This is a genomic window from Amycolatopsis sp. NPDC058340 (assembly GCF_042723975.1).
Classification (GTDB): Bacteria; Actinomycetota; Actinomycetes; order Mycobacteriales; family Pseudonocardiaceae; genus Amycolatopsis.
On sequence record NZ_JBHXIB010000027.1, the window covers coordinates 1 to 105805 of the forward strand.

Genomic DNA, 105805 nt, shown 5'->3' on the forward strand with positions numbered 1-105805 from the left:
GTGAGGGCCTCCTTACCTACCCTCAGGGTAGGTAAGGAGGCCTTCACGGACTTGCGCCGAGGGCGCGGAAGCACCGTTCAGCTTCTGAGGAACGCGAGCGACCGGTACTCGTCGACCACCGAGGCCAGTTCGGCGATGCGGGCCTGCCCGGCGTCGATGAGCCGCTGCCCCGCGCGCGACCACTGCTCGAGATCCGGGGACATCGGCGGGATCTCGGCCAGGATCTCCGCGCTTTCGGCGAGGCTCAGCCCGACCCGCTGGGCGGCGACCGCGAGCCGGATCCGGCAGATGGCGTCGACCGTGAAGCGGCGCGCGTTGCCCGCGGTGCGTTCGGCGGTGATGACGCGGTAGCGCTCGTAGTACCGGACGGCGTTGGCCGAGACCCCGGCCTTGCTCGCGACTTCGCTGATGGTCAGGTGGGCGTCGAGCGGGGATCGTGTCGTTGTCGTCATGCCGCGCTCCGTACCGTCGTGGGATGCACTGTCGGGATGGTGGGCCGGGTCCGCAGCCTGACCACCAGGGCGAGCACCATGACCGCGAGCACACCGACGAGAGTCAGACGATACGCGTCGACGATCTCCCCGGTGAGCGACGGCGAAAGGCGCGCCGCGGCGAGACCCTGTCCTCCGGTGGCGGCCGCGATCAGCCCGGTGAACACCGCGCTCACCACGGCGGTGCCGACCGCGCTCGCGATGGTGCTGGCCAGGGGGAGGATCGCGGAACCGGACGCGAGATCCGGCCCCCGCAGGTCGCGGCCCGCGCTGACGATGGTGGGCATCATGATCGCTCCGGTGCCCGCGCCTTGGAGCACTCCCAAGATCGCCAGCACCGGGTACGACGTGTCCGGTGCGAGGACGAGGACGGTCAACGCGGTCGACGCGACCGCGAGGGTCAGCCCGGTCCCGACGACGATCCGCGGGCCGAAGCGTTCCAGCAGGCGGGCGGCGAACTGGATGCTGATCCCCATCCCGATCGTGCCCGGCACCATCATCGCCGCGCTGATCAGGGCCGAGTCGCCGCGGATCACCTGGATGTAGGCGGGCATCAGCAGCATCGAGCCGAAGTACGGCCCGGCGTACAGGACGAGGACCGCGGTGTTGCGCCCGAACGTCCGGTCGCGCAGGAGCCGGACGTTCAGCAGCGGTGCGCGATGACGCCACGAGCGGCGCGTGAACACCGCCATGAGCGCCAGCCCGATGGCGACGATCGCCACCCGGATCCCGAGGCTCGCCGCCTCTTCGCTGAATCCGTACGCCACCGCGACGACACCGGGCACGAGCAGCAGGCCGCCGGCGACGTCGATCGGAGTGCGTTCGGCCGACGGGACATCGGCGGGTACCCACCGGAGCACACCCACGACGGCGAGCAAAGCGGGCGGGACGGTGATGAAGAACAGTGCCCGCCAAGACAATCCGTCCAGCAGGATCCCGCCGAGCAGCGGACCGAGGATCGGCCCGATCAGCAGGGGGAGGCCGGTGATCGCGGTCATCCGGCTCCGGCGTTCCGGGGCCACCGCGCCGAAGCCGATGGTCATCCCCAAGGGGTTGATCAGACCGCCGGCGAGGCCTTGAGCCACGCGTGCGGCGATCAGCCAGCCCAGATCGACGGCGGCTCCGGCGGCCACGGACGCCACCGCGAACACGAGCAGCGCGGCCAGGTACACCCGGCGCGCTCCCCATCGTTGGGCGAAGGTCGCCGCCAGCGGCATCGCCGCGACCATGCCGAGCGCGTAGCCGGTCGCGATCCACTGAATGGTGGTGAGGGACGCGGAGAAGGTGGTCATGAACCGCGGCAGCGCGACGGCGACGATCGTGGTGTCGAGAACGGCCATCAACCCGCCGAGCGCGATCACCGCCGCGATGCGCAGCTCTCGACCGGTCAGGCGGTTCATGCCGCACTCACCTGAGCCGCGACGCGTCCGGCGCGCAGGGTGCGGGCCCACCAGCCCAGTTCCGTCATCGTCGCGGCCAGCGCGCCGCGTTCGCCTTCGGTTCCTTCGTAGCCGTTCGGACCGAGGCGGGTCCAGGGAGCGTTCAGCAGTACCGCGTCTCGGATGGTGGTGGCCCTCAGCTCGGGGAAGATCAGCCGGAGTTGCTCGATCGCCCGGATGCCGCCCGATCCGGCGCCGTAGCCGACGAACGCGACGGGCTTGTACGCCCATTCGGTGAAGTGCCAGTCGATCGCGTTCTTCAGCGCCGCGGGGAAGCTGTGGTTGTACTCAGGGGTGACGACGAGAAAGGCGTCGGCGTCGCGCAGCCTGTCGCTGATCACCGTTTCGGTGCCACCGGGCCGCGTTCCCTGCAGCGGGAGATCGATGTCGGCGAGGTCGATCGGATCGACCTCCACACCGTCGATGGTGGCGAGTTCGGCCTGCAGCCATCCCGTGATGGCGTCGGCGAAGCGTTCGTGCCGGACACTGCCGATGATCACGGCGAGGCGGATGGGGGACTGCGCGGTGGTTTCTGTGCTCATGCCGACGACGCTAAAAGTTCGTCCATAGGCGAACTCAAGCCGTTGCGGCGCTGGTCACGAACCCTGGACCTCCATCAATGTCGAGGTTGTAGAGGTTGACATGTAGGAAATCTCCTACGTATTGTCGTGGCATGAACATCGACCGCATCCAGTTCCTCACCGTGCCGGTCTCCGACCTGACCGACGCACGGGACTTCTACGTCGGCAAGCTCGGCTTCGACCTGCTCGTCGACGTCAGCGGCCCGCACGGTCCGTTCGTCATGGTCGGCCCCAAGGGGGCGGACACCGGGATCGTCCTCGTCGATCGCGCCGTCGGCGGGTTGGATCACGACTCGCGTGTGCACTTCCAGCTGACCACCACGGACGTCGACGCCGACATCGCGGAGCTCCGCGCCCAGGGCGTCGAGGTCGACGACGCGGAGGAGATGCCCTGGGGCCGCGTGACGGCTCTGAAAGACCCGGACGGCAACGCCATCGGGCTCCTCGAAGCTTCGGGCTATGGAAACTGGCCGCGCTAGTGCCGGTCAACGACGACGTCTTCGCCGCGCTCGCCAACCCGGCGCGCCGTGAAGTGCTGGGCATCCTCCTCGACGGTCCGCGGGCAGCGGGGGAGATCGCCGAACGGTTCGACATGCGGCGGCCGAGCCTGTCGGAACACCTTCGTGTGCTCCGCGAGGCGGGGCTCGTCCGCGAAGAGAGGCAGGGCCGCAATCGCGTCTACTCTCTGGACGCCGCACCGCTGCGAGAGGTCTCGGACTGGCTTTCGCCGTACGAGCGGTACTGGCGCGGCAAACTGGGCAACCTGCGCGACCTGCTGGACGAGGAGGAGTTCTGAACGACGAGGATCCGACGGCCGTTCATGTCGACCAGTTCCTGGCGCATCCGCCGCGCAAGGTGTGGCGCGCGCTGACCGAACCGCACCTGCTGGAGCGCTGGCTCCGCATGCCGAACGACATCAAACCCGTTGTGGGACATAGGTTCGAGCTGCTCGCCGATCCTGTTCCCGCCGCCGGCTTCGCGGGCGGCCCGGTCGCCTGCGAGGTGCTGGCGGTCGAGCCGGAGCGGCTGCTCAGCATCAGCTGGGGTCCGGAGTGGACGGTCACCTGGCGGCTCGAGCCGGAGGGGCACGGGACACGGCTGTTCCTCAGTCACGAAGGCTTCGACCCGGACGACGAATTCCAACGTATGTCGCGCCGGATCATGGGCGGCGGCTGGCGCACCGGCGTCCCGAAGGCCTTGGCGCGCGTATTGGACGAGATGCCGGACTAGGCCGTGTCCTGCAAGTCTTGTTCGCGGTCTTCGCGCCCAGGTGGTCCCTGACGGCACGGGCGGATGCGGCCGAGTACGACCACCGGTACGAGGCCGACCCGCCCGCACCGCCAGGAACCACCTGGATCACGAAACCCATCGAACAGACTCACAGGACACGGCTTAGCCTCTCGACAACGGGTCTAGGATCCCCGCTGTGACGGACGAGAAACCGCTCCGAGCCGATGCCCGCCGTAACCGCACACGGGTGTTGGAGGCCGCGGAGCGCGTCTTCGCGGCCAAAGGCACCAGTGCGCCGACCGAGGAAGTCGCCCGCGAAGCAGGCGTCGGCGTCGGCACGGTGTTCCGGCACTTTCCGACGAAAGAAGCGTTGCTGGAAGCGGTGCTTTTCGCGCGCCTGCACCGCTTCGTCGACGAGGCGGAGGCCACGGTGGCCGCCGACGCACCCGACCCGGGCGCCGCGTTCTTCGGCTTCCTGACCGGCTGGATCGAGATGTCCGGCGCCAAGAACGCCTACTTCGAAGCCCTGTCGGCGGCCGGGGTCAGCGTGCCGTCGGCAGGGTCGGTCATCGGCGTCCGCCTGAAGGACGCGCTCGGCGTGCTGCTGCGCCGGGCGCAGGACACCGGCGACGTCCGCAAGGATCTCGTCGTCGACGAACTGATCGCGGTGATCATCGGAACCGCGAAAGCGGCGGAGCATGCCGGGCCCGAGTTCCGGGCCCGGACGATCTGCATCCTCTTCGACGGGCTTCGGCCGCGTCAGGTGTAAGGGTCCATCGTCGGGCGCTTCGGCAGGAGCGCGTCGCCCGAGGACTCGCCACGCAGCCTGCGTTTGATCCACGGGACGGCGTGCTCCTTGCCCCACTGGAGGTTTTCGGTGCGCCGCGCCCGCGGGCTCAGCGACGGCCGCGGCCCGAGCACGGCGGGCGTCAGCTTGTGCGGCTCACCGAGCGCGTCGAGGACGGCGATGGCGATCTCGTTGTGCCCCAACGAGTTCAGGTGCAGACGGTCCGGCGCCCACAGACGCCGGTCCCGCAACTGGCGCATCGCCCACATGTCCACCAGCAGCGTCCCATGGCGCGCGGCGATACCGCGGACGTGCTCGTTGTAGATCGCGACGCGGCCCCGGATCCTGCGGAACAACGCGTCTTCGACCCCGTCGACCCCGGTGAACAGGACGACCCGCGCCCCGGTGGCGACCACCTTGCCGACCGCGACGTCGTAATCCTCGAGGAGGGCGTCGATGTCGACCTTCGGCCGCATCAGGTCGTTGCCGCCGGCGTAGAACGTCACGAGATCCGGGTTCAGCGCGAGCGCCGGGTCGAGCTGCTCCGCGAGGACCTGTCCGAGGAGCTTGCCGCGGATCGCGAGGTTGGCGTAGCGGAAGTCCTGGTGGTTGGCCGCGAGGGTGCCCGCGACGCGATCGGCCCAGCCGCGGACGCCGTTGGGTGACGAGGGGTCCTCGTCACCGACACCCTCGGTGAAGGAGTCACCGAGACAAACTAAGCGGTTGCTGGTAGTGGAAAGCACAGGATGGATCCCCAAATCGGTGACGACATACCTGCCGAGTCTACTGACGCTGTGTGATGGTGGATGCGTCGGCACTGTCCGGCAGCGGTGGTGACGAGCCTGCCGTCCGATGTCGGCGAGGACCAGGCGCTTCACCGGCCCGGGCGAGATGCGGAAATCCGCGCGGGCGCTTCGGGGAGGGGCGGATTCGACCGATGCGCCCCTCTACCTCGACGCTCGTGACCGCTACGTCAGTGCGGCCGTCTCCGCGTAGGTCAGCTGCTCGGCCTCGATCACGTCGAGCTTCGCAGCCTGGCCCAGCACACCCGAATGACTGATTTTGTTTGGGGCTATCGCTATTCAGCTACTTGAAAATCAAAATAGGGGTTACGGGTTCCATAAGGCTCGAAACCGACCAAGTCATCCACCGGAAGGCCCGAAAGACGTGACCACCCTCCGCGTAATGGCCAACCTCTGCTCGGCGGCGCTGGTCGCCGCCCTGCTGACCGCCCAGCCGGCCTCGGCGGCGATCGAGTCGCCCATCGTCAGCGCGCTGACCGGCCAGTGCCTCGATGCACACGGCAACGGGTCCAAGGGCACTCCCAAAGGTGCGACAGCCATCCAGTGGCCCTGCCATGGGGACACCAACCAGCTCTGGCACTTCTCCCAGGACTTCAACCGGGAGAACACCTTCCGGCTGAAGGTCCTAAGCGGGAACTCCAAGTGCCTCGACGTACCCCACAAGAGCACCGCCGGCGGGGTCGAACTCCACCTCTGGGACTGCCAGTCCGACTCCGGCGGCAGCCAGTTGTGGCGGTTTCACCACATCCGTTCTGAGAACGGCTGGCACTACCACTACATCGAGAATGTACGGTCCGGGAAGTGCCTGGACATACCTGGCGGCTCAACCAGTAGCGGGGTCCAGCTCATCCAGTGGCCGTGCAGTCTCGCGGCGCGCAACCAGGTCTGGCGCAACCGGGCCTGATGACGCCATCGTGAGAGAACCAAGATCGACGGTCACGAGCCGCGACAACCCAGAATACCGGATTGTCGTGTCTCAAAATCGACGACAGTTTCCCAAAGGCCTTGGCACTGAAGTGGCGCTAGTGCCATAAAGCCGGAATCGACCATTCTTTCACGCCCGGTGGGCGGATGCGCCGCGTCGGCGTCAACGATTCACTGCTCCAGAAGGTTCCGGGGGCACGCGGCGATCAACGACTCCATCACTTCGATGGGTAGCGCCGGGTTGGCGGCCGCGTGCCGGGCCAACTCCGGATCGTCCACTAGCTCGATCAGAATGTCGGTCGGCAGGTTCGGGTGTTCCGCGGCCCACCGCCGCGCGGTGTCGTCGCCGAGGCACAGCAGGAGGGTCTCAGCGCGAGTGTTGGGGTGTTCGGCGACCGCGCGGTACACCCGCCGTGCGGTGGCGTGGCACGCCATGTGGTGCAGCAGCTCAGGGTCGCAGTTGGGGTTCGTCGCCAACCTCCGGAACAGGCTCGGGCCGTGCCGCGCGGCGAGTGCCCGTAGCCGGTTCGCGGATAGTGCGGGATGCGGGGCGATCCCTTTGACAACCTGGATGTTGTCGTCTGCCACGAGCAGTTCGAAGACGTCTGAGGGCAGCGCGGTTCGCTGAGCGACCAGCATCCGGACCCGTGGAGACGGTGACGCCGCGAGAAGACGCAGCTCCTCGTCGGTCGCCGCAGTGACGCGGGGCAACCCGACCGGTCCGATTTTGGTCGATTCGACCACGAGCACGAGCACGTCCAGCGGAACCGCGGGGTTGTGCGCCACGCCGCGCCGTACGTCCGCAGACGCGTCATTCGCCAGCTCGCGCAGGATCGGCTCCACCACCACGGGGTTGGCGGCCAGGCCCGCACGGACACCGGGGATGGGATCGGCCGCCAGCCGTTGCCGGGCCTCAAGGGACAGATCCGAACGGGCAGCGAGTGTCCATCGAATCGCCATGTTGTCGTTGCCCAGCAGGGCGGTAACGTCGTCCGGCGAGGTGGTCGGATCAGCTGCTCGCTCGAGGTCATTGTCGACGTGCCAGGTGGTGTCGCGCGGTGGCACCGCAGGGCGGCCTGGCAAACGGGCACGCAGATGATCGGGTAATGCCGGGTTCGCCGTCAGGCCGAGCACGATGTCTCGTATTCGTTCGTCCACTCCACACTCCGGTCCGGTCGCAGCGGTCAGACTACGACTGTTGCCGTGTGGGGCACACGGGTTTTGGGCACACGTGGACCGCACGTGCCGGTGGCCCGAAGCAACGTGGCCAGGCGGCGGTCATGCCTATGGCGCTTCTTGGCGGACTACGCGGTATCGCAGATGTGTGACGTCGCGGCCTTCGAGCCGCCGGACGAGCTCCAGTTCGATGTGGCCGAGTCCGGTCGGCTCGAACAACCGCCGTCCGTCGCCGAGCAGCACGGGGACGAGGTGCAGTTCGAGTTCGTCGAGCTGGCCTGCTGCCAGCAGAGCCCGTGCCGCGCCGGCGCCGTGAACCAGCACGGCGCGATCTCCCGCCGCTTCCCGGGCCTCGTCGGCACACGCGTTGACGTCGGTGTAGAACTTCGCGCTACCCGGTGGCTCGTCGGCCGGGTCGACGGTGTGGGTGAGCACATGGATCGGCACGCCGTCATGGTGGTCGCCGTTCCAGCGGCCGGCCAGCTCGAACGTGCGGCGTCCGGATATCACGGCGCCGGTCGAGCAGGCCTCGGCGTACACCTGCCCGTTGATCCCTTCGGACATCCGGTCGTCGAGCCAGTTGAACAGACGGCCTCCGCCGCGCCCGAGTTCCTGGCCCGGCCGGTCGTCGGGCCCGGTGATATATCCGTCGAGCGACATGGACATGTACAGCCGCAGTGGTGTCCTGGACATCCTCATTCCCCTTCGTTTCGATCCGTCGGCCGGTCTCCTACCCGTACGTCGATCGCGCGGCACGGGATTCGACAAGAGATCCGAGATTCCCTCCCCACGGCGGCCCAGAGCTACGACTCGATCGTTCGGGTGGGATGGTCGTGGAACCCGACTGGCCGAGCAGGATCCCTATGACCAGCGCCCGCCGGATGATCGCGAAATCAGGTCGCCCGCGGCACGTCGGGCGACCGTCCACAGTGGCTGCTCGATCGAAGAGCGCCGTCGCTCACTGGCCTCTGATCGCCGACTCGACCGTGTCACCGATGAGGTAGTCCGTGAGCATGTACGCGCCCACGCCGACCAGGAACCCCACGGCGGAACCGAGCGGAGTGGCGGGTGCGCCGATGATGGCGCCCGTGATTCCGGCGGCCAGCAGACCGGACGCGGCGGCCCGGCCACCACGCGCCGCGTAATCGGTCGCGTTGTAGTCGGCGGTGCCGCGCAGCTCCTCGATGGCCATGTGTCCCGTCTCGATCAACGGGGCCGCGACCACGGCACCGGCCGCGCTCGTCCCGGCACGGCCCAGCACGACGTACACCCGGCCGGCGCCGCCGGTCATCAACGCGTTGCCGACCGCCGCGCCGACCCTGGTCTCGACCGCGCCACCGACGCCGGCACCGACACCCGTGGAGGCCGCGGTCGTGCCCAGATCCGCGGCGGACGGCAGCCTGCCCTCGGTGGCGAGGGAACCACCTGCCTGGAACAACACGGCGGCGCCCGCGCCCATGGTGCCCGATCGCACGCCGGCGCGGCCCATCGCGCCGGAGGCGCCGCGTTCGGCCACCGACAGCGCCTCGGGGAACGTCCGCATCGCGATATCCGGCCGGGCACCACGGCCGGAGCCGCCCAGACCTGCCGCCAGGCGCACGTTCTGGACGGACTGCAGGCCCGCGGTGTCCATGCCGTGGCTGACCACCTGCTCGGACAGAGCCCGCGCCAGCCGGGTGAGGATCGGGGTGCGTTGGGCGGGCGGCAGGGCGTTGAGCTGGGCCAGTGTGCGGATCTGGGTGCCGCCGACGCGTTCGTTCGCGACGGCGAGGTGGGCGTCGATCGCGGCCTGGTGGTTCGCCGGGTTGGTCATGACGCCGCTGGAGATCGTGGCACGGAACGAGGTCACGTCGTCGGCGTTGACCGCGAGCCTGCCTCGGCGGATCACGTCCTGCCGTGCCGCCTGCCACGCGGGGGTGGTGGCCGGTGGCCACGGCAGCGTCGGGTGCTGGTTCCACACGGCCCGGTCGAACGCCGTGCCGCCGCCCGCGCCGGTGAGTGTCCGGAACGAGTCGCGGTAGTAGCCGCCGCGTCCGGCGGGGGCCTGGGTGGACGCCTTGACGCTGACCAGCCGTCCGCCGGTGTCGGTGAAATCCCAGACCGGGTAGTTCCCCGACCGGGGCGTCGAGCCGGGTCCCGCCGGCCGCCACGGCACCGCGTTCAAGTCGCCCGCCAGCGGAGAAGCCTGACGCGTGGCGAACGACAGTTCGCTCACATCGCCGGTGAATCCCCTGCTCAGCACGCGGGGCCCGCTGACGTCGGTGCCGACCACGCCGGGCAGCTGCCGTTCGAACGCGCCGCTCTGCAGCCGCGGCCCGAGCACGCCGGCCGCCGCGGCCTCGTCCAGGCTGGTGATCGGGATGCCCAGGCCGGTGAGGGCCCGCTGGAACTGCCGCTGCGTCACGACGACGGCCGGAGCCGACCTGCCCCAGCCCAGCGGCGCGGTGCCCACGTCGACGACCTGCGAGCCATCGGTGATGGCGAGGAGCTGGCCGCGGCCACCGGCGTTGCTCTGCTCCGCGAGGAAGACCTGTCCGGCGTCGACACGGGCCTGACGTTCCTGCTCCAGCGCGGTCTGCCGGGTGGTGGCGGTCTGCCGTTCCGCCGCGGCGAGCTCGGGCCGCGCGAGCTGCTGGCGAACTGTCTCGAGCTCATCCAGCAGGCCCGTGTTGGTCAGGTCGCCGACCGGGGCCGGACGCGTCGGCGGTGCGGACGGCCGTTGCTGCCGCTGCACCCAGGCGGTGACGGCGGCGTTGCCCGCGGCGCGGGGTATCGCCGTCAACGGCACATGTGTTCCGCCGCGGTGGTGAGAACGTCGCTCGGCCTCGCCGGAACTGGGCTCGGGCGAGCGGTGCGCGTGGGTTGGCACCCGCTCAGCCTTCCCGGGAAGCGGCGGTGACGTCGATGTCCTGCGGGGCAGACTCAGGGGCGACGTTCCAGGGTCCTGTCGAAGGTGCCGCGGAACAGCCCTTGACAGCCTCCGGCACCGTTCATACATTCATACAGCCAATGTCAATCTGTATGAATGACGCTGGGAGTTGGTCCGCATGCGACTCGGCAAGACCGCCGTCGTCCTCGGTGGCAGCGCCGCCGGACTCTGCACCGCGGGAGCGCTCGCCCCGTACTTCGACGAAGTGGTGGTGCTCGAACGCGACGAACTGCCTGCCGAGGCCGAACATCGGCGCGGGGTACCGCAGAGCAAGCATCCGCATTTCCTGCTGAACTCGGGCCGCCGGGCGATCGGTGCGCTGTTCCCCGGCTTCGAGGACGACCTCATCGCCGCCGGAGGGCTGCATCTGATGCCGTCCATGGACGCGGCGTACCTCGACGGAAAGGGCTGGTCGGCGCGGAAACGCAGTGCGATGACGATGATCTACGGCTCCCGGATCCTCATCGAACGCGTGCTGCGCGACAAGGTCCGACGTCTGCCGAACGTCATGATCCGCGAGGGCGTGGCGGTGACCGGACTGACGACACGGGCGGGCGCCGTGACAGGCGTCGGCTTCTCCGCTGACGACGGCGACGAACACCTCGACGCCGACTTCGTGGTGGACGCGATGGGCCGCGGTTCCTCCGTCGCCGCCTGGCTGGTGGCCGCGGGATGGCCCGAACCGGAAGTGCGGACCCTCGACGCCAAGGTCACCTACACCTCGCGCTGGTACGACCTGCCCTCACCCGAGGAACGGCCACCGTCCTGGTGGTGGCGGCATCTGGTGATCATGCCGACCCCCGACAAGGGCGCCCATCCGGACGAGCACGAGTTCCTGGTGAACTTCTTCCCGATCGAGGACAACCGTGTCATCGCCTGCATGGGCTCGTGGGGCCTCGAAATGCCGCGCACCACCGAGGCGTTCGTCGAGTCGGCCCGCCGGGTGCGGGCGCCGTTGTTCGCGGCCGCGATGGACCGGTCCACTCCGACCTCCGAGGTGCATCTGACCCGCTCGACCGGGAACAAGTGGCGCCGCTACGACCGGCTCCGCACCCCGCCGGAACGCCTGGCGTTCGTCGGAGACTCGATCTGCGCGTTCAACCCGTTCTACGCGCAGGGCATCAGTTCCGCCGCGGGTTCGGCACTGCTGTTGCGCGAGCACCTTTCCCGCGCCGAACGGCTCGGCCCGGAGTTCGCCGCACGATTCCTCGCGGCGCAACGAAAGCTGCTCAACGTGCCGTGGAGCCTGGCTATGGCGAGGGATCAGGGTTACGCCTGCGCGGTGGGCACCGAGAAGGCGCCCGAGTGGCGGCGACGGCTGCTCGAAGCCCTGTCCGGCCCGGCGTTCAGGCTCATCGTCGGCGCCGCCCGCGAAGACGACGTCGTCGACGAGCACTTCGCGAAGGTGTTCAACCTCGACGAATCGCTCCGCGACATGATGGCGAACCCGCGGGTGATCGCCGGCCTCGTGCGCTACCGGATCCGGGCCGCGCTGGGACGGCACCGGGTCCCCTTCGACTTCGACGCCCAGGCCGAACCACCGGTCACGGACTACTCGCCGAAAAACGCCGCCGCCGAAGCGGCGGTCTCCCGGTGAGCGCCGTATGCGGATCGGACGCGGAAGCCGTCACGCGAGGACTCGGCTTCGACTGCCACGACGTCTCCCCATGGTTCTCGATCCGCCCACCGTGGGCCGAGGCTCACTGGACGATGCCACTGCTGGAACTGCTCGTCGTCGGCGGAGCCGTGTTCGCGCTGGTGCACGCACTCCGGCGGCACCGCCAGGGCGACTCGGCGAATCTGGCGTTGTGGTGCGCCTCGCTGGTCTACCTCTTCGTCATCGAACCGCCGCTGTACTTCCCGGAGTGGTTCGGCCTGGAGCGCCAGTACGGTTTCATCTTCGCGCACAACCGGTTCACCGTGCAGTTCATGTGGGATCGGCTGCCGCTCTACATCGTGGCGTTCTACCCGGTGATCAGCCAGCTCGCCTACGAACTCGTCCGGTCGCTCGGGATCTTCCGTGCCCGCGGCGCCTTGATCGGGTCGGTGGCCGTCGCCTTCGCGTGCCAGGCCTTCTACGAGGTCTTCGATCAGCTCGGCCCGCAAGTGAACTGGTGGGCCTGGAACGGGAACAACCGGATCGTCAATCACCCGGCGCTGGATTCGGTGCCCATGACCAGCATGCTGCTCTTCGCGTCCGTGTCGATGGGCGCCATGACCTACCTGGTGGTGCGGCTGGCGGGCGGAGCGCGACGGGGCTGGTCACTGGCGGCTCGCATCGTGGCGGCCGGGGTCCTCACCCCGCTGAGCATGGCGATCGCCGGGCTCCCGTCGAGTCTCTTCGCCGGGAACGTGACCGCGCAGGCCTGGATCCTCGGCACCGAGCTGGCCCTGCTGTGGCTGGCCGGTATCTGGATCTTCGTCCGGCACGGACGTCCCGAAGAGCCGTTGGCGCCCTTCGCCCGGTTCTATCCCGCCGTCTACCTGGGCGGGATGGCCGTGTTCTGGGTGGGCGTCGTCGTCGAGAACGGCACCTCGACCGGCAGCGGCCTGTACGCGCTCGCCTGTTTCGTGGCCGCCGGGCTGATGCTGACCGCGTTGTACCGTGTGCGCCGCCCGGCACCTGCCACCGGCTGAGATTCTCCGTTCGGGGAAGATGAGACGCATGGGGCACCACGGATGGCGGGGGAACCCGCCCGGAACCGAGCGCGAGGCGCGCCGCCGGATCGTCGAGGCGGCGACCGCGTGCATCGACCGGGTCGGTCTCGCCAAGACCAGCCTCTCCGACGTCGCCGCGGAAGCCGGCGTGACCCGGCAGACCGTCTATCGCTACTTCCCGAGCCTCGCGGACATCCTCAGCGCGGTCGCGCTGGACCGGGTCGAGGAGTTCGCCCGGCGGATGGAACGGCATCTGGCCACGTTCGCCGACCCCGCCGAGGTCGCCGTGGAATCGGTGGTGTTCGGCGTCCGCGCGGTCCCCGACGAGCCGTATCTGGGACTGCTCCTGAAAGCGGGCGAGGCCGACGTCTTCACCGTCGCGGTCACCTCGGCGCAGTCGTTCGCGCTCGGCGCCCGGATCCTCCGGAACGTGCCGGTCGACTGGGCCGCGGTGGGTGTCACGACCGACGAGGACTTCGAGGGGCTCGCCGAAATGCTGATGCGGCTGTTCCTGTCGTTCCTGCAGTACCCGTCGACGCCGGCACACACCGACGAGCGGTTGCGCTCCATGGTCCGCCGCTGGATCGGTCCCGCGCTGACCGCACGGCCGTGACAATCGAAGTCCGTGAAGTATCAACGCGTATGGTAGTAATTCACCGACAATAGCCGTGGTTCTTGTCTGACCTTCACGATGCTGCCACCCTCGCCGAAGACGATCATCGGCGAAAGGGGCGTGCATGGGATGGTGGTGGCAGGCGTTCTTCGACGCCGCACCGTGGTCGCTGCTCGTCGCCGCGACCGGTGCGGGCGTCGCCGAATTCATCGCGCGGCTGAGCGGAAAACGGCGCGGCCTGTTCGTGGTCGCCCTGGATTTCGCTTTGCTGGCAGCGCTTCTCGCGGTACTTCTGGTCGTTTTCGTACCTTCGCCCACGGCGGCAGGCGGTTCGTCGGTGAATCTTCACCTGCTGGCGGACATCCAGCCCGTCTTCAGCGACCGCCCGGAATTCGCCGTGTTCCAGTTGGCCGGCAACGTCTTCCTGCTGACACCGCTCGCGATCCTGCTGCCGGTGCGCTTCGGCTGGGCGAAACCCGTGTCACGGATCGTCCTGTGGGCGTTCCTGGTGTCCGTGTCGATCGAATGCCTTCAGGTCTGGCAGGACGCCGGCCGCGTGGGTTCGCTGGACGACGTCCTGTGCAACACGGCGGGAGCCGCGCTCGCGGCCTGGTGCGGAAGCCGGTGGCGTGCCCGGACGGCGACCGCGGCCAGTGTCCGCGTGTGGCACCGATCGGGGATCGAGGTCCGGCGTTCCGGAGTGGTGCACGCCCGTCGCGGCCAACGGCTGATCGGCCGCGTGACCTTGAGCGACCTGCCACCGTTGGCCGAAGGCGCGACCCTCGAGATCACCCTGTCCGAATCGGACGGTGGCGCCCTCCTCGTTTCCGCGCAGGCGTCGGTGGCGGCGTGACCCGCGAGCGCTACCTCGGCCGGACGGCGGCGAGCACCGCGTCCAGGCTGGGAAGCCAGCGCTGCCGGGGATCCGGCGCCGAGAGCCATTCCGCGTGGGCCTCGGCGCGCCCGGAGTCGGCGGGCAAGGGGAGCAGTGTGCCCCAAGCGAGTACTTCGACGTGCTGCGGCAGGGAGATCCGAGGAGGGATCAGGCCGTCGGTCTCCGCGAGGATGGCCACGCGCGGACCCTGCTGGGTCAGCACCGCCATGGCGGGACCTCCGCAACCGGTGTCGGCGAGCCGGGCGAGGACCTGGGCGCCGTTGATCTTCGGCAGGGTCACCGCGCAGATCCCGCCTTCCAGCACCAGGAACGGCTGCGGGCCCCGCCATTTCAGCGACCAGCCGAAGAGACGGCCGTAGAAGGCGTCGCCGCGGGGGCGGATCGAGCGTGACTCGACCGGAAGCACTTGGTGGTCCAGCGACATCGTCGGCGCCTTCCGAACGGGGAGTGGGGGACTCGGCACAGCCTAACGGCACTCAGTGCCACTAGCAAGTGGCTGCTACCGTCCCGCTATGACCGATTCGCCGCGCCGAGCGCCGGTGACCCGAGCCGGCGCCACCCCCGCGGGGAGGCGCAAACTGCGCCGTGCGCTCGCCGCGGCGGCCGTGGACCTGTTCGTGGCCAAGGGGTACGAGGCCACCACGGTGGACGAGATCGCGGCGGCCGCGGGGGTGGGCCGCCGGACCTTCTTCCGGTACTTCGACGCCAAGGACGACGTGCTCTTCGCCAACCACGACGAGATCGTGGCCGAGATGGAGGAGACCTTCGCCGCCGCGGACCCGGATCGCGACCCGGTGGAGGTGGCTTGTGCCGCCGTCGGCCTGGTCCTCGACTCCTACGCCGCGGAACTCGACGTGTCGCTCAAGCGGTTCACCCTGACACGAACGGTTCCTTCCTTGCGGGACAAGGAAGTCGCCACCGTCGACCGCTATCAGCGCGTGCTCGCCCGTTACCTGCGGGCGCGGTTCACCGAGCAGGGTGACGAGACGGCGAGCCTGAGGGCGGCGGTGGCCGCCGCGGCGATCGCGGCCGCCAACAACCATGTGCTGCGGCGCTGGCTGCGCAGTGGCGGCCAGGACGACATCGCCGCCAGCGCGGCGGAGGCCTTCGCGCTGGTGATCGACGCGTTCAGGGTCGAAGAGCCCGCGGACGAAACGACGGTGGTGGCCGTGATGACCACCGCGACGCCCTTGCACGCCGTCATCGCCAAGGTCAACGCCGCCTTGACCGAGTCGTAGGTCGTATCTGGCACTCAGTGCCATCGGTAAGGTCGGACCTGATGATCGACCGACAGCGCCTGCGGCTGTGGGTGGCCGCCCTGCGGTACACGGCCTACGCCGGAACGGATACCCCGCCAAAGCGTTCGGCGGGGTTGCGCTGGCTGCGCGCCCTCTCGATCGTCGGTTGTGCGCTGTGGGCGGGTTTCGTCACGTTCTCGACGGTTTCGGTACCGGCGCCCGTGAAGACGTTCAACGTCCTCATCTCCGTGCTGCCGTGCCTGCTGGCGGTGCGCTCGCCGCTGTGGGGATGGCGCCTCCTGATCGTCGGCATCGTCAGCACTCCGCCGACCCTGCCCGGTATCGCCGGATCGTGGGGCTGGCCATGGGCGCCGGGCTTCGCGCTCACCGCGGCACTCGTCTTCTACCTGGTGGGAGAGAGCAACGATCAGCCGCAACTCGCCTGGGCGGGGCTGATCTCGTTCGGCGCCGCCGCCCCGTTCCTCGATGACTGGCGTGACGCGGCGTTGCTCGTGCTGCTGGGCGGGATCCTCTACTTCCTCGGCAACACGGTGCGCCAGCGCAAGCTCGCCGAAGAAGAACGTGCGGCGCAACAGGAACGCAGGCTCGCCGAGGAGACCCGCGCGGCTCTGCTGGAGGAACGCGCGGGAATCGCGCGGGAGCTGCACGACGTGGTCGCGCACCACATGTCCGTACTCGCCCTGCGTGCCGACTCGGCGCGGTTCCGGTTCGCGGATCACGGCAAGGCCGATCGGGAAGCCGAAATCTGGCGGGAGTTCGCCGACCTCGCCGGGACCGCCCGCGAGGGCCTCACCGAGCTGCGCAGGCTGCTCGGGGTGCTCCGGTCCGAGGAACACGCGCCGTCGGTCGCTCCGCAGCCGGGATTGGGCAAGGTGGTCGAACTCGTCGAAGGGGTCAAGGCCGCAGGCACCGCTTGTGAGCTCGATCTGCGCGGCGACCTCGACACCGTTCCGGTCGGGGTCGCGTTGTCGGTGTTCCGGATCGTGCAGGAGGCCCTCAGCAACGCGATCCAGCACGCGCCCGGAGCGGCGATCTCCGTCGAGCTGACGGCCGGCCCGGGGGCGGTGCGGCTGCGCATCGACAACGGCCCCGGCGACGGTCCGAAGAGGACGGAGCGGCCGCGAAGCGGGCACGGTCTGGTGGGGATGCGGGAGCGGGCCGCTATGCTCGCGGCCGATCTTGAAACAGGGGAGCGCGCGGACGGCGGTTTCCGCGTCGCCTTGACCGTTCCACTCGATCGTGAGGGGCGCCTGGAACCGTGATCTCGGTGGTCATCGCCGACGACCAGACCATGGTCCGGCAGAGTTTCCGCGCGGTGCTCGACGCGCAGCACGACATCCGGGTGGTCGGGGAGGCCGCGGACGGGAACGCCGCCGTCGCGCTGTGCACCGAACTCGAACCGGATGTCGTGCTGATGGACGTCCGCATGCCGGATCTCGACGGCCTCGAGGCGACCCGGCGGATCGTGGCGGGCCTGCCGGAGGTCCGCGTGCTGATCCTCACCACCTTCGACATCGACGAGTACGTGTTCGGCGGGCTGCGGGCGGGCGCCAGCGGTTTCCTCCTGAAGGACTCGCCGCTGGACGACCTGGTCACCGCCGTCCGGGTGGTGTCCGCGGGCAACGCGCTCTTCGCGCCGACGATCACCAGGCGGCTGATCGGCGAGTTCACCCGCACCCACGCCCCGGCGCATGCGGGCCGCTCCCTCGTGGCCGACCTGACCGCGCGGGAGACCGAAGTGCTCAGGCTGGTCGCGCGCGGCCTTTCCAACGCGGAGATCGCCGAAGCGCTGGTGATCGCGGAGCAGACGGCGAAATCCCATGTCAGCAGGGTTTTCGCCAAACTCGGCGTCCGTGACCGCGCGCAAGCGGTCATGGTCGCCTACGAGGCGGGGCTCGTGGTGCCGGGGAACACGCCCTGATATCGGGGGCTCCAGCGCCAGGGCGACGATCGTGCGGCAGGCTGCTCGCTGCTGCTCAGCGGATGGATGGTCGCCGTGGTGCCGAGCGGAGGAGGCGCCGAACGTGACTGGAACATCGTGGAGGCCGTCGGACTCGCCCTCCTGGACAGAGGGCAGAAGCGTGAAGGCTCCTTCACTGCGCTAGACGCCAGGGTCTCGGCGAAGTCGAGATAGCGCAGGCCTGGTTCCGAGCGTCGACAGGGCGGACATGGGTATCGAGTGTCCACAAGGGACAGCTCCGGGCGACCGAATGTCCTATGTGTGCATGTACGATTCTCTGCGGGGGGTCGTGAGTGACAATGAGGGTTAGAACGACCAAAAACACTCACGACCCCCTAGTCAAGACGCGCAAAACGCCTGAATCGGGCACTTGGGCCCCGACTCGTGTCCCTTATGGGCAGTCACGAGTCCGCTCCTGAGAACGCTTCTGTGCCTCATGACGGTGACGCACAGGCCGGCGGCAATACGCCTTTGCCGGGACCCTTGCGCTAGATGCCGTGAAGGGGGCCTTCAAGGACCGCCAGGGGCAAAGGCGGCGGTGGCCTGGTGGGCCACTCACGACCCCGGCGACTACCCGGCGAGGCCGAGGAAGAAGTCCCGGACGTCCGCGGCGAGCAAGTCCGGAACCTCCATGGCGGCGAAGTGGCCGCCACGATCGAACTCCGACCAGTGCCTGACGTCGAACAACCGCTCGGCGAGTGGACGCACCGACCGCGTGATGTCATACGGCAGCACGGCCACGCCGACCGGCACGCGGCAGGGGGCGTTCACCTTGCCGGCGTCGTGGTGCAGCCGCGCGGACGAAGCCGCGGTGGCGGTCAGCCAGTACAGCGAGATGTCGGTGAGCATGCGGTCGTCGCCGACCCGCGTGCGCGGGTCCGTCCACTGCGCGAAACGCTCGGCGATCCACGCCAGCTGGCCGACCGGCGAGTCGGTCAACGCGTAGCCGATGGTCTGCGGGGTGGCTGCCTGCAAGGCCTGATACGGCGGACGATTCGCCATGAGCTGCTTCACCTTCTCAAGGCGCGCTTCGTCCTCTTCGGACAGTTCGAGGCCGGCGTCGGGGTCCGGCCTGGTCGGCAGGTAATTCACGTGCACGCCGACGACGTGTTCCGGCGCCACCGCGCCGAGTGCCGTCGAGATGCCTGAGCCGAAGTCGCCGCCTTGGGCGCCGTAGCGCTCGTAGCCGAGGCGGCGCATCAGCTCGGCCCAGGCCCGTGCGATCCGTTCGACGCTCCAGCCGCGTTCACGGGTCGGCCCCGAGAAGCCGTAGCCCGGGATCGAGGGGATCACGAGGTGGAAGTCGCGTGACAGCGGCTCGATCACGTCCAGGAACTCCAAGAACGAGCCGGGCCATCCGTGGGTGAGCACCAGGGCGAGTGCGTCCGGGTTCGCCGAGCGGACGTGCACGAAGTGGATGTTCTGGCCGTCGATCTCGGTGGTGAAATGCGGCAGCTTGTTGAGTTCGGCTTCGTGGGCACGCCAGTCGTAGCCGGTTCGCCAGTATTCGGCGAGCTCTCTGAGCCTCGCGAGCGGGAATCCGTAGTCCGAGCCCGCGTCGGCGACCTCGTTGGGCCAGCGGGTGCGGGCCAGCCGGTCGGCGAGGTCGTCGAGGTCGGCCTGGGGGATGTCGATGCGGAAGGGCTTGATCACGGCGCGATCTCCTCGAATCATTGGGTCTCTAAACGTTTGGTGGCCCAACGATACCGCAATCGTTCGGGCGCCCAACGATTCGTTAGACTCATCACATGGACGACCCCGCACAGGAGCCGCGTGGCGGCTGGCGAAAGCTGCCGAGCTGGTTGCTCACGCAGACCGCGAACCACGCGCATCGCCTGGTCACCGACGGTTTCTCCGCGGTCGACGCCCGCGGCTACCACTACCGCGTGCTGGCGACGCTGGACGAGTTCGGGCCCGCCAGCCAGGCGACGCTGGGCCGCTTGAGCGGTATCCACGTGAGCGAGATGGTCGCGACGATCAACGAGCTCGCCGAGCGTGAACTGGTCGAGCGTGCCCCCGATCCGGCCGATCGGCGGCGCAACGTCGTCTCGCTGACCACGGCGGGCAAGCGCCAGCTGCGGCGGCTGGAGAAGCAGCTGGCCGAACGCCAGGACGAACTACTGGCACCGCTGTCTTCCGACGAGCGGAAGCGGTTCACCGCTCTGCTTTCGAAGCTGCTGGAGCACCACGACCGGCGAAGCGGCGAGGCTTAGAACCCCTGGGCGGAAGCCAAGAACGCCTGACGGGCGTCGGAAGTGCTGTGCTGTGGCCAAAGGGCCTGCAGGGGTACGTGCACGGCCGGGTGCAGTTCCCGGACGACGACGGCCCCGCCCGCGGCCGGTCCGGGTGGCGCGGTCACGAAGGCGACCCCTTCGGTGTCGAGGACTGCGGTGACCGGCGGCGTTCCCTGGATGGGGTTGCGGCGGACGCGCGGTTCGAATCCCGCGTCGCGGCAGAGGTTGACGAGCAGATCGGTGTACCCGGACCGGCCGGGATGTCCCCAGACGGTGATCTCCTCGCCGTCGAGGTCGCTCAACCCGAGGTCCTCGCGGCCGGCGAGCCGGTGACCGGCGGCGACGGCGACGTTGAGCCGCTGCCGGATCAGCGTGGTCCCGACCAGGCCGTGCGCGAGGGTCAGCGCACGGCCGAGGCCGAGATCCAGCTGCCCGCCGAGCAGTTGCGCGACGAGTTCGTCGGGGTAGCGCTGGTTGACGTCGATGACGAGGTCGGGGTCGGTCTGGTGTTTGCGCAGCAGGGCGGTGACCTCGTCGCCGGTGACGGCGGGGGTGTGGCCGACGCGGAGCCGTTCCGGTTCGCTCCGGCCGATGCGGCGGGCGCGCTGGACGGCGGAGTCGGCGATACCGTGCAGGAGGCGGGCGTCGGCGATCAGCGCCTGCCCCGCGGGGAGCACGGTGACCCCGGTGGCGCTTCGCTCGAGCAGGGGGACGCCGACCTCCCGCTCGAGCGTGCGCACCGAGGTCGAGAGTGCCTGCTGGCTCAGGTGCAGCCGGGCCGCCGCGCGGGTGAAGCTGCCTTCTTCGGCGACGGCGATGAGGTGGTTCAGCTTGTACAGGTCCAGACCCACCCGGGGCTCCCCTTCGTGTCCGGTCTACGGCGTCTTGGCCAGGGTAAGGGTCAGCGCGTGGTGTAGCCGCCGTTCGGGAACATCGTCTGGCCGGTGAACCAGCCGCCGTCGGTGACCAGGAAGCGGAGGATCGGCACGATGTCCTCGATCTTCGTCAGCCGTCCGCCCTTGGCTTGTGACTTGTGGAATTCGACCCGCTCGGGGGTTTCCTGCGGGTAGAAGAACGGGGTGTCCATCGGGCCGGGTGCGACGACGTTGACCGAGATGCCGCGGTCGGCGAACTCCTTGGCCGCCGCCCTCGTGAAGTGCTCCAGCGGGGCTTTGCCGCCGGCGTAGGTGGAGTAGCCGTCGGTGAAGGCCGCCAGCAGTGAGGTGCCGAGGCTGATGATCTTGCCGTTGTCGGAGAGGCGCCGTCCGGCTTCCTGGATGAAGAAGTAGGCGGCCTTCGCGTTGACCGCGAACATGCGGTCGTAGTCCTCTTCGGTGGTTTCGAGGATCGGCTTGCGCAGGACCGTGCCGGTGGTGTTGACCGCGATGTCGGCGCCGCCGAAGGTGTCGACTGCCGTGTCGAAGAGGCGGCGGACGTCGGCGACCTTCGTCAGGTCGCCTTGGACGGCGACGGCTTCGGAGCCGGCGCCGCGGACGGCCTCGACGGTCTTCTCGGCGTCGGCCGCGGAGGCATCGCCGTGGTAGTGGACGACGACCTTGGCACCGGCTTCGCCGAGGGTGGTCGACAGGAGCCCGCCGAGGTTCTTCGCGCCGCCGGCGATGACCGCCACTGTTCCGTTCAGGTTCTGTTCGCTCATGACTTCGAACGTAGGAGCCCGGGGCGGGGCATGGGAAACACAAGATCGAGGTGCGGTCACAAGCCCGGCTTGTGGGCTTCCCCACCTGCGCGGAGCTGGGAATCTTCGGGATCGAACGGCGAGATGACCTCGTATTGTGGACACTCTGATCGTGCTCCGAGAAGTCGACGACCTTGATCAGCCCGCGGCCCCAGAGGAGGCGCCCCGTCACGGGCGTCCGGCGCGTGTGTTCGAGAGAGTCCTCGACAGACTGGCTCGGTCGGCTTATCCCAGGGCGATCCTGTTGTATCTCGTGATCCGCACGGCGAGCGTCCAGTTGCTCGATCTGCTGGCCGCCCGGCGCGGTGCGACGCTGACCGACCGGCTGACCGCGTGGGACGGGCAGTGGTATCTGCGGCTGGCTGTGCACGGGTACGCGGATCTGCCGGGGACGCTGGACGCGGCGCGGCAGCCGTATTCGGACGCGCCGATGGCGTTCTTCCCGTTGTATCCGAAGCTCGTCGGCGCGGTGATGTGGCTCGGGCCCGATGTCGTGACGGCGGCGCTGACGGTGTCGGTGCTGGCCGGTCTGGTGCTGGCGTGCGGGCTGGTCCGGATCGGGCGGGCGGTGTCACCGGATCGGGGCGACCGGACCGGGTTGCTGCTGGTGGCGTTGTGGGCCGGGGCGCCGATGGCGATCGTCTTCTCGATGGCTTACACCGAGGCGGTGTTCTGCGCGTTCGCCGTGTGGGCGCTGGTGGGTGTGCTGGAACGGCGCTGGATGCTGGCCGGCTTGTGCGCCTTCGCGGCCGGCTTGTCGAGGTCGACGGCCGTGGTGCTGGTCGCGGTGGTCGTCGTGGCGGCGTTGATCGAGGTCTTCCGTCGTGGCGAGAAACGCTGGTGGGCGCTCGCGGGGGCGGCGATCGCACCGTTGGGAGTGGCCGGGTACCTGGGGTTCGTCGCCTACCGGACAGGGAGTTTGACGGGCTGGCAGGACATCGAGTTGCGGGGCTGGAACACCGAGTTCGACTTCGGTGCGGAAACCGCGGATTCGGTGCTGGCGCGGTTGACCGGGGACGAGTCGGTGTTCAGCACGCTGACGGTGTTGCTGCTGCTGGGTGCGGTGGCGCTGGCGCTGGTGGCGGCGTTCATCCGGGTGCCGTGGCCGTTGACGCTCTACGGAGCCGGGGTGCTCTTGCTGGCCATCGGCACGCGGGGGCTGCCGGACGCGAAGATCCGGTTCATCCTGCCCGCCTTCCCGGTACTGGTGCCGATCGCGATCGGGTTGTCGAAGCGGCGGACGGTGACCGCGGTGGCGGCCGCGGTGGCGTGGGTGGTGCTGGGCGCGTGGTTCTCGGCGCATGCCCTGACGGCGTGGCGGTACGCGATCTAGCTCGCTTGCCGGTTCCGGTGGTCGGCGACGTGGACCCTGGTCGCGCAGCGGGTCGAGCAGAACCGGCGACGACCGTTGCGAGAGACGTCGACGTAGACCGTTTCGCAGCCCTCGCGTGAGCAGACGCCGAAGCGGTCCGGGGCGTCGCAGACGAGGTGCGCGAGCCCGCCCGCGGTGTAGGCCCGGACCCGCGGCACAGTGCCCGCCTGCGCGTCGACGTAATGCAAATGGGGTGCCTTGCCGTCGTGGGTGGAGATGTAGGGCTTGGACGCGGAGTCGTGGAGAAGCCCGTTGACCAGGTCGACGCGGGCGGCCGGGTCGGCTTCGAAGACGCGCCGGAGCCGCTTGGTCCAGGCGATGATCTCGGTCGATTCGTGGTCCTTCACGGCTTCGACGGTCATGCGGTCGCGGAAGATCGCGGTCAGCGTGGCCGGGTCGGCGGCGTCGCCGAGGTTGACCAGTTCGGCGGCGATCTGCGCCGCGGCCCCGCCGTAAGGGTTGAAGTGCATTGACTCATTACAGCACGATCGGGGCATGGAAGCGAACGAGTGCCCGCGGTGCGGCTGGCCGCTGGCCGAACTGCCTGGAAGCGCGACGAAGTCCCAGCGGGTGTCCCAGGGGAGGCTGGAGTACGTCCGGTGTCTGTGCGGGAGCTGGCTCGCGCGGGTGGACGGCGTGGTGATCGGGGCGACGAAGTCCCAGCTGGGGTCCGTGACGCTCTGAAGGCTCAGGTGTAGTAGCCCTCGACGGGGACGCGGGCCTCGTCGTACAACGCCGGACCCTGCAGGCGAACCGGCGGTGCGGTGGCCGGCGGCTTGAGCGCGGTGACCTGTTCGCCGGAAAGGGCGAACACGACCCGTCCCAAGCCGGAGCGTTCGATCGCGCCCTGGCACATCCCGCACGGCTGGCAGCTGGTGTACATCGTGGTCGCCGCGGCGACGGCGGGTTCGAGTTCGCGTGCGGCCCAAACGGCGAGCTTCAGCTCCGGGTGCAGGCTGATGTCCGATTGCGACACCGTGGTGTTGTGGTCCTCGGCCAGCACTGTCCCGTCGGGGCCGACGAGCAGTGAGCCGAAGGGCGGATCACCGTCCTCGCGGGACTTCGCGGCCAGCTCGATGGCGCGGCGGAGGAACTTCTCGTCTTCGTCGGTCATGGTCGGTCCTGTTCGGTTCGGTAGCGGCCCAGTTCCCAGTGCGCCGCCACGGTCGCCAGTGCCTGCCAGGCGGCTTCCGGGCGGAGTGTCTCGTCGGGATCGCCGGAGAACGGGTCGAGTACGACCGTCTCGGCGCCGAGGTGGCGAAGCCGGTCGAGGTCGTCGACGATCTGCTCGATCGTGCCTTCCCCGGCGGCGCGGCCGGATGCGGTGACCGGGCGTTCGGTGACGTTCAGCAGGATCCGCGGCGCGAACGCGGGAGCCGGCCGGTCGTGCGCGTCGGCGATGGTCTTGACCCTGGTGAGCGCTTCGGTGAGCCAGGGGAGGGTGGCCCGGAGCGGATGCCAGGCGTCCCCGACCCGGACGGCGCGGCGGATCCCGGCGTCACTGTTGCCGCCGACCCAGATCGGGATGTCACCGGCGCGGTAGTCGGCGTCGTCGGCCCAGGCCTTCCGGACGGCGTCGAGGTGGTCGTCGGTCAGGCGTCCCCGTTTCTCGAACGGGACGTCGAGCGCTTCGAACTCCTGCCGGGCCCAGCCGGACGCGACGCCGAGCACGAGCCGTCCGCCGCTGAGCTGGTTCAGATTCGCGGCCATGCGGGCGATCAGCAGTGGATGCCGGTACGGGACGATGAGCACGGTGGTGCCCAGCCGGATCCGGTCCGTCACGCCGGCGAGCCACGACAGCGTCGTGAACGGTTCGTAGAACGGCGCCGGGTACTGCTCGGCGACGTCGGGGGTGATGGCGACGTGGTCGGACACCATGAGCAGGTCGTAGCCGAGACCTTCGACCGTGGTGGCCCAGCCGCGGAGGATCCCGGGGTCGGTCCCCGGTCCGAAGTTCGGGACGTTGACACCTATTCGCACAGGTCAAGGCTATCGACGAGGCGGAAACCCGGGAAGGGATCTTTCCCGGCGTATGACGGTCCCGGCCGTGGATCTGCCGGTATTCTCACCGGATGGCCGAGACTCTCGACGCGACGGACTGGGCGATCCTGACCGAGCTCCAAAAGGACGGCCGCCTCCCGCTCACCGAACTGGGGAAGCGGGTCAGCTTGAGCGCGTCGGCGACGACGGAACGGGTCAAGCGGCTGGAGTCGGCCGGGGTGATCACCGGCTATCGCGCCGAGGTCGACCTGGAGAAGGCCGGGTACGCGGTGCTCGCGGTGGTGCGGTTGAAGTACCCGGGCAGCAAACACGCGCCGTTGCACAAGCTCCTCGCCGAACGGGCCGAGATCCTCGAATGCCTCCGCACCACCGGTGACGACTGCTATTCGCTGAAGATCGCGGCCCCGTCGATGGGACGGCTGGAGGAGATCGTCGACGAGCTCGCGCTGTTCGGGAGCACGAACACCAACATCGTCTACAACCAGACGTTGCCGTACCGGGGGCCGCAGGGCCCGTGACCACGCCGGTCACGGGCCCTCGGGGATCACCCCTGGCCCGCGTTCTCCCAGAGCCCCATGACGTTGCCTTCGGGGTCCTTGAAGTAGGCGGAGAAACCCATGTCGCCGACCGCCGTCCGGCCGACGAGCGTCGAACCACCCTGCTTCTCGATGACCGCGAGCGTGTCGTCGACGCTGTCGACGTCGAGCACGATCACCGGGCCCGACGCGGGGCTGAACTCCTTCGCCAGCATGCCGCCGTTGATGTACCCCGGCTCCGAGGGCATGCCGGTCTCGGCGGTCGGCCCCGAAGCGACCAGCGTGTAGTCCATCCCGGGCATCGTGTCGGCCTTCCAGCCGAAGACCTCCCGGTAGAAACCACGTGCGCGCTCGCCGTCCTCGAACGGAATCTCGAAATGCACGACCCGTCCGGCCATGGTCATCAACTCCTGTCGTGGCGTCGGATACGGAACGCCACCAGCCAATAGCCGCCGGACCTGGCGCGCTAGAGGACTTCGCCCTCTCCGAACCACCGGCGCAACGCTTCGACCAGCCCGTCCTGATCCTCACCCGCCCACGCCACGTGACCGTCCGGCCGCAGCAATACCGCCGGTACCTCCAGTTCTTCGCTGACGTCGACGACGTGGTCGACCCGGTCCGCCCACCCCCGCACGGTGAGGGAGCCGGTCTGATCGAGCAGCAGGCCGCGGCCACCGCGGGTCAGCCCGTAGAGATGGCCCCGCTTGAGTTCCAGGTCGCGCATCCGCCGGCCGAGCAGCTCGTGCCCTTCGCCGAAGTCGTAGCGGATCGCGGTCGCGGTGATCTTCTCGGTCAGGAACCGGCTGACGTCCTCGAAGTCCATCAGTTCCGCCAGCAGCCGCCGCACCGCCTGCGAGCCCGGATCGAGCGACATCAGCTGCATCTGCGCGCGGGTGTTGTCCAAGACCGCGGCGGCCACCGGATGCCGTTCGGTGTGGTAGGTGTCCAGCAGGTCGTCCGGTGCCCAGCCGTTGACCGCGCCCGCGAGTTTCCAGCCGAGGTTGAAGGCGTCCTGGACGCCGAGGTTGAGCCCCTGCCCGCCGACCGGTGGGTGGATGTGCGCCGCGTCGCCCGCCAGGAACGCGCGTCCGGCCCGGTAGCGCTCGGCCAGCCGCGTGGCGTCGCCGAAGCGGGAGAGCCAGCGCGGCGAATGCACGCCGAAGTCGCTTCCGGCGACCGCTTTGAGCTGTCGTTTGATCTCGTCGAAGGTCGGCGGGATCCGCGGGTCCTCGGCCAGGCCTTCGGCGGGTACACCGACCCGGTACACCCCGTCGCCGATGGGGGAGAGGCCGAACCGGAGCTGGGTCTTGCGGACCTCGGTCATCACGGCGAGCACCGTTTCCCAGTCCTCGGTCAATTCCATCTCGCCCAGCAGCGTCTCGGCGGTGGCGGGCTCGCCGGGGAAATCGATCCCGAGGAGCTTGCGCACCGCGCTGCGGCCGCCGTCGCAGCCGACGAGGTAGCGCGAGCGCAGCGTCGTCCCGTCGGCCAGCTCGACGTCCACGCCGTCCTCGTCCTGGGCCAGCCCGACCACTTCGCGGCCGCGCCGGATGTCGACGCCGACCTCGGCGGCGTGGTCGATCAGCAGCCGGTCGGTGACGGTCTGGGGAATGCCGAGGATGTAGGCGTGCGCGCTGTCCAGCGTCGGCGCCGGTTTGACGATGCCCGCGAAGGAGCCGCCGACCGGGTACTTCTTGCCGTGTTCGAGGAAGCGCTCCAGCAGACCGCGCTGGTCCATCACCTCGATACTGCGCGCGTGCAGGCCCATCGAGCGGACGACCTTGGACTGTTCCAGATCCTTTTCCAGGACGACCACCTGGACGCCGTGCAGCCGCAGTTCGGCGCCAAGCATCATGCCGGTCGGTCCGCCGCCGGCGATGATCACGTCGATCAAGAGTTCCCCCGATTGTCGAGCTCGTGTTGTCCGGCGGGGGATTCTGCGGCATGACCGGGGTCTTGCCGCAAGCCCCCAGGTGCGTTATACGTTAGAAGTGGCAGGGAGAGTCGATCTCTCTGCCGTTGTCGTTTCAGTCCGCAGTGGACGGACAAACCCCCATTAGAGGCCGCATCGCATCCCTGTGACCTGTGACGAACTTGTTCGTAACGAACATGTTCGTTACAGTGGAGGCATGGCACCAGAGAAGAGCCGCCGGGAGCGACCGGCCAAACCCGCGCTGACCCGCGACGGCATCGTCGCCGCCGCGGTCGCGATCCTGCGCGAAGAAGGTTTGCGGAAGCTCACGATGCGCCGGCTCGCGCAGGAACTCGACACCGGCGCGGCCTCGCTCTACGTCTACGTCCGCAACACCGCGGAACTGCACGCGGCGATCCTCGACGAACTCCTCGGCACCATCGCCCCGCCGCCGGCCGAAGGCGGCTGGCGCGACCGGCTCGAACGGCTGCTCACGGCCTACACCGCGACGTTGCTGGAGTACCCCGGTCTCGCCCTGTCGGCACTGGTGGCCCGCCCGAGCGGCGAGAACTACCTCGGCCTCGTCGAGAACCTGCTCGCCCTGCTCGCCGAGGGCGGGGTGCCTGCCGAGCGGCGTGCCTGGGGGATCGACATCCTCCTGCAGCACGCTACGTCGACCGCGGCCGAGCACGCCGAGCAGACATCGCCGGACGACTGGGACGCACTGGCGCGTGCCGTGCGGGACGCCGACGAGACGACCCACCCCCAGATCGCCGCCCACGCGGCCGACCTGCTCACCGGGCAGCCGGCGCAGCGGATGTCGTGGGGATTGCAGGTGCTGATCACCGGAATCACGCAGACCGGCCTGCCGCCGGAAAGGAACCCGACATGACCACACATCACCCCATCGCGATCATCGGCGCCGGCCTCGGCGGACTCACCCTGGCCCGCGTCCTGCACGTCAACGGCATCGAAGCCGCGGTCTTCGACCTCGACGCGTCGCCGTCCACCCGGACGCAGGGCGGCATGCTCGACATCCACGTCGAATCCGGGCAGGCGGCACTGAAGGCGGCCGGTCTCCACGACGAGTTCCGCACGCTGGTGCACCCCGGCGGGGAGGCCATGCGCGTCCTCGACCGGCACGCGGTCGTGCACCTCGACGAGACCGACGACGGTGACGGCGGCCGCCCCGAAGTCGCCCGAGGCGACCTGCGCGAGCTGCTGCTCGATTCCCTGCCGGAGGGCACCGTGCGCTGGGGCGCCAAAACCGTCGGCGCGCGCCCGCTCGCCGACGGCGGGCACGAGGTGACGCTGGCCGACGGCACGTCGTTCACCACGGACCTGCTGATCGGTGCCGACGGCGCGTGGTCCAAGGTCCGACCCCTGGTCTCTCGTGCCCTGCCTGCCTACGAAGGCATCTCCTTCGTCGAAGTGCACCTGCACGATGCCGCGAATCGCCACCCCGCGAGCGCCGCGCTCACCGGAGACGGCATGTTCTTCGCACTTGGTGGGAGCAAAGGGCTTCTGGGGCATCTCGACACTTCAGGCAGCCTCCACGTCTACATCGCGCTGAAAACCGCCGAGGACTGGATCTCCACCATCGACTTCAGCGACATCCCTGTGGCGAAAGCCGCCATGCTGGACCACTTCGACGGCTGGGACGCCGGCCTGCGCGCGCTGATCACCGACGCCGACGGCGAACTGACCCCACGGCCGATCCACGCGCTGCCCATCGGTCACCGCTGGGACCGTGTCCCCGGCGTCACCCTCCTCGGGGACGCCGCCCACCTGATGTCGCCGTTCGCCGGCGAGGGGGCCAACCTCGCGATGCTCGACGGCGCCGAGCTCGGCCTCGCCCTCGCCGCGCATCCCGGCGACGTCGAAGCCGCGCTCAAGGCCTACGAGACGGAACTGTTCCCGCGCAGTGAGGCCTCAGCGGCGGAATCCGCCGAAAACCTCGCCCTCTGCTTCGCCGAAGACTCCCCGAAGCCCTTGCTGGACCAGTTCGCGGCCTACCGCTGACCGGCAGGCTGGGAGCGCCTGGCGTAGGCGCGGGCGGCACGGGCCCGGTCGCCACAGCGCACGGAACACCACTGACGCCGCCCGTTGCGCAGGAAGAACCGAGTGCACGGCGGGGAACCGCAGGCCGCGATCCGCTCCGCGTCCGGCCCGGTCACCAGGTCCGCGGCGTTGGCGGCGAGGGTCGCCAGCGCGTGCTCGACGATCTGGGTGATCGGATGCGACGCGGTGCGGTACAGCCCCCGGGCCGGATCCCAGCGCAGGAGCTCGGCGGTGGGCGCCTTGCTCAGCGCCTCGTTGACGGCGTTGAGGGCGCTCTGCGGCGCCGGATCCGAGCAGGAGCGTGACGCGAGCAGCACCCGCACCTGCTCACGCAGCGAGCGCACGAGGCCCGCGCACATCTCCTGCAGACCGGCGTCGACCGGGGCGAGCCCCTGTTCGGCGAGCCAGTCCGTCGCGGCCGCCGGAGTGCCGAGCAAATCGACGAACTGGCCGCCAGGCAGCGCGATCGTGGTGTTGGCGAGCGCCAGCGCGACGTACTGCTCGGCGCCCGGGGCGGGAGGAAGGGCAGCGGTGTCGTCCACGTTCTCATGGTAGACGCCGAGTTCATCCATGAGAAATCCTCACGGAATTAGTTGCGGTCTTCCGTGAGAACTCGCTAGTGTCGCTCACGGAAAGAACAATACCTATCCGTGAGGTGGATGATGGACAAGATCAGCGATCAGCTTTCCGTCCAGGTCTTCGGCGGGCCTACCGCCCTGATCGAGTACGGCGGAGTGCGGTTCCTGACCGACCCGACCTTCGACGAGCCCGGCCACTACGAACGGCCCGACGGGAGACCCGGCCTCACCAAGACCGCGCCGCCTTCGGTGAGCCCGGCGGACCTCGGCCGTGTCGACGCCGTCCTGCTCTCCCACGACGAGCATCCCGACAACCTCGACCACTCGGGCCGGAAACTGTTGGCGGACTTGCCTTTGACGCTCACCACGCCCAGCGGCGCGGGACGGCTCGGCGGCACCGCGAAAGGACTGGAGACCTGGGAGACGGTCGAACTCGACCGGCCGGGCGGGGGAGTCGTGACCGTGACCGGCGCGCCCGCGCTCCACGGGCCGGAGGGCTCGGAGAAGGTCACCGGCGACGTCGTCGGCTTCGTGCTGACCGGAGCCGGCCTGCCGACGGTCTACGTCAGCGGCGACAACGCCTCACTTGACGTCGTGCGCCGAGTCGCGGATCGATTCGGGCCGATCGACACCGCGGTGCTCTTCGCCGGCGCCCCGCGCCTGAAGCCGGTCTTCGACGGTGCCCTGCTCGTCCTTGACAGCGCACTGGCCGCCGAAGCGACGCGGATCCTCGGCGCTCGCACGGTCGTCCCGGTGCACATCGACAGCTGGAACCACTTCACCGAAGGCCGCGACGAGCTGGTGGCCGCGTTCACCTCGGCCGGGCTGGCCGATCGGTTGCGGCTGAGCCGAGCTTGATCGTCTACGTTCGAGGTACGTCGACGAGAAAGCGAGCACCGCCATTTCCTCCACCACACTGAGCATTCCGACGCCCGACGGCCAGTCCGACGCCTTCGCCGCCTACCCCGGAGAGGGCGGAACGCATCCTGGTGTCCTCCTGTACCCGGATGCCTTCGGGCCACGCCCCGTCCTGTGGGACATGGCCCGCGAACTGGCCGATCACGGCTACTACGTCCTGGTTCCCAACATCTTCTACCGGCACCGCCCGGCACCGGTGTTCGACCTTCCCGAGCACATCACCGCCGAACACCGCCCCGAACTGTTCGGCCAGATCATGCCGCTCATCGAGGCGTACACCGCCGAACGCGCCCTGAGCGACGCCGGCGCCTACCTGGACTTCCTCACCGCCCGGCCCGAGGTCGGCGCCGGACCGGTCGCCACGATCGGCTACTGCATGGGCGCCGTCCTCGCGATGCGCACCGCGACGGCCCATCCGGATCGGGTCGCCGCCATCGCCGGATTCCACCCCGGCGCCCTCGTCACCGATCAACCCGACAGCCCGCATCGGCAGATCCCGCGCCTCACCGCGAAAGTCCACCTCGGCCTCGCCGAGGGCGACATGACACCCGAGGCGATCACCGAGATCAGCCAGGCGTTCGACGCCGCCGGAGTCGAGTACGGCTGCGAGATCTACCCCGGCACCGTCCACGGCTTCACGATGTCCGACACCGAAGCATTCGATTCCGCCGGTTCGCGACGCCACTGGGAGCGGCTGCTCACGCTCCTCGGGAGCACCCTGAAATCTTGAGCCGCGTGCGGGACCAGTACGGCAAGGTGGCAGGTTGCGAAAGCCACTTTCGCAACGATGAACGTTGCGAATGTGGCTTTCGCAACGTCATTGCTTGCCTGAAGGACCTCGATAATACGATTGACGCCCACCGCCGGTATTCGCGATGATGAGCGCATACCGAGAAGGCGAAGGGTGGTCACGATGAACGCGAAACCGGACTATCGAAGCCTTCTGGGCAGTTCAGGCTCCTCGTCGTGACGTAGTACGTCAGATCAGGGAGCCGCCGGTCGAGCCTTCGATCAGGCGGCTTTCTTTATTGTGCGAGGAATTCGCTCGTCTCGCGGTTCTAGCCCAACTGGCAGAGGCACCTGGTCGAGAACCAGGACAGTCGGGGTTCGACTCCCCGGAACCGCACTAATGCCCCTGTAGCCCAACGGAAGAGGCAACGCGCTCAGAACGCGTCCAGTCCAGGTTCGAATCCTGGTAGGGGTACCACGGCGCCTGCCATAGTGGGTTTGGTGGAAAACGACTACGACCCCTTCGCCGAGGCATACGCCGCCGAGAACGAGACCAGCCTGATCAACGCCTACTACACGCGGCCCGCGATTCTCGATCTGGCCGGAGACGTGACCGGCAGGCGGATCCTCGACGCCGGGTGCGGTGCGGGTCCGCTGTCCGAGGCACTGCGCGATCGGGGCGCCATCGTGACCGGCTTCGACTCCAGCGCCAAAATGCTGGAGCTGGCCCGGAAACGTCTCGGCGACGACGCGGCACTGCGGATCGCCGACATCGGCGAACCGCTGCCCTACCCCGACGCTGCTTTCGACGACGTCATCGCCGCCCTCGTCCTGCACTACCTGGAAGACTGGACAGGGCCGCTGGTCGAGATCCGGCGCGTGCTGAAACCCGGCGGCAGGCTGATCATGGCCGTCAACCACCCGATCATCTTCAAGCTGGTCCACCCCGAGGGCGACTACTTCCAGACCGTCAAGTGGTCGGAGGAGTACACCTTCGGCGGCCAGAAAGCCGTGCTGACGTACTGGCATCGGCCACTGCACGCGATGACCGACGCCTTCACTGCGGCGGGTTTCCGGACGGCCGTCGTCAGCGAGCCGCACCCGGCGCCGGGTGCGCGGGAGCGCTTCCCGGAAGAGCTCGCGGGCAAGACCGCCTTCCTGAGTTTCCTGTTCTTCGTCCTGGAGGCCGTCTAGCCGGATGGCTGGATGTTCTCCAGGTCCTTCAGCAGGCTCAGGTGCCGGGGAGTCCAGCCGAGCGTTTGGCGAGTGAGGGCGCTGGACGAGGGCTGGTCGGCGGCGAAGATGGCACCGAGGGGGCCGTAGGTCTCCACCGGCACGGACTCGACGGGCAGACCCAGACGCCTGCCGATGACCGCCGCGATGTCGCGCACCTGGTCGCCCTCGTCAGCCACGGCGTGCCAGGCGGTCCCGGCTTCGGCCTTCTCCAGCGCGAGCCTGAAGAGGACCGCGGCGTCGAGGGCGTGCACGGCGGGCCAGCGCTGGGTGCCGTCACCCGGGTAGCCGGACTTTCCGCTCTGTCGCGCGATCCCGGTGAGCATGCCGGCGAACCCGCCCGTGCCTTCGTTGTGGACCGTCCTCGGCAGGCGGACGGCCGAGCTCCGGACTCCGCGTGAAGCCAGCTCCAGGACACCAGTGACCGTGCGACCGCGGCCACCAACCGGCCCCTCGGTCGGAATCGGGTCGATCTCGGTGGAGGCGCGTCCCGGCGTGGCGGGTGTTCCTGAACAGGTCACGAAGGGACGGCCGGTGCCGACGAGTGCCTCACCGAGGGTGGCGAGGGCGGCGCTTTCCTCGGCGACCGCGTTCGCCAGGGCTTCGGGGCTGCTGAAGTCATTGGCGAAGGCCAGATGGATCACGCCGTCGGCCTGGGCGGCGGCGGTCCGCAGGACGTCGAGATCGGCCAGGCCGCCCCGGATCGGCTCGGCGCCGGCACGCGAAACGGCCTGAACCGAGGCCTCGGAGCGAGCGAGTGCGAGGACGGTGTGACCGTTGCCGAGTAGTTCGGCGACCACGGCGGACCCGATCAGGCCGGTGCCGCCGGTGACGAAGACGTGCATGGACTCTCCCGTAAGTGATGGGACTCTTGTCTCATCACTGTACCAGCGTGACGGGACAAGAGTCCCGTCACTAGAATGGATCCATGGGCCGATGGGAACCGGACGCGCGTGAACGCCTCGTCGTGGCTGCCGTCGATCTGTTCACCGAGCAGGGCTACGACGCCACGACGGTCGTGCAGATCGCCGAGCGTGCTGGCGTCACCAAGAGCACCTTCTTCCGGCACTTCCCCGACAAACGCGAACTGCTGGTCGCCGGACAGGAAACGCTGAGCCGGCTACTGGCCGAAGGGATCGCCGAGGCACCCGCCGACGCCAGCCCGCTCGAGGCGGTCGCCGCCGGCCTCGTCCGCGCGTCGACCGCGATGGGCCCGATGAGCCGGGAGATCGCCCCGCGATTGAAGGCCGCAGTCGCCGCGAGCGCCGAGCTTCAGGAACGAGACGCCCTGAAGAGTGTCAGTCTCGCGGCCGCCATGACCACCGCCCTCGTCGCCCGCGGCGTGCCCGATCCGACCGCCGCACTCGCCAGCGAACTCGGCGTCCTCGCCTTCAAACGGGGATACGCGGAATGGTCCGAAGGCGACCGTGCTCCCGAGGACGAGTTCGCCACCTATCTGCTCAAGGCGCTCGACGAACTGCGTGCTGCGAGCGCGTCTCTCGGCTGACGAACCAGATCATGCACCGTTGAGGTGCCAGGCGTCCGCGACGAGGTCGACCGCGCTGCGCGCCGGGTCACGGGCCGCGTGATCGTAGACGCCGCTGGTGGTGTCGATGCTGGCATGCCCCACGTCGGCCTGCACGTGTTCCAGCGAAGCCCCGGCCTCGACCGCGGCGGTGACGTAGAAGTGCCGCAGCGAGTGGGGATGCATCACCTCGGCGACACCCACCAGGTCCGGACCGGCGGACGCGGCGATACGGCGCAGGAGCTGCCAGATCGCCTGGCGGGAGAACCGGCGTCCGCCACGGGTCACCAGCAGGGGCAGATCAGAAGTCCGGGTGCGACGGCCGGTGCCGGTCACCATCTCGGTCCCCGTGCCATCCGCGCGCAGCGCCAGATACTCCAGCAGCGCGCGCTCGGCGGGCACGCTCAGATACACGATGCGCACTTTCCCGCCTTTGCCGTGTACGCGAAGCGCCCGCCGCCCCCGGGTGACGTGCAGGTCCGTGCAGTCGAGCCCGCACAGTTCGCTGACCCGCAATCCCAGCGTGAACAACGCGACGATCGCGACCGAGCGCGCGACGTCACAGGCACTCGCGCCGCGCCGCGGTGTCCCCGCCGCCCGGTGTAATGCCGCGACCTGCCGGGTCGTCAAGGTGACCGTCGCCGACGTGCTCGCCGCCGCCGCGGTCAGCCCGAGCCGCCGCCGGTCCAGCGCGGCCGGATTCGCCGCCACCAACCCCGCGTCGGCCAGAGACGCGTACATGGTCTTCACCGTCGCGAGCATCCGGTCCCGAGTCGACGGCGCCGCTCCCGCCGACTCGAGGTCCCTCAGCCACGTCTTCACCTGTGCTGATGTCGCCATCGTCGGATCCACTCCGTTGGCCGCGCACCACCGCAGCCAATGGCAGGTCCGCAACCGGCCCCTGGCCGCCGGGGGAGGTCCTGTCCGGCCCGCCGGCTTGGCCGCGGGCGCGATGACGACGGCCTGGGCGTAGTCCGCCACCGCGTCAGCCCACTGATCCTGGGCCGGGGCGCCGATCCGGGGCCGTATCCAGGCGCCGATGTCGGCCGTGGTCACCGGCAAGCCCAGCCCTTCCGCGTAGGTGCGGCGGGTCTGCTGGTTGCCATACCCGGTCAGCCACTCGGTGATGCCGGAAAGCAGACCGGCCGGATCCGCGACCCCCGGCCAGACTTCACTCTCTCCGGCGGTTTCTCCGGGTGAGACAGCGGCGGAATCGAGACCGGACAGGAGTTTCACTGTCGGGTGTCCTCCGGGCTCCGGTCGGTCGCGTCGATCATCCGGTCACCGTAGTGGTTGTGCCGGGCGCACAAGAACAGCGGGAATCATGCCATCGAGGCCGGGGCCACGGTGTCCCGGACCCAGTCGACGATTTCGGTCGTCGCGGCACCAGGGGTGAAGATCTGCGCGACCCCCATCGCGGCCAGCTCTTCGAAGTCTTCGGCGGGAATGATGCCACCGCCGAAGACGACGATGTCGGTCGCGTCCTGTTCGGCCGGCAGGTCGAGAATGCGCCGGAACGAAAGGTGCGTTCCCGACAGCACGGACAGGCCGATGGCGGCGGCGTCTTCCTGTACGGCGACACGCACGATCTGTTCCGGAGACTGCCGCAGCCCTGTGTAAATGACCTCCATGCCCGCGTCGCGCAGAGCGCGCCACGATCGTGGCCATCAAGACCGGGCTTGGCGACCACGACCCGGATCGGACTCGGCAGTGGACGTCCCGGCGTCGGCGCGTCGGTGTACATGCTCCTCCTCGAAGGGTTGCTCGGGCCTGGACTTTCGGGACCATGAATCGATGCGGGCGCCCGAATTCTCACCACCTCCGGCGGCGCGGGTGAGGTCCAGGAATCCCTCCGCCGTGCGTGGTGTCACGATACTTCGGCGACGGCTCCATCTGCCATCTCCGGCCCGATTCCCCGCGGAAACGGGAACTCGCTTTGCCGCACGGATGACTCTGTGTCGTTGCGGGACGGGCCATTTCCCCACGGTAAAATGAGCCCATTGAACCAAAATCCAACAGGCTTTCCTGGTAACGGGGACGGCGAAATTCGGAGGGATCGCACGACGATGGCAACTATCCCGGTCACTGACCGCCGCACCCGAGTCCAGGGTGTGCCTGTGGACGGCGACTACCCTGCCCGTGCGCCCGAGGCCGCGCGTGGCGAGGTCCTGCGGGTCACGGTCGTGGGGGAGGAGATCCTTCACCGGCCTTGCACCCCCGCGCGGACGGAGTTCGGCACTCCGGAACTGTCCCGGTTGATCGACGACATGTTCGTCACCATGTATGTAGCCGCGGGCTGCGGCCTTGCCGCAAACCAAGTCGACGTCGATCTGCGCCTGTTCGTCTACGACTGCTTCGATGACGACGGGGTGCGCCACGTCGGCCATATCCTCAATCCCACGGTCGATCCACTCGGTTCACGTGAGCGACGTCTGCTGGACGCCCATGAGGGCTGCCTTTCGGTACCAGGTCCCAGCGCGGCCTTGCACCGCGAGGAGAAAGCGGTGGTGCGCGGCCAGGACAAGGACGGTAACGAGCTGGTGATCGAGGGCACCGGATACTTCGCCCGCTGTCTTCTGCACGAGACCGATCACCTCGACGGCCTCCTTTACATCGACCGGCTCGCCAAGCGCCGGCGCCGGTCGGTGCTCCAGGAGATGGCCGACGTCATGGAAGACGTGTTCGCGCAGCGAGCGGAACGCGCACGAGAGATCGGTGCCACCGAAAAGGGGCAGTAGCCGCACCTCCCGGGGCCGCTGAGGAATGGTTGTGATTACTTCTTTCAGCGGCCCCGGACTGGTTCCATCGGCGCACAGTTCATTTCATCCAGCTCGTTCCGTGTCGTCGTCGAGCGGTAGTGTGAAATAGGAAGTGAAGCCTCTGCAGGTGAGCGATAAGAGCGTTTTCGCCGCGGCTGGACAACGAAATTCGTGACATGTCGGTGAGTTTCATCTTGACGTCACACCCGTGCCGATGCCGGCGTTGGCGGCGGACGAGGTCCTCATCGCGGTCATGGCCAGCGGTATCAACTACAACACCGTGTGGTCGGCGACCTTTGATCCCGTCCCGACATTCGCCTTCGTCAAGTATTTCGGACGGCAGGGTGGTGACGCGGCTCGTCACGACCAGCGGTTCCATGTACTGGGCTCGGACGCGGCAGGCGTCGTCACCCTCGGACGCGTCAAATCAGCCCTTTCGGCCGTCTATCCCTTTGCCGAAGCCGCCGAAGCAGCGCGGCTGGTGCAAGAGAACCTTCATCTCGGGAAGGTCGGCGTGCTCGCGCTGGCTCCCGAAGTAGGACTCGGCGTGACCGATCCGGTGATGCGCGAAAAACTTGGTGCGGATATCGCGCCGTTGATGGCCTGAAGGGGGCATAAATGGCAGAGCCCGGCGAGTACCCCTATGACGCGGGTATCCACCCGACCGGATACACCACCAAAGTCTGGACCATGCGCCAGTGTCCATGACCATCAACGCCACCGCACCGATATTGCTGGCCATGTGGGTGGTGGTGGCCGAGGAGTCGGGTGTCGATCCGGCTTCACTGCGCGGGATGCTCCAAAACGAGATGCCGAAGGAATTTCTGGCACGCAAGGCCTACATCTACGACATCGACACCGGCATGCGCTATTCGCTCGATGTCCTGGAGCACTGTATTCGCCACCTGCCGAAAGTGAATCCCGTGTCCTTGTCCGGCGGGCACGCGCGCGAGGCGGGGGCCAGCCGGGCGCTTGAGGTGGCATGTGGGATCGCGGACGCGGAGGTGTACCTCCAAGGCATGGTCGACCGCGGCCTGGGAGTGGACGAGGTGGCTCGACGGTTCACCTTCATCTTCGGCGCGCACATGGAATTGCTGGCGGAGGCCGCGAAGTTTCGTGTGGTGCGGTCACTCTACGCGCAGCGGTTGCGGGAACGCTGGGGAGCGACAGACAGACGCCGGGGGAGTTGGGTGCCCGTATCGCGCTGCGAACCCACCAGATCATGGCGGAGGAGCCGGACGTCGCCCGGTACGTCGATCCGCTAGGTGGTTCGGCGGTGATCGAGCGGATCGCGGCGGAGATGAGGTCCGAGGTGGAGGACTGGCTCCGCCGGATCGAGGACCATGGCGGCATGCTCGGCAGTATCCGGAGCGGGTGGCTGGAGTCCGAGATCGAAGATCTGGCTCAACGCGAACCTGGGCCCCGGGTGGGGGTCAAGGACCAGCTTCGGTCAGAGACCGAAGAGGTCGTACTCCAGCGGGAGCGCCATAAACCCTTGCCGTTGGTTCAACGAGGGGTGGAGCGGCAGGCCTGCGATGCCGAGTTGAAGGCGATACGAGACGCGGTGGCGAGTGGCGTCAACGTGCTGCCCACCCTTATCGAGGCAGCACGGGCTCGTGCCAGCATCGGCCAGATGTGTGAGGCAATGGCGCCGCAGGACTGACCGACCCTGGTGTGCGGGCGGCGCGTCACGGTGGCGGCTTCAGACCGTCACCGTGACGAAATGGGATGGCCATCTGACATGGCGGGCGGAACCTGTTACCGGCCGTAACGCCAAGCGCGTTTTCGGAACGGTGGTTCAAGCCCGTTTCGGGGGCGCACAAGGGGCCCATTCGGGAGAACTCGAAGCTCCGCAAGACGATCCCCGAACTTAGCTACAAAATGTATCTTCTGTAGCTAAGTTAGGTTGTGGTTATAAATATTGCTACCTAGGTTACGGGTTATATAACCTTCAAGGTAGGCTGTAGGTATGGTCCAGAACGCGGAGGAAAGTGCGCCGGAGCAGGCGCGATGCGGGTTTCGCAAGTGCCGGGAGCCGCTGCCTCCGCCCGGGCCACGCGGAGGCAGGCCCTACGAGTTCTGCCCTGATCGCACGTGGCCCGGCGGAAAGAGCTGCAAGCAGCTGGCCGCTGCCGAGCAGGCGCTACGGGAGGCGTTGGGGGACGACGCCGTGCCGTCCACGGCCTTGGTGGACGCCGGCCAGGCCTTCGATCAGGCCGCCGCCGCGTTGACCGACCCTCTCCGCACGTTGAGCAACGCGCTCGACGCGGTCACCGCGCATCTGCGCGATGAGATCGCGGCGGCCGTTGGCCAGGCCGATGCCGCGCGGGAGGCCGCGGCGGAAGCCGATCGGCAACGGGATGCCGCGCTGGCCCGGGCAGCCGACGCCGAACAGGCGACCGAGGCGGCGATGCAAGCGGCTCAGACGGCTCAAGAGGCCGAGCTTCTGGCCAAGGCGACGGCGGACGAGGCCGTCGAGGCCCGGTCCGCGGCCCGGCTGGCTCAAGCGAAAGCGGAGTCGGCCACCGCGGTGATCACCCGCCGCGAGAAGGAGGCCAGCGAGGAAGCAACGGCACTGCGAACCAGAGCCGACGAGCTGGCGGCCACGCTCTCGGCCCGCAGTGAGGAACTGGCGACACGGACCGCTGAACGCGACGCCGCGCGGAGCGCGCTGGCCGAGTCGGACGAGCGTCGCAAGACCTGGGAGCAGCTCGTGGACACGCAGAAGCGCGAGCTGACGGCGGAGCTGGACGCGGTCCGCGGGGAACTGCGAGAGCAAGACGTCCGCCATCGGGAGGCCATCGCCGAGCAAGCGGCGCGGGAGACGGCTTCGCGCGCGCAACTCGCGGACGTGCAGACCGAACTGACCACCGTGCGCGGGCAACTCGCCGCGGCCCAGCTTCGGCTCACCCAATCCCAGGCAGCGCACGATCAGATCACGGCGACACTGTCCCGCATCCGCCAACGCGCCCTCGCCGCGACAGAGGAACCGTCGGCGCCGCTGCGAAACGACCTGTTGGAAATTCTCCTTGGTGACGACGCGGCAGAGCCGCCGGTGCCGGGCGAACCCGCTCACGGGCACGGGACCGCGGGCCCCGCCGTCGGCTAACTTCAGGACATGGACCTACAGCAGAGGATCGGCGCACGTGGGAGCGAGTTCCTGCTGTTCGCCGTGACGCCTCCTCGTCTCACGGTTTCGCCGGAGCGGGCGCAGGAGATCGCCGACGCCACGCGCAAGCGGCTGTCCAGATTGAACCTCGACGGGCTCGTGCTCTACGACATCGACGACGAGAGCGACCGCAACCCGGAGGAGCGGCCCTTTCCGTTCCTCCCCACGATCGATCCGGCGACCTTCCTGGCCCGGCACCTCGCCGAGTGGCACACGCCGGTCGTGGTCTACCGGACGGTCGGGAAGTACCGGGAAAGCGACCTCCGTTCCTGGCTTGACACCCAGGACGCCAGCCGGGCGCTCACCGTGTTCGTCGGCGCCTCTTCGCGCGAAAAGCCGTCCGCGACGTCGCTGGTTCGCGCTCAGGAGCTACGCGCGGAGACGCGGCCCGATCTGCTGCTCGGCGGCGTCGCGATTCCAGAGCGGCACACCCGCCGCGGTGAGGAGCATCTGCGCCTGATCGCCAAACAGGAAGCAGGCTGCTCGTTTTTCGTCACCCAGGTCGTCTACGACGTCAATGCGGCGAAAGACCTGGTGTCGGACTACCGATACGAATGCGCCGCGCTTGGGCTTCGACCGGTCCCGATCGTGTTCACGTTCTCGGTGTGCGGCTCGTCGAAGACCCTTGAGTTCCTCCAATGGCTCGGCGTCGATGTGCCACGGTGGATCCAGAACGACCTTCGGCACGCGGACGACACGCTCCAGGAGTCGTACGACCAAGCGCTGACGACGGCCCGCGAACTCGTGGGTTTCTGCCGGCGCAAGGACGTCCCGTTCGGCATCAATGTCGAAAGTGTGTCGATCCGAGCGGCCGAAATCGAGGCGTCGGTCGCTCTCGCGGAGGCCCTCGGCAAGGAACTGCGCCGATAGATCCGCGGCAGGAATCAAGGGAGGACGTCGCCGAGTTTGTCCAGCCCTTCCTTGATCCCGTCCTCGACGCGCCGGTAGGTGTCCGCCCCGGTGACCAGGCTGTCCGCGATGCCGCCGACTGCTTCCACTCCCGCCGTCAGCCGGTCGCCTGCCGCCGTAACGTGTTTGGTCAGCGTGTCGCTGAAGGTGGTGGCCGCGGGGACGTCGCCGAGCAGATGCGGCACCAGTTGCAGCCGCGACATCGCACCGGCCGCCGCGCTCAACGTCGACGTCGCCCCGTCCAGTACGCCCGCGGCACCGACCAGCGAGTCGGGATCGGTTTCGTATCCGGCGTCGCCGGGGGAGAGCGCGCCGTCGGGGTCGAGGCCGAGTTCCTCCAGGGTGATCCTGGTCAGCTCCGGTTCATCCCACTTCGAGCCCGGGTTCTTCTGGTAGCCGTAGGCGCCGGATTCGTGTGCCAGCACGATCTCCCCGTCGATCTCGACGGCCTCCTCGACACCATGGGAGTCGTAGCCGTCTTCGTTGCCCGGCTCGCCGCCCTTCAGTTCGATCTCTTCGCGATCGTTGAAGTCGTACCACTCCGGTGTCCGGTCCTGCCGGTAGAACTTGCCGCTGTGGCCGTCGGAGGAGGAGAAGATGAACTCGTCGTCGCGCACCACGACGCCCTGGACGTTGTTCGGTGTCTCGATCGGCTCGCCGGCCTTGTCCGGCTCGGGCGAGCCGTTCGCGTCGACCGGGATTTCGTAAAGCCGGTTGTTGCCGTAGTCGCCCACGAAGAGCTTGCCCTGGGCGTAGGTGACATAGCTGTGGGCGGGCGTCGCGACCACGTCGATCGCGTCGACCGGCTTGCCGCTGTTTTGCGCGGCGTCGAGTTCGGCCTTGTCGTAGACGTACACGTGTTCGTTGGACGACACCCAGACGTGCTTGCCGTCCGTCGCGACACCGCCGGTGTGCGTTGGCGCGCCGACCTCGCCGTTGCCGTTGAGGTAGACGTTGCCCGATTCCACTCCCGTTTCGTAGTCGACGTAGGTCAGCCTGCTGGGGGTGATGCCGGGGCCGAGCGGGGTGTCGCCCGATCCGTCGCCGTCGCCGTCGTGGTACGAGCCGACGAGCAGGTTCTCGCCGTCGTAGGCCAAGCCTTGCGAAGTCCACGGCTCGCCTGGGTTTACGCCGCTGATGTCGGCGTTGCCGTCGCTGTCCCAGCCCTCGCTCCCACCGCCGCCGTCGGTCGTCGCGGCCAGCGCGGAGAGCCTGCTTTCGTAGGTCTGCTGGGCGACGGTCAGAGCCCGGATGGTCTTCATCGCGATCTCCGGGGCTTCGAGGAGATCGGTCAGACCGAGCTTGCGCCACGGTCCGATGGCGGTGTCGGCCGACGTCCGCAGCGCGGAGTACGCCTCCGCGGCACCCTTGACCGCCGCCTCGGCCGTGTCGAGCTCGGCGTACACCTCGGCGACGGTTCGCGAGGACCGTTTCGCCTTGCCGACGAACTCCGCCGCCGCCGTCCCGCGCCAGGACCGGGCCGCTCGCAGGGCGCCGTCGGAGATCCCGTCCGCCACGGTCTGCAACGACGTCTTGGCGTCGGCGATGGTGGCGCCGACCTCGGCGATACCCGCCGCGTCCCCCGACGTGAGCTTCGCGTAGAGCGGTTCGGGATCCAGGAACGGCATCGGCATCTCCTCGGGCAACCCCAGGTCAGGGTGGGTCGTGCGCGTTCAGACGCCGGAAGGACGGCACCGGTTCCCCCGCATCACCCACCCCTGCCCCAGGATCAGGACAGCATGCCGCCGTCCACCCGCAGGACCGTCCCGGTCACGTAGGAGGCGCGATCACTCAGCAGCCACGCCGCGGCCTGGGCGATCTCCTCGGGCTCGGCCACGCGCCCCAGCGGGGTCTGGGCGTTGAGTCGCCGCAGGATGTCCGGCGAGCTCTCGACCCACTCGTTGAACATCTCGGTCAGCGTCGTGCCGGGCGCGACGGCGTTGATCCGGATCCCTTCCGGGCCGTAGGTGGTGGCGGCCGACGCGGTGAGGCTGTTGACACCGCGTTTCATCGCGCCGTACGCGGGGAGTTCCGGGTTGGCCATCAGGCTGCCGACGCTGGTGTTGTTGACGATGGCCCCGGTTTTGGCGGTGGCCCGGATCGCTTCGATCTCGGCGACCATCGCCAGCCACGGACCCTTCAGGTTCACCGCGTAGATACGGTCGAAATCGGCCTCGGTCACCTGGTCCATCGGGCCGGGCGGCACGTTGGTCGCGCCGTTGTTGAACGCGACGTCGAGCCTGCCGTGCAGCTCCACCGCCCGGCCGACGGCCCCGCGGATACTCGACGCGTCGCCGAGATCGCACACCACATGGTCCGCGACGCCGCCCTCCGCGCGGATCTCCTCGGCCACGGCCTTGAGCTGGGACTCGGTGCGGGCGGCGAGCACCACACTGGCGCCTTCCCTGGCGAACAACCGCGCGGCGGCGGCGCCGATACCGCGGCCGGCACCGGTGACGAAGGCGACCTTGCCGTCGAGGAGGCCCGAAACAGTCGTTGTGTTGGTCATGGCACCGAGAGTTCTCCCGCCCTCGGCGCCTATCCAGGCATCGGCGGTACCTGGCTGACGGATGGCCATGGTCCACACTGGCGTGGTGGACAGACGACAACTGGCGGACTTCCTGCGCAGCAGGCGCGAGCGGATCACGCCCGCCGACGTCGGCCTTCCCGCCGGGCCCCGCCGCCGCACCCCCGGCCTGCGGCGCGAGGAGGTGGCGCAGCTGGCGTTCATCTCGACCGAGTACTACACGCGGCTGGAGCAGGCTCGCGGTCCACGGCCCTCGCGCGAGGTGCTGGGCGGGCTGACCAGGGCGCTTCGGCTGTCGGATGTGGAACGGGATCACCTGCACCACCTCGCCGGCGCGCCGCCGGGACCGCCGCCCGGCCCGTCCCGTGAGGTCCGGCCGAGCATTCTCGCGCTGCTGCACCGTCTTCCGCAGGCGGCGGCGATCGTGCTGTCGGCGACCTACGAGGTGCTCGCCTGGAACGACCTCGCCGCGGCGCTGATGGAGGACTTCTCCGCGCTGCCGCGGCGCGACCGCAACCTCGTGCGCCGCGTGTTCCTCGGGCCGCGGCCGGAGGGTAGGCGGCTGTACGGAGTGTCCGATGTGGACGAGTTCGCGGCGAGCGCGGTCCGGAATCTGCGGGCCACCGCAGGCCGCTATCCCGACGATCCCGAAGTCGCCGGGCTGATCCGCGATCTCCTCGACGGCAGTGAGGAATTCGCCCGGCTGTGGGCCGCGCACGACGTGTGCGCCGCGCCCACGCTGTGCAAGACGTTCCGGCATCCGGTGGTGGGCCCGGTCAGCGTGAACTGCGACGTCCTCGACATCAGCGACCGGGACCAGCAGGTGGTGATCTACACCGCCGACCCCGGTACTCCGTCGGAGAACGCGTTACGGCTGCTGTCCGTCGTCGGGACGCAGCGGATGGACGCTCCGCTCTGAGCCTTTTGTAGGTTCCCTCGATACCAGCGGGTCGATCCGCAGTGCGATCGCGAGCGCGAAGCGGCCGGCCGGATCGTCGACCGTGCCGCCGAAGAGTGTCCGCAACTGACGGATCCGGTATCGGACGGTCTGGACGTGGACGTGCAGTTCGACACCGATCGCCTGCGGCTGATCCGGCCGCGCCAGCCAGGCCGCCAACGTCGCGGTGAGCCGTCGCCTCGCCGGTTCGGGCAGACCGGCCAACGGCGCGAGGACGTCCTCCGAGAACTCGGCGGCGAGTTCGGGATCGACGGTCAGCAGCAGATCGATGCGGTGATCGGTGGTGTGGACGAGGGGGCTGTCGCCGAGCGCGCCGGTGCGGGTCAGCCGCCAGAGCGCGCTCGCCCGGCGGGCGCTGAGCGCGGCCGAGCGGAGCGGCACGATCGGGCCCACCCCGGCCTGGTCGCCGCCGAGCAGATCCCGCAACCGGCCGAGATACCACTCGAGCCGGTCGGCGGGCATGACCACCGCGGTCAGGTCGTGGTGGCGGCCGACCAGCACGCGCCCCGGCATCCGGTCCAGCAGCTGAGGTGCGACGTCGGCGCTGGTGACGGCGACGACGAGGCTGCCGGGCAGGACCCACATGGCCTGGCTCGCGGCGTCGTCGAGCAGGTCCCGGGTGGTGGCCGGTTCGGCGAGCAGGAGACCCAGGAGCCGGTCACGCCGAGCTTGCCCGGCCCGCGCCGCCTGTGAGCGTGCTTCGGCGTATCCGTCGGCGGCCGCGGCCGAGAGTTCCGCGATGAAGGCGAACAGCGCCTCACCGAGTTCGACGATCGCCTGGGTCGGCAGATCCACCGCCGGCGCCGCCGAGGTCAGCTGCCGCCACACACCCAGCGCCGCCGACTGGTAGAAGCCGAGCATTTCTTCGAGGCTGCGGCCGGCGGTGTGCTGGGCCCGGCCCTGCGCGCGGTAGACCTCCCGGTCGGTGGTGATGTCGGGATGGCCGATCTCGCTGAAGAAGGCGTGCAACGCGACGTCGAGGGTGGTTTGGAGGTTCGCCGCGGTCCGGTCGTCCAGCGGGGTCCGCAGCCCGGCACGGACCTGGTCCATCGCCGCGGACGCGATCGCGGCGGTGTCGGGCTCCAGCCGGGTCAGCACCGAGGCGTCGAGCCTGCGCCATGGCTGTGCCGGCGCCTTCGTCATAGAGGGAACCTACAAAACTCCGATCAAGAACGCGCGCCTCCGTTCTAGTGGTTCTCCCCGCCGCGGCGGACGCTGATCGCGGCATTCGACGACGCATGCAGGAGGCGGCAGTGACACGCTGGGGAAGACTCGCCCGGATCGCCGCGGTGGCGGGCACCGCACTGACCCTCGCCGGAATCGGGACACCGGCCCTCGCCTCGGCGGAGCGGCAGGTGTACGTCGCGATGGGTGACTCGTTCTCGGCGGGCTCGGTGGTCCTGCCGCAGTCCGATCTGCTCACCTGCGCCCGCTCGGCGATCAACTACGCGGGCCTGCTGGCGAAACAGATCGACGTCGACGAACTGCGCGACGTCACCTGTGGCGCCGCGACCACGTCCCATTTCAGCAACCCGCAGAAGGGCATCATCTCCGGCACGAACCCGCCGCAGTACGACGCGCTCTCGGCCGACACGACCCTGGTGACCGTCGGCATCGGCGGCAACGACATCGGCTTGGTCGGGCTCGCGACGTCGTGCGTGAACCTGCTGCCGGTGGGCGCCTCGTGCAAGGCTGCCAACACCACGGGCGGGGTGGACAAGTACGCCACCAAGATCGACGCGTTCGCCGCGACCTACGGCACGGTCATCGAGCAGATCCGCCAGCGCGCCCCGTGGGCCGAAATCGTCATGGTCGGCTACCCGACCGGGATCAAATCCGGCGGCTGCTGGCCGCTCGTCCCGGTCCTGCCGCAGGACGCCGACTACATCCAGGCCAATATCGACCGGCTCAACGCGCGGATGGCCGAGCAGTCCGCCGCGCACGGCGCGAAGTACGTCGACATCCGGACGCCGAGCATCGGTCACGACGCCTGCCAGCCGATCGGCGTCAAATGGATCGAGGGGCTCATCCCGTCGGTGGTGAACAACAGCTTCGCCCCGCTGCACCCGAACGCCGCCGGGCTCGCGGCCGTGGTGCCGAGTATCCGGAAGGTGCTGTAGCGCCGAGCTGGGGCACGTCTCGTGAGTGGTAAGGACGGTTAGAACCGTCCTTACCACTCACGAGGCCGCGCAGGTCAGGCGGACGGCGACCAGTACAGGAGCCGGTTCGGGGAACCGGAGCCCGGGTTGGTCACCTTGCCGGGAGTGGCCGCGTTGATCAGCGCGGTGGCCACCTGCGCGGGTGTGGCGGTCTTGTTGTTCTGCAGGAAGCGGGCCGCGACGCCGACCACGTGCGGGGTCGCCATCGAGGTGCCGCTGATGGTCCTCGTGGCGGTGTCGTTGGTGTTCCACGACGACGTGATGTTCGTGCCCGGCGCGAAGATGTCCACGACGCTGCCGTAGTTGGAGAAGCTGGAGCGCGCGTCGGTGTTGGTGGCCGAGCCGACGGTGATCGCCTGGGTCACGCGGGCGGGGGAGAAGCCCGAGGCGTTCGAGTTGGAATTCCCGGCGGCCACGCCGTAGGTGACGCCCGCGGCGATCGACCGGCGGACGGCGTCGTCGAGCGTGCTGGAGGCGCCACCGCCGAGGCTCATGTTGGCCGCGGCCGGTTTGACGTGGTTCTTGGTGACCCAGTCGATACCCGCGATGACCCCGGCCGTGGTGCCGCTGCCGGAGTTGTTGAGCACGCGGACGCCGTAGACGGTCGCGCCCTTGGCGATGCCGTACTGCGAACCGGCGATGGTGCCGGCGACGTGGGTGCCGTGACCGTTGCCGTCCTGCGCGACGGCGTCGTTGTCGACGAAGTCGTAGCCGTTGCGGGCGCGGCCGCCGAAGGTCTGGTGGCTGACCCGCAGGCCGGTGTCGATGACGTAGACGTTCACGCCCGCGCCGGTGCTGGTGTAGCTGTACTTGTTGTCGAGCGGGAGGTTGCGCTGGTCGACGCGGTCGAGGCCCCAGGACGGCGGGTTGGTCTGGGTCGCGTCCGCGTGGACGATCTGGTTCTGCTCGACGGACGCCACCGACGGGTCGGCGGCGAGCCGCTTGGCCTGCCGCTCCGACAGCGTCGCGGAGAAGCCCTTGAGCGAGCTGCTGTAGACCTGCTCCACCTTCGCGCCGAAGCGGTTCGCCAGCGTGCTCACGGCGCCGGCGTCCTTCAGCGTGACGATGTAGCTGTTCGGGATCGCTCCGGCGGATCCCGCGGCGAGGATCTGTCCTTCGGCGGCTTGGGCGGGAGCGCCCGCGGTCACGCTGATCGCCACCGCGACCGCGCTCGCCATTCCGGCACGCGACAGCCAACGCGCTTGTCTCGTCTCTCGCATGTGTTCGTCCTGTCGTTCGCAGGGGACCGGCCGGTCAAGGACCACAGCGGCGAAAGCGGTCCAGCTCGACCGCATGGGACGGCACCTGCCGAATCCCACGGAGATCGAGGCTATTGAGCGTCTGAGGTGTCCGAATCGACTGAATGGGGCAGGCCCCGACCTTCGTCTGGCGGCCATTGGCGGCGGGTGCCCTGCACGGAAAGTGCTCTCCGTACCCTGTGGCTGGAACACCTTGCCGAGTTTCTGGAGTCCGAACCACCGTGCCAGCCCTTTCCAGCCTGCGAGCCGACTGCGAGAACTGCTTCGGCCTGTGCTGTGTCGTCCCGGCCTTCGCGGCGTCGGCCGACTTCGCGATCACCAAACCGGCGGGCCAGGCGTGCCCGAACCTGCGCGAGGACTCGCGGTGCGGCATCCACGACAAGCTCCGCAAGACGGGGTTCACCGGCTGCACGGTCTACGACTGCTTCGGCGCGGGCCAGAAGGTCTCGCAGGTCACCTTCGACGGCGAGGACTGGCGGAAGTCGCCGAAGACGGCGAAAACGATGTTCGCGGTCTTCCCGGTCATGCGGGATCTGCAGGAACTGCTCTACTACCTCACCGAGGCCGCCTCGCTGCCGACGTCCGCGCCGATCCGTGACGACCTGGCCGAGATGATCGACCGAACCGAGCGGATGACGCTGGACACGCCCGGCGTGCTGCGGAAACTGGACGTCCACTCGCATCGGGGCGCGGTGAACGGGCTGCTGCTGCGCGCGAGCGAACTCGCCCGCGCCGCCGTGCCGGGCAAGAAGAAGGACCGCCGCGGCGCCGACCTCATCGGCGCGAAGCTCAAGGGGTCGAATCTGCGCGGCGCTCTTCTGCGCGGGGCCTACCTGATCGGCGCGGACCTGCGGGGAGCCGATCTCCGGCAGGCCGACGTCACCGGGGCGGACCTGCGTGACGCCGACATCCGCGGCGCGGATTTCCGTGACGCGCTCTTCCTCCTCCAGTCGCAATTGGACGCGGCGAAGGGCGACGCGACGACGAAACTGCCGGAGTCGCTGTCCCCTCCGGCGCACTGGTGAGCCTGCTACCCCTCGTGGACGATTTCCTGCTGCCACTCGTCTCGTGGCTGCGTGTGCAGCCGCCAGTAGTGCTCGGCGATGTCGTCGGGGTCGAACGGGGTTCCTTTCGCGACGGGACCGGCGACGGTCACCGTGGCGACATGCACTCCTGAGGGACCGAATTGCTTGTCCAGCAGGGAAACCAGCGCTCTGACGCCCGCCTTTCCGAGCGAGAGGCTGGTGTACGCGGGAACGGCTTCGGGCATCCCGCCGGTCACGATGATTGTGCCCGATCCGCGCTCGGCCATCCCCGGCGCGAGCTGGGCGGCGGTGGTGATCGCTCCGACGACGTTGACCGACCACGCCGCGAGATGCCGTTCGACGGACAGCTCGCCGGGAGCGTCGGCCTGGATGATCGCCGCGTTGTAGACCACGACGTCGGGCTCGCCGTTTTCCCGCACGGCGGTGTCGAGTGCGGCTTTGAGGGAAGCTTCGTCGGTGACGTCGGCGGTGAGGGCCAGCGCGGTTCCGAGCTCGGCGGCCAGCGGTTCCAGGGTCGCCGCATTCCGGGCCAGCAGGGCGATCGGCAGCCCTTCCTTGGCGAATCGGTGCGCGACCGAGCGGCCGATACCCGGTCCCGCGCCGATGATCACTGCGCCTGCCATGTGTTTCTCCTTTCGAGTGGGGTGACCGTAGGGCCTGACATCGATGTGAAGGTCAAGTCCGCGGCGCAAAGTGGTCACCGGATGAGCGGTTTCCCTGCGAGACTGGGCGCATGCGTGCCGATCGCCTGGTGGCCACCCTTCTGCTGATGCAGGCACGTGGTCGCGTCACGGCTTCAGAACTGGCGGACGAGCTGGAGATCTCGGTCGCTACCGCCCGGCGTGACCTGGAGGCGTTGTCGGCCGCGGGCGTGCCGGTGTACCCGCAGCCCGGCCGGGGCGGCGGCTGGTCGCTCGTCGGCGGCGCGCGGACCGACCTCAGTGGACTGTCGGCGTCGGAGGCTCAGGCGCTGTTCCTGCTCGCCGGTCCGGCGGCGTCGATCTCGCCCGAGGTGAAATCCGCGCTGCGGAAGCTGATCCGGGCCCTGCCGGACACGTTCCGCGCCGACGCGCAGGCCGCCGCGGACGCGGTCGTCATCGACCCGTCGCGGTGGGGTGAGCGGGAGAAGGAGCGGCCCGAACTGCTCACCGTGCTGCAATCCGGGATCGTGCGTCGTCGCAAAGTCCGGTTCGGCTACGCGAAGAAGGGTGCGGAAGCGGTGGAGCGGGTGGTGGATCCGTGGGGGCTCGTGGACAAGGACGACATCTGGTACCTCATCGCGGGCACCGAGAAGGGCCAGCGCACCTTCCGCGTCGACCGCATGTCCGACGCCGAGGTCACCGATCTGCCCGCGGGGCGGCCGGACGATTTCGAACTGACTCGCGCGTGGGAGCAGGTGGTCGACCGGGTCGAGCAACGGCGTTCGGGGCTGGACGCGACCGTGCTCATCGCCGAGCGGCATCTGCCGATCCTCCAGGACCACTTCGGACGGCAGGCGCGGGTCGAGGAGACGCTCGATGACGGGCGTGTGCGGGTGACGGTGTCGGCGCCGGTGGCGTGGATGATCGCCCAGCAGCTCGCGGGCTGGGGCTCGATGATCGAGGTGCTGGGCCCGGCGTCGGTCCAGGAGGAACTCGCGCGGATCGGCGCGGAACTGGTCGAGCGTTACGCGACGCCGGCGCGGTAACCCTGCGGGCTGACGCCGTGCTCGCGTTTGAACGCGGTGCTGAGCGCGAACGAGCTGCCGTAGCCGACCTGCCGGGCGACCGCGCCGATCGTGACGTCGGGGTGCTGGCGCAGGAGATCCGCGGCGAGCGCGATCCGCCAGCTCGCGAGGTAGGCCATCGGCGGTTCGCCGACCGCGGCGGTGAACCGCCGGGCGAACGCGGCACGGGACACACCGGTGTCGGCCGCGAGGCTCGCCACGGTCCACGGTTCGGAAGGCTTGTGCTGCAACAGTTTCAGTGCGCGTCCGACGACGGGATCGCTATGCGCGCGGTACCAGGCGGGTGCCGCGGCGTCGGGCCGGTCGAACCAGGTACGCAGCGCGGCGACCAGGAGCAGATCGAGCACGCGGTCCAGGACGGCTTCCTGACCGGGCGTGTCCTTGACGATCTCACCGGCGAGCAGTGACACCAGCGGGTTGTCCCACTCTTCGTCCCGGACGACCAGCAGCGACGGCAGCGCGTTGAGGAGCCGTTTGCTGATCTCGCCCTCCAGCGGGTAGGTGCCGGTGAGCAGTACGACGGGGCCGTCCGGATTGTCGCCCCAGGTGCGGACGCCGAGATCCGACAGTTCGGTGAGGTGTTTCCCGTCCGGGGTCAGGCATTCCTGTCCCGGCAGGATCATCGCCTGCGGTGGCGTGGCGGGGTCGTCCGCGACGAGATACGGGTCCGGGCCGCGGGCGATGGCGATGTCGCCGGTGCCGAGGCGGACCGCGTCCCCGTGTTCGGGCACCACCCAGGACTCGCCGCGGACCTGCGCCATCACCGTCAGCGGCGCCTCGTCCTCGATCCGCAGCGACCACGGCGGGGTCATGACCGACTTCAGCAGGAACGCGCCGCGGGCGCGGGGTCCGTCGAGCAGGCCGGCGAGAGGATCCATGCCCCGAAGTGTAGACGATGAAACATGGAAGAGAGCCTCTGAACTATGTTCCGTCTCATTCGTAGGCGCTTGACTAGTGCCATGACGAACACGAAGAACAACGAGACGGTCCTGGTCCTCGGCGCGACGGGCAAGACCGGGAGCCGGGTCTCGCAGCGGCTGACCGACCTCGGGATCGACGTCCGGAAGGCTTCGCGGCCGGTGTTCGACTGGGACGACCGGTCGACCTGGTCGGCCGCGGTCACCGGAATCAGCGCCGCCTACCTGACCTACTACCCGGATCTGGCCTTCCCCGGGGCGGCGGAAGCCATCCGCGACTTCTCGAAGCTGGCCGTGGACCACGGTGTCCGGCGGCTGGTCCTGTTGTCCGGCCGCGGCGAAGAGGAAGCCGTGGTCAGCGAACAGGGGATGCGGGAGTCCGGTGCCGAGTGGACGGTCGTGCGGGCCAGCTGGTTCGCGCAGAACTTCAGCGAGCACTTCCTGCTGGAACCGGTGCTCGCCGGGGAGATCGTGCTGCCCGCCGGGTCGGTGACCGAGCCGTTCGTCGACGTCGAGGACATCGTCGACGTGGCGGTGGCGGCGCTGACCACCGACGGGCACCACGGCGAGGTGTACGAGCTGACCGGCCCCCGATTGCTGAGTTTCGCGGACGCGGCGGCGGAAATCGGCAAGGCTTCGGGGCGGGACGTCCGGTACGTTCCGGTCTCCGCCGCGGAATTCGCCGCGGGAGCGGCCGAACAGGGCGTGCCGGCGGAGGAGATCGAGGGCCTGACCGACCTGTTCACGCGCATCCTCGACGGCCGGAACTCCTCGATCACCCGCGATGTCGAGCAGGTGCTGGGCAGGCCCGCGAGGGACTTCTCCGAATACGCCGCGAAAGCGGCGGCCACCGGGGTCTGGAATCGATGAAACGAGCTGGAATCGGAAGGGAGGCGACAGGAATGGCGACGCTGAGCGAGATCGTCCTGATCGCGGCCGTCATCGCGGCGGGGTTGATCGCCGGCTTGTTCTACGCGTACACGTGCTCGGTGATGCCGGGGCTGGGGCGGGCGGACGCCCGGACGTATGTGACGGGGATGCGGGAGATCAACATCGCGATCCTCAACGGCTGGTTCGGGCTGAGCTTCGGCGGTGCGCCGCTGCTCGCCGCGGTGGCGGCGGCGCTGCACTTCCGGCCGGAACTGCGGCCCGCGCTGCCGTGGCTCATCGCGGGGTTCGTCCTGCTGCTGGTGATGCTGATCGTGACGATGGCGATCAACGTGCCGCTGAACAACGCGCTCGAAGCGGGTTTCGACGGCGACAGCACCGACTTCGGGGCGCTGCGGGCGAAGTTCGAGGGCGTCTGGGAACGGTGGAACCTGGTCCGGACCTTGGCCGCGATCGGCGGTTTCGGGGCGCTGGTGGGCGGGCTGATCGTGCACGTCCGCGCCTGAGGTGGGTCAGGAGAGGGTCGTTCAGGACAAAGAACGACCCTCTCCTGACATCAGGCGCCCAGCACTTCCCGGACCAGTGGAGCGAACGTGGCGGCCTCGGCGGCGAAACCACCGTGGTCACCGGGGAAGTAGGTCGGCTCCACTCCGAGACGAGCGGCCGCGAGCACCGCCGCCTCGTGCGCGGGCTGGCCGGCCGAGTCCTTCCCGACACCGACGACGATCCGGGTGTCCGACGCCTTCAGCGCTTCGTAATCCGGGGTGAAGTCCCCGATCATGTTCATCAGGTGCACGACGAAGAACTCCATGTTCTTCCGCATCTCCGGCGGAAGCACGCTCAGGTCCATCTCGAAACCGGCGTCGGCCATGAATTTCGCCATCGCCGCCTCGATGCCGTGTTCACGGTGCAGGCGCAGCAGCTCGTCCGGGTCACCGTCGGGTTGGCCGGGCAGCAGGGCCGTCAGTGGTGGTTCGTGCGCCAGCAGCGTCTTCACCCGCCCGGGATGGCGGGTCACGAGATCGAAGGCCTCCATGCAACCACCGCTGGACGCGAAGATGACCGCCGGCTCCGGGCTCACACTGTCGAGCAGGCGCAGCGCGTCGTCGGTGTGGGCCTCGATCCGTTGTTCCCCGTCCGGATCGTCGAGGGTGCTGCGGGAGATCCCGCGCGGGTCGTAGGTGATCACCGTGTAGTGCTCCGCGAGCAGGCCCGCGATCGGCGCGAACATGGTGGAATCGGCCGCGCCACCGGGGATGCACAGCAGAACCGGACCGCTGCCGGTCACGGTGTGGTGCAGCCGGGCGCCGGGGACGTCGAGGACGGCCATCGGATGACCCCTTCCTGTTTTCGGGACGTGTCACCCACCGACGAACGGCGACGCCGTGGACAGACAGCCGGGCGTCAGGAGATTTCGGCGAGTTTTCCCGACAGGTAGGCGCGCTCCGCGTCGGTGCCGGCGAGCGCGAGTGCCTCGCGGTACGCGTCGGCGGCTTCACCGAGCCGGTCGAGCCGCCGGAGCAGGTCCGCGCGGGTCGCGGGAAGCAGGTGGTATCCGGGGAGACAGCCGTCCGCGGTGAGCTTGTCGACCAGGTCGAGCCCGGCTTCGGGACCTTCGGCCATGGCGACGGCGACCGCGCGGTTCAGCTCGACGACCGGCGAGGGCACGAAACGCAGCAGCTCCCCATAGAGGGCGGCGATCTGCGCCCAGTCGGTGTCGGAAGCGTGGGCGGCCGTCGCGTGGCAGGCGGCGATGGCGGCCTGGATCTGGTACTGCCCGGGAACACCGCGGCGGAGCGCGGTCTCCAGCAACTCCGTGCCCTCGGCGATCTCGGCGGTGTTCCAGCCGCCGCGGTCCTGGTCTTCGAGCGAGACGAGTGTGCCCTGGCCGTCGACGCGCGTGGCCCGGCGGGCGTCGTGCAGGAGCAGCAGGGCCAGCAGCCCCAGGACTTCCGGTTCGTCCGGCATGAGGCTCGCGAGGATCCGGCCGAGCCTGATGGCCTCCGCGGACAGGTCGGGCCGGAGCAGATCGGTGCCGGCGCTGGCCGAGTAGCCCTCGTTGAACAGCAGGTACAGCATCCCCAGCACCGCGGCCGTGCGTTCGGGCAGCAGATCGGCGGGCGGGACCCGGTACGGGATGCCCGCCGTGCGGATCTTCCGTTTCACCCGGACCAGGCGCTGCGACATCGTCGCCTCGGAGACGAGGAAGGCGCGGGCGATCTCGGCGGTGGTGAGCCCGGCCAACGTCCGCAGTGCGAGCGCGACCTGCCCCTCCAGCGGCAGCGCGGGATGGCAGCAGGTGAAGATCAGCCGGAGCCGGTCGTCGTGGACGCCGCTCTCGTCCCAGTCCGGTTCGGCGGGGACGTTCAGTTCGGCGGCCTCGCGCAGTTTCGCCGCGCCGACGGCCTCTCGCCGGATCCGGTCGGTGGCGCGGTTGCGTGCCGCCGTCGTCAGCCACGCGCCGGGTTTCGCGGGGACGCCGTCGCGGGGCCAGGTGCGCAACGCGAGCGCGAACGCCTCCTGGACGCATTCCTCGGCGAGGTCCCAGTCGCCGGTGACGCGGATCAGGGTGGCGATCACCTGCCCCGACTCCTCGCGGAACGCCCGCGTGATCGCGGCGTCGAGTTCGGAGGTCACCGGAGCAGTCCTTCCAGCAGCGGGACCATCTTCTCCGGCGCCGGGTACGCGGTGACCTCGTCCCGCAACCGCCCGGCGGTCTCCCGGTAGGACGGTTCCGTCAGCACCGTGGTCACGGCGTCGCGGATGTCCCGCGCGGTCGCGTCGATGACGTCGAGGACGACGCCGAGCCCGAGTTCGGTGACCCGATCGCCGTTGTGGGGCTGGTCGGCGCCCATCGGAAGCAGCGCCATCGGCAGCCCGTGGGCGATCGCGCCGAGCAGGCTGCCCGAACCGCCGTGGCTGAGGACCGCGTCGCAGTACGGAAGGACGTCGTCCTGCGGCAGGTAGCGCGTGAGGTGGATGTGCTCGGGCTGAGGGCCGAACTCGGCGGGGTCGATGAGGTTCCCGACGGTCACCACACAGGTCGCGTCGACCTCCCGCAGGCCCGCCAGTGCCCGGGTGAACAGGTCGCCGGATTCGGTGTTGAAGATCGTGCCGAGGGTGAAGTAGACGGTGCGGCGGCCTTCCACGTGCCACTCCGGCGCCGGCCCGCGACCGGGAAGGGGACTGTGGAACGGTCGCGCGGTCGGCGGCAGCGGGAACCGGGGATCGCGGAAACTCGCGGGGAACGGGGAAAGCACGAGGTGGCGGTACGCCATCTCCAGGTTTCGTTGCGGCGGGAGGCCGTTGGCGGCGCGGACCTCGTTGAGCGCGTCGTCGATCAGCTCGGCGCGGATGAGCACGCCCGCCGCGGTCACCAGGACGGTGGCGTGTGGGAGGCCGGACCGTTCGGCGGCGATCATCGCGCCGTGATCGGCCTCGTCACAGACGAGCAGATCCGGTTCCCAGCCCTGGCAGAGCGCCATGACGTCCTTCGCGCGCAGGGGCGCGGTGCGGCGGACGAAACCGTCTCGGAGGTCGCTGTCCTCGCGTTCCCTGTCGACGGGGAGCAGCGGGCGACGTGAGCCGTCGCTGCCGAGATTCGGTCCTGACGGGAACGCCGTGAACCCCGTCGCCTCGACGATCGAGACCATCAGCGGCTCGCCGGTGAACGCGATCGTGTGCCCCGCGCCGTCGAGCGCGCGGGCGAGGGGGAGCAGCGGCCGGAAGTGGCCGTTGCCACCGGCGAAGGTGAACAGGACACGCACGTGAACGACCCTATCGCCGGAGCGGCGGCGCTACTCTGCTGCGGTGATCGATACGGACGCCGACGAGGTCCGGCTGTGCGCGCTGGAAGGCTGCGAGAATCCCTTGCCCCCGCCCGCGGTGGACGCCGAGGGGAAACGCAAGGGCGGCCGTCCCTCGGCCTATTGCGGCAAGGCGCACGCCGACGCCGCCTCGCGTGCCCGTCGGGCCGCCGCGGTGGCGAGTGTGGCGGATCCGTTGCTGGAGGTCCGCCGGATCGCCGACGAGTTCACCCCGCTGGCGGCGTCGCTCGTGGAACTGCTGGACGCGATGCGTTCGCGGTTCGACGACGCCGGTGAGGCGGCGCTGGGCCGGGTGACCGAAGCCGAGACGGACGCGGCGGCTGCCCGGCGCGAGGCCGAGGACGCGCACCAGGCGGCCGCGAAGGCCGACACCGCCCGCGCGGCGGCGTCGGCCGCGTCCCGTGAGGACAAGCTGGCCAAGGCCAAGGCGGAACGCGCCGCCGAGCAGGCCTTGAAGGACGCGGAGGAGACCCGTCAGCGTTCCTGGGCCGAGGTCGCCGCCCACGAACGAGCCCGTGGCGCCGCGGAGGCCGCGACCGTGGCGGCGGAACGTGCCCGCGATGAGCTGGTCGCCGAGCTCCGGACGCTGCGGGAGGAGAAGACCCGGCTGACCATGGACCTGGGCGAGCGCGACACGGCACTGGCTCGCACGGCCGCGGAACTCGAAGCGCTGCGGCACCGGCTCGACGAGGCCAAGACACGGGCGGCGGTTTCCGAAAAGGAAGCGGTCACGCTTCGGGCGTCGCTCGCGGAAGAACACACGGCCAGGAGCCTCGCCGAGGCCCGGGCGACGGCCCTCGCCGAGGAACTGGAGCGGGCACACGCCCGCGCGGCCGCCGATCAGGCGAGGTACGACGACGTCGTCCGGCGGCTTGCCACCCCTTCGCGCGAATCGGCTGTGGAGCCTTCCGACCTGACGTAGAGTGCCGCTCACCTATCCAGGGTTTGGGGGCACGGGCGTGAGCGGGTACGAGGTCCAGATCGGGCAGCTGCGGACCGCGGCCAAGGCCGCGGGATCCGCCGCCGACCAGGCCAGAGCCGTGGAACCGGGCACCGGCCTGGACGCGATAGCGACGGCGTTGCCGGGTGGCGAGGCCGCGAAGAGCGCGCCGGCGCTGGCGTCGACGTGCACCGAGCGAGCGAAGGGGTGGGCCGGCGAGATCGACCGCTGGAGCGAATCGATCACCAAGGCCGCCAAGGCGTACTCCGAAAACGAGAACTCCGCGGAGGAGGCTTTCGGGGGATGACGGTCGGCTACGACGACGTCCGCGCATGGGACGCCGAAGCACTCCACACGACGGCCACCAACCTGGCCGGGCGGCGGGACAAACTCATCGGGCTGCAGGACGAGCTCGACGACGCCAGGAAGCTGCCCGACTGGCGCGGCCCCGCGGGCGAACGCGCGCGCGCTTCGCTGGGCGACACCCGGAACAAGGCCGAGATCCTGATCGCGGAACTGTCCGCCGTCGAACACGCCCTGCAGAACGCGTCGGACGATGTGTCCGCGCTGAAGACCAGGGTCGCCAACAACGACTCCCTTGCCGGCACTTACCAGTTCAGCGTCGCGGCCGACGGCGCGATCGTGGACGGCAAACCCGCCGACCCGCCGCCGAAGTCACGATTCGAGGCCGAAGAGCAGGCCGAGTCCCGACGGCACCGCGAAACCATCCGCAAGCAGCTGGAGCAGGAAACAAAGGCGATCCTCACCACGGCCAACAGCATCGACGCCGCCCTCGCCCGGGTGATGCGGCTCGTGCAGGACGGCCAGATCAGCGACCACGAGGCGACCGACCTGGCAGGCGCCAAGAAGGGCGGGGAGATCGACGCCGGCGTGGTCGAGATGGAGCAGGCGCTGCGCGACGCCGGGTTGCTGACCGGCCCGCCCGCGTCCGGCCACTACCGGCAGTGGCTCGAGAACGCCGTACGCCGGGGCGTGTCGATCGACACCATCAAGAAGATCGCCGACGACCACGACATCACGCCGGAGGACTTCGAGGTCCTCGACGGGATGGAAGAGATCCGCGAGGACGAGGACGGCGACGGCACCTACAAGTCGTATTTCCTGATGCCGACCGACATCAGCGGGGACGACGCCGCCAAGGCGGTGCGGATGACCTACATCCTCAACGCGGGCACCGACTACGGCACCGAAGGCGAGAAGACCGACTTCGCGCCGACCCCGTACGGATCCGAGGAGCTGCGGCGGATCACCGACCGGCAGCGGGAGAACTCCTGGAGCTACGACGACGACGTCGGTTTCGTGCACGGCAACGGCGGGCGGCTGGTGACCACCCCGAACGGCATGATGATGGGCCTTGGCGGGAACCTCATCCAGGACCAGTTCAGCCAACAGGGCGGGACCGCCTGGGGCGACACGTTCATGCTGAACATCGACGACGCGAAGGATCCGGCGCAGCAACTTCGCGAGGTGGTGAAGTCGGGGCACGCCTGGTACGAGGACGACAACGGCGCGTCCCAGGGCTCGCTCGACCTGGACCGGTTGCTGCATCACGAGGAACGCCACTCCCAGCAATGGGCACGCGAAGGCTATGCCGGTTTCCTCGCCTCCTACGCGTGGGAGCAGGTCACCGGCGGCAACGAAACCGAGGAAGACGCGGGACTTTCCGATGGCGGATATCACTAGGCGGGCCTGCGCCGTCGTGCTGGTGGTGGCGGTGACCGCGGCATGCGACACCAAGGCGCAGTTCGCGCCGTCACTGCCGCCGGAGGCCGGGTTCCGCGTCGACGGCGGGGTCCTGAAACTGTGGACGGGCACCCCGTGCGAGGGCGTCACCGGACTGCGGCTGACGTTCGACTCCGGCACGCGGAACAGCACGGAGCAGGTGTGGACCGCGCCGCGGCCGGGTGTGCGGGTCGAACGGCTGGACCTGCTGGGTGCGTCCTCTTCGGACACCGGTGGCCTCCAGGTCCGGACACCGCTGCCCGCCGCGTACGACTGGACCAAGGCGGGCTCGGTCAGCATCGCCGTCGACGGCCCGAAAGCCAACGGTGCCAAGGCGGACGTCGCCAAGGTGCTGCGGGAGTCGGCCGGGCATCCGGCCGGGAGTTACCTGTTCGGCCGGAGCGGCTGGATGGACGCGGCGGCTGTGCAGCGAGAGAACCGGAAGTCGTTCCTGACCGTCTGCACTCCCGATCCGGCATGACGGCCTCGCGGACGCTGCTACGGCGCGTCGTACTCGGCGCGTTCGTCGGTGTCGTGGCGGTGATCGTGCTGCTCGCCGGCCGCGCGGTGCTCAGCGCGACGGGATTGTCGTTCGATCCGCACGGCTACGGGATGTTCGCGGGGATCCTGTTCACGGCGGTCCTGACGCCGGTCGCACTGGCGCTGTGGCTGCTCTATCGCCGGCTGCGACGACGCGGTAACTGAACCCCGGCCGCGAGAGTGTCGTCCACTCAGTCACGTGTGCCGTCCCCGCCGCCGGCTTCGCGCGGGGGTCGTGAGTGGCAATGATCGTTCTAACCCTCTTTGTCACTCACGACCATCGGTTCAGGAGGGAAGTTCGGTCCCCGAGGTGCCGGACCCGCCGGTGACCAGCTGCTCGACCCCGTCCAGGATCCGTGCCAGCCCGAATCGGAAGGTGTGCAGCGGCGCGCTCGCCGCACCGTGCGCCTCCCCGGCGGCCTGCCCGATGCGCGCCGCCAACGGGAACAGGCCGGCGTCGGCTTCGGGGATCTCCGCGAGCACGGGTGCGCTGGCCGTCCACCACTCCATGTCCGTCAGGCCGGATCGCCGCACGAGACTCGCCGATTCCACCGAACCGCGCGCGATGCCCTGCACGAATCCGTTGACCATCGCCACGACGGCGTCCATCTCCAGGTCGGTGAGCCCGATCGCGTCGACGGCCTTCAGCTCGCGTTCGTGTTTCGCGAAGGTGTGCGGGCCGAGCGGGAGGCGGCCGGTGGTGAGCTGGAGCATCCAGGGATGCCGGTGGTACATCTCCCAGGCGTCCTCGGCGAGGATCGTCATCGTGACCCGCCAGTCGTGACTCTCCGGGGGATCGGTCAGTTCACCGTGGACCCGGTCCATCATCAGGTCGAGCAGTTCGGCGCGGCTGTGGATGTAGGTGTACATCGTCATGGGGGAGACGCCGAGCTTTTCCGCGCCCCGGCGCACCGACAGCGAGGTGATGCCCTCGGTGTCGGCGATCTCGATCGCGGCGGAGACGATCTCGTCGACGGTGAGCTTCGGTTTGGGGCCGCGGCGGGGTTTCTCGCGCACGCCCCAGAGCAGCTCGATGATCCGCCGTGGATCGCCCGCCCCGGTGTGGTCCGCGTCCGTCATCACGTTCTCTCTACGGTGTACGGAGTTGTGTTATCCTGAACTGTACACCGTACAGAGATTGGGGTTGAGTGGCGTCTCACGACGGTTTCGGCAGTGTCGTTTTCGAACCGGGCAATCCCCCTCGGGCCAGCGGATTCGTCTTCTGGAACGCGGAAGGGAACACGCCGGGCACCGGGGAGGTGACCGTCGCCCTCCCCGAGATCACCACGGTGCCGTGTGTACGGCTTTCGATGGCCGAGGCGCTTCCGGCGCTGCTGCGCCTCAAGGAGAGCGATGACGACTCCGCGCGTTTCTGGGGCACGGCGGCCGCGGCGGCATTGAAGCTCGCCGAGGCGGGCAGGTTGCTTCCCGGGCTCACGGAGTCCGATGTGGACGCCTGGCGCGCCGGTCCGCTGGAACCCGCCGACGCCGCTTGGCTGCGCGAGTTGTCCGAAGCGATGCCGGCGCGAGCGCGGGCGATCCCGGGTGAGGGAAACCTGCTTCCCGCACGGTATCCGTTGCTGCGCGCGTTCCTGGACGCCGTGGCCGACACCCTTCCCCGCACGCCCGCCGCGGCTCAAGCGGCCGGGGTGAAGGCGTTCGCCGCCCCGTCTTCGCACCGTGTTCCGCAGTTGCGGGACTGGGCGGCCGAGGTCGCGGCGGGGCTGGATTCCGGGGTCCGGGTCTCGGTGCGGATCGAGGCGCCTGGCGACGACTTCACGATCGGCCGGTTCAGCGGGGTCGTCCAGGTACACAGTCTGGCCGACCCGGGCGTCTTGGCCGACGCCGCCGCGCTCTGGGCGGGTGACGACCGGTTCGGCCCGAGGGCGCGGATCGACGTGATGCTGGCGTTGCGCCGTGCCGCGCACCTGTGGCCGCCGCTGGAACCCCTGCTGAGCGCCGCGGTCCCCGACGAGGTCGGGCTCGGCGACACCGACATCACCGAACTGCTCACCACCGCGGCGCCGCTGCTGGCCACCGCGGGTATCGACGTGCACTGGCCCGCCGACCTCGCCCGCGACCTGAGCGCGAAGGCCGTCGTCGGCGGCGGTGACGCGCCGCCCGCCGATCTTCCGTCGTTCTTCGCCGGCGGCACACTGCTGCAGTTCGACTGGCAGCTGGCCCTCGGTGGCGCGCCGCTCACCACGGCCGAGATGGACGCGCTGGCCGAGGCGCACCGACCCGTCGTGCGGCTGCGCGACCAGTGGGTGCTCGTCGACCCGGCACTCGCGGCGAAGGCGCGGGATCGCGCGCTGAAGCCGCTCACGCCGATCGACGCGCTCGGTGCCGCCTTGAGCGGGACCACCGAGATCGACGGTGAACGCGTCGACGTCCTCACCGACGGTTGGCTCGCCGCCCTGCGGGAGCGGCTGCTCGCCCCGCCGGAACCGCAGGCACCGCCGCGAGGTCTGGCCGCGACCTTGCGCGACTACCAGATGCGCGGCCTGCAGTGGCTCACCGCCATGACCTCGATCGGGCTCGGCGGCTGTCTCGCCGACGACATGGGTCTCGGCAAGACGATCACGCTGATCTCGCTGCATCTGCATCGCGCGGACGGCCCGACCCTGGTCGTCTGCCCGGCATCGCTGCTGGGGAACTGGGAACGCGAGATCACCAAGTTCGCCCCCGGTGTCCCGGTGCGGCGGTTCCACGGCACCGAACGCTCGCTCGACGACCTCGGCGACGGCTTCGTGCTCACGACCTACGGCACCTTGCGCGTGGACCCGGAACCGCTGGCGAGTGTCCACTGGGGACTGCTGGTCGCCGACGAGGCCCAGCACGTCAAGAACCACCGCTCCGGCACGGCGAAGGCGTTGCGGACGCTGACGTCGTCGGCGCGGGTGGCGCTGACGGGCACCCCGGTGGAGAACAACCTCGCCGAGCTGTGGGCGATCCTCGACTGGACCACACCGGGGCTGCTCGGCACCATGGCCGATTTCCGGCGGGTGTGGGCGAAACCGGTCGAGTCCGGAAAGGACCCGGACGCCGCGGAACGCCTGTCCCGGCTGGTCCGCCCGTTCCTGTTGCGCCGCCGCAAATCCGATCCGGGGATCGCGCCGGAGCTGCCCGCCAAGACCGAGACCGACCGGCCGGTGACGCTCACGGCCGAGCAGGCCGCCCTGTACGAGGCGACGGTGCGCGAGCTGATGGCCGAGATCGCGGGGAGCGAGGGCATCGCGCGCCGTGGCCGGATCGTCAAGCTGCTCACCGGGCTCAAGCAGATCTGCAACCATCCCGCGCAGTACCTCAAGGAGCCGTCGGAAGCGGTGCTGGACGGCCGGTCGGGCAAGCTCGAGCTGCTCGACGAACTGCTGGGCACGATCCTCGCCGAGGACGGCGCGGTGCTGGTGTTCACGCAGTACGTCGCCATGGCCCGGCTGCTGGAACGCCATCTCGCGCAGCGCGGGATCGGCACACAGCTGCTGCACGGTGGCACGCCGGTGCCCAAACGCGAGGATCTCGTGCGCCGGTTCCAGGCCGGTGAGGTGCCGGTGTTCCTGTTGTCGCTCAAGGCGGCGGGGACGGGGCTCAACCTGACCCGCGCCGATCACGTCGTGCACTACGACCGCTGGTGGAATCCCGCGGTGGAGGACCAGGCGACCGACCGCGCGTACCGGATCGGGCAGACCAGGCCGGTGCAGGTGCACCGGCTCATCGCCGAGGGCACGGTCGAGGACCGGATCGCGGCGATGCTGCGGGAGAAACGCGCGCTCGCCGACGCGGTGCTCGCCGGCGGCGAGGCCGCCCTGACCGAACTGACCGACGAGGAGCTGGCCGATCTGGTCGAGTTGAGGAGCCGCCGATGAGCACGCCCGAAGACCGTGTCCGCGGTTTCCCCGCATTCGGCGCGCAAGGCGGCCGCGGCCAGTTCGCCCGCTCGTGGTGGGGTCGCGCGTGGATCAGCGCGATGGAGGACACCGCGCTGGACCTGCGGCAGCTCAAACAGGGCCGTAAGTACGCCGCGGCGGGCCGGGTCGGCCCGATCACGGTCAGCCCCGGACGGATCGCCGCGGTGGTCGACGACCAGGAGGGCCAGTACCGCACCGAGGTCCGTCTCGCGGAGCTGACCGGCGACGAATGGGACCGCTTCCTCGACCGGGTCGCCTCCCGTGCCGGGCATCTCGCCGCGTTGCTGGACCGGGACATGCCGCACGACCTCGTCGAGGCCGCCGACGACGCCGGGGTGCATCTGCTGCCCGGGATCGGTGACCTCGACCCGGATTGCGACTGCCCGGGCTGGGAGCTGCCGTGCCGCCACGCCGCCGCGCTGTCGTTCCAGGCGTCCTGGCTGCTCGACGCCGACCCGTTCGTGCTGTTGCTGATGCGCGGCAAGGGGGAGCGGGAGCTGCTCGACGAGTTGCAGCGGCGCAACGCGCCCCGGTTCGTGCGCACCGGGGACGACGGCATCGACGCCGAGCGGGCGTACGCCGACGAGCCCGGCCCACTGCCGGACCTCGCCGGATTCGCACCCACCGGGGGCCCGACCGTGCCCGGTGCGCCCGGCATCCCGGCCGAGGCCTTCGCCCTGCTGGTCGCCAACGCGGGACAGCTGGCCGGCGCGCTGCTGGCGTCGCAGCCGAAACTCACCCGCAAGCAGGACGCCGTCCGCCTCGCCGCCACACGTCCCGAGACCGCGGACCGGTTGCGCCCGGCCGGGAGCGGTGAGGACTTCGATCGCGCGGTGCTGGCTTGGCGGCACGGTGGCCGGGCCGGTCTCGACGTCCTGGAGACCGCGTGGACGCCGCCGTCGCAGGCGATGGGCCGGGCACGGGCCGCCTTCGCCGAGGTCGTGGACGATCCCGGCGAAGGCCTGGACGTCGACCGCAACCACTGCACGGTGCACGGAACGGGGGTGCAGGTGCGGCTGGGCAAGGACGGGCTCTGGTACCCGTACCGGGATCAGTGGCCCGCCGGTCCGCCCGAAGCCGATCCCGGCGCGTTGTTCGCCGCGTTGCTCGGCTGATCCCACTGCCGTCCTCGCCGTATCTGATCCAGCTGCGGCGAGGACAGGTGGAGGATCCGGTACCGGACCTCGTCGGACTTCGGTGCCTCGTCCGCCCACAGGCTGTAGCGGACGACCTGCCAGGTCCGCGGGTCGACGGCGAGCGCGCCCGAATGCGCGCCGTCCTGGCGCAGGTGGTCGCGCAGCCCGTCGAGTGCTTCGCCGAGGAAGGCGACCGGGTCGGTCTCGTCGGGGATGCGCACGACGTGCTTTCCCGCCGCGACCGGAGACGAGCCGAAGGCGGGCCCTTCCTCGAAGCCGAGCACGGTCCAGTGCTGCACGGCGGGCCGCCCGAAGGATTCGACGATGCCGCTGAACGGGCCGCCGAACAGGAAGGCGTTCATCCCGGCTTCGTCGTGCCACAGGTAGAAGGGCGAGTACTGGTTCAGCGTCGAGCCGTCGACGCCTCGTTCACGGATCCCGTAGACCTTCAGCCCCAGGCCGCCGAAGTCGTCGAGCAGATGTCCGCGGGTGGCGACGCGGTCGCGGATGATGCCCATGTCGTAGTCGGCGGGGAGGGTGATCTCGTACTGCATCGCATGCATGCCGTACATACTAGTAGGTACAGGGTGGCCGTCTCATCGCGAAGCCGGCGTGTGCGACAGAGTTCGGCCGTGAGCTGAGCGGCTATTTCCGGCTGAGCCGGACGATCCCCTCGTCGCCCTGTACCGCGACGACGACGATCACCTGCCGGTTGATCTGGTGGGCCATCCCGGGCGGACCGGACACCGCGGCGCCCATCCCGCCCGAAGCGGGGGCGAGACCGACCTTCCCGGCCTGGATCGCGACCGCGAGCGGGCCGGCGCCGCCGTCGTTGGGGATCTGGTCGCCGGTCCGGACCAGCACTTCGCACTCACCGTCGGCACAGGCCCTCAGATCCCGTCCGTCCGCCGCGACGAACGGCGCCCCGGACGGGGCCGCCGCCCCCAGCATCTGCGCGCTCTCCGCGGACGGCGCCGGACTCGCCGACGCGAAGATCGGCGTCGGCGCGGCCGTCGCGCAGCCGGCGGCGAACAGCGCCACGGGAACCAGGACCAGGCATCTTCGGCGATAGACCATGACCGAGGAACGTAGCCCACGTGAGAGCCCTCGCATGCACCCGAATTCCGCAATCCTGCGGCTGTTCGCAGTGCTCAGTGGCGGTCCGGCCGAGTGAGTCGACCGGACCGCCGCAGCACGTGGTCATCCAGGCACTGAGAGTCGAAACATCATGTTCGCCTTCCGATCACGCGAGTTACGTCTCCAATCACGCGTGATCGCCGTTCAATCACGCGTGATCGCCCAAAGGGCCCGCGAGACGCCTCGCTCAGACCTCCGCGCGGGAGATGATCGCTCGCGTGTCCACCCCGGACGGAAGCGTCCCGAACGCGACACCCCAGTCTCCGCCCAGCCGCGACGCGCAGAACGCGTCGGCCACCGCCGGCGTCCCGTGCCGCACCAGCAACGAACCCTGCAGCACCAGCGCCATCGACTCGACCAGCCGACGCGCCCGGTACTCGATGTCCGACAGATCGGACAGCTCCTTGCGCAACCTGCCCACCGCGTCGTCCAGCCGCGCGTCGGCACCGGAGGCCTGCTCGACCTCGGTGAAATACGCCGCCACCGACTCGGGTTGCTTCGCCATCGCCCGCAGCGCGTCCAGCGCCGCGACGTTGCCCGAACCCTCCCAGATCGACATCAGCGGAGCCTCACGGTAGAGCCGCGGCATCCCCGATTCCTCGACGTACCCGTTGCCGCCCAGGCATTCCAGCGCCTCCACCGCATGCGAAGGACCACGCTTGCACACCCAGTACTTCGTCACCGCCAGCCCCAGCCGCCGGAACGCCTGCTCCTGCTCGTCGTCCGGCCGGTCGGTGGCCGACGCCAGCCGCATCCCGACCGTCGTCGCCGCCTCGGACTCCACGACGAGGTCCGCCAGCACGTTGCCCATCAGCGGCTGATCCACCAGGTTCGCCCCGAACGCGCGACGATGCCGCGCGTGGTGGATCGCCCGCACGGCGCCGTACCGCATGCCCGACGCGCTCCCGACCGCGCAGTCCAGGCGGGTGTTGTTCACCATCTCGATGATGGTGCGCACCCCGCGGCCCTCCTCGCCGATCAGCCAGCCGATCGCGTCGTCGTACTCGATCTCCGACGACGCGTTGGACCGGTTGCCCAGCTTGTCCTTCAGCCGCTGCAGCCGGATCCCGTTGCGCGAGCCGTCCGGCAGGACGCGGGGGAGCAGGAAACACGACAGCCCGCCCGGCGCCTGGGCCAGCGTCAGGAACATGTCCGACATCGGTGCCGAGGTGAACCACTTGTGCCCGACGATCACATAGCTGCCGTCATCCAGCGGACGCGCCGTGGTCGTGTTCGCCCGGACGTCGGAACCGCCCTGTTTCTCCGTCATCGACATCCCGGCGATGAGCCCGCGTTTCGAACTCGGCTCACGCAGCCCGAAGTCGTACTCCGTCGCCGCCAGCAACGGCTCGTATCGCGCGGACAGTTCGGGATTGAACCGCAACGCCGGCACCGCCGCGTACGTCATCGAGATCGGGCACGTGTGCCCCGCGTCGACCTGGCCCCACACGTACATCTTCGCCGCCCGCGCCGCGTGCGCGCCCGGCCGGGAATCCCGCCACGGCGCCGCGTGGAGCCCATGGGACACCGCGACATCCATCAGCTCGTGCCAGTACGGGTGGAACTCGACCTCGTCGATCCTGTTCCCGACCCGGTCGTGCGTCCGCAGCACCGGCTCGTTCTCGTTGACCAGCCTGCCCCACTCCTGTGCCTGCTCACTCCCGGCGAGCCTGCCGAGGGCGTGCACCTCGGCCACCGCCCAGCCCGCGCCCGCCCGTTCCAGCCCCTCCAGCAAGGCCGGATCGGCGGCGACGTCGTACTCCGCCAGCGGCGGGACCTGATTGGTGACCTCATGAGTGCTCGGCATCGGAACCTCCAAGGGAACGCAAGACGAAAGTGCGCAGCCCGGACACCTCGTCCGCACTGCCGGTGGTCAACGGGCCGATCAGCACCTCCGCGGCCGCGCCGACGAGCGCCGCCGCGGTGACGTCCGCGTCCTGGGCGGGCAGGACCCCGGACCGGACACCGTCGGCCACGTGCTGGGCCACGACGTCACGGAACGCGCGCCGGAACACCAGCCGCTCGGCCTCGATCGGAGCGTCCACGGGCTCGGCCAGCAGCGCGTACGCCATCCGCGGTGTCTTCAGCGCCCGGCTCGCGAAGGTGTCGAAGACCGCCACGATCCGCTCGGCGGGCGTACCGGGCCGCTCCGACACCTCGCGCACGGCCTCGACCTCACGCGTGACGACCTTGCGGAACAACTCCACGACCAGCGCGGCCTTGGTGGGGTAGTGGCGGTACACGCTGCCGACCGCCACCCCCGCCCGTTCCGCGACCGCCGCCACCGAGCACCCCGCGTACCCGCGCTCGGCCAACTGCTCCATGGCGGCGGCGAGGACGGCGTCGCGCTGGGCGTCCAGACGCTCCTGGACCTTCGGTGTACGTCGATACGGCACCCAAGAAGTGAAGCACTGATTCACACCTTCAGTCAACGCACCTTCGCGAGCCCCTCGACGGCCTTGGCGATCCCCTTCTTGTCATAAGCACCGGTCGGCATGGTCGCCGCATGTGCGTGACGGACCACCCCACCCCGGTCGAACAGCACGCTGCCCGACTGCTGCAGCAACTTCTTCCCCAGCCCGAAGGCCTCGTGCGGCGTACCGCCCCGGCCGGTGACCACCCGGAACGGCACCCCGCGCTTCGCCCGCCACGCCTTGGCCTCCGCCCGGTCCTCGGGGACGGCGACCAGCACCCGCACATCGGCGGACGCCAGCTCCTCCGCCCGCGCCACGAGATCCTTCACATGGCCGTTGCACACCGGGCACGACGTCGACCGCATGAAATAGATCAGCACGTTGCCCGTGCCACGGAACTCCGAAAGCCGGACGACCTGCCCGGACGTGTCCTCCAGAACGACATCAGGGACGGCGGAACCGATTTCGAGCATGAAAACTCCTCAACAGAAGGTCAGGAAGCGGGGTTGTCGAGAAGGGCACGGACCGTCGCCCGCGCGCGATGCAGCCGGGACTTCATCGCGGCCTGGCTCAGTCCGAGTGCGTCCGCCACCGCGCGGCCCGAATGGCCCTGGATGTCACGCATGATCAACACGCGACGCTGGTCAGCGGGCAACTCCGCGATCGCCGCGGCCACCCGCTGCGCCTCCAGCCGATCCAAGGCGTCCTCTTCAGCCGACACCATCACCACGGAATCCGCCAGATCGTCACCACGCCACGCCCGGCGCGCCCGCCGGAGACATTCGTTGCGCACGATCCGGAACATCCACGACGCCAGCGCACCGGTGGCCCGCAACGTGCCGATCTTCCGATACAGGATGATCAGCGCCTCCTGCGCGGAATCCTCCGCGTCCTCCGGCGAAGCGCACAGCGACCGCGCGAACCGCTGCACATGCGGATGGGAACCCGAGACCAAAGCGGCGATGGCGGACTCGTCCCCGCCCTGCGCCGCCACGATCAACGAATCCCGCGGCCAATCGGCCTCCACGACAAACCTCCTCCCGCGCCGAGCTTGTCCCGGCCCTTACAAGAGCAGGCAAACCCGCGAAAGGATTCAGCCCGTCCCACGTGACCCCGCTCACCCCAGCGGGCGCACCCCGAAGCCCACGTCACCCGATGGCATGATCGCCGCTATGACATGGACCGCCCCCGAGGTGACCCGACCGTCCGGCGACACCGCCGCCGACGAGCGGACCCTCCTGCCCTCCCTGCTGACCTGGCACCGCAGCACCTTCCTCCACAAACTCGCCGGTCTCACCGGAGAACAGCTCGCCACGGCGTCGGTCCCGCCGTCGAACATGACCCTCCTCGGCCTCATCCGGCACCTCGCCAAGGTCGAACGCTTCTGGTTCCGCCTGCGCTACGCCGCACAGGACATCGAACCCCTCTACGACCCCGCCCTCGGCAAGGACCACGACTTCGAAGTCCTCGACGCCGCCAAAGCCGAAGAGGCCTACGACATCCTCCTCGAAGAGATCAGGCTCGCCGATGAGGCCGCCGCCGAAGCATCCCTCGACGACACCTTCGACCTCGGCGGAAACCCGTTCTCGCTCCGCATGCTCTACCTCCACATGATCGGCGAATACGCCCGCCACAACGGCCACGCCGACCTCATCCGCGAACGCGTCGACGGCACGACGGGAGCCTGACCATGGACTACGGATTCATCGGCGCGGGAGAGATCACCGCCGCCATCGTCGAAGGCCTCAGCAAGGACATCGCCGACCCGCCCTCGATCTTCCTCTCACCCCGCAGCCGCAGCGTCGGACAAGAACTCTCGGCACGCTTCGCCAACGTCGAAGTCCGCGACAGCAACCAAGCCGTCGTCGACAGCGCCACGACGATCATCCTCGCCGTCCGCCCGCCGATCGCCGAAGAAGTCCTCCGCGACCTCACCTTCCGCCCCGAGCACGTCCTGATCAGCGCCCTCGCCGGCGTCCCCCTCGACCGGCTGCGCGACTGGGCCGCCCCCGCCCGCGAAGTCGTCCGGAGCATCCCACTGCCACCCGCCGCGCGCCGCCAAAGCCTCACCGCGATGTACCCCGACAACCCCGAAGCCCGAACCCTCTTCGACAGCATCGGCGGCAGCGTCGTCCCCGCCGCCGAGAAGGACCTCGACGTCTTCAGCGGCGCCACCGCCACCTTCGCCGCCCACCTCGACTACCTCGGCACCATCGCCGCCTGGATGACCGACCAGGGCATCGACGACACCACGGCGACCGCCTTCACCAGCCACATCTTCGGCCAGCTCGGCCAATCCCTCGCCGAGCGGAACGGGTCACTCGAAACCCTCACCGGCAAACACATGACCCCCGGCGGACTCAACGAACAGTTCCTCACCGACCTGCGCACCAACGGCGTCCCCGACACCGTCCGCGAGGCCCTCGACGGAATCCTCACCAGACTGCGGGACAAGTGACCATCACCGACAGGCTGCGGGCCGCCGGGTGCGTCTTCGCCGAAGACGAAGCCCGGCTCCTCACCGACGAAGCCCGCACCCCGGCCGAACTCGACACCATGGTCCGACGCCGCGTCGACGGCGAACCACTCGAAGTCATCCTCGGCTGGGCCGGATTCCACGGACTCCGCATCGCCGTCGAACCCGGCGTCTTCGTGCCACGGCAACGCTCCGAACTCCTCGTCCGCCACGCCGTCACCCTCGCCGGACCAGGAGCGGTCGTCCTCGACCTCTGCTGCGGGACCGGCGCGCTCGGCGCCGCCATCGCCGCCGAACTCGGCGAAATCCGGCTCTACGCGGCCGACATCGAACCCGCCGCCGTCCGCTGCGCCCGCAAGAACGTCGCCCAAGCCGGGGGAGAGGTCTTCGAAGGCGACCTGTACGCACCGCTCCCCGCGTCGCTCCGGGGCCGCGTCGACATCCTGGTCGTCAACGCCCCATACGTCCCCACCGACGCCATCGCGCTGATGCCGCCCGAGGCACGAGACCACGAACCCCGCGTCGCACTCGACGGCGGACACGACGGCGTCGACGTCCACCGCCGCGTCGCCGCCGAAGCCCTCCAATGGCTCTCACCCGGCGGGCACCTGCTGATCGAAACCGGGGAAAGTCAAGCCGCGAACACCGCGGAAGCCATGGCACACAACGGTCTTACCCCGGAAGTGATCACCGACGACGAGCTGTACGCGACGATTGTTGTCGGTGCCAGGAGCTAGGGTCGCCGCCGTGACCGACTACCTCCAAACCACCCGCACCGCCTACGACACGGTCGCGGCCGACTACGCCGAACTCCTCCGCGACCACCTCGCCGGATCCACCTGGGACCGGGCCGTCCTCGGCGCGTACACCGAACTCGTCCTCGCCGCCGGTGGCGGCCGCGTCGCCGAAATCGGCTGCGGCCCCGGCCGCATCACCGAGTACCTCCACAGCCTTGGCCTCGACATCCACGGCATCGACCTCTCCCCGGAGATGGTCGCCGTCGCCCGCAAGTGGTACCCCCACCTCGACTTCCAGGTCGGGGAGATGCCCGGTTTGTCCATTGAGGACGGTGCGCTCGCCGGAGTCGTCGCCTGGTACTCGATCATCCACACCCCACGAGAGCGGCTGCCGGAGATCTTCGCCGACTTCCACCGGATCCTCGCCCCGGGCGGCCACCTGCTGCTCGCCTTCCAGGTCGGCGACGAAGTACGCCACATCGAGCACGCGTACGGCCACGACATCTCCTGCCACGCGTACCGCCTGGCGCCCGAGAAGATCGCCGCGCAACTGGGGGAGGCAGGCTTCGGCGTGCTCTCCACCCTCGTCCGTGAACCGTCCGAGGAGTTCGAAAGCACCCAGCAGGCCTACCTGATCGCCCGCAAGAAGTAGCTCAAGGACGCCGCGCCTCGACGAGCCAGGCCGCCGAGCCGTAGAAAACGCCTCGGTCGGCCTGATGCTCGGCGAGATCCGCACGCAAGACCTGGATGGCACCGGCTCGCGCGGTGTCATCCAGGTCGCCCAACCGTCCGCCATGCTGCTCGACGATGAAGTCGGCCGCGTCGTCGACGTCCTCACCGAAGTACATCGGCTTGTTCACCGCGGTGCACTCGACGTCGGCGTACCCAGCGGAGGTCAGCAGCTCTTCGATCTCACGCGGGTCGCTGAGCGCCAGATCCGCCGACGGCACCTCACGGCCCGCCGCGAAGATCCTCCGGAACGTGGTGATCCATTCGTTGAGCCGCAACGGCTGCCACGTCAGCAGGACAAGACGGCCGCCCGGCCTGGTCGCCCTGACCAGATTGGCGAACGCGGCCAGGGGAGTACCGAAGAACATCGAGCCATGCCTGCTGATCACCACGTCGAACCGCGCCTCGCCGAACGGATGGACCTGCGCGTCCACCTGTTCGAAAGAAACGTTGCGCACACGCTCCTCCTCGGCGAGCCGACGAGCGACGCCGAGCATCCCACTGGAGAGATCGACACCCAGCGCCGAACCCTCGGCAGCCAGCCGGGCCGCGTCCCGCGTCGTCTGACCGGCACCACAGCCGACGTCGAGGACCCGGTCCGTCACCTGGACATCCGCCGCGGCGAAGAAGACGTCCCGGTACGCGGCCACACCATCGTTGAAACGCTGCGCACGCTTCGCCCACAGCGAGCCTTCATCACCGTCCCAAGCCTTCAACATCCGCTCGTTGGACGGATCGACACGCACAGCGGCACTCTCGGACATTTCGGCAACCCCCAGACTCGGTATCCGGGAACGACCCTAGCGCGACCCGTCAGCGGAACGCCGCGACGTTCCGGGCCGCCCACTCGGCGAACGATCGTGGCGCGCGACCGAGGACCCGCTCCACATCCGGACTCACCCGCAACTCGGCCGGAGTCGGCGAACCGATGATGTCCAAGGTGTCGTCCGCGAGTTCCGCCGGCATGCTCAGGACCATCCCCGCCTTGGCCTCTTCCCGCGTGAGCTCGTGAAAACGCACCGGCGAGCCCAACGCGTCGGCGAGCGCCGCCGCCTGCTCGCGCGGCGTGATCACCGCCGGACCGGTCAGCTCGTACACCTGGCCGAGATGCCGGTCGTCCACCAGGCAAGCGGCCGCGACGTCCGCGATATCCGCCGGATCGACGATCGGCACCCCGGTGTCCCCGAACGGCGCCGCGACCACCTGCCGCGAGCGCACGGACTCCGCCCACCACAAGGCATTGGAGGCGAACCCGCCCGGCCGCAGAATCGCCCAGTCCAAACCGGACTCCCGCACCAGATCCTCCAGCTCACGCATAGCGACCCGCGTCGTACCGAAGGGCCGCGTCGCCACACCCAGCGTCGAGAGCAGCACGATCCGGCGAACTCCGGCCGCCGCGGCCCGTCCGACGATCCCGGCCGGGTTCGCCCCGACGGCATGCAGATCGCCGGAAAGCAGCAGGAACAACGCCTTCGCTCCGGCCAAGGCGGGTTCGAGAGTGGTGGGCTCGGCCAGATCGGCCACCATGTGCCTGCCGCCGGACGGTGCCACCGCGGCGTGCCGCGACACCGCTGTCACCTGCTCGCCCGCCTCGGCAAGGGTCCGCGTCAACGACCTGCCGATGTTCCCGGTAGCCCCGGTCACCACGATCATGAACAGCTCCTTCGCTCGATCTTCTCGTGGCGACGACGCTAGGGAGAGCGGCTTACTTTTCGTAAGTACATACCCAGAGGTAAGCTCCTGCCATGGCAGGAGGCGCGCAGTTCAAACCGGCCGACGCGGAGCCGCGGTATGAGGTGTTTCACACCGACTGCGCCGCCCGTGACGTGGTCGGCCACGTCACCGGCCGATGGGGGATCTGGGTGCTGATCTCCTTGCAGCGCAACGATCTCCGCTTCTACGAGCTACGCGAGAGCATCCAGGGGATCAGCGAGAAAATGCTCGCCCAGTCACTGCGCGCACTCGTCCAGGACGGCCTGATCTGGCGACAGGTCGAGCCCACGACGCCACCACAGGTCACCTACGGGCTGACCGAGTTCGGCCGGGACGTCAGTGAGCCGCTGATGGACTTGTTCGACCGGATCACCCGGCGATTGGCCCCTGCCGAAGGGTGATGTTGAACATCCAGGAAATCCCGAATTTGTCCACGAGCGCACCCGCTTCGTCGCCCCACAATTGTTTCTCCAGCGGCATGGTCACGGTGCCACCGGCGGACAATTTCCCGAAATAGCCACGGAGTTCGTCTTCGCCGCCGAGGTAGACCGCGACGTTGTTGCCAGGGGAGTGGGGCACGTCCTCGATCTGGCCGTCGACGTCGCAGGCCATCAGCGTGTAGCCGTGCGTGGTGTCGAGGCGAGCGTGCATGACCTTGTCGGCGGTGGGAGAGTCCGGCAAACCGAAATCCGCGATCGTGCCGATTTCGAGCTCGCCTCCGAATACCTCCCGATAGAATTCCATCGCCTGCCGCGCGTTCCCGTTGTACCTGAGGTACGGATTGAGTCGAGATCCCATGGCAAGAGCCTTCCATCGAATACACGACATCTTGTGTCGTGTATCAGCCGACACCCCAGTAAGCGAGCCAAGCATCCAGCGCCGGCCCAGCCGGATTGAGCCGACGAGCCCGGGCGACGTTGTCGTTGTCTTCAGGAACGACCTCGGCCAGAAGTAGGACTTCCGCACGAGTCTCGCCGACACCGAAGAGCCCTTCATCGGACAGCCTGCGCAGTGCCGTCTCCATCGCACGGAGCCGAAGCTCGAACTCGGCGTCGGACGCTTCGTCGTCGAGATCGAACACCTCCGGCCGGGCGGCGAACAGGTCGCGGACCGGCTTCAGGTGTTCCTCACCCAAGATCGAAAACGGGGAATCGGCATAGGAGTACCGGATGTCGCCGGCATCCGGCCGTTGAGCCAGCGCCTCGTGCGACCACGCCGACAGTGCCGGACCGAACGCTTCGCCGGGCGTCGTCAGCGTGACGTAGTAGAAGGTGTGGTCAGGGTTGTCGCGGAACAGGTCCGTGACAACCGCACGGGTGGCAGCAGTCAAGGCGTCGGCGAGGTCGGCTTCGGTCGGGATCATCGGGGCATCGAACCACACGGCCCGGGGAGGACGCACCTGACACTTACTTGACATAATGTACATTATCGGCACTTTGGTCGACTTGGATAACGGCGGTCGAGAGGGGCCTTCGGACGTGGGCCGAAAGCGTCCTTCACCGCATGTCATGCAGCGAAAGCTCCCTTTGTCGCATCGGATGCGGGCTCGACTCCCTTCAGTACTCCCCATGGAGCTGACGCCAGCGGTCCCAAAGCGCCCCAGGACGCCCCCAAGAACAAGAAGCTGAGGTCCGATCACCCAGCCTCAATACGTCACTGTGACGAATCGATATGAGCGTCTCGGTCGATGATGATCAATGGAGGCGTCAGTCGTGGACAGATCTCGCCGGATCGGCCAAGCCGACGATGCCCGCGGGCTCCTCGGTGGCCGGAAGTGTCACGGAAGGGTTGTTCAGGACGAAAGCCGTCAGGAGCGACCCTTCCATGACGCGTGGAGAAGTGGCAGGAAGACCGAGATCCCCCGCGAGGGGTTTCCGGACCCTTCACTCCGTTTCATGCATAATCACTATTATGCATGAAACAGAATATAACCCAGTGTAAGACTGTCGGTGCCATGCGGTACAAGATGCTCATGAGGGTTTCCGAGGCACAGCAAGCCTTTTTCGCCGCACGTCGTCCCCGTAAGGATTCTCCTCACACCACCGACGCCTACCGCCGCGACCTCGCCGGCATCACCGCTCTCCTGCTCCGCGAGCTGGACCGCTCCCCTGACGACCTCATGGTCGAGATGCTCACCGCCCAGGCGCTCCGCAACGCCTTCGGTGCCTTCGCGGACACCCACGCGAAGAGTTCGGTCCTCCGTGCGTGGTCGACCTGGAACCAGTTCCTCACCTTCTGCGTGTCGGATGGGCTGCTCGCCGGAAATCCGATGGGTGCCGTCGCCCGGCCGAAGGCGCCTCCGTTGACGCCGAAACCCTTGCGGGGCGAGGAAACCCCGGAGCAGTTGCTCGCGGCCGCCGCCGATGGTTCCCGCCGGACGCGGGATCCGTGGCCAGAGCGGGACGTCTTGGTGATCGCGCTCGGTCTGGTCGCCGGGTTGCGTGCGGCCGAGATGCGCGCGCTGACGGCGCGGTCGCTGGTCGGCCGTCAGGGCGAGATGCGGCTGCACGTCCACGGCAAGGGAAGCCGGGACCGGTCGATCCCGGTGCAGCCGATCATGGAGAAGATCATCGAGGAGTATCTCGCCTCCTGTCGCCGCCGGTTCCCGCAGCAGCGGTTCGGTCCCTCCACTCCCCTCCTCCGGGATCGTGCCGGCGAGCCGATCGGCCGCGGCGCGTTGGAGTACCTGGTGAAATCCTGCTACCGGTGGGCGGGTCTGCACGACCGCGTGCCGGTCGGGGCGAATCTCCACGCGTTGCGGCACACCTTCGCGACCCGGCTGGCGGAGGACGGCGCGACGGCGTCGGAGATCATGGCGCTGCTGGGGCACGCGAGCCTGGCGACCAGCCAGAACTACATCGAGGCGACCGGTCGTGAGCAGCGGGCGGCGGCCGCGAGCAACCGGACGTACCGGGCGTTGGACGGGATCGTGTAGGTCAGCGGAGTTGTTCGAGATCCTTGGCGGCCTGGGCGATTTCGCCTGCCAGGCCGCGGAGTTCGGCGACGGACGCGCCGTCGTCCGCCGCGGTGACGACGTCTTCCGCGGCGCAGCGGAGCTGGAAGAGCCTGTCCTGCAGGGTGGCGATCTCGGTGTCGGAGAGGACGACGGCGTCTTCGGGGAGGCCGCTGCGCTGCAGGGCGGTCCGGCGTTCGTAAGCGCGCTGGCGGCACGATTGCCCGCAGTAGCGGCGGCGCCTGCCGACGTTTCCGCCCTGTTCGAGTCGCCGGCCGCACCATCCGCAGTGTTTGGGTGCCCCCGCGCGGCGTAGTTCGGACACCTCTTCGGCGGACGTCTTCGGGTGTTCGGCCACTTCCCTCACGGATCAGACCCTAGCTGGCCACCCGACGATCATGCCGGGGCCACGACCGAAGTGCACACTAGTGGGGTGCCGACACTGTTTCCGTACCTCGCCGATCCGCTCCCGCGTGCCTTCGCCCATCGGGGCTGGCACATCGGTGACCTGGAAGGACTGGAGAACTCGTTGCCGGCCTTCCAGCAGGCGGTGACGGAGGGTTACCGTTATCTCGAGACGGATGTGCACACGACCTCGGACGGTGTGGTGGTCGTGCATCACGACGCGTCGTTGGACCGGACGACCGATGGCGCTGGGTTGATTTCCCGGCAGACGTGGGCGCAGCTCCGGACGGTCAAGATCGGCGGCCGTGTGCCGTTGTCCCGGCTGGAGGACGTGCTCGAGGAGTTGCCGGAGGCGCGGTTCAACATCGACGTGAAGTCGAACGAGGCGGTGGAGCCCTTCGTCCGGGCGATCGAGCGGTCGGGTGCGCATGATCGGGTCGCGGCGGCGTCCTTCTCCGACGCGCGGTTGGCCCGGATCCGGAAGCTGGCCGGGCCGAAGCTGGTGACGGCGATGGGGCCGCGTTCGGTGGCGGTGATGTGGGCGAACGGGTTCTTGCCGTTGTTCTCGCTGCGGGCGTTGTCGCGGGGTGCGATGGCGCAGGTGCCGGTGCGGCAGGGGCGGTTGAAGGTGGTGGACCGGGCGTTCCTGCGGCAGGCGACGCGTGGGGGTTTCGAGGTGCACACGTGGACGGTGGACGATCCGGCGGAGATGCGGTTGCTGCTGGATCTGGGGGTGCACGGGATCGTGACGGACCGGCCGGATCTGCTGCGTGAGGTGCTTCGGGAGCGGGGTTCCTGGCCTTCGTGAGCTGCGGCCTCGTGAGTGGTAAGGACGGTTAGAACCGTCCTTACCACTCACGAGGGGGTCAGCGGGGTGGTTTGCCGTTCCAGGCGGCGTCCCAGGTCTTGGGGCCGAGTCGTCCGGAGTCGTTGATGCCGTTGGCGCGCTGGAGGGCGAGGACGGCTTCGCGGGTTTTGTCGTAGTAGCAGCCTGTTCCGGTGAAGCCGTAGCCGAAGGCGTTCATCCGTAGCTGGAACTGCTTGAGCGGGACGGCGCAGTCGCCGTAGGCGTAGACCACGCCGGGCCAGGCGGGTTTGGGGCCGCCGGGCGGTGCGGGCGGGGTGGGCTTCGGTTTGGGCGCGGGCGGCGGGGCGGGCTGTCCTCCCCCGCCGATGTAGGCGGAGTCGGCGTAGGACGGGACGCGTTTGCTGCGGGCGTCGCTGTCGTTGCGGAAGCCGAGTTTGCCGGCGCATTCCCAGGGTTGCCAGCCGCGCATGCGGTAGAGGTAGAGGGCCCGGTAGTCCTGTTCGCGTGGGGTGGCCTGGTCGGGTCGTCCTTGGCCGCCGACGCTGCGCCAGGTGGGCAGGTCGAACTGGTAGGCGCCGTAATAGCCGTTGCCGGTGTTGATGTTGTAGCGCCCGCTCGATTCACACATGCGGAGCTTGGCCCAGTAGGAGCCGTGGGGATCCGCGGCGGCGGATCCGGTGGTGGCGATCTGCAGGCCCGTCACGGCTAGGGCGAGCAGGAGCGTTCTCGCCACTACGCGGTGTGCTGTGCGAAGGCGATGGGTCCTCATGAGCGGAACAGTAAATTCTGGACACTTGCTTCACAAGAGTCACAGCTCGCCCACCAGCCTCACACGAAACACACGGGGATCGTGGCAGCGACACGCCGACGATGGTCGGGAAGGTGTCCGGCGAGGGTTCGTCTCGCGTCGAAACGAACACGGTCCGGACTCGTGCCGGACAGGTTGGTGTGATCGCCAGTAGTCTCCCGCTGACCTCGACGTTCTCGACTTCAGGAGCTGTGCATGACGGTGGCCGTGACCCGTGAACGCAAGCGGGTGTGGCGGGCTTGGTACCTGTACGACTGGGCCAATTCGCCGTTCTATTCGTCGGTCATCACCGTCTTCGGAGCGCTCTATTTGAGTGAGATCGCGTCCGCGGACGCGAAGGCGAATTTCACCCTTAACGGGGACAGGGCGTGTACCGATTCGAGTGGAGCTTCGAGCACCCTGCAGAGCTGCGACGTCTCGTTGTTCGGGTTGCAGTTCCCGGCGGGTTCGCTGTGGGGATATCTGCTGTCGATCGCGACGGTGACCCAGGTGCTGGTACTGCCGATCGCCGGCGCGATCGCGGACCGCAGCAGGCACAAGCGGCGGATCCTCGGCGGGTTCGCGTTCCTGGGCGCGGTGGCGTCGGCCCTGATGTTCTTCATCGCGGGGACGAACTGGGAGGTCGGGGTCTGGACGTTCATCCTGGCCAACATCGGTTACGGCGGTGCGCTGGTCGTCTACTACTCGTTCCTGGTGGACATCGCGGAGCCGGACGAGCGGGACGCGGTGTCGTCGAAGGGGTGGGCGTTCGGGTACCTCGGTGGTGGTCTGGCGCTGGCGTTGCAGCTGGGGTTCTTCCTCGGCCACGAGGCGTTCGGGGTGAGCGAGTCGCTCGCCGTCCGGATCTGCTTCCTGACGTCGGGGATCTGGTGGGCGGTGTTCACGATCCCGGCGGTGCGGGCGCTCCCCCAGACTCATGTGCCGAAGTCGGGCGAGCGGGGCCTGTCGGTGTTGACGGCGGGGTTCAAGGAGCTGAAGCAGACGATCAAGGAGGCGAGGGCCTATCCCCTGACGCTGGCGTTCCTCGGCAGCTACCTGGTCTTCACCGACGGGATCACGACGGTGGTGGCGGTGTCGGCGCAGTACGGAAAGGACGAGCTGAAGTACAGCACCCAGGTGCTGATCGTCACGATCCTGGTGATCCAGTTCCTGGCGTACGCCGGGGCGATGATCCACGGTGCGATCGCGGCCCGGATCGGGGCGAAGAAGACGATCTTGGGCAGTCTCGTGGCGTGGGTGGCCGTGTTGTGCTTCGCGTTCTTCATCGAGGCCGGTCAGCCGCTGCAGTTCTACGCGGTGGCGGTCGGGATCGGGTTGGTGCTGGGCGGGACGAACGCGTTGTCGCGGTCGTTGTTCGGGCAGATGATCCCGGAGGGCAAGGACGCGCAGTACTTCTCGCTGTACGTGGTCGGTGAGCGCGGGACGTCGTGGCTCGGTCCGCTGTTGTTCGCCGCGGTCGGGCAGATCACCGGTTCGTTCCGGTACGCGATCATCGCTCTGGTGATCTTCTTCGTGCTCGGTTTCGTGTTCGTGTGGCTGGTCCCGGTGCGCCGGGCGATCGAGGCGGCGGGTAACCGACCACCGGCGGTGCTGTGACGGCGGAGTGTGCCGATAGGGTCGAGCGTCGTGACCGTACTGAAGGAGAGTGGCCCGGATCCCACGGACGCGTTGTCGTCGGTGCCGGTGGCGGGTTCACGGCGGGGTGTGCCGGTCGTCGGGAAGTTGAAGTTCTGTTACGGGCCGATGGACTGCGGGAAGTCGACGCTGGCGTTGCAGATCGACCACAACCATGCGCGGCAGGGACGTCGCGGGATGGTGCTGGTGCGGCATGACCGGTCCGGGGAGCCGCAGATCACCAGCCGGATCGGGTTGACGCGCAAGGCGATCGAGGTGGGGAACGAGACCGATCTGCGGTTGCTGGTGCGTGAGCAGTGGGCGGCCGGGCGGCATGTGGACTATCTGATCGTCGACGAGGCGCAGTTCTTGTCGCCCGTTCAGGTGGATCAGCTGGCTGAACTGGCCGATGACGTCCAGATCGACGTGTACTGCTTCGGGATCGCGACGGATTTCCGGAGCATGCTGTTCCCGGGTGCCGCGCGGTTGTTCGAGCTGGCGGACGAGTTGCAGCCGGTTCAGGTCGAGGTGTTGTGCTGGTGCGGGCAGACGGGGCGGTTCAACGCGCGGGTTTCCGATGGTGAGGTGCTGCGGGCCGGGAATACCGTGGTGGTTGCGGATACCGAGCAGTCGCTAGTTGAAACTTCATCGGCATCACGTTCCGAGGGTGAGCCGAACACGGTCCGTTATCAGGTATTGTGCCGTCGCCACTTTCGACTGGGCGACCTGGGGCCCACCTCGGCCCAACACGGTCAGTTACGGTTGACGTGACAGGCGTACTACTAGCCCATCTGGGGGATATCCGCACCAAGATGGCCGTATTGACGTCACGCCAGAGCGCGAAACCACTCCTACTAGGAGAAGCTGTTGCCACCGGGTGACACAGCTCATCGTGAGCAAGGACATGCTTTCCAGGGAATCTCCTGGGCCTCATCGTCGTTGCATAGGGTGAGCATCACCCTGGCTCCACCCGGAGCTGACTGAAAGGACCCCCATCATGGCCGACCGTGTTCTCCGTGGAAGCCGGCTGGGAGCGGTCAGCTACGAGACCGACCGCAACCACGACCTCGCGCCTCGGCGCACCGTGCGCTACGCCTGCCCCAAGAACCACGAGTTCGAGGTGCCCTTCTCCGACGACGCCGAGATCCCTTCGGTGTGGGAGTGCAGGCTGCACGGCAGCGAGTCCGAGATCGTGGACGGCGGGCAGCCGGAGCAGAAGAAGGTCAAGCCCCCGAGGACGCACTGGGACATGCTCCTGGAGCGCCGTTCGATCCCGGAGCTCGAAGATCTGCTCAACGAACGTCTCGCCGAGCTGAAGGGACGCAGGACCACCCGGTCCGCCTGACGCACGGCACAAGTAGCTAGCCCCACCACGAACCGGCGAAGCCCCCGCGACCTCCCTCCGCGGGGGCTTCGCCGTGTCCAGGGCCAGCCTCGTGAGTGGCTAGGACGGTTCTAACCGTCCTTACCACTCACGAGACGCGCCCTCCCTGTCATCGCTGCCCTTGCTCACTTCCGCAGTACGTGAAGGCCTCCTTCCTTGCGTCTAGCGCAAGGAAGGAGGCCTTCACGTACTTGGCAAGGTGTGAAGGTCGAGTTTCCTCGGCTGAGCCGAGGGAAGGGGTCTTTCACGCGCAGCTGCTGTGACTGCTGAGACTGGTGTTGTCGCTGAGGCCGCGGATGTCGATCGTCGTCCGTGAGGGCCTCCTTGCCTACCCTGAAGGTAGGGAAGGAGGCCCTCACGGACCTGCGCCCATGCCACCCACATTCAGCAGGCACCTAAGGCAGCCTTGGCTCTAACCGTCCTCACTACTCACGAGACGTGCTCCACCGGGCACCGCTCCCTCAGCTTGCTCATGAAGTCCGTGAAGGCCCCCTTCACGGCATCCAGCGCAAGGGTCCCGGCAAGTCGTACAGCTGCAGGTCTGTGTCACTGCCATGAGGCCAGCGGCGTTCTCAGGGAGCAGACTCAGCCAAGAGACCTGGACTCGCGACTGTCCATAAGGGACACAAGCCGAGGCCTAAGCGCCCGATTCAGGAGTTTTGCGCGTCTAACAAGGGGGTCGTGAGTGCTCTTGGTCGTTCTAACCCTCCTTGCCACTCACGACCCCCACAATGAACCGTACATACGTGCACAAATAGGACATTCGGTCGCCCGGAAATGTCCCTTGTGGACACTCGGTGCCCGTGTCCGCCCCTGTCGACGTTCGGAACCAGGCCTGCACTATCTCGACTTCGCAGACACCCTGGCGTCTAGCGCGGTGAAGGAGGCCTTGACAGGCCACGCTGTGACTACTGGGGCTGACGGTGCCACCGGGCTGCGAGGGCGATCGCGTAGTCCGTGGCCACGTCCAGTAGGCCTTGGTTCCCACCGTCCTCACCACTCACGAGGCAGTCATTTCCGCGGGCCGCTCAGCCGCCGCACCGCGTTCGCGCAGGCGAGCGACTCCAGCAGCGGGACCGTCCGCTCCCAGCCCAGGCAGGCGTCCGTGATGCTCAGGTCGGGCCGGGGCCGTGCGGAGCCGACATCCTGCCTGCCGTCCGAGAGGTATGACTCGATCATCACCCCGGCCAGCGCGTCGTCGCCCGCCGAGATCTGGTCCGCCAGGTCGGCGACGACCACGGGCTGCCGGTTGTGGTCCTTGCCGCTGTTGCCGTGCGAGGCGTCGACGACGAGCCGGTGCGGCAGGCCGGCGGCGGTCAGCGCGTCGAGGGCGTCCGCGACCGCGTGCGCGTGGTGATTGGGTTTCGGGCCGCCGCGCAGCACGAGATGCGCGTCCGGATTCCCGGCGCTGCGCTGGATCCGCGGGCGTCCGTCGGCGGCGGCGCCGGGGAACACGTGCGGCAGCGAGGCCGCCTGGACCGCGGCCACGGCGGTGTCCAGCCGCCCGGACACGCAGTTCTTCATGCCCACCGGCATCGGCAGCCACGACGCCAGCTGCCGGTGCGGCTGGCTGGCGACGGTCCGCGCGCCGATCGCGCCCCAGCTGACGGTGTCCGCGAAGTACGGCGCCAGGAACGGGTCGACGAACTCGTACGCCAGCGGCAGCCCGGTCGCGGCGGCGTCGTCCAGGAACCGCCGTCCGATCCGGACGCCGGAAGCGAGATCGCCCTTGCCGTCCAGGGTGGGGTCGGGCACCAGGCCGGTCCAGCCCGCGATCGTCCGCGGTTTCTCCAGGTAGGCGCGCAGGACCACGACGAGGTCGTCGGCGAACCGGCGCGACGCTTCCGCGAGCCGATTCGCGTATTCGAGCGCGCCGTCGGTGTCGTGCACCGAACACGGCCCCACGACGACGAGCAGCCGCGAGTCCCGCCGAGCGAGGACGTCGGCGACGATTTCCCGGTGCCGGGTGATCTCCTCCGGGACGAAGCCGTTCGTGACCACCTCGGCCGGGCTGGGCAGCTGGTCAAGCATCCGCATGACCTTTCTCCTTGTCGGGGGCGGCTTCCCCGGCCCGGGGCAGCCGCGTCGCACCGGCCACCGCCACGACGGCGAGGCCGAGAACACACCAGAACGCGTCGGCGAAGGCGGCGGCGACATCCGGGCCGCGCGCGGCCAGCCGGGCCTGCAGCACCACGGCCAGCACCGCGGTGCCGATCGAGCCGCCGAGCGTGTTGAGCAGATTCAGTGCCCCGGCGGCGCGGGGCAGCCGGGCGGGTTCGACCCGGCGGTAGACGATCGTCATCACCGGCGCGCCGATCAGCGCCGCGCCGAAACCGCGCAGCAGCAGGGAAACCACGATCACCCAGTCCGGGAGACCGAGGTCCAGCTGGGTGAACGGGGCGGTGCCGAGGGCGACCAGCCCGATCCCGCTCAGCACCAGGGTGCGCGGCGAGATCCGGTCGACGAGCCGGTTCACCAGTACCGAACCGGCCGCCGCGCCCATGCCCTGGGGCACCAGCAGCAGCCCGGTGTCCCAAGTGGACAGTCCGGGGCCGCGCTGGAGATAGAGCGGGAGCAGGAACATCGTGCCGAACACCGACGCCCCGAGCAGCACCAGCGCCAGCGCGGCGACGCCGAACGGCGGCCGCGTGAACAAGCGCGGATCCAGCAAGGGCGCTTCGGCCCGCAGACCGTGCCGCACGAACGCCGCCAGCATCACGACGCCTGCCGCTACGGCGATCCCGGCGACCGCCGGTGTCCCCTGTTCGAACCAGGTGAGCCCGAAGACCAGTACGGCGAGCCCCGGCGAGAGCAGCAGCGCACCCCGGAAATCGAAGCGTTCGCCCTTGCCACCGGGTTCACTCGCGGGAACCCATCGCCGGGCCAGGAAGACCGCAACCACACCGATCGGGAGGTTGACGTAGAACAGCCACGGCCAGTCGGCGACCGCGAGGATCGTGCCGCTCGCCAGCGGGCCGAGCACCGGCGACAAGAGCGGCACGAGACCGACGACGGCGATGACGCGGCCGATACGGTCCCGCCCGGCGGCCCGCGCCAGCAACGCCTGACCGGTCGGCGGGAGCAGACCACCGGCGAGTCCTTGCAGTACACGGCACGCGATGAGCGCGGGCAGCGTCGGCGCCAGCGCGCACAGCAGGGACGCCAGCAGGAACACGACGACGGCGCTGAGCCAGACGCGACGGCCGCCGAACCGATCGGCGAGCCAGCCGGACGCCGGCACCGCGGTGACCACGGCCAGCAGATACGCCGTCGTCACCCATTGGACACCGGTGACCGGCGCGCCGAACTCGTCGGCGAGGGTGTCGACACCCACCGAGACGATCGTGCTGTCCAAAGTGGCCATGAAGGTGCCGAGCACCAGCACGGCCGCCGTACGCCACAGCGCGGCGTCGATCGGGCGCGCGGTCACCGCTCCCCCACGAACCCGGCGGCGTCGCCGTCGAGCCAGGACGGCAGCTTCCGCAGGTATCCGACCAGGTCGCCGGCCAGCGACCGGGCGTCCGCCTCCTTCGCGTAAAGGACGCCTTCCCAACCGTGTTCGCCGGGGACGACCGTGACGCTCACGGGATGGTGTGTGCGTTCGCGGAACCTCGTCCCGGTGACGGTCAGGCCGGGCGCGGGTTCGCGCAGCTTCGCCGGATCCACCGGGTAGTTCTCGAATACGAGCAGGCTGTCGAACAGCCTCTCGCGCCCCGCCAGCGAAGCGAGTTCGAGCAGGCCCATCCGGTGGTGCGCGGCCATCGCCTGCTGCCGTGCCTGCAAATCGGCCAACGCTTCGGCGACCGTCCCGGTGAACCGGGCGCGGACCGCGACGCTGTTCGCCAGCAGGCCGATGACGTCCTCGGCACCGTCCACATCGGACGTCCGGTTCGAGGTCATCACCCCGAAGCTGACGTCGTGGCGTCCGGCGTGGGTCGCGAGCACGGCCGCCCACGCACCCTGCAGCAGGGTGTTGACGGTGAGGCCTCGCGCCGCGCCCAGCTTGGTCAGTTCCGCGACCAGCGCACTGTCCACAGTGAACAGAGCGGGGTCGGCGGAGCCGCCGGTGCGCGGCAAGTGGTCGCCTTCGGGCAGGCCGTCGAGTTCCCTGCGCCAGGCCCGGACGTCGGCCGAGTGATCGGCCGCGGCGAGCAGTCGCGTGTACCGCGTCGGCGGCACCGGCTCCGGCAACGGCTTGCCCGCGTACAGCGCGAACAGCTCGTCCAGGATGCGCGGAGCGGACCAGCCGTCGGACAACAGATGATGGCTGGTCAGCACGAGCGTGTGACTGCCGTGTCTCAGGACGGTGACCCGCCACAAAGGACCGTGGGCCAGGTCGAACGGTTCCGCGAGTTCCTCGTCCAACGCCGTGTCCACTTCGGACATTTCGCGCACGCGGAAGCCGGCCCGCGGCTCGGCGGGGATCACCTGGACCTCGTGCGACGGCGGGAACACCGCGCCCAGGTTCGGCTGCCGCCGCACCAACGCGTCCGCCGCCGCCCGCAGCGCCTCGACGTCCAGGTCACCGGACAGCGTGAACGCCGCCTGCACGGGATACGGATCTTCGTCCGCCGCACGGGATTCGCGCAGGATCACCTCCTGCAACGGGGTCAGCGGCAGGATCTCGCCGGGCCCGGGCACGTCGGCGGCGAGAGCGTCCAGCTCACGCCGGAAGTGCTCGCCCAGCACGGCGATCTCGTCTTCGGTGAACAGCGCGGACGGCCAGGTGAAACGGACGCCGAGCGTGCCGCCGTCGGGGACCATCGCGTTCACCGTCAGCGCGTACGGCAACGGCATCTCCGCGCCGCCTCCCGAACCGAGCGGATCGGCGTCCGGTGGGCGCTGCCAGAAGCTTTCCTGGACCGGGGCCGCGGGGAAGCGGCCGAGGTAGTTCCAGGCCACCTCCGGCCGGGGGCCGCCGGCCTCGAGAATCCCGTGTCCGAGCCCGTCGCCCGCCGCGCGCAGGTGATCGCGCACCGCCCGCAGCGCGTCCGGCAGCGATCCGGACGGCGGGGCGATCCGCGCCGGATGCACGGCGGTGAACCAGCCGGCGGTCTGCGCGAGGTCGACCGTGCCCGCGAAGTCGGGGGTATGTCCCGGACGTCCGTGGCTCTCGACGGCGACGAGCAGATCGGCGCCGGTTCCGCGCCAGGCGCCGACGGCGCGGGCGAGCGCGGTCAGCAGCACGGTGTCCGGGCCGGTGCGGTAGGCGGTGGGCAGCGCGGTGAGCACGGCGTGGGTCGTGTCCTCGCCGATGTCGAGCCGGTGATGCCGCGCGGTCGCCACGGTGTCACGCGCCGGATCGAGCCGGGTGCGGCCGAGCGTGCTCACCGGCGCGGCGGCGATCCCCTGCCAATACCGCGTTTCGTCCTCTCGATGCGGTGCGGCGGCACGCAGCGATCGCGCCCAGCCCAGGAACGACTGCCCGCGCCGGTGCAGGGTGTTGCCATGGAAGACCTGTTCGACGTCGTCGAGCAGGACGCGCCAGGTCACCGCGTCGGCGACGAGGTGGTGCGCGACCAGAAGCAAGCGTCCGGGACGGTCGCCGGCGTCCGCCAGCACCGCCCGCACCAGCGGCCCGGTGCGCGGGTCCATCCGCGCGACGATCTGCTCGACGTGGGTGTCCAGCGTCGCGCGCGGATCACCGGTCACACGGACGGCGGTGAGCACGTCGGCACCGGTCACGGCACCGACGTCCGGAACGCGCAGCGCGTCTTCGACCAGATGCGCGCGCAGGACGTCGTGACGGGCGAGAACGGCGTCGAGCACCGAGGTCCAGCGGGCGACGTCGCCCGCCGAAGGCACGCAGATCTCGACCCATTGGCAGAACCCGTCGGCCGCCTTTCCCGCGCGCCGCAGCAGATCGCGCATGATCGGCGTGAGCGGGGCATCGCCGACGGCGTGGGCTTCCTCCGCCTGTTCAGGCTCACCACAGCGCGCGGCGATCCCGGCGACCGTGCCACCTTCGAGGACGTCGCGCGCGGTCAGGTGCAGCCCTTCACGGCGGGCCCGGGAGACGACCCGCAGTGAGGCGATGCTGTCGCCGCCCGCGTCCAGGAAGCCGTCGTCGAGGCCGACGTCGGGGCCGAGCAGTTCGCGGACCACCCGCAGCAGCACGGTTTCCGCCGGGGTGGCGGGTTCCCGTCCGCCGTCGGAGCGGGCTTCGGGCGCGGGCAGCGCGGCCCGGTCCAGCTTGCCGCTCGGACCGAGCGGGAGCCGGTCGAGCGGGACGAACGCGGCCGGCACCATGTACGCGGGCAGTTCCGCGGAGAGATGTTCGCGCAGCGTGGCCGGATCGGGCACGGCGCCGTCCACGGGGACGACGTAGGCGACCAACCGGTCCTCGCGGACGATCACCGCGGTGGCGCGTACGTCGTCGTGCGCGGTCAGCGCGGTCTCGATCTCGCCGAGTTCGATCCGGAACCCGCGCAGTTTGACCTGGTGGTCGGCGCGGCCGAGGAAGACGATCTGCCCGTCCGGACGCCAGCGGACCAGATCCCCGGTGCGGTACATCCGCTCCCCCGGCGGACCGAACGGATCGGCGACGAACCGTTCCGCGGTCAGCGCCGAACGGCCGACGTACCCCTGCGCGAGCTTCGGCCCGGCGAGGTACAGCTCGCCGGTGACGTTCGTCCCGACCGGGAGCAGCCCGCCGTCGAGCACGTACGCGCGGACCTCCGGGTCCGGGCGGCCGATCGGCAGCGGACCGGGGTCGGCCGGGTCGTAGTGCCAGGTGACCGAGTTGATGGTGACCTCGGTCGGGCCGTAGGCGTTGAACAGCGCCCGCCGGTCGCCCCAGCGCCGCGCCAGTTCCGGGTCGAGCCGTTCGGCGCCGACGACGAAGAACACGTCCGGGTCGACGGTCGCGTCGTCGGGCATCGCGGAAAGGAACGAGGGCAGCAGGTTGAGCCCGGTGACGCGGTGCTCGGCGGCGTAGGCCAGCAGGTCGTCGCCGGAGGTCCGCACCTCCTCCGGCGCGATCACCGAGGTGCCGCCGGACAGCAGCGGCAGCATGAACTGCCAGAACGCGACGTCGAAGCTCGTCGAGGCGAAATGCAGGTACCGCTCGGCGGTCCCGATCCCGACGATGTCCTCCTGCAGCGCGATCAGGCTCGGGACGCCGCGATGCGGCACCGCCACGCCCTTGGGTTTGCCGGTGGTGCCGGAGGTGTAGATGACGTAGGCGATCGCGTCCGCACACAAGGACACGCCCGGATCTGTGTCCTCAGTGGACAGCTCGGCCGGGTCGATCACCGGCAGGCCGTCGACGTCCGAAGTGGACACGACGGCGGCGGGCGCGATGTCGTCCAGCATGTACGCGAGCCGATCGGCCGGGTAGTCCGGGTCCATCGGCACGTGCACCGCACCGGCCTTGATCACGCCGAACAGCGCGACCACGAGGTCGACGTCGCGGCGCAACAGGACCGCGACCGGGTCCTGCGGTTTCACCCCGGCGTCGATCAGGGTGTTCGCGAGCCGGTTGGCGCGCTGGTCCAGTTCGGCGTAGGTCAGGCTCCGGTCGCGGCACACGACGGCCTCGGCGTCCGGTGTCTCCCGGACCCAGCGGCCGAACTCCTCCAGCATGCCGCCACGTTCGCGTTTCGGTTCCGGTCCCTCGCCGAGCCGCAGCATCGCGCGTTCTTCCTCGGCGCCGAGCGCGCGCAGCCGGGAAACCGGCCGCGCCGGGTCTGCGACGATCTCGTGCAGTATCGCGCGCAGCCAGCGGCCGTAAGCCTCGGCCTCCTCGCGGGTGAACGCCTGCGGCTGGTACCCGAGGCCGACGGTGAACTCGTCGCCGGGCAGCACGATCACCGTGAGCGGGTAGTGCGTCGCGTCGGTGATGTCGACGCCGACGAGGTCGAGCCCGGGCGCCAGGGTGGTGCGTGCGCGGCTGGAGAGCGGGAAGTTCTCCATCACCAGCATCGTGTCGAACAGGTCGCCGACCCCGGCCGCGCGCTGGATGTCCGGCAGCCCGGCGTGATGGTGGTCGGTGAGCCGCACGCTCTCGGTGTGCACGCGCTCCAGCACGGTGGCCGCGGCCTCGGCGGCGTCGAACCGCACGCGCACGGGGATCGTGCTGCCCAGCTGCCCGATCATGCGCTCGACGCCGGGGACGTCGGCCGGGCGGCCGGAGACCGGGCAGCCGAAGACCACGTCTCGGCGGCCGGTCAGCCTGGCGAGGAGCACTCCCCAGGCGGTCTGGAACACCGTCGTCGGGGTGATGCCGTGTTCGCGGGCGAAGGCGCGCAGCCGTTCGCTGAACTCACCGCCCAGCTCCACGGTGACGCGTTCTGGACGCTCCACAGTGGACTCGACGCTCGCCGGGGCGAGCCGCGTGCCCTCGTCGAGCCCTGCCAGTGCCTCGCGCCACGCCTCCAGCGCCGCGTCCGGGTCGCGTTCGCCGAGCACCCGGTGGTACTCCGAAAGCGGAGGTGCGACGGGAGCCGCCGGACCGCCGCCGAGTTCGGCGTACGTGGCCAGCAGAGTGCGGCCGACCAGCGGCATCGACCAGCCGTCCAGCAGCGCGTGGTGATTCGTGAGCACCAGACGGTGCTCGTCCGGGCCGAGGGTCAGCAGCAGGAACCGGATCAGCGGTGGTGTGGCCGGGTCGAAGGGCCGGGCGAGTTCGGTACGGCACTCGGCCTCGACCCGGTCCGGCGGGACGTTCGCGAACCGCCAGTCCAGCGTGACTTCGGCGGGCACCACCTGGACGACCTCGCCCGCGTCGGTGGTGTGCAGATGGACGCGCAGCGCGGGATGCCGCCGCACCACCTCCGCCGCGGCCTCGCGCATGCGGTCCGCGTCGAGCGCGCCGCTGAGCAGGGTGACGGCCTGGACCACGTAGACGTCGGTGTCTTCGGTGCCGCGCGCCAAGGTGTGGAAGGAAAGCCCGGTCTGCAACGGGGTCGCGGGAAGGACGTCCTCGACGCGGCCGAGGCGTTCGAGTGCGTCGATGTCCTCCTGGCCGAGGCCGACCAGCGGCAGATCCGACGGGGTGAGCCCGCCGCCGTCCGGGCCGATGCGGGCGGCGTGCGCGGCCATCGCTTCCAGGGCGAGAGACCACGCTTCCTGAAGCGCGGCGACGCTTTCCTGCGGCAGCACCTCGCTCGCCGCGGTCCACTCCACGGCGAGCCGCGGACGGCCGTCCTCACGGACGAAGCAGTTCAGCGCCAGCAGCTGTTCCAGCGACTTGGCGTCCGGTTCGGTGACCGCGAACGGGTCCTCCTCCGGCAGCCGCCAGCCGGTGCCGGGCAGGGCCGCGAACCGGCCGAGGTAGTTCACGACGACGTCCGGCGGCGGGACGGCGGCGAGTTCGTCCCGGGTGAGCGGGTCGAGATACCGCAGGACACCGAAGCCGACGCCGTTGTCCGGGACCGCGCGTTTGGCCTCCTTCGCGGCCCGCAGCAGCCTCCCGGCCGCGTCTCCGCCTGCGAGCGCGCTGTCGAAGTCCGTGGCCGCCGCCACCGCGCCGGCGGGCACGCGCAACGGATGCTCGGCGGTGAACCAGCCGACGGTACGCGAAAGGTCCAGGCCGTCATGGTCGCGGCCGTGTCCTTCGAGCGACACGGTTTCGGCCTCGACAGCGGCATCCCGCCACGACCGCAAAGCGAGGACGAGCGCGGCGAGCAGCACGTCGTCCGGTCCGGCACGGTACGCCGCGGGCAAGGCGGTGAGCACCGCGTCGGTCTGCTCCGGGGTGGCGAGGGTGACCGACCGCCGGGCGGTCGCGACCGTGTCGACGCCGCGGTCGAGCGGCCGGTGGCCGAGACGCGGGCCGTCGAGCGCGCCGCGCCAGTGGCCGAGTTCGCCGCGCCGGGCGCCGGAAGTCCCTTGCTCCGCGAGCAGGAGCGCGTGCCGCCGCCACGACGTCCCGACCGGTTCGAGCGGTTCACCGGCGCAGGCGGCGCGCAGATCCGGCAGCAGGACCCGCCACGAGACCCCGTCGACCGCCAGGTGGTGCAGCACGATGACAAGGTGGTCCGGCAGCAGCGCGACCTTGAGCACGCCGGTCCGGAGATCCAGCGCCTCCGCGAGTTTCGCCGCGACCTCGGCCGGTTCGCCGGTCGTCTCGACGACGACGTCGGACGCCCGCACCGCCCCGCGTTCCCGGACCCGCATTTCGTCCTCTGAATGCAGGCGGAGAACGTCATGGTGGTCCAGCAGCGTTTGCACGCCTTCGGTCAGCAGGGTGGGTGGAAGGTCCTCGTCGAGGCGCACCGCGGTCCATTGCGTGTAGCCGGCGATCGTCGTGACGTCCGGATGCGGATCGAGGAGCGCGCGGACGATCGGTGGCGCGGGTACCACGCCGACCGGCTCGTCCGGTGGGTCGGCGGGGGCACCGATCTCCGCGCTCGCCGCCGCCAGCGCCTCGAAACTGCGGCGGGCCAGCAGATCACGCGGTCGCAGGTCGAGGCCGTGCGCGCGCAGCCTGCTGCTGACGCTGATCGCGGTGATGCTGTCGCCGCCCAGCGCGAAGAAGTCGTCGTCGACGGCGACCTCGTCGACGCCGATCACCTCGGCGATGGTGGCGCACAGGAGCCGTTCGCGGTCGGTGGCCGCGGTGCGCCCGGCCGCCGCGCGCGGGGCGGGCAGCGCGGGACGGTCGATCTTCCCGTTGGGGGTCAGCGGAAGCGAGTCGAGGACGACGACGGCGGCGGGTACGAGATGCTCCGGCACCCGCCCGGCGAGTTCGGCGCGGACCTCGTCCGGGACGACCTCGCCGACGACGTAGCCGACGAGCCTCGGCCCGCGCACCGCGGCGGCGGCCGCGCGCACTCCGGGAACCGCGGCCAGCGCCGCCTCGACCTCGCCGAGTTCGACGCGGTGACCGCGTACCTTCACCTGGCCGTCACGGCGGCCCAGGTACTCCAGTCCCCTGCCGGGCACCCAGCGGGCGAGATCCCCGGTGCGGTACATCCGGTCGCCGGGCGCGCCGAACGGGTCGGCGACGAACCGCTCGGCGGTCGCGCCGGGACGGCCGAGATAGCCGCGCGCCAGATGCGGGCCCGCCAGATACAGCTCTCCCGGCGTTCCGGCGGGCGCGGGACGCAGCGCGGCGTCGAGGACCCGGATCGCCGTCCCCGGCACGGCGGAGCCGATGGTCGGTTCCCCGTCGTCGAGCCAGGATCCGGCACCGTCCACAGTGGCCTCGGTGGGGCCGTACATGTTGCGGGCGCGGACACCGGACTCGGCGACGCGGCGCCACAACGCGGGCGGAGTCGCCTCGCCGCCGAGGACGAGCAGCGCGGGCGCGTCGGGGCCGTCGAGCAGCCCGGCGTCGACCAGCGGCGCGGCCATCGACGGCGTGGTGTCGACGACGTCGATCCGGTCGCGGGCGAACGCGGCCAGCAGTTCGTCGGCGTCCCGCGCGACGTCGGTGCCGTAAACGTGGAGTTCGTGCCCGAACAGCAGCCACATCAGCTGGTCGAGCGCGGAGTCGAAAGCGAACGAGTACGTGTGCGCGACACGCAGCCGCCTGCCCGCGGCGCGTTCGGTCTCGGCGACCGTGGTCGCGCGGTGGTACCGCAGCAGCGTCGCGAGCCCGCCGACCCGGCCGAGGACTCCCTTGGGCCGTCCGGTCGAGCCGGAGGTGAAGATGACGTATGCGAGATGGTCCGGGTGGCGGACGATCTCCAGCGGTGAAGAGTCCAGAGTGGACAGATCGGTCTCACCGAGCAGCAATTGCGGTCCCGGAACGACTTCCGGGTCGTGGGTCACCGTGAGCACCGCACCGGCTTCGGCGGCGAGTTCCCGCAGGCGCTCGACGGGATGCGCCAGATCCAGCGGCAGGAACGCGGCCCCGGCGTCGAGCACCGCCAGCAGGGCGACGACGAGGTCCGCGGACCGAGGCAGGGCCAGCGCGACGACGTCGTCCGCCCCGACGCCACGGGCCCTCAGTGCCCGGGCGAGACGGTGGACCCGGGTGACGAGTTCGCCCGCGGTCAGCCGCTCGTCACCGGAGACCAGCGCGGTCTGTCCGGGATCCAGCCGGTCGAGAAGTTCAGGTACGTCAAGGAGTTCGTTCTCCGGGGCGGGTGTCGACCAAGCCTCCAGCAGCGTGTCCCGCTCCCCCGCCGGGACCAGATCCGCACCGGCGACCGCCGGGCCGTCCGGTTCGGTCAGCGCGGTGATCAGGCAGCGCAACGCGGTCAGCTTGGCGTCGACGGCGGCCTGGTCGTGCGTCCGCGCGTCGACCTCGAAACCGAGCAGGAGCCCGCCGTCCGAGGTCGGGAGCACCGACAGGCCCATGTCCTCGGGCGGTCCGCCCGCGACGTTGCGCATCGTGCCGTGCGACCCGGCGAAATCGAGCTTCAGGTCGAACGCCTTGAGGTTGATGCCGCGGCCGTGCAGCAGCGCCCCGGCGCCGGGGACCGCGAGATCCTGCGGCAGGTCCTCACCGCGATACCGCTGATGCGTGCGCATCTCCTTCAGCGCGCCCGCGACCCGCGCGGTCAGCTCGGCTCCGGTGTCCTGCGGCAGCACGCCGACCCGCAGCGGCAGCACGTTGACCGACATCGCGGGGGTCCGCAGCGCCGCGCCTTCGCGGCACATCAACGGCATCGCGAACACGACGTCGGTCCAGCCGAGCACGCGGTGCAGGAACGCGGCGTAACAGGCGATCAGCGCGTCACCCCACGTCGTGCCGACGCGTTTGCCCAGCTCGCGCAACCTGGCCAGGTCGGAAGCGGGCAGGACCGACCGGGCGGTGACCGTGTGCTCCGGCGGGCCCGGCGCACTTCCGGAGTCGTCGAGATCCGGCAAGGGCGTGAACCGCTCGCGCCAGTACTCGCGGTCCCGCTGGAAGCGTTCACTGGCACGGTAGGCGCCGTCGGCCTCGACGAGATCGGCGAACCGGGCGAACGTCGAAGCCGGAACGTCCTTGCCCTCGACCGCAGCCGTAAAGCGGGCGGCGGTCCGGCGAGCGAGCATCGCCGCGGTGTAGCCGTCGAACACCAGGTGATGCCCGAGCTGGGTGAACCACACGTGCGAGTCGGACAGCCGCAGCACCAGGTGGGCGAACAACGGCCGGTCCACCATCCCGCGGCAGGCCTCGGCGACCCGGCGGCGTTCGGCGTCCACGCGCTCGTGCGCGACGGCGACCGGATCGACCTCCCCGCGCAGATCCACGATTTGCGGCAACGGCAGCGCGTCTTCCGACACGATCTGGCGGGGACCGTCCGGTGTCTCGAAAACGCGCAACCGCAGGCTGTCCGCCTCTTCGGCGGTCGCCCGGATCGCCTCGGTCAGCGCGGCGACGTCGACCGCCTTGTCGCCGACGATCTCGATCACGTCACCCACGACGTAGTAGGGCGAGTCGGGTTCGAGGCGCTGCGCGGTCCAGATCCCGAGCTGGGCTCCGGTGAGATTCAGTCCCTGTTGGTGAACCCGCGGGTGAAACGGCACAGCGGGTTCACGCGTCCGGTCGTTTTCCAATTCCATCTTCAGCTCCGCCGGCCGCTCAACACAGGGCCCTGGCAACGTGCGGTGTCGTGTGCCGTTCGTCGTGGCATGTCGGCTCGGTCCTGGTGTCGTGGGTGGCAAAGAGGGCTGTCGAGAGGCGGAGATGGCCAGCCAGGACAGCGCGGTTCGAGGTTGACTTGCGGGCCGAACTCGGTGCGAAGTGTCCATAAAGGACTCCTCGCACCGATCGCGCGCCTGCCTGGTGTCGTGACGTCCGGTTCTCGCCGGAGTCGTGAGTGGCGAAGAGGGTTAGAACGACCATTGCCACTCACGACCCCCTGAACACAGCACCCAAACCGAACAAAAACGCGGGCCTGGTGTCCCTTGTGGACGGTGAGGCCACGATCGGCACTGTCCGCGCGAGGCTCGCCCGGGCCGAAGCCCGCCAGCCGAGACCCACCGGCCCGAATAGACCAACAGCACCGTGCGATGTCCCGAAAGTGGGGCGTTCCCGACCCGATCGCGGACGGCCGTCCCGACTTCGCCGGAGCCCTGCCGTTCAGCATGAGGGCACCACCATCGGGGTTCCGGTCACCGGGTCGGGCACGACGACGCTCGGGAGATCGAAGACCTCCTTCATCAGCTCCGCGTCCACGATGTCGGAGGGCGCGCCCTCCGCGACGATCCGGCCGTCCCGCAGGGCGACGAGGTGATCGGCGTACCGGCAGGCCTGGTTGATGTCGTGCAGGACGGCGATCACCGTGCGGCCCTCGTCGCGCAGCCGCGCCAGCAGGCTCAGCAACTGGTACTGGTGCGCGATGTCCAGAAAGGACGTCGGTTCGTCGAGCAACAGGTACGGCGTCTTCTGCGCGAGCACCAGCGCCACCCACACCCGCTGACGCTGCCCGCCCGAGAGTTCCTGCACCGGCCGGTCGGCCAGCCCCGCCACGCCGGCCGCGGTCATCGCGTCGAGCACCGCGCGTTCGTCCTCTTCGGACCAGGTGGCGAACAGCGACTGGTGCGGGAACCGGCCGCGCGCGATCAGCTGCCGGACGCGGACGTCCTCCGGCGCGACCGGATCCTGCGGCAGGAACCCGAGTTCCCGCGCCAAACCCTTGCCGGGGAAGGAACCGACGTCCTTGCCGTCGAGCAGGACCTCGCCGTCGGCCGGGCGCAGCAGCCGGACGAACGCGCGCAGCAAAGTGGACTTGCCGCACGCGTTCGGCCCGACGACGGCGGTGAACGCGCGGTCGGGCACGTCGAGGCTCAGCCGGGTCGACACGACCCGGTCGCCGTAGCGCAGGGTCAGGTCCCGAGCGGTCAAGCGGGCACTCATATGCGCCGAACCTCCTTGGTGAGCAGCCAGATCAGGTAGCCGCCGCCGATCACGGTGCTGACCACACCGACCGGCAGCGATTCCGGCGCGAGCAACATCTGGGCGGCCAGGTCGGCACTGGCCAGCAGCACGGCGCCGGTGAGGGCCGCGGGCAGCAGGGCGATACCGGGCGTGCGGGCCAGCCGCCGCCCGATCTGCGGTGCCGCCAGCGCGATGAACGCGATCGGGCCCGCCACGGCGGTGACCGTGGCCGTGCAGCCGACGCCGATCAGCACCAGCGCCAGCCGCAGCCGGTCCCAGCGGACACCGGTGGTGACCGCCAGCGCGCCGCCGAGCGCGGCCTGGTGCAGCGACGGTGCCCTGGTGAACAGCACGACGAACAGCACCGCGAGCACCCCGAACGGGATGGCGACGTCGTCCCAGCCGACCCCGTTGAGCGAACCGGCGTTCCAGCCGACGGCCGCGATCGCGATCTCGAGTTCGGCGCGCAGCACGATCCACGAGTTGAGCGCGGTCAGCATCGCGTTGACCGCGATCCCGATGACGATCAGCCGCAGCCCGGACAACCCGCCGCCGAGCGACAGCGCGTAGACGACGGCCGCCGTGATCACGCCGCCGAGCACCGAACCGATGGTCAGCTGCGTCGACGTCCCCGAAAGCACGGTGATCGCGAACAGTGCGCCGGTGTAGGCACCGGCGTCGAGACCGATCACGTCCGGGCTGCCGAGCGGGTTGCGGGTGACGTTCTGGAAGATCGCGCCCGCCAGGCCGAGCGCGGCACCGAACACCAGCCCGGCCAGTACCCGGGGCAGCCGCCATTCGCGGATGACCACGCCCGGCCCGCCACCGGAACCGGTGAGCGCCGCGAACACGCGGGCGGGACTCGCCCACGCCGCGCCGTAGCAGAGCCCGAGCAGCGTCAAGCCGGCGATGACCACCAGCATCGCCACGAGGAAGACGAGGGTGCGGCGTTCGATCCGGGCGGAGAACCGCCCGCGCCGCAGAACGAGTGTGTTCACAGTGTTCACAGCGGCGCCGCCCCGTATTTGCGGACGGCCCAGATCAGCACCGGGCCGCCGAGGAACGCGGTCACGATCGCGACCGGCACCTCGCCGGTCGGCAGCAGGACCCGGGAGCCGACGTCCGCGGCCAGCATCAGCACCGGGCCGAGCAACGCGGCGAACGCGATCAGCCACGGGATCGACGCGCCCGCGACCCGCCGCGCCAGATGCGGCACGATCAGCCCGACGAACAGGATCGGCCCGGCCAGCGCGGTCGCCGCGCCCGCCATCAGCGTGATCAGCAGGAGGGTGATCGTCCGGACCCGCGCGACGTTCGCGCCGAGGGTGTGCGCGACCGTCTCGCCGAGCGCGATCGCGTTCAGCTGACGGCTCACCGCGAAGGCGCCCAGCAGGGACAGGCCGATGATGATCAGCGGAACCGTGGTCGGCGCCTGTTCCCGGCCCGCCAGCGACCCCACCGACCAGAACCGGTAGACGTCGAAGGTGTCCGGGAACAGCAGCCGCAGCCCGAGGGTGAGCCCCAGCAGCACGGCGCTCAGCGCGGTCCCGGCGAGCACCAGCCGCAGCGGCGACTTGCTGCCGACCGCGTACACCAGCGCCGACGCGCCGAGCGCGCCCAGCACCGCCAGGCCCAGTTCGGCGGGCGCCGACGCGGCGAGACCGAACGACGAGCCCACCGCGATGGCGAACCCGGCCCCGGCGGTCACGCCGAGCACGCCGGGTTCGGCCAAAGCGTTGCGGGACAGGGCCTGCACGAGCACACCGCCGACGGCGAGCGCCGCGCCGACCCCGATCGCCAGCACCGCCCTCGGCATCCGGATGTCCAGGACCACCGCCCGGTCACTCGGATCCCCTTCGCCCAGCAGGGCGCGCACGACCTCGCCGGGGGCGATGGCGTGCGCGCCGATGCCGACGCTCAGCACGGCGACCACGACGAGCCCGAGCAGTGCGGCGCCGAGCAGCGCGGACCGCCCGGTGGTGGTCACTTCTTGAGCAGCGGCGCGAACGCCTGGTCGACGGCGTCCAAAGTGGACGTCGCGGCCCGGTAGGTGGCGGCCTCGGTGTAGCGGAACGGGTAGACCTTGCCCGCCTTCACCGCGGGGAGTTCCTTCCACAGCGGCGAGTCGAGGACGTACTTGACCGGCGGGGGCACGGAACCGTCGGCGGCGACCGAGTAGGTGATCGCGTCGGCCTGGGCGAACGCGGTCGGCAGTTCCTCGATCGACGGGTACTCGCTGACGTCCTTGGAGCCGCCGCCCTTGACCTTGACCTGGCCGTAGTAGGTGGCGCCGACGTCCTGCGCGACGTTGGTGCCCCAGGAACCGTTGAACTCACGCTGGAAGTTCCCCTTGGCGACCTCGCCGTAGGCACCGACGTGGCCCAGCTTCAGCTGCGGCAGCACGGCCTTGTACTTCTCGGCCAGTGCCTTGGCCTTGGTGTCGTACGCGGTCTTCAGCGCGTCGAACCCGGCGGCCGCACCGGCGGCGTCGGCCTGCTTGCGCGACAGCTCACGCCACATCGACGGCACCGACGGGCCGATGGCCACGACCGGCGCGATCGCTTCGAGCCGCTTGATGTCGATATCGGCGAGCACCGGCTTCGGCACGCCGATCACAATGAGGTCCGGATCGGCCTGCGCGATCGCCTCGTAGTTCGTCTCCGACGCCGACTCGCCCGCGACCTTCGCCAGCTCGTCGTACTTCTTGCGCTCCTGCTCGTTGAACAGCGGGATCCCGCGCTTCCAGCTGGACACCCCGACCAGCGGCGCGCCCGCTTCGAGCAGGGCGGGCACGGCGTAGCCGGTGGCGATGACCCGCTTCGGCGAGACCGGGATGGTGATCTGGCCGTTGTCGGCCGCGAACACCCGGGTCTGACCGGCGCCGGCGGCCTTGCCGTCGTCGCCCGCACCGCAGGCGGTGGCCGCGGTCGTGACCGTCAGCGCGAGCGCGAGCGCTCCGGCGAGGCGTCGGGTTCTAGTGGTGCGCATGGGTTTCCTCGTTCTTCTTCGTGGGGATCAGTGGTCGTGCTCGTCGTCGAAGTCCGCGACGCCGCGTTTCCAGTAGCCGGTCACGTCGTGGTCGTCCTTGCCGAGCCCGAGATCGTTCTTGAGCCACCGGCGCAGCGGTTTGATCTGCCCCGCCTCCCCCGCGACCCAGGCGTAGAGCCGTTCACCGGCGGGGACCTCGATCGTCCGGACCGCGCGGGCGAGGACGTCGGAGGCGCCCGGCGCGACGTCGCCACGATGCAGCCAATGCACCTCGACGTCTTCGGGCGCCGACAGCTCGATCTCCTCGCTCGCGTCGGTGACCTCGATGAACGCCCAGCCCGCGGCGGTACGCGGCAGTTCTTCGAGCCAGCGCGCGATCGCGGGCAACGCGGTGACGTCACCGGCGAGCAGGTATCGGTCGTAGGTGTGCGGCACGATCAGCCCGCCGGGCGGGCCGGCGACGTGCACCGGGGTACCGGGCGTGACCTTCTCGGCCCATCCGGAACCGAGCCCGCCTTCGTGCAGCGCGACGTCGAGGTCGAGTTCCCCGGAAGCCGGGTCGTACCGGCGGACCGTGTACTCGCGCGACGTCGGCGACGGCTTCGGCCAGCGCAGCATGTCGCCGTCCTGCACCGGCAACCGCGGCTCGGCGTCCAGTTCCGGGAACAGGATCTTCACGTGTTCGTCGGGCGAATGCGCCTCGAAACCCGCCGTTCCCGGCCCGCCGAGCGTGACCCGGAGCAGCCCGGAGCCGATCATCTCGGTGCGCACGACCTCGGCCTGCCGGATGCGGATCGGGTACGGCACCTTCTCCGCGTGCTGTCCCGCACGGACTTCGGCTATGCGCTCCAGGTGCCGGTGGCGGTGGTCGGCGCGGCTCACGCGGTGCTCCCGGTGAGAACCTGCGTCCAATGGCCGAGGGTCGGCTGCTCGGCGAGGTCGGCGAATTCGAGCGTGTCGGCGCCCTCGGTGCGCCACTGCTCGACCAGGCCCATGATCCGCATCGAGTCCAGGCCGAGATCGGTGAGGTCGGTCTCCGGCTTCAGCTCGGCCGGGTCGCAGCCGAGCAGTTCGGCGACGTCGGCGTGGATCTTCTCGACGGTGAGGCTCATCGCTGTGCTCCGGCGTGGATCGGGGCCAGCGCGGCGAGCGCGGCGGCCGTGGTGGTCAATGCGCCGCACCGCTGGGCGACGTACTCGCAGGCCTGGTCGTGGCGGTCGCGGGAGAAGTCCGCGACCGCGTCACCGACCAGGAACGGCTGGATGTCGCGCATGAACGCCTCGACGGCGGTGGCCTGGCAGCCGATATGCGCGTAGACCCCGGTGATCAGCAGCTGGTCGCGGCCCGCTTCGGCGAGCTGCTCGGTGAACGTGCTGCGCTGGAACGCGCTGTAGCGCCACTTCGTCAGGACCTTGTCCCCAGGCTTCGGCGCCAGCTCGGCCACCACGTCGGCGGCGGCGGGGTCTTCGTCGATGACCGCGCCGATACCGTCGCCCCAGAACTCGGTGAGCAGGCCTCGGTCCTCGGCGGCCTGGTGGCCGGGCTGCGCGGTGTAGAACACCGGCACACCCGCGGCGCGGGCCGCGTCGGCCAGCGCGGCGATGTTCGCGACCATCTCCGGGACCGGGGATCCCGCGTACGGCGCGAGGAAGTACCGCTGCGCGTCGTGCACCAGCAGCGCGGCACGGGCGGCGTCGGGCTTCCAGCCGACCCGTCCGGCGGGCAGTTCGGCCTCCGTCGGGAGCGTGTAGGGCTCGATCTTGGGGAGCGACACGTTCACTTCTCCTTCGCCAGGGCGGCCAGCGCCGCCCGCAGCTCGCGTTTGCTGGTCTTGCCGACGCCGGTCACCGGGAACTCCGGCACCACCTGGACCAGGTCGGGCACCTTGAACGCCGCGACCCCGCACTCGCGGACGAACCGGCGCAGCTCCGCCGCGGCGGGTTCGGCGCCCGCGGCAGGGACGACGTAGGCGCAGGTGCGCTCGCCCAGATACGGGTCCGGCACCGCGACGACGGCGGCGTCGAGCACTCCGGGGTGGGCCATCAGGTGGTTCTCGACCTCTTCCGCGGCCACCTTCTCGCCACCGCGGTTGATCTGTTCCTTGGCCCGCCCGACCACTTCCAGATGCCCGGACGGGTGTTGCCGCACGAGATCCCCGGTGCGGTAGAAACCGTCCTCGGTGAACGCGGTCTTGTTGTGCTCGGCGGCGCGGTAGTAGCCGCGGATCGTGTACGGCCCCCGCGTCAGCAGGGCGCCGATCTCCCCCTGCGCGACGACGTCGTCCGAAGTGGACAGTGGGTCGTCCGGGTTCACGACGCGGATCTCGTCGTCGGGCGAGATCGGCCGTCCTTGTGTCGCGAGAACGTATTCGTCCGGGTCGTCGAGCCGGGTGTAGCAGACCAGTCCCTCGGCCATGCCGAACACCTGCTGCAGACGGCAGCCCAGCGCGGGCCCGATCTTCTCGGCCAGTTCACGGGCGCATTTCGCGCCGCCGACCAGCAGGACGTCCAAAGAGGACAGATCGCGGGTGGTCCGCGCGGCCGCCTGCGCCCAGGCGGCGGCCAGCGGCGGCACGAGCCCGGTGATCGTCACGCCTTCAGCCTCGATGAGCCGGAAGGCGGTGTCGGCGTCGGGACGCGGCGCGAACACCGTCGCCGCGCCCGCGTGCAGCGCGCCGAGCAGACCGGGCGAGCTGAGCGGGAAGTTGTGCGCGACCGGCAACGCGGCCAGGTACACGCTTTCCGGGCGCAGGCCGCAGATCCGGGCGCTTTCCCGGACGCTGTAGAGATAGTCGTCGTGTGTGCGCGGGATCAGCTTGGGCAGGCCGGTACTTCCGCCGGACAGCTGGAGGAACGCGACCCCGGCGGGATCGGGATCCGGCAGAGCGCGCGGAGTCGCCGCTTCGAGCACGGCGAATTCCTCCGTGCCGACGACGAAGACGTTGCGCACCGAAGGGATTTCAGCGGCTACCGTGCGCGCCATGGCCGCGTGGTCGAACCGTTCGTGTTCGCCGACGGTCAGGATCGCCGCGGCCTCGCTCTGCTCGGCGAAATGCCGCAGCTCGCTCGCGCGGTGCGCGGGCAGCGCGAACACCGGCAGCGCGCCGGCCCGCCACAGGCCGAACACGACGGACGCGAATTCGGGCACGTTCGGCAGTTGGACGACGACCCGGTCGCCGGCCTGGATCCCGGCCCCGGCGAATCCGGCGGCGAGCCGGTGCGCCCGTTCGTCGAGTTCGGCGAAGGTCCAGCGGGCGTTCTCGCCGATCACGGCGAGGCGCTCGGCGTAAGCCTCGGCGAGGCTGGTCAGCAGCTTGCCGAACGTCTGGCCGCGCCAGTATCCCGAAGCCCGGTAGCGCGCGGCGGTTTCCGGCGGCCAGGGCACGTGGTCGGCGGTCATTCCGCACCCTCCAGACCGAGGGCTCGCAGCATGGTGCCGAATTTCGCGCCGGTCTCGGCGAGTTCGGCGGCCGGATCGGAACCCGCCACCACTCCCGCGCCCGCGAACAGCCGGACGGTCCGGTCACGGACTTCGGCGCAGCGGATGGTGACGACCCATTCGCCGTCACCGTCCTGATCGGTCCAGCCGACGAGACCCGCGTAATAGCCGCGATCCTCGGGTTCGAGCGCGGCGATCGTGTCGCGGGCGAGCGCGGTCGGGACGCCGCAGACCGCCGGTGTCGGATGCAGTGCCTCGGCCAGCCCGAGCGCGGACGAACCGGCGTCGGCCGGGTCGGCGAGCCGTCCGCTGATGGTGGTCGAGAGATGCCACATCGTCGGCGTGCCGATCACCTCCGGTTCGGCGGGGACGTCGAGGTCGACACAGAACCGGCCCAGCACTTCGGCCACCTGGGCGGCGACGTGGGCATGTTCGTCACGGTCCTTTTCGGACGCCAGAAGATCCTTGACGCGCCGGGAGTTCTCGGCATCGTCGGCCACCCGCGGCCGCGATCCCGCCAGCGGGTTGGCCGTGACGACACGGCCGCGGCGGGACACCAGGAGTTCCGGGCTCGCGCCGACCAGGGTGCGCGGCGCGGGATCCCCCGGCGCGCTGACGTCGACGGCGAAGGCATGGGCCGCCGGGTCCGCGTGGACGAGACGCGCCAGCAGCCGTGGCACGGCGACGGGGTCACCGCCGGTGACGTCGAGGCAGCGGGACAGCACGATCTTGCGCAGGTCGCCGTCGCGGATCTCGTCCAGCGCCTTGGCGACGGCAGTGGTGTAGACCTCCGGCGCGGGCCGCGGCGACACCGTCCAGTTCCCGCCGAGCGGGGCGACCGGACCACTCGCCTTCGGTGGTCCTGCCTTGCGCACCAAGGCGGGCACCACCAGGCTGCTCGGCGCGTCGGGCCGGAATCCGATCGCGCCGGCGACGACGGGTTCGGTCACCCCCGCCACGAGAGCGGCGTCGAGGACTTCGGCGGCCGCGCGGGCACGCTTGCCCGGCGCCGCGTGGACCGGGGCGTACACCCCGTCGGCGAGCAGCGATCCTCGTGCGGACGAGTAGTAGAACGATCCGGGCAGGTACGCCGCCAGCAGATCGGCCGCCTGATGGACCGGCCTTGGTCGGGCCGGTGCAGGTGAGGACACGACTGGATTCCCTTTCGCGAATACTACTGACCGAACTGGCGCTCTCGCGGCACCCCAGTGCCGAGCGCCGACACGACTATTCGGTTAGCCTAACCTAATCGTACGGACCCGAAAAGTCTTCGTTGCGTCATCGAGATCACGCGCGGAGCGTCGCGCCGCCGTCGACGTAGAGGTTCTGCATCGTGATGTGCCGCGCGCGGTCGGAGGCCAAAAACAGTACGGCGTCGGCGATATCGGCGGGTTCGGCTATCCGGCCCAGTGGTATGCCGACACGGTATTGCTCCGGATTTCCCGCGATGACACGGTCCGCGCCGTTCTCGTCCGTCCACAGCAGACGTTGCATATCGGTGTCGGTCGAGCCGGGCGAGACGATGTTGCAGCGGATACCGGAACCGGCGAGTTCGAGCCCGAGACAGCGGGTGAGCATCGTCGCCGCGGCCTTCGACGCGGCGTAGGCCGCCATCCCGGTGCGCGGGACTCCGGCGGCGTTCGACCCGACCGTCACCAGAACACCGCTGCGACGAGGAAGCATCCGGCGGGAAATCTCGCGGAGCACCGTGAAGACGCCAGTGGAGTTGACCGCGAAAGTCGCCGCCCAGTCCTCGTCGCTCGTGTCGCAGACGGACCCGGGCTTCAGCACACCCGCGACGGACGCCCCGATGCCGATCGGCCCGAGTTCGCGTTCGACCTGGTCGACCACCCGCGCGACGGCGGCGGGATCGCCGACGTCCGCGACGAACGAGGTCACCCCGTGCCGGGAAGCGCCTTCGGCCAGGTCCACCGCCGCCACGATCGCGCCGGCCTCGGCGAGCCCGTCCACGACGGCCGCCCCGATCCCGCGCGCACCCCCGGTGACGAGCGCGACCTTGCCCTCGATCCCTTCCACGCCACAACCACCCTACATCCCGTTTGCTTAGCCTTGCCTAAGCTATCGGGCCGAACCGGACAAAGCGAGGGACCGACACCGGTGATTCGGGCCACTCCCCTTCGCGGCCCTGGACGGCAAAAATGCCGTGGTACACGCCACGCGCATGTGCAGCGGCCCGACCGGGAACACAGGCGAGACGTGGGCAAAAGCGTAACTCGCGTGATCAGGCGCGTAACTCGCGTGACCGGAGGCCGCACTCGGGTGTTCCGCCGCTGATCACGTGATGGGCGCAGAGGTCGTGAGTGGCGTTTCGGGTTACAGGGAGGCAGGCGAACGTGGCGTGTCGTGCACCGGAGACCGACCAGCCGGACCGATCGTGACCCACTGTCCACAAGGGACACCAAGATGCCCCCGTGTGTCCGGCTCTCGCGGGGGTCGTGAGTGGCAAAGATCGTTCTAACCCTCTTTGCCAC

107 protein-coding genes and 2 tRNA genes are annotated in these 105805 nt (G+C 69.5%); 54 read left to right on the forward strand and 55 right to left on the reverse strand.

Annotation, left to right across the window (positions count from 1 at the left end; all coding sequences use genetic code 11):
• Nucleotides 1-77: 77 nt before the first annotated feature.
• From ACFWIW_RS26070 to ACFWIW_RS26080, 3 genes are read right to left on the reverse strand one after another with little or no spacing between them, the layout of a single operon-like run.
• Nucleotides 78-452 (reverse strand): MerR family transcriptional regulator, encoded by a 375-nt coding sequence (locus ACFWIW_RS26070; RefSeq protein ID WP_378370854.1) that lies wholly within the window; start codon nucleotides 450-452, stop codon nucleotides 78-80.
• Nucleotides 449-1891 carry a DHA2 family efflux MFS transporter permease subunit gene (locus tag ACFWIW_RS26075; RefSeq protein ID WP_378370855.1) on the reverse strand — a complete coding sequence of 481 codons (1443 nt, stop codon included), beginning with the start codon at nucleotides 1889-1891 and terminating at the stop codon, nucleotides 449-451. Before ACFWIW_RS26075 ends, ACFWIW_RS26070 begins: the two co-directional genes overlap by 4 nt.
• Nucleotides 1888-2472: an NADPH-dependent FMN reductase gene (locus tag ACFWIW_RS26080; protein WP_378370856.1), complete on the reverse strand. Its 585-nt coding sequence runs from the start codon at nucleotides 2470-2472 to the stop codon at nucleotides 1888-1890. The genes ACFWIW_RS26075 and ACFWIW_RS26080 overlap by 4 nt, the downstream gene beginning before the upstream one ends.
• Nucleotides 2473-2603: 131 nt before the next feature.
• On the opposite strand from ACFWIW_RS26080, the gene ACFWIW_RS26085 reads away from it, so the two are divergent.
• From ACFWIW_RS26085 to ACFWIW_RS26100, 4 genes are all read left to right on the forward strand, one after another.
• On the forward strand, nucleotides 2604-2990 hold the full coding sequence (locus ACFWIW_RS26085; RefSeq protein WP_378370857.1) for a VOC family protein: 387 nt from the start codon (nucleotides 2604-2606) through the stop codon (nucleotides 2988-2990).
• Complete coding sequence (locus ACFWIW_RS26090; RefSeq protein WP_378370858.1) at nucleotides 2990-3307, forward strand: metalloregulator ArsR/SmtB family transcription factor; 318 nt, start codon at nucleotides 2990-2992, stop codon at nucleotides 3305-3307. The genes ACFWIW_RS26085 and ACFWIW_RS26090 overlap by 1 nt, the downstream gene beginning before the upstream one ends.
• Complete coding sequence (locus ACFWIW_RS26095; RefSeq protein ID WP_378370952.1) at nucleotides 3304-3741, forward strand: SRPBCC domain-containing protein; 438 nt, start codon at nucleotides 3304-3306, stop codon at nucleotides 3739-3741. The genes ACFWIW_RS26090 and ACFWIW_RS26095 overlap by 4 nt, the downstream gene beginning before the upstream one ends.
• A 196-nt stretch (nucleotides 3742-3937) precedes the next feature.
• Nucleotides 3938-4510 carry a TetR/AcrR family transcriptional regulator gene (locus tag ACFWIW_RS26100; protein ID WP_378370859.1) on the forward strand — a complete coding sequence of 191 codons (573 nt, stop codon included), beginning with the start codon at nucleotides 3938-3940 and terminating at the stop codon, nucleotides 4508-4510.
• Here the strand turns inward: ACFWIW_RS26100 and ACFWIW_RS26105 are convergent.
• Nucleotides 4501-5271, reverse strand: coding sequence for an SGNH/GDSL hydrolase family protein (locus ACFWIW_RS26105; RefSeq protein ID WP_378370860.1), 771 nt, complete (start codon nucleotides 5269-5271; stop codon nucleotides 4501-4503). The two genes, ACFWIW_RS26100 and ACFWIW_RS26105, sit on opposite strands and share 10 nt — an antisense overlap.
• 442 nt (nucleotides 5272-5713) lie before the next feature.
• Here ACFWIW_RS26105 and ACFWIW_RS26110 point away from each other — a divergent pair, with 442 nt between their 5' ends.
• On the forward strand, nucleotides 5714-6235 hold the full coding sequence (locus tag ACFWIW_RS26110) for an RICIN domain-containing protein (RefSeq protein WP_378370861.1): 522 nt from the start codon (nucleotides 5714-5716) through the stop codon (nucleotides 6233-6235).
• 191 nt (nucleotides 6236-6426) lie between these two features.
• On the opposite strand, the gene ACFWIW_RS26115 is transcribed toward ACFWIW_RS26110, so the two are convergent.
• The 3 genes from ACFWIW_RS26115 to ACFWIW_RS26125 all read right to left on the reverse strand — a co-directional run bounded on the left by ACFWIW_RS26115 (nucleotide 6427) and on the right by ACFWIW_RS26125 (nucleotide 10213).
• Nucleotides 6427-7413 (reverse strand): hypothetical protein, encoded by a 987-nt coding sequence (locus ACFWIW_RS26115; RefSeq protein WP_378370862.1) that lies wholly within the window; start codon nucleotides 7411-7413, stop codon nucleotides 6427-6429.
• A 126-nt stretch (nucleotides 7414-7539) separates the two neighbouring features.
• Nucleotides 7540-8124 carry a dihydrofolate reductase family protein gene (locus tag ACFWIW_RS26120; RefSeq protein ID WP_378370863.1) on the reverse strand — a complete coding sequence of 195 codons (585 nt, stop codon included), beginning with the start codon at nucleotides 8122-8124 and terminating at the stop codon, nucleotides 7540-7542.
• Between the two features lie 265 nt (nucleotides 8125-8389).
• Nucleotides 8390-10213 (reverse strand): hypothetical protein, encoded by a 1824-nt coding sequence (locus tag ACFWIW_RS26125; protein ID WP_378370864.1) that lies wholly within the window; start codon nucleotides 10211-10213, stop codon nucleotides 8390-8392.
• A 265-nt stretch (nucleotides 10214-10478) separates the two neighbouring features.
• On the opposite strand from ACFWIW_RS26125, the gene ACFWIW_RS26130 reads away from it, so the two are divergent.
• From ACFWIW_RS26130 to ACFWIW_RS26145, 4 genes are all read left to right on the forward strand, one after another.
• Nucleotides 10479-11957: an FAD-dependent oxidoreductase gene (locus ACFWIW_RS26130; RefSeq protein ID WP_378370865.1), complete on the forward strand. Its 1479-nt coding sequence runs from the start codon at nucleotides 10479-10481 to the stop codon at nucleotides 11955-11957.
• The gene (locus tag ACFWIW_RS26135) at nucleotides 11954-12997 is read left to right on the forward strand and encodes a hypothetical protein (RefSeq protein ID WP_378370866.1); all 1044 of its coding nucleotides are present in this window, start codon (nucleotides 11954-11956) and stop codon (nucleotides 12995-12997) included. The genes ACFWIW_RS26130 and ACFWIW_RS26135 overlap by 4 nt, the downstream gene beginning before the upstream one ends.
• 28 nt (nucleotides 12998-13025) lie before the next feature.
• Nucleotides 13026-13631 carry a TetR/AcrR family transcriptional regulator gene (locus ACFWIW_RS26140; RefSeq protein WP_378370867.1) on the forward strand — a complete coding sequence of 202 codons (606 nt, stop codon included), beginning with the start codon at nucleotides 13026-13028 and terminating at the stop codon, nucleotides 13629-13631.
• A 124-nt stretch (nucleotides 13632-13755) separates the two neighbouring features.
• Nucleotides 13756-14484 carry a VanZ family protein gene (locus ACFWIW_RS26145; protein WP_378370868.1) on the forward strand — a complete coding sequence of 243 codons (729 nt, stop codon included), beginning with the start codon at nucleotides 13756-13758 and terminating at the stop codon, nucleotides 14482-14484.
• A gap of 10 nt (nucleotides 14485-14494) precedes the next feature.
• Here the strand turns inward: ACFWIW_RS26145 and ACFWIW_RS26150 are convergent, their stop codons facing one another.
• Nucleotides 14495-14950 carry a glycogen operon protein GlgX gene (locus ACFWIW_RS26150; protein WP_378370869.1) on the reverse strand — a complete coding sequence of 152 codons (456 nt, stop codon included), beginning with the start codon at nucleotides 14948-14950 and terminating at the stop codon, nucleotides 14495-14497.
• 88 nt (nucleotides 14951-15038) lie between these two features.
• Here ACFWIW_RS26150 and ACFWIW_RS26155 point away from each other — a divergent pair, with 88 nt between their 5' ends.
• Genes ACFWIW_RS26155 through ACFWIW_RS26165 form a run of 3 tightly spaced genes read left to right on the forward strand, consistent with a single transcriptional unit; the run spans nucleotide 15039 to nucleotide 17706 of the window.
• Nucleotides 15039-15764, forward strand: coding sequence for a TetR family transcriptional regulator (locus ACFWIW_RS26155; protein ID WP_378370870.1), 726 nt, complete (start codon nucleotides 15039-15041; stop codon nucleotides 15762-15764).
• Between the two features lie 41 nt (nucleotides 15765-15805).
• A complete protein-coding gene (locus ACFWIW_RS26160) occupies nucleotides 15806-17047 on the forward strand; it encodes a histidine kinase (RefSeq protein ID WP_378370871.1) in 1242 nt (413 codons plus the stop codon).
• Nucleotides 17044-17706 (forward strand): response regulator, encoded by a 663-nt coding sequence (locus tag ACFWIW_RS26165; RefSeq protein WP_378370872.1) that lies wholly within the window; start codon nucleotides 17044-17046, stop codon nucleotides 17704-17706. Before ACFWIW_RS26160 ends, ACFWIW_RS26165 begins: the two co-directional genes overlap by 4 nt.
• 609 nt (nucleotides 17707-18315) lie before the next feature.
• Here ACFWIW_RS26165 and ACFWIW_RS26170 read toward each other — a convergent pair.
• On the reverse strand, nucleotides 18316-19398 hold the full coding sequence (locus ACFWIW_RS26170) for an epoxide hydrolase family protein (protein ID WP_378370873.1): 1083 nt from the start codon (nucleotides 19396-19398) through the stop codon (nucleotides 18316-18318).
• 95 nt (nucleotides 19399-19493) lie between these two features.
• Between ACFWIW_RS26170 and ACFWIW_RS26175 the strand changes: the two genes are divergently transcribed.
• Nucleotides 19494-19958 (forward strand): MarR family winged helix-turn-helix transcriptional regulator, encoded by a 465-nt coding sequence (locus ACFWIW_RS26175; RefSeq protein ID WP_378370874.1) that lies wholly within the window; start codon nucleotides 19494-19496, stop codon nucleotides 19956-19958.
• Here ACFWIW_RS26175 and ACFWIW_RS26180 read toward each other — a convergent pair.
• Nucleotides 19955-20830: a LysR family transcriptional regulator gene (locus ACFWIW_RS26180; protein ID WP_378370875.1), complete on the reverse strand. Its 876-nt coding sequence runs from the start codon at nucleotides 20828-20830 to the stop codon at nucleotides 19955-19957. The two genes, ACFWIW_RS26175 and ACFWIW_RS26180, sit on opposite strands and share 4 nt — an antisense overlap.
• A gap of 50 nt (nucleotides 20831-20880) precedes the next feature.
• A complete protein-coding gene (locus tag ACFWIW_RS26185; RefSeq protein ID WP_378370876.1) occupies nucleotides 20881-21636 on the reverse strand; it encodes an SDR family oxidoreductase in 756 nt (251 codons plus the stop codon).
• Nucleotides 21637-21928: 292 nt separating this feature from the next.
• Between ACFWIW_RS26185 and ACFWIW_RS26190 the strand changes: the two genes are divergently transcribed.
• Nucleotides 21929-23008: a hypothetical protein gene (locus ACFWIW_RS26190; RefSeq protein ID WP_378370953.1), complete on the forward strand. Its 1080-nt coding sequence runs from the start codon at nucleotides 21929-21931 to the stop codon at nucleotides 23006-23008.
• Here the strand turns inward: ACFWIW_RS26190 and ACFWIW_RS26195 are convergent.
• Entirely contained in the window at nucleotides 23005-23517 is a 513-nt protein-coding gene (locus tag ACFWIW_RS26195) for a CGNR zinc finger domain-containing protein (RefSeq protein ID WP_378370877.1), read from the reverse strand. The genes ACFWIW_RS26190 and ACFWIW_RS26195 overlap by 4 nt on opposite strands.
• 25 nt (nucleotides 23518-23542) lie before the next feature.
• Between ACFWIW_RS26195 and ACFWIW_RS26200 the strand changes: the two genes are divergently transcribed.
• A complete protein-coding gene (locus ACFWIW_RS26200) occupies nucleotides 23543-23731 on the forward strand; it encodes a hypothetical protein (protein WP_378370878.1) in 189 nt (62 codons plus the stop codon).
• A 4-nt stretch (nucleotides 23732-23735) separates the two neighbouring features.
• On the opposite strand, the gene ACFWIW_RS26205 is transcribed toward ACFWIW_RS26200, so the two are convergent.
• Both ACFWIW_RS26205 and ACFWIW_RS26210 read right to left on the reverse strand, forming a co-directional pair.
• The gene (locus ACFWIW_RS26205) at nucleotides 23736-24161 is read right to left on the reverse strand and encodes a nucleoside deaminase (protein WP_378370879.1); all 426 of its coding nucleotides are present in this window, start codon (nucleotides 24159-24161) and stop codon (nucleotides 23736-23738) included.
• Complete coding sequence (locus tag ACFWIW_RS26210; RefSeq protein ID WP_378370880.1) at nucleotides 24158-25027, reverse strand: LLM class flavin-dependent oxidoreductase; 870 nt, start codon at nucleotides 25025-25027, stop codon at nucleotides 24158-24160. Before ACFWIW_RS26210 ends, ACFWIW_RS26205 begins: the two co-directional genes overlap by 4 nt.
• Nucleotides 25028-25119: 92 nt before the next feature.
• Here ACFWIW_RS26210 and ACFWIW_RS26215 point away from each other — a divergent pair, with 92 nt between their 5' ends.
• On the forward strand, nucleotides 25120-25566 hold the full coding sequence (locus tag ACFWIW_RS26215) for an Lrp/AsnC family transcriptional regulator (RefSeq protein ID WP_378370881.1): 447 nt from the start codon (nucleotides 25120-25122) through the stop codon (nucleotides 25564-25566).
• A 26-nt stretch (nucleotides 25567-25592) separates the two neighbouring features.
• Here the strand turns inward: ACFWIW_RS26215 and ACFWIW_RS26220 are convergent, their stop codons facing one another.
• Both ACFWIW_RS26220 and rox read right to left on the reverse strand, forming a co-directional pair.
• Nucleotides 25593-25982 carry a VOC family protein gene (locus ACFWIW_RS26220; RefSeq protein WP_378370882.1) on the reverse strand — a complete coding sequence of 130 codons (390 nt, stop codon included), beginning with the start codon at nucleotides 25980-25982 and terminating at the stop codon, nucleotides 25593-25595.
• Nucleotides 25983-26050: 68 nt separating this feature from the next.
• Complete coding sequence (gene rox / locus ACFWIW_RS26225; protein WP_378370883.1) at nucleotides 26051-27478, reverse strand: rifampin monooxygenase; 1428 nt, start codon at nucleotides 27476-27478, stop codon at nucleotides 26051-26053.
• Between the two features lie 235 nt (nucleotides 27479-27713).
• Between rox and ACFWIW_RS26230 the strand changes: the two genes are divergently transcribed.
• Nucleotides 27714-28388: a TetR/AcrR family transcriptional regulator gene (locus ACFWIW_RS26230; protein WP_378370884.1), complete on the forward strand. Its 675-nt coding sequence runs from the start codon at nucleotides 27714-27716 to the stop codon at nucleotides 28386-28388.
• On the forward strand, nucleotides 28385-29518 hold the full coding sequence (locus ACFWIW_RS26235; protein WP_378370885.1) for an FAD-dependent oxidoreductase: 1134 nt from the start codon (nucleotides 28385-28387) through the stop codon (nucleotides 29516-29518). Before ACFWIW_RS26230 ends, ACFWIW_RS26235 begins: the two co-directional genes overlap by 4 nt.
• Here the strand turns inward: ACFWIW_RS26235 and ACFWIW_RS26240 are convergent.
• Nucleotides 29509-30129 (reverse strand): CGNR zinc finger domain-containing protein, encoded by a 621-nt coding sequence (locus ACFWIW_RS26240; RefSeq protein ID WP_378370886.1) that lies wholly within the window; start codon nucleotides 30127-30129, stop codon nucleotides 29509-29511. The two genes, ACFWIW_RS26235 and ACFWIW_RS26240, sit on opposite strands and share 10 nt — an antisense overlap.
• Nucleotides 30130-30219: 90 nt before the next feature.
• Here ACFWIW_RS26240 and ACFWIW_RS26245 point away from each other — a divergent pair, with 90 nt between their 5' ends.
• The 5 genes from ACFWIW_RS26245 to ACFWIW_RS26265 all read left to right on the forward strand — a co-directional run bounded on the left by ACFWIW_RS26245 (nucleotide 30220) and on the right by ACFWIW_RS26265 (nucleotide 32976).
• Entirely contained in the window at nucleotides 30220-30993 is a 774-nt protein-coding gene (locus ACFWIW_RS26245; RefSeq protein WP_378370887.1) for an MBL fold metallo-hydrolase, read from the forward strand.
• 43 nt (nucleotides 30994-31036) lie between these two features.
• On the forward strand, nucleotides 31037-31783 hold the full coding sequence (locus ACFWIW_RS26250) for a dienelactone hydrolase family protein (RefSeq protein ID WP_378370954.1): 747 nt from the start codon (nucleotides 31037-31039) through the stop codon (nucleotides 31781-31783).
• 322 nt (nucleotides 31784-32105) lie between these two features.
• Nucleotides 32106-32179 (forward strand) — tRNA-Leu (locus ACFWIW_RS26255).
• 5 nt (nucleotides 32180-32184) lie between these two features.
• Nucleotides 32185-32260: transfer RNA gene (locus tag ACFWIW_RS26260), tRNA-Leu, on the forward strand.
• A 23-nt stretch (nucleotides 32261-32283) separates the two neighbouring features.
• Nucleotides 32284-32976: a methyltransferase domain-containing protein gene (locus ACFWIW_RS26265; RefSeq protein WP_378370888.1), complete on the forward strand. Its 693-nt coding sequence runs from the start codon at nucleotides 32284-32286 to the stop codon at nucleotides 32974-32976.
• Here the strand turns inward: ACFWIW_RS26265 and ACFWIW_RS26270 are convergent.
• Entirely contained in the window at nucleotides 32973-33860 is an 888-nt protein-coding gene (locus tag ACFWIW_RS26270; protein ID WP_378370889.1) for an SDR family oxidoreductase, read from the reverse strand. The genes ACFWIW_RS26265 and ACFWIW_RS26270 overlap by 4 nt on opposite strands.
• 83 nt (nucleotides 33861-33943) lie before the next feature.
• Between ACFWIW_RS26270 and ACFWIW_RS26275 the strand changes: the two genes are divergently transcribed.
• Nucleotides 33944-34522: a TetR/AcrR family transcriptional regulator gene (locus ACFWIW_RS26275; protein ID WP_378370890.1), complete on the forward strand. Its 579-nt coding sequence runs from the start codon at nucleotides 33944-33946 to the stop codon at nucleotides 34520-34522.
• A gap of 9 nt (nucleotides 34523-34531) precedes the next feature.
• Here the strand turns inward: ACFWIW_RS26275 and ACFWIW_RS26280 are convergent, their stop codons facing one another.
• The gene (locus ACFWIW_RS26280; protein ID WP_378370891.1) at nucleotides 34532-35776 is read right to left on the reverse strand and encodes a tyrosine-type recombinase/integrase; all 1245 of its coding nucleotides are present in this window, start codon (nucleotides 35774-35776) and stop codon (nucleotides 34532-34534) included.
• An 86-nt stretch (nucleotides 35777-35862) separates the two neighbouring features.
• Complete coding sequence (locus ACFWIW_RS26285; RefSeq protein WP_378370892.1) at nucleotides 35863-36171, reverse strand: cobalamin-dependent protein; 309 nt, start codon at nucleotides 36169-36171, stop codon at nucleotides 35863-35865.
• 486 nt (nucleotides 36172-36657) lie between these two features.
• Between ACFWIW_RS26285 and def the strand changes: the two genes are divergently transcribed.
• The 7 genes from def (at nucleotide 36658) to ACFWIW_RS26320 (ending at nucleotide 41338) form a co-directional block, all read left to right on the forward strand.
• Nucleotides 36658-37278 (forward strand): peptide deformylase, encoded by a 621-nt coding sequence (gene def, locus ACFWIW_RS26290; protein ID WP_378370893.1) that lies wholly within the window; start codon nucleotides 36658-36660, stop codon nucleotides 37276-37278.
• Nucleotides 37279-37507: 229 nt separating this feature from the next.
• On the forward strand, nucleotides 37508-37906 hold the full coding sequence (locus ACFWIW_RS26295) for a hypothetical protein (RefSeq protein WP_378370894.1): 399 nt from the start codon (nucleotides 37508-37510) through the stop codon (nucleotides 37904-37906).
• Between the two features lie 11 nt (nucleotides 37907-37917).
• On the forward strand, nucleotides 37918-38007 hold the full coding sequence (locus ACFWIW_RS26300) for a methylmalonyl-CoA mutase family protein (RefSeq protein WP_378370895.1): 90 nt from the start codon (nucleotides 37918-37920) through the stop codon (nucleotides 38005-38007).
• Nucleotides 38004-38564, forward strand: coding sequence for a methylmalonyl-CoA mutase family protein (locus ACFWIW_RS26305; RefSeq protein ID WP_378370955.1), 561 nt, complete (start codon nucleotides 38004-38006; stop codon nucleotides 38562-38564). Before ACFWIW_RS26300 ends, ACFWIW_RS26305 begins: the two co-directional genes overlap by 4 nt.
• Nucleotides 38522-38962, forward strand: coding sequence for a methylmalonyl-CoA mutase family protein (locus ACFWIW_RS26310; protein WP_378370896.1), 441 nt, complete (start codon nucleotides 38522-38524; stop codon nucleotides 38960-38962). Before ACFWIW_RS26305 ends, ACFWIW_RS26310 begins: the two co-directional genes overlap by 43 nt.
• Before the next feature lie 507 nt (nucleotides 38963-39469).
• Complete coding sequence (locus tag ACFWIW_RS26315; RefSeq protein WP_378370897.1) at nucleotides 39470-40408, forward strand: response regulator receiver protein; 939 nt, start codon at nucleotides 39470-39472, stop codon at nucleotides 40406-40408.
• A 9-nt stretch (nucleotides 40409-40417) separates the two neighbouring features.
• Nucleotides 40418-41338 carry a methylenetetrahydrofolate reductase gene (locus ACFWIW_RS26320; RefSeq protein ID WP_378370898.1) on the forward strand — a complete coding sequence of 307 codons (921 nt, stop codon included), beginning with the start codon at nucleotides 40418-40420 and terminating at the stop codon, nucleotides 41336-41338.
• 14 nt (nucleotides 41339-41352) lie between these two features.
• Here ACFWIW_RS26320 and ACFWIW_RS26325 read toward each other — a convergent pair whose 3' ends face one another.
• Both ACFWIW_RS26325 and ACFWIW_RS26330 read right to left on the reverse strand, forming a co-directional pair.
• Nucleotides 41353-43005: a hypothetical protein gene (locus ACFWIW_RS26325; RefSeq protein ID WP_378370899.1), complete on the reverse strand. Its 1653-nt coding sequence runs from the start codon at nucleotides 43003-43005 to the stop codon at nucleotides 41353-41355.
• A gap of 101 nt (nucleotides 43006-43106) precedes the next feature.
• Nucleotides 43107-43886 (reverse strand): SDR family NAD(P)-dependent oxidoreductase, encoded by a 780-nt coding sequence (locus tag ACFWIW_RS26330; protein ID WP_378370900.1) that lies wholly within the window; start codon nucleotides 43884-43886, stop codon nucleotides 43107-43109.
• 85 nt (nucleotides 43887-43971) lie between these two features.
• Here ACFWIW_RS26330 and ACFWIW_RS26335 point away from each other — a divergent pair, with 85 nt between their 5' ends.
• On the forward strand, nucleotides 43972-44823 hold the full coding sequence (locus ACFWIW_RS26335; RefSeq protein WP_378370901.1) for a helix-turn-helix transcriptional regulator: 852 nt from the start codon (nucleotides 43972-43974) through the stop codon (nucleotides 44821-44823).
• Here ACFWIW_RS26335 and ACFWIW_RS26340 read toward each other — a convergent pair.
• Entirely contained in the window at nucleotides 44773-46005 is a 1233-nt protein-coding gene (locus tag ACFWIW_RS26340) for a helix-turn-helix domain-containing protein (protein ID WP_378370902.1), read from the reverse strand. The genes ACFWIW_RS26335 and ACFWIW_RS26340 overlap by 51 nt on opposite strands.
• A 110-nt stretch (nucleotides 46006-46115) precedes the next feature.
• Between ACFWIW_RS26340 and ACFWIW_RS26345 the strand changes: the two genes are divergently transcribed.
• Nucleotides 46116-46982, forward strand: coding sequence for an SGNH/GDSL hydrolase family protein (locus ACFWIW_RS26345; RefSeq protein ID WP_378370903.1), 867 nt, complete (start codon nucleotides 46116-46118; stop codon nucleotides 46980-46982).
• A 74-nt stretch (nucleotides 46983-47056) separates the two neighbouring features.
• Here ACFWIW_RS26345 and ACFWIW_RS26350 read toward each other — a convergent pair whose 3' ends face one another.
• Nucleotides 47057-48241 carry a S8 family peptidase gene (locus ACFWIW_RS26350; RefSeq protein WP_378370904.1) on the reverse strand — a complete coding sequence of 395 codons (1185 nt, stop codon included), beginning with the start codon at nucleotides 48239-48241 and terminating at the stop codon, nucleotides 47057-47059.
• Nucleotides 48242-48501: 260 nt separating this feature from the next.
• On the opposite strand from ACFWIW_RS26350, the gene ACFWIW_RS26355 reads away from it, so the two are divergent.
• Nucleotides 48502-49305 carry a pentapeptide repeat-containing protein gene (locus ACFWIW_RS26355; protein ID WP_378370905.1) on the forward strand — a complete coding sequence of 268 codons (804 nt, stop codon included), beginning with the start codon at nucleotides 48502-48504 and terminating at the stop codon, nucleotides 49303-49305.
• 5 nt (nucleotides 49306-49310) lie between these two features.
• Here the strand turns inward: ACFWIW_RS26355 and ACFWIW_RS26360 are convergent, their stop codons facing one another.
• A complete protein-coding gene (locus tag ACFWIW_RS26360; protein WP_378370906.1) occupies nucleotides 49311-49949 on the reverse strand; it encodes an SDR family NAD(P)-dependent oxidoreductase in 639 nt (212 codons plus the stop codon).
• Between the two features lie 110 nt (nucleotides 49950-50059).
• Between ACFWIW_RS26360 and ACFWIW_RS26365 the strand changes: the two genes are divergently transcribed.
• Entirely contained in the window at nucleotides 50060-51013 is a 954-nt protein-coding gene (locus ACFWIW_RS26365; RefSeq protein WP_378370907.1) for a helix-turn-helix transcriptional regulator, read from the forward strand.
• On the opposite strand, the gene ACFWIW_RS26370 is transcribed toward ACFWIW_RS26365, so the two are convergent.
• Complete coding sequence (locus ACFWIW_RS26370) at nucleotides 50992-51930, reverse strand: AraC family transcriptional regulator (protein ID WP_378370908.1); 939 nt, start codon at nucleotides 51928-51930, stop codon at nucleotides 50992-50994. The two genes, ACFWIW_RS26365 and ACFWIW_RS26370, sit on opposite strands and share 22 nt — an antisense overlap.
• 81 nt (nucleotides 51931-52011) lie before the next feature.
• Between ACFWIW_RS26370 and ACFWIW_RS26375 the strand changes: the two genes are divergently transcribed.
• Together ACFWIW_RS26375 and ACFWIW_RS26380 are read left to right on the forward strand one after the other, a co-directional pair.
• Complete coding sequence (locus ACFWIW_RS26375) at nucleotides 52012-52839, forward strand: NmrA family transcriptional regulator (RefSeq protein ID WP_378370909.1); 828 nt, start codon at nucleotides 52012-52014, stop codon at nucleotides 52837-52839.
• 32 nt (nucleotides 52840-52871) lie between these two features.
• Entirely contained in the window at nucleotides 52872-53363 is a 492-nt protein-coding gene (locus ACFWIW_RS26380) for a DUF1772 domain-containing protein (protein WP_378370910.1), read from the forward strand.
• 50 nt (nucleotides 53364-53413) lie between these two features.
• On the opposite strand, the gene ACFWIW_RS26385 is transcribed toward ACFWIW_RS26380, so the two are convergent.
• The 3 genes from ACFWIW_RS26385 to ACFWIW_RS26395 all read right to left on the reverse strand — a co-directional run bounded on the left by ACFWIW_RS26385 (nucleotide 53414) and on the right by ACFWIW_RS26395 (nucleotide 56624).
• Nucleotides 53414-54187: an alpha/beta fold hydrolase gene (locus ACFWIW_RS26385; protein WP_378370911.1), complete on the reverse strand. Its 774-nt coding sequence runs from the start codon at nucleotides 54185-54187 to the stop codon at nucleotides 53414-53416.
• Between the two features lie 74 nt (nucleotides 54188-54261).
• Nucleotides 54262-55494: an RNA polymerase sigma factor gene (locus tag ACFWIW_RS26390; protein ID WP_378370912.1), complete on the reverse strand. Its 1233-nt coding sequence runs from the start codon at nucleotides 55492-55494 to the stop codon at nucleotides 54262-54264.
• Entirely contained in the window at nucleotides 55491-56624 is a 1134-nt protein-coding gene (locus ACFWIW_RS26395; protein WP_378370913.1) for a glycosyltransferase, read from the reverse strand. The genes ACFWIW_RS26390 and ACFWIW_RS26395 overlap by 4 nt, the downstream gene beginning before the upstream one ends.
• Nucleotides 56625-56667: 43 nt before the next feature.
• Here ACFWIW_RS26395 and ACFWIW_RS26400 point away from each other — a divergent pair, with 43 nt between their 5' ends.
• From ACFWIW_RS26400 to ACFWIW_RS26420, 5 genes are read left to right on the forward strand one after another with little or no spacing between them, the layout of a single operon-like run.
• Nucleotides 56668-57606, forward strand: coding sequence for a hypothetical protein (locus ACFWIW_RS26400; RefSeq protein WP_378370914.1), 939 nt, complete (start codon nucleotides 56668-56670; stop codon nucleotides 57604-57606).
• A gap of 37 nt (nucleotides 57607-57643) precedes the next feature.
• Nucleotides 57644-57931 (forward strand): hypothetical protein, encoded by a 288-nt coding sequence (locus ACFWIW_RS26405; protein ID WP_378370915.1) that lies wholly within the window; start codon nucleotides 57644-57646, stop codon nucleotides 57929-57931.
• A complete protein-coding gene (locus ACFWIW_RS26410; RefSeq protein ID WP_378370916.1) occupies nucleotides 57928-59328 on the forward strand; it encodes a hypothetical protein in 1401 nt (466 codons plus the stop codon). The genes ACFWIW_RS26405 and ACFWIW_RS26410 overlap by 4 nt, the downstream gene beginning before the upstream one ends.
• The gene (locus ACFWIW_RS26415; protein ID WP_378370917.1) at nucleotides 59312-59848 is read left to right on the forward strand and encodes a hypothetical protein; all 537 of its coding nucleotides are present in this window, start codon (nucleotides 59312-59314) and stop codon (nucleotides 59846-59848) included. The genes ACFWIW_RS26410 and ACFWIW_RS26415 overlap by 17 nt, the downstream gene beginning before the upstream one ends.
• Nucleotides 59845-60072 (forward strand): hypothetical protein, encoded by a 228-nt coding sequence (locus ACFWIW_RS26420; RefSeq protein ID WP_378370918.1) that lies wholly within the window; start codon nucleotides 59845-59847, stop codon nucleotides 60070-60072. Before ACFWIW_RS26415 ends, ACFWIW_RS26420 begins: the two co-directional genes overlap by 4 nt.
• A gap of 120 nt (nucleotides 60073-60192) precedes the next feature.
• On the opposite strand, the gene ACFWIW_RS26425 is transcribed toward ACFWIW_RS26420, so the two are convergent.
• Nucleotides 60193-60987 carry a TetR/AcrR family transcriptional regulator C-terminal domain-containing protein gene (locus tag ACFWIW_RS26425; protein ID WP_378370919.1) on the reverse strand — a complete coding sequence of 265 codons (795 nt, stop codon included), beginning with the start codon at nucleotides 60985-60987 and terminating at the stop codon, nucleotides 60193-60195.
• A 68-nt stretch (nucleotides 60988-61055) separates the two neighbouring features.
• Between ACFWIW_RS26425 and ACFWIW_RS26430 the strand changes: the two genes are divergently transcribed.
• Nucleotides 61056-63773 (forward strand): DEAD/DEAH box helicase, encoded by a 2718-nt coding sequence (locus ACFWIW_RS26430; RefSeq protein WP_378370920.1) that lies wholly within the window; start codon nucleotides 61056-61058, stop codon nucleotides 63771-63773.
• Nucleotides 63770-64930 carry an SWIM zinc finger family protein gene (locus tag ACFWIW_RS26435; protein WP_378370921.1) on the forward strand — a complete coding sequence of 387 codons (1161 nt, stop codon included), beginning with the start codon at nucleotides 63770-63772 and terminating at the stop codon, nucleotides 64928-64930. The genes ACFWIW_RS26430 and ACFWIW_RS26435 overlap by 4 nt, the downstream gene beginning before the upstream one ends.
• On the opposite strand, the gene ACFWIW_RS26440 is transcribed toward ACFWIW_RS26435, so the two are convergent.
• The 6 genes from ACFWIW_RS26440 to ACFWIW_RS26465 form a co-directional block, all read right to left on the reverse strand.
• Nucleotides 64867-65514: a DUF4865 family protein gene (locus ACFWIW_RS26440; RefSeq protein WP_378370922.1), complete on the reverse strand. Its 648-nt coding sequence runs from the start codon at nucleotides 65512-65514 to the stop codon at nucleotides 64867-64869. The two genes, ACFWIW_RS26435 and ACFWIW_RS26440, sit on opposite strands and share 64 nt — an antisense overlap.
• 82 nt (nucleotides 65515-65596) lie before the next feature.
• Complete coding sequence (locus tag ACFWIW_RS26445; protein ID WP_378370923.1) at nucleotides 65597-66028, reverse strand: hypothetical protein; 432 nt, start codon at nucleotides 66026-66028, stop codon at nucleotides 65597-65599.
• A 247-nt stretch (nucleotides 66029-66275) separates the two neighbouring features.
• Complete coding sequence (locus ACFWIW_RS26450; RefSeq protein ID WP_378370924.1) at nucleotides 66276-67895, reverse strand: acyl-CoA dehydrogenase family protein; 1620 nt, start codon at nucleotides 67893-67895, stop codon at nucleotides 66276-66278.
• Nucleotides 67879-68484, reverse strand: coding sequence for a TetR/AcrR family transcriptional regulator (locus ACFWIW_RS26455; RefSeq protein ID WP_378370925.1), 606 nt, complete (start codon nucleotides 68482-68484; stop codon nucleotides 67879-67881). The genes ACFWIW_RS26450 and ACFWIW_RS26455 overlap by 17 nt, the downstream gene beginning before the upstream one ends.
• 32 nt (nucleotides 68485-68516) lie before the next feature.
• Nucleotides 68517-68975 carry a peroxiredoxin family protein gene (locus ACFWIW_RS26460; RefSeq protein ID WP_378370926.1) on the reverse strand — a complete coding sequence of 153 codons (459 nt, stop codon included), beginning with the start codon at nucleotides 68973-68975 and terminating at the stop codon, nucleotides 68517-68519.
• Between the two features lie 20 nt (nucleotides 68976-68995).
• Complete coding sequence (locus ACFWIW_RS26465; protein ID WP_378370927.1) at nucleotides 68996-69529, reverse strand: RNA polymerase sigma factor; 534 nt, start codon at nucleotides 69527-69529, stop codon at nucleotides 68996-68998.
• Nucleotides 69530-69674: 145 nt separating this feature from the next.
• On the opposite strand from ACFWIW_RS26465, the gene ACFWIW_RS26470 reads away from it, so the two are divergent.
• The 4 genes from ACFWIW_RS26470 to ACFWIW_RS26485 are packed head-to-tail and all read left to right on the forward strand — an operon-like array spanning nucleotide 69675 to nucleotide 72367.
• Nucleotides 69675-70190, forward strand: coding sequence for a DinB family protein (locus ACFWIW_RS26470; RefSeq protein WP_378370928.1), 516 nt, complete (start codon nucleotides 69675-69677; stop codon nucleotides 70188-70190).
• Between the two features lie 2 nt (nucleotides 70191-70192).
• On the forward strand, nucleotides 70193-70960 hold the full coding sequence (locus ACFWIW_RS26475) for an NAD(P)-binding domain-containing protein (protein ID WP_378370929.1): 768 nt from the start codon (nucleotides 70193-70195) through the stop codon (nucleotides 70958-70960).
• A complete protein-coding gene (locus ACFWIW_RS26480; protein WP_378370930.1) occupies nucleotides 70957-71715 on the forward strand; it encodes a putative protein N(5)-glutamine methyltransferase in 759 nt (252 codons plus the stop codon). Before ACFWIW_RS26475 ends, ACFWIW_RS26480 begins: the two co-directional genes overlap by 4 nt.
• A gap of 10 nt (nucleotides 71716-71725) precedes the next feature.
• Nucleotides 71726-72367 carry a class I SAM-dependent DNA methyltransferase gene (locus tag ACFWIW_RS26485; RefSeq protein WP_378370931.1) on the forward strand — a complete coding sequence of 214 codons (642 nt, stop codon included), beginning with the start codon at nucleotides 71726-71728 and terminating at the stop codon, nucleotides 72365-72367.
• Nucleotide 72368: 1 nt separating this feature from the next.
• On the opposite strand, the gene ACFWIW_RS26490 is transcribed toward ACFWIW_RS26485, so the two are convergent.
• Together ACFWIW_RS26490 and ACFWIW_RS26495 are read right to left on the reverse strand one after the other, a co-directional pair.
• Entirely contained in the window at nucleotides 72369-73208 is an 840-nt protein-coding gene (locus ACFWIW_RS26490; protein WP_378370932.1) for a class I SAM-dependent methyltransferase, read from the reverse strand.
• Between the two features lie 49 nt (nucleotides 73209-73257).
• The gene (locus ACFWIW_RS26495; RefSeq protein ID WP_378370933.1) at nucleotides 73258-74097 is read right to left on the reverse strand and encodes an NAD(P)H-binding protein; all 840 of its coding nucleotides are present in this window, start codon (nucleotides 74095-74097) and stop codon (nucleotides 73258-73260) included.
• A gap of 92 nt (nucleotides 74098-74189) precedes the next feature.
• On the opposite strand from ACFWIW_RS26495, the gene ACFWIW_RS26500 reads away from it, so the two are divergent.
• Nucleotides 74190-74558, forward strand: a complete 369-nt coding sequence (locus ACFWIW_RS26500) for a winged helix-turn-helix transcriptional regulator (RefSeq protein WP_378370934.1) — start codon at nucleotides 74190-74192, stop codon at nucleotides 74556-74558.
• Here the strand turns inward: ACFWIW_RS26500 and ACFWIW_RS26505 are convergent.
• Together ACFWIW_RS26505 and ACFWIW_RS26510 are read right to left on the reverse strand one after the other, a co-directional pair.
• Nucleotides 74527-74955 carry a VOC family protein gene (locus ACFWIW_RS26505; RefSeq protein ID WP_378370935.1) on the reverse strand — a complete coding sequence of 143 codons (429 nt, stop codon included), beginning with the start codon at nucleotides 74953-74955 and terminating at the stop codon, nucleotides 74527-74529. The genes ACFWIW_RS26500 and ACFWIW_RS26505 overlap by 32 nt on opposite strands.
• Nucleotides 74956-74998: 43 nt before the next feature.
• Nucleotides 74999-75520: a DUF4303 domain-containing protein gene (locus ACFWIW_RS26510; protein WP_378370936.1), complete on the reverse strand. Its 522-nt coding sequence runs from the start codon at nucleotides 75518-75520 to the stop codon at nucleotides 74999-75001.
• A 591-nt stretch (nucleotides 75521-76111) separates the two neighbouring features.
• Here ACFWIW_RS26510 and ACFWIW_RS26515 point away from each other — a divergent pair.
• Entirely contained in the window at nucleotides 76112-77092 is a 981-nt protein-coding gene (locus ACFWIW_RS26515) for a tyrosine-type recombinase/integrase (protein WP_378370937.1), read from the forward strand.
• Nucleotide 77093: 1 nt separating this feature from the next.
• Here the strand turns inward: ACFWIW_RS26515 and ACFWIW_RS26520 are convergent, their stop codons facing one another.
• Nucleotides 77094-77477, reverse strand: a complete 384-nt coding sequence (locus ACFWIW_RS26520) for a hypothetical protein (RefSeq protein WP_034320669.1) — start codon at nucleotides 77475-77477, stop codon at nucleotides 77094-77096.
• Nucleotides 77478-77543: 66 nt separating this feature from the next.
• Between ACFWIW_RS26520 and ACFWIW_RS26525 the strand changes: the two genes are divergently transcribed.
• Nucleotides 77544-78323 carry a glycerophosphodiester phosphodiesterase gene (locus ACFWIW_RS26525; protein WP_378370938.1) on the forward strand — a complete coding sequence of 260 codons (780 nt, stop codon included), beginning with the start codon at nucleotides 77544-77546 and terminating at the stop codon, nucleotides 78321-78323.
• A 58-nt stretch (nucleotides 78324-78381) separates the two neighbouring features.
• Here the strand turns inward: ACFWIW_RS26525 and ACFWIW_RS26530 are convergent, their stop codons facing one another.
• Entirely contained in the window at nucleotides 78382-79056 is a 675-nt protein-coding gene (locus ACFWIW_RS26530; RefSeq protein WP_240598554.1) for a transglycosylase family protein, read from the reverse strand.
• 270 nt (nucleotides 79057-79326) lie between these two features.
• Here ACFWIW_RS26530 and ACFWIW_RS26535 point away from each other — a divergent pair, with 270 nt between their 5' ends.
• The 3 genes from ACFWIW_RS26535 (at nucleotide 79327) to ACFWIW_RS26545 (ending at nucleotide 82090) form a co-directional block, all read left to right on the forward strand.
• A complete protein-coding gene (locus ACFWIW_RS26535; RefSeq protein ID WP_378370939.1) occupies nucleotides 79327-80727 on the forward strand; it encodes an MFS transporter in 1401 nt (466 codons plus the stop codon).
• 30 nt (nucleotides 80728-80757) lie between these two features.
• A complete protein-coding gene (locus tag ACFWIW_RS26540; RefSeq protein WP_378370940.1) occupies nucleotides 80758-81516 on the forward strand; it encodes a thymidine kinase in 759 nt (252 codons plus the stop codon).
• 226 nt (nucleotides 81517-81742) lie between these two features.
• The gene (locus tag ACFWIW_RS26545) at nucleotides 81743-82090 is read left to right on the forward strand and encodes an RNA polymerase-binding protein RbpA (protein WP_005151365.1); all 348 of its coding nucleotides are present in this window, start codon (nucleotides 81743-81745) and stop codon (nucleotides 82088-82090) included.
• 1050 nt (nucleotides 82091-83140) lie between these two features.
• On the opposite strand, the gene ACFWIW_RS26550 is transcribed toward ACFWIW_RS26545, so the two are convergent.
• The 13 genes from ACFWIW_RS26550 to dhbA all read right to left on the reverse strand — a co-directional run bounded on the left by ACFWIW_RS26550 (nucleotide 83141) and on the right by dhbA (nucleotide 105350).
• Entirely contained in the window at nucleotides 83141-84166 is a 1026-nt protein-coding gene (locus ACFWIW_RS26550) for a 3-deoxy-7-phosphoheptulonate synthase (RefSeq protein ID WP_378370941.1), read from the reverse strand.
• Nucleotides 84153-85559 carry a DHA2 family efflux MFS transporter permease subunit gene (locus tag ACFWIW_RS26555; RefSeq protein ID WP_378370942.1) on the reverse strand — a complete coding sequence of 469 codons (1407 nt, stop codon included), beginning with the start codon at nucleotides 85557-85559 and terminating at the stop codon, nucleotides 84153-84155. Before ACFWIW_RS26555 ends, ACFWIW_RS26550 begins: the two co-directional genes overlap by 14 nt.
• Nucleotides 85556-95569, reverse strand: coding sequence for an amino acid adenylation domain-containing protein (locus tag ACFWIW_RS26560; protein ID WP_378370943.1), 10014 nt, complete (start codon nucleotides 95567-95569; stop codon nucleotides 85556-85558). The genes ACFWIW_RS26555 and ACFWIW_RS26560 overlap by 4 nt, the downstream gene beginning before the upstream one ends.
• Nucleotides 95570-96089: 520 nt before the next feature.
• The gene (locus tag ACFWIW_RS26565; protein ID WP_063273852.1) at nucleotides 96090-96866 is read right to left on the reverse strand and encodes an ABC transporter ATP-binding protein; all 777 of its coding nucleotides are present in this window, start codon (nucleotides 96864-96866) and stop codon (nucleotides 96090-96092) included.
• Nucleotides 96863-97894 carry a FecCD family ABC transporter permease gene (locus tag ACFWIW_RS26570; RefSeq protein ID WP_378370944.1) on the reverse strand — a complete coding sequence of 344 codons (1032 nt, stop codon included), beginning with the start codon at nucleotides 97892-97894 and terminating at the stop codon, nucleotides 96863-96865. The genes ACFWIW_RS26565 and ACFWIW_RS26570 overlap by 4 nt, the downstream gene beginning before the upstream one ends.
• On the reverse strand, nucleotides 97891-98874 hold the full coding sequence (locus ACFWIW_RS26575; RefSeq protein ID WP_378370945.1) for a FecCD family ABC transporter permease: 984 nt from the start codon (nucleotides 98872-98874) through the stop codon (nucleotides 97891-97893). Before ACFWIW_RS26575 ends, ACFWIW_RS26570 begins: the two co-directional genes overlap by 4 nt.
• Nucleotides 98871-99875: an ABC transporter substrate-binding protein gene (locus tag ACFWIW_RS26580; protein ID WP_378370946.1), complete on the reverse strand. Its 1005-nt coding sequence runs from the start codon at nucleotides 99873-99875 to the stop codon at nucleotides 98871-98873. Before ACFWIW_RS26580 ends, ACFWIW_RS26575 begins: the two co-directional genes overlap by 4 nt.
• Nucleotides 99876-99902: 27 nt before the next feature.
• Entirely contained in the window at nucleotides 99903-100757 is an 855-nt protein-coding gene (locus tag ACFWIW_RS26585) for a siderophore-interacting protein (protein ID WP_378370947.1), read from the reverse strand.
• Entirely contained in the window at nucleotides 100754-100987 is a 234-nt protein-coding gene (locus ACFWIW_RS26590) for a phosphopantetheine-binding protein (RefSeq protein WP_192744624.1), read from the reverse strand. Before ACFWIW_RS26590 ends, ACFWIW_RS26585 begins: the two co-directional genes overlap by 4 nt.
• On the reverse strand, nucleotides 100984-101655 hold the full coding sequence (locus ACFWIW_RS26595) for an isochorismatase family protein (RefSeq protein WP_378370948.1): 672 nt from the start codon (nucleotides 101653-101655) through the stop codon (nucleotides 100984-100986). The genes ACFWIW_RS26590 and ACFWIW_RS26595 overlap by 4 nt, the downstream gene beginning before the upstream one ends.
• Nucleotides 101652-103274: a (2,3-dihydroxybenzoyl)adenylate synthase gene (locus ACFWIW_RS26600; RefSeq protein WP_378370949.1), complete on the reverse strand. Its 1623-nt coding sequence runs from the start codon at nucleotides 103272-103274 to the stop codon at nucleotides 101652-101654. Before ACFWIW_RS26600 ends, ACFWIW_RS26595 begins: the two co-directional genes overlap by 4 nt.
• A complete protein-coding gene (locus ACFWIW_RS26605) occupies nucleotides 103271-104464 on the reverse strand; it encodes an isochorismate synthase (protein ID WP_378370950.1) in 1194 nt (397 codons plus the stop codon). The genes ACFWIW_RS26600 and ACFWIW_RS26605 overlap by 4 nt, the downstream gene beginning before the upstream one ends.
• A 136-nt stretch (nucleotides 104465-104600) precedes the next feature.
• Complete coding sequence (gene dhbA, locus ACFWIW_RS26610; protein WP_378370951.1) at nucleotides 104601-105350, reverse strand: 2,3-dihydro-2,3-dihydroxybenzoate dehydrogenase; 750 nt, start codon at nucleotides 105348-105350, stop codon at nucleotides 104601-104603.
• Between the last annotated feature and the right edge of the window lie 455 nt (nucleotides 105351-105805).

Excerpts from the sequence above, each read along its gene's own strand:
- ACFWIW_RS26310 (WP_378370896.1), top strand. The coding sequence starts at position 38,522 with ATGGCGGAGGAGCCGGACGTCGCCCGGTACGTCGATCCGCTAGGTGGT.
- ACFWIW_RS26130 (WP_378370865.1), top strand. The coding sequence starts at position 10,479 with ATGCGACTCGGCAAGACCGCCGTCGTCCTCGGTGGCAGCGCCGCCGGA.
- ACFWIW_RS26205 (WP_378370879.1), bottom strand. The coding sequence starts at position 24,161 with ATGACCGACGAAGACGAGAAGTTCCTCCGCCGCGCCATCGAGCTGGCC.
- ACFWIW_RS26475 (WP_378370929.1), top strand. The coding sequence starts at position 70,193 with ATGGACTACGGATTCATCGGCGCGGGAGAGATCACCGCCGCCATCGTC.
- ACFWIW_RS26275 (WP_378370890.1), top strand. The coding sequence starts at position 33,944 with ATGGGCCGATGGGAACCGGACGCGCGTGAACGCCTCGTCGTGGCTGCC.
- ACFWIW_RS26150 (WP_378370869.1), bottom strand. The coding sequence starts at position 14,950 with ATGTCGCTGGACCACCAAGTGCTTCCGGTCGAGTCACGCTCGATCCGC.
- ACFWIW_RS26600 (WP_378370949.1), bottom strand. The coding sequence starts at position 103,274 with ATGACCGCCGACCACGTGCCCTGGCCGCCGGAAACCGCCGCGCGCTAC.
- ACFWIW_RS26070 (WP_378370854.1), bottom strand. The coding sequence starts at position 452 with ATGACGACAACGACACGATCCCCGCTCGACGCCCACCTGACCATCAGC.
- ACFWIW_RS26145 (WP_378370868.1), top strand. The coding sequence starts at position 13,756 with ATGGGATGGTGGTGGCAGGCGTTCTTCGACGCCGCACCGTGGTCGCTG.
- ACFWIW_RS26500 (WP_378370934.1), top strand. The coding sequence starts at position 74,190 with ATGGCAGGAGGCGCGCAGTTCAAACCGGCCGACGCGGAGCCGCGGTAT.
- ACFWIW_RS26175 (WP_378370874.1), top strand. The coding sequence starts at position 19,494 with ATGGACGACCCCGCACAGGAGCCGCGTGGCGGCTGGCGAAAGCTGCCG.
- ACFWIW_RS26215 (WP_378370881.1), top strand. The coding sequence starts at position 25,120 with ATGGCCGAGACTCTCGACGCGACGGACTGGGCGATCCTGACCGAGCTC.
- ACFWIW_RS26185 (WP_378370876.1), bottom strand. The coding sequence starts at position 21,636 with ATGAGCGAACAGAACCTGAACGGAACAGTGGCGGTCATCGCCGGCGGC.
- ACFWIW_RS26425 (WP_378370919.1), bottom strand. The coding sequence starts at position 60,987 with ATGACGGACGCGGACCACACCGGGGCGGGCGATCCACGGCGGATCATC.
- ACFWIW_RS26120 (WP_378370863.1), bottom strand. The coding sequence starts at position 8,124 with ATGTCCAGGACACCACTGCGGCTGTACATGTCCATGTCGCTCGACGGA.
- ACFWIW_RS26510 (WP_378370936.1), bottom strand. The coding sequence starts at position 75,520 with ATGATCCCGACCGAAGCCGACCTCGCCGACGCCTTGACTGCTGCCACC.
- ACFWIW_RS26350 (WP_378370904.1), bottom strand. The coding sequence starts at position 48,241 with ATGCGAGAGACGAGACAAGCGCGTTGGCTGTCGCGTGCCGGAATGGCG.
- ACFWIW_RS26330 (WP_378370900.1), bottom strand. The coding sequence starts at position 43,886 with ATGACCAACACAACGACTGTTTCGGGCCTCCTCGACGGCAAGGTCGCC.
- ACFWIW_RS26300 (WP_378370895.1), top strand. The coding sequence starts at position 37,918 with ATGGCAGAGCCCGGCGAGTACCCCTATGACGCGGGTATCCACCCGACC.
- ACFWIW_RS26420 (WP_378370918.1), top strand. The coding sequence starts at position 59,845 with ATGACGGCCTCGCGGACGCTGCTACGGCGCGTCGTACTCGGCGCGTTC.
- ACFWIW_RS26375 (WP_378370909.1), top strand. The coding sequence starts at position 52,012 with ATGACGAACACGAAGAACAACGAGACGGTCCTGGTCCTCGGCGCGACG.
- ACFWIW_RS26340 (WP_378370902.1), bottom strand. The coding sequence starts at position 46,005 with ATGACGAAGGCGCCGGCACAGCCATGGCGCAGGCTCGACGCCTCGGTG.
- ACFWIW_RS26075 (WP_378370855.1), bottom strand. The coding sequence starts at position 1,891 with ATGAACCGCCTGACCGGTCGAGAGCTGCGCATCGCGGCGGTGATCGCG.
- ACFWIW_RS26565 (WP_063273852.1), bottom strand. The coding sequence starts at position 96,866 with ATGAGTGCCCGCTTGACCGCTCGGGACCTGACCCTGCGCTACGGCGAC.
- ACFWIW_RS26445 (WP_378370923.1), bottom strand. The coding sequence starts at position 66,028 with ATGGTCTATCGCCGAAGATGCCTGGTCCTGGTTCCCGTGGCGCTGTTC.
- ACFWIW_RS26085 (WP_378370857.1), top strand. The coding sequence starts at position 2,604 with ATGAACATCGACCGCATCCAGTTCCTCACCGTGCCGGTCTCCGACCTG.
- ACFWIW_RS26460 (WP_378370926.1), bottom strand. The coding sequence starts at position 68,975 with ATGCTCGAAATCGGTTCCGCCGTCCCTGATGTCGTTCTGGAGGACACG.
- ACFWIW_RS26305 (WP_378370955.1), top strand. The coding sequence starts at position 38,004 with ATGACCATCAACGCCACCGCACCGATATTGCTGGCCATGTGGGTGGTG.
- ACFWIW_RS26470 (WP_378370928.1), top strand. The coding sequence starts at position 69,675 with ATGACATGGACCGCCCCCGAGGTGACCCGACCGTCCGGCGACACCGCC.
- ACFWIW_RS26110 (WP_378370861.1), top strand. The coding sequence starts at position 5,714 with ATGGCCAACCTCTGCTCGGCGGCGCTGGTCGCCGCCCTGCTGACCGCC.
- ACFWIW_RS26230 (WP_378370884.1), top strand. The coding sequence starts at position 27,714 with ATGGCACCAGAGAAGAGCCGCCGGGAGCGACCGGCCAAACCCGCGCTG.
- ACFWIW_RS26545 (WP_005151365.1), top strand. The coding sequence starts at position 81,743 with ATGGCCGACCGTGTTCTCCGTGGAAGCCGGCTGGGAGCGGTCAGCTAC.
- ACFWIW_RS26320 (WP_378370898.1), top strand. The coding sequence starts at position 40,418 with ATGGACCTACAGCAGAGGATCGGCGCACGTGGGAGCGAGTTCCTGCTG.
- ACFWIW_RS26535 (WP_378370939.1), top strand. The coding sequence starts at position 79,327 with ATGACGGTGGCCGTGACCCGTGAACGCAAGCGGGTGTGGCGGGCTTGG.
- ACFWIW_RS26195 (WP_378370877.1), bottom strand. The coding sequence starts at position 23,517 with ATGCACTTCAACCCTTACGGCGGGGCCGCGGCGCAGATCGCCGCCGAA.
- ACFWIW_RS26550 (WP_378370941.1), bottom strand. The coding sequence starts at position 84,166 with ATGCGGATGCTTGACCAGCTGCCCAGCCCGGCCGAGGTGGTCACGAAC.
- ACFWIW_RS26385 (WP_378370911.1), bottom strand. The coding sequence starts at position 54,187 with ATGGCCGTCCTCGACGTCCCCGGCGCCCGGCTGCACCACACCGTGACC.
- ACFWIW_RS26200 (WP_378370878.1), top strand. The coding sequence starts at position 23,543 with ATGGAAGCGAACGAGTGCCCGCGGTGCGGCTGGCCGCTGGCCGAACTG.
- ACFWIW_RS26435 (WP_378370921.1), top strand. The coding sequence starts at position 63,770 with ATGAGCACGCCCGAAGACCGTGTCCGCGGTTTCCCCGCATTCGGCGCG.
- ACFWIW_RS26270 (WP_378370889.1), bottom strand. The coding sequence starts at position 33,860 with ATGCACGTCTTCGTCACCGGCGGCACCGGCCTGATCGGGTCCGCCGTG.
- ACFWIW_RS26380 (WP_378370910.1), top strand. The coding sequence starts at position 52,872 with ATGGCGACGCTGAGCGAGATCGTCCTGATCGCGGCCGTCATCGCGGCG.
- ACFWIW_RS26240 (WP_378370886.1), bottom strand. The coding sequence starts at position 30,129 with ATGGATGAACTCGGCGTCTACCATGAGAACGTGGACGACACCGCTGCC.
- ACFWIW_RS26490 (WP_378370932.1), bottom strand. The coding sequence starts at position 73,208 with ATGTCCGAGAGTGCCGCTGTGCGTGTCGATCCGTCCAACGAGCGGATG.
- ACFWIW_RS26160 (WP_378370871.1), top strand. The coding sequence starts at position 15,806 with ATGATCGACCGACAGCGCCTGCGGCTGTGGGTGGCCGCCCTGCGGTAC.
- ACFWIW_RS26245 (WP_378370887.1), top strand. The coding sequence starts at position 30,220 with ATGGACAAGATCAGCGATCAGCTTTCCGTCCAGGTCTTCGGCGGGCCT.
- ACFWIW_RS26410 (WP_378370916.1), top strand. The coding sequence starts at position 57,928 with ATGACGGTCGGCTACGACGACGTCCGCGCATGGGACGCCGAAGCACTC.
- ACFWIW_RS26325 (WP_378370899.1), bottom strand. The coding sequence starts at position 43,005 with ATGCCGTTCCTGGATCCCGAACCGCTCTACGCGAAGCTCACGTCGGGG.
- ACFWIW_RS26495 (WP_378370933.1), bottom strand. The coding sequence starts at position 74,097 with ATGATCGTGGTGACCGGGGCTACCGGGAACATCGGCAGGTCGTTGACG.
- ACFWIW_RS26285 (WP_378370892.1), bottom strand. The coding sequence starts at position 36,171 with ATGGAGGTCATTTACACAGGGCTGCGGCAGTCTCCGGAACAGATCGTG.
- ACFWIW_RS26590 (WP_192744624.1), bottom strand. The coding sequence starts at position 100,987 with ATGAGCCTCACCGTCGAGAAGATCCACGCCGACGTCGCCGAACTGCTC.
- ACFWIW_RS26080 (WP_378370856.1), bottom strand. The coding sequence starts at position 2,472 with ATGAGCACAGAAACCACCGCGCAGTCCCCCATCCGCCTCGCCGTGATC.
- ACFWIW_RS26560 (WP_378370943.1), bottom strand. The coding sequence starts at position 95,569 with ATGGAATTGGAAAACGACCGGACGCGTGAACCCGCTGTGCCGTTTCAC.
- ACFWIW_RS26515 (WP_378370937.1), top strand. The coding sequence starts at position 76,112 with ATGCGGTACAAGATGCTCATGAGGGTTTCCGAGGCACAGCAAGCCTTT.
- ACFWIW_RS26235 (WP_378370885.1), top strand. The coding sequence starts at position 28,385 with ATGACCACACATCACCCCATCGCGATCATCGGCGCCGGCCTCGGCGGA.
- ACFWIW_RS26415 (WP_378370917.1), top strand. The coding sequence starts at position 59,312 with ATGGCGGATATCACTAGGCGGGCCTGCGCCGTCGTGCTGGTGGTGGCG.
- ACFWIW_RS26440 (WP_378370922.1), bottom strand. The coding sequence starts at position 65,514 with ATGCATGCGATGCAGTACGAGATCACCCTCCCCGCCGACTACGACATG.
- ACFWIW_RS26505 (WP_378370935.1), bottom strand. The coding sequence starts at position 74,955 with ATGGGATCTCGACTCAATCCGTACCTCAGGTACAACGGGAACGCGCGG.
- ACFWIW_RS26220 (WP_378370882.1), bottom strand. The coding sequence starts at position 25,982 with ATGGCCGGACGGGTCGTGCATTTCGAGATTCCGTTCGAGGACGGCGAG.
- ACFWIW_RS26360 (WP_378370906.1), bottom strand. The coding sequence starts at position 49,949 with ATGGCAGGCGCAGTGATCATCGGCGCGGGACCGGGTATCGGCCGCTCG.
- ACFWIW_RS26450 (WP_378370924.1), bottom strand. The coding sequence starts at position 67,895 with ATGCCGAGCACTCATGAGGTCACCAATCAGGTCCCGCCGCTGGCGGAG.
- ACFWIW_RS26365 (WP_378370907.1), top strand. The coding sequence starts at position 50,060 with ATGCGTGCCGATCGCCTGGTGGCCACCCTTCTGCTGATGCAGGCACGT.
- ACFWIW_RS26370 (WP_378370908.1), bottom strand. The coding sequence starts at position 51,930 with ATGGATCCTCTCGCCGGCCTGCTCGACGGACCCCGCGCCCGCGGCGCG.
- ACFWIW_RS26580 (WP_378370946.1), bottom strand. The coding sequence starts at position 99,875 with ATGCGCACCACTAGAACCCGACGCCTCGCCGGAGCGCTCGCGCTCGCG.
- ACFWIW_RS26140 (WP_378370867.1), top strand. The coding sequence starts at position 13,026 with ATGGGGCACCACGGATGGCGGGGGAACCCGCCCGGAACCGAGCGCGAG.
- ACFWIW_RS26155 (WP_378370870.1), top strand. The coding sequence starts at position 15,039 with ATGACCGATTCGCCGCGCCGAGCGCCGGTGACCCGAGCCGGCGCCACC.